Origin of the sequence: Limnohabitans sp. (genome assembly GCF_030158565.1) — a bacterium.
Lineage (GTDB): Bacteria > Pseudomonadota > Gammaproteobacteria > Burkholderiales > Burkholderiaceae_C > Limnohabitans_A.
The window spans coordinates 1,921-85,385 of record NZ_JAOASQ010000006.1 but is presented as its reverse complement, the minus strand read 5'-3'; the positions used below and the strand labels follow the sequence as shown (position 1 = coordinate 85,385).

Annotated in this window: 79 protein-coding genes and 1 tRNA gene; 49 read left to right on the top strand and 31 right to left on the bottom strand. The window is 62.4% G+C overall.

The genetic code is table 11. The features are described 5' to 3' along the window. The 12 genes from Q1W40_RS01540 to Q1W40_RS01485 all read right to left on the bottom strand — a co-directional run. Positions 1–283: NAD(P)/FAD-dependent oxidoreductase (locus Q1W40_RS01540; protein ID WP_300708162.1), on the bottom strand; the 283-nt coding region annotated here is incomplete at its 3' end. Between the two features lie 54 nt (positions 284–337). Continuing rightward, positions 338–763, bottom strand: a complete 426-nt coding sequence (locus Q1W40_RS01535; protein WP_108325379.1) for a YidB family protein — start codon at positions 761–763, stop codon at positions 338–340. A 123-nt stretch (positions 764–886) separates the two neighbouring features. After that, positions 887–1,675, bottom strand: a complete 789-nt coding sequence (gene cobA, locus Q1W40_RS01530; protein ID WP_300708158.1) for a uroporphyrinogen-III C-methyltransferase — start codon at positions 1,673–1,675, stop codon at positions 887–889. Continuing rightward, positions 1,672–2,571: a DNA-binding protein YbiB gene (ybiB, locus tag Q1W40_RS01525; protein ID WP_300708156.1), complete on the bottom strand. Its 900-nt coding sequence runs from the start codon at positions 2,569–2,571 to the stop codon at positions 1,672–1,674. The genes cobA and ybiB overlap by 4 nt, the downstream gene beginning before the upstream one ends. Before the next feature lie 59 nt (positions 2,572–2,630). Beyond that, entirely contained in the window at positions 2,631–5,477 is a 2,847-nt protein-coding gene (locus Q1W40_RS01520; protein WP_300708154.1) for a nitrate reductase, read from the bottom strand. A 243-nt stretch (positions 5,478–5,720) separates the two neighbouring features. After that, entirely contained in the window at positions 5,721–6,113 is a 393-nt protein-coding gene (gene nirD, locus Q1W40_RS01515) for a nitrite reductase small subunit NirD (protein WP_300708152.1), read from the bottom strand. 19 nt (positions 6,114–6,132) lie between these two features. Continuing rightward, positions 6,133–8,601 (bottom strand): nitrite reductase large subunit NirB, encoded by a 2,469-nt coding sequence (gene nirB / locus Q1W40_RS01510; RefSeq protein WP_300708150.1) that lies wholly within the window; start codon positions 8,599–8,601, stop codon positions 6,133–6,135. Positions 8,602–8,611: 10 nt separating this feature from the next. Further along, the gene (locus Q1W40_RS01505) at positions 8,612–9,418 is read right to left on the bottom strand and encodes an ABC transporter ATP-binding protein (protein WP_300708148.1); all 807 of its coding nucleotides are present in this window, start codon (positions 9,416–9,418) and stop codon (positions 8,612–8,614) included. Next, positions 9,415–10,323 (bottom strand): nitrate ABC transporter permease, encoded by a 909-nt coding sequence (gene ntrB, locus Q1W40_RS01500; protein ID WP_300708146.1) that lies wholly within the window; start codon positions 10,321–10,323, stop codon positions 9,415–9,417. The genes Q1W40_RS01505 and ntrB overlap by 4 nt, the downstream gene beginning before the upstream one ends. Before the next feature lie 11 nt (positions 10,324–10,334). Further along, the gene (locus tag Q1W40_RS01495) at positions 10,335–11,579 is read right to left on the bottom strand and encodes a CmpA/NrtA family ABC transporter substrate-binding protein (RefSeq protein WP_300708144.1); all 1,245 of its coding nucleotides are present in this window, start codon (positions 11,577–11,579) and stop codon (positions 10,335–10,337) included. A 342-nt stretch (positions 11,580–11,921) separates the two neighbouring features. Beyond that, positions 11,922–12,548 carry an ANTAR domain-containing protein gene (locus tag Q1W40_RS01490; RefSeq protein ID WP_300708142.1) on the bottom strand — a complete coding sequence of 209 codons (627 nt, stop codon included), beginning with the start codon at positions 12,546–12,548 and terminating at the stop codon, positions 11,922–11,924. Between the two features lie 75 nt (positions 12,549–12,623). Then, positions 12,624–13,319 carry a substrate-binding domain-containing protein gene (locus tag Q1W40_RS01485; RefSeq protein ID WP_300708140.1) on the bottom strand — a complete coding sequence of 232 codons (696 nt, stop codon included), beginning with the start codon at positions 13,317–13,319 and terminating at the stop codon, positions 12,624–12,626. An 81-nt stretch (positions 13,320–13,400) separates the two neighbouring features. On the opposite strand from Q1W40_RS01485, the gene tsaD reads away from it, so the two are divergent. From tsaD to Q1W40_RS01470, 3 genes are all read left to right on the top strand, one after another. Then, positions 13,401–14,444, top strand: a complete 1,044-nt coding sequence (gene tsaD / locus Q1W40_RS01480) for a tRNA (adenosine(37)-N6)-threonylcarbamoyltransferase complex transferase subunit TsaD (protein ID WP_300708138.1) — start codon at positions 13,401–13,403, stop codon at positions 14,442–14,444. 285 nt (positions 14,445–14,729) lie between these two features. After that, positions 14,730–16,004 carry a branched-chain amino acid ABC transporter substrate-binding protein gene (locus Q1W40_RS01475; RefSeq protein WP_300708136.1) on the top strand — a complete coding sequence of 425 codons (1,275 nt, stop codon included), beginning with the start codon at positions 14,730–14,732 and terminating at the stop codon, positions 16,002–16,004. A gap of 346 nt (positions 16,005–16,350) precedes the next feature. Next, the gene (locus Q1W40_RS01470) at positions 16,351–16,959 is read left to right on the top strand and encodes a hypothetical protein (protein ID WP_300708134.1); all 609 of its coding nucleotides are present in this window, start codon (positions 16,351–16,353) and stop codon (positions 16,957–16,959) included. 41 nt (positions 16,960–17,000) lie between these two features. On the opposite strand, the gene Q1W40_RS01465 is transcribed toward Q1W40_RS01470, so the two are convergent. Continuing rightward, a complete protein-coding gene (locus Q1W40_RS01465; RefSeq protein ID WP_300708132.1) occupies positions 17,001–17,675 on the bottom strand; it encodes a transglutaminase family protein in 675 nt (224 codons plus the stop codon). A 94-nt stretch (positions 17,676–17,769) separates the two neighbouring features. Between Q1W40_RS01465 and Q1W40_RS01460 the strand changes: the two genes are divergently transcribed. The 4 genes from Q1W40_RS01460 (at position 17,770) to Q1W40_RS01445 (ending at position 22,170) form a co-directional block, all read left to right on the top strand. Then, complete coding sequence (locus Q1W40_RS01460; protein ID WP_300708130.1) at positions 17,770–18,663, top strand: MBL fold metallo-hydrolase; 894 nt, start codon at positions 17,770–17,772, stop codon at positions 18,661–18,663. Positions 18,664–18,694: 31 nt separating this feature from the next. Beyond that, the gene (locus Q1W40_RS01455) at positions 18,695–19,510 is read left to right on the top strand and encodes a fumarylacetoacetate hydrolase family protein (protein ID WP_300708128.1); all 816 of its coding nucleotides are present in this window, start codon (positions 18,695–18,697) and stop codon (positions 19,508–19,510) included. 192 nt (positions 19,511–19,702) lie between these two features. Further along, positions 19,703–20,572, top strand: coding sequence for an excinuclease Cho (gene cho / locus Q1W40_RS01450; protein WP_300708126.1), 870 nt, complete (start codon positions 19,703–19,705; stop codon positions 20,570–20,572). 464 nt (positions 20,573–21,036) lie between these two features. Continuing rightward, a complete protein-coding gene (locus tag Q1W40_RS01445; protein WP_300708124.1) occupies positions 21,037–22,170 on the top strand; it encodes a Stealth CR1 domain-containing protein in 1,134 nt (377 codons plus the stop codon). Here Q1W40_RS01445 and Q1W40_RS01440 read toward each other — a convergent pair. Both Q1W40_RS01440 and Q1W40_RS01435 read right to left on the bottom strand, forming a co-directional pair. Next, positions 22,094–22,441, bottom strand: coding sequence for a TIGR03643 family protein (locus Q1W40_RS01440; RefSeq protein WP_300708122.1), 348 nt, complete (start codon positions 22,439–22,441; stop codon positions 22,094–22,096). The two genes, Q1W40_RS01445 and Q1W40_RS01440, sit on opposite strands and share 77 nt — an antisense overlap. A gap of 56 nt (positions 22,442–22,497) precedes the next feature. Then, the gene (locus Q1W40_RS01435) at positions 22,498–23,406 is read right to left on the bottom strand and encodes a LysR family transcriptional regulator (protein WP_300708120.1); all 909 of its coding nucleotides are present in this window, start codon (positions 23,404–23,406) and stop codon (positions 22,498–22,500) included. A gap of 88 nt (positions 23,407–23,494) precedes the next feature. On the opposite strand from Q1W40_RS01435, the gene Q1W40_RS01430 reads away from it, so the two are divergent. From Q1W40_RS01430 to Q1W40_RS01420, 3 genes are read left to right on the top strand one after another with little or no spacing between them, the layout of a single operon-like run. Beyond that, the gene (locus tag Q1W40_RS01430) at positions 23,495–24,448 is read left to right on the top strand and encodes a 3-hydroxyacyl-CoA dehydrogenase NAD-binding domain-containing protein (protein ID WP_300708118.1); all 954 of its coding nucleotides are present in this window, start codon (positions 23,495–23,497) and stop codon (positions 24,446–24,448) included. Between the two features lie 32 nt (positions 24,449–24,480). Beyond that, on the top strand, positions 24,481–25,308 hold the full coding sequence (locus Q1W40_RS01425) for a 3-keto-5-aminohexanoate cleavage protein (RefSeq protein ID WP_300708116.1): 828 nt from the start codon (positions 24,481–24,483) through the stop codon (positions 25,306–25,308). 29 nt (positions 25,309–25,337) lie between these two features. Further along, the gene (locus Q1W40_RS01420; protein ID WP_300708114.1) at positions 25,338–26,318 is read left to right on the top strand and encodes a tripartite tricarboxylate transporter substrate binding protein; all 981 of its coding nucleotides are present in this window, start codon (positions 25,338–25,340) and stop codon (positions 26,316–26,318) included. Positions 26,319–26,364: 46 nt separating this feature from the next. Here Q1W40_RS01420 and Q1W40_RS01415 read toward each other — a convergent pair whose 3' ends face one another. Further along, positions 26,365–26,868 (bottom strand): cupin domain-containing protein, encoded by a 504-nt coding sequence (locus tag Q1W40_RS01415; protein WP_300708112.1) that lies wholly within the window; start codon positions 26,866–26,868, stop codon positions 26,365–26,367. Positions 26,869–27,010: 142 nt separating this feature from the next. On the opposite strand from Q1W40_RS01415, the gene Q1W40_RS01410 reads away from it, so the two are divergent. Further along, positions 27,011–27,598, top strand: a complete 588-nt coding sequence (locus Q1W40_RS01410) for a restriction endonuclease (protein WP_300708110.1) — start codon at positions 27,011–27,013, stop codon at positions 27,596–27,598. 12 nt (positions 27,599–27,610) lie between these two features. Here Q1W40_RS01410 and Q1W40_RS01405 read toward each other — a convergent pair whose 3' ends face one another. After that, positions 27,611–28,249, bottom strand: a complete 639-nt coding sequence (locus Q1W40_RS01405; protein WP_300708108.1) for a flavin reductase family protein — start codon at positions 28,247–28,249, stop codon at positions 27,611–27,613. A gap of 455 nt (positions 28,250–28,704) precedes the next feature. On the opposite strand from Q1W40_RS01405, the gene recC reads away from it, so the two are divergent. The 3 genes from recC to recD are packed head-to-tail and all read left to right on the top strand — an operon-like array spanning position 28,705 to position 38,032. Then, the gene (recC, locus tag Q1W40_RS01400; RefSeq protein ID WP_300708106.1) at positions 28,705–32,292 is read left to right on the top strand and encodes an exodeoxyribonuclease V subunit gamma; all 3,588 of its coding nucleotides are present in this window, start codon (positions 28,705–28,707) and stop codon (positions 32,290–32,292) included. Further along, a complete protein-coding gene (gene recB, locus Q1W40_RS01395; RefSeq protein WP_300708104.1) occupies positions 32,289–35,969 on the top strand; it encodes an exodeoxyribonuclease V subunit beta in 3,681 nt (1,226 codons plus the stop codon). Before recC ends, recB begins: the two co-directional genes overlap by 4 nt. Further along, positions 35,966–38,032: an exodeoxyribonuclease V subunit alpha gene (recD, locus tag Q1W40_RS01390; RefSeq protein WP_300708102.1), complete on the top strand. Its 2,067-nt coding sequence runs from the start codon at positions 35,966–35,968 to the stop codon at positions 38,030–38,032. The genes recB and recD overlap by 4 nt, the downstream gene beginning before the upstream one ends. Positions 38,033–38,048: 16 nt before the next feature. Here recD and Q1W40_RS01385 read toward each other — a convergent pair whose 3' ends face one another. Next, positions 38,049–38,303, bottom strand: coding sequence for a hypothetical protein (locus Q1W40_RS01385; protein ID WP_300708100.1), 255 nt, complete (start codon positions 38,301–38,303; stop codon positions 38,049–38,051). Positions 38,304–38,423: 120 nt separating this feature from the next. On the opposite strand from Q1W40_RS01385, the gene Q1W40_RS01380 reads away from it, so the two are divergent. Next, entirely contained in the window at positions 38,424–39,584 is a 1,161-nt protein-coding gene (locus tag Q1W40_RS01380; RefSeq protein ID WP_300708168.1) for a pyridoxal phosphate-dependent aminotransferase, read from the top strand. A 15-nt stretch (positions 39,585–39,599) separates the two neighbouring features. Here Q1W40_RS01380 and Q1W40_RS01375 read toward each other — a convergent pair whose 3' ends face one another. Further along, positions 39,600–40,574, bottom strand: a complete 975-nt coding sequence (locus tag Q1W40_RS01375; protein WP_300708098.1) for a tripartite tricarboxylate transporter substrate binding protein — start codon at positions 40,572–40,574, stop codon at positions 39,600–39,602. Positions 40,575–41,046: 472 nt separating this feature from the next. Between Q1W40_RS01375 and rpsO the strand changes: the two genes are divergently transcribed. The 24 genes from rpsO to arfB all read left to right on the top strand — a co-directional run bounded on the left by rpsO (position 41,047) and on the right by arfB (position 62,414). Continuing rightward, positions 41,047–41,313: a 30S ribosomal protein S15 gene (gene rpsO, locus Q1W40_RS01370; RefSeq protein WP_019428565.1), complete on the top strand. Its 267-nt coding sequence runs from the start codon at positions 41,047–41,049 to the stop codon at positions 41,311–41,313. A gap of 210 nt (positions 41,314–41,523) precedes the next feature. Beyond that, complete coding sequence (pnp, locus tag Q1W40_RS01365) at positions 41,524–43,629, top strand: polyribonucleotide nucleotidyltransferase (protein WP_300708095.1); 2,106 nt, start codon at positions 41,524–41,526, stop codon at positions 43,627–43,629. Positions 43,630–43,688: 59 nt separating this feature from the next. Then, entirely contained in the window at positions 43,689–44,708 is a 1,020-nt protein-coding gene (locus tag Q1W40_RS01360) for an NAD(P)H-quinone oxidoreductase (RefSeq protein WP_300708093.1), read from the top strand. Further along, positions 44,705–45,451 carry a triose-phosphate isomerase gene (gene tpiA / locus Q1W40_RS01355; protein ID WP_300708091.1) on the top strand — a complete coding sequence of 249 codons (747 nt, stop codon included), beginning with the start codon at positions 44,705–44,707 and terminating at the stop codon, positions 45,449–45,451. Before Q1W40_RS01360 ends, tpiA begins: the two co-directional genes overlap by 4 nt. Positions 45,452–45,482: 31 nt before the next feature. After that, the gene (secG, locus tag Q1W40_RS01350; protein WP_108325631.1) at positions 45,483–45,845 is read left to right on the top strand and encodes a preprotein translocase subunit SecG; all 363 of its coding nucleotides are present in this window, start codon (positions 45,483–45,485) and stop codon (positions 45,843–45,845) included. Between the two features lie 144 nt (positions 45,846–45,989). After that, positions 45,990–46,074 (top strand) — tRNA-Leu (locus tag Q1W40_RS01345). Between the two features lie 64 nt (positions 46,075–46,138). Next, complete coding sequence (locus tag Q1W40_RS01340; protein ID WP_108325474.1) at positions 46,139–46,498, top strand: NADH-quinone oxidoreductase subunit A; 360 nt, start codon at positions 46,139–46,141, stop codon at positions 46,496–46,498. A gap of 44 nt (positions 46,499–46,542) precedes the next feature. Beyond that, positions 46,543–47,022 carry an NADH-quinone oxidoreductase subunit B gene (locus Q1W40_RS01335; protein WP_108325477.1) on the top strand — a complete coding sequence of 160 codons (480 nt, stop codon included), beginning with the start codon at positions 46,543–46,545 and terminating at the stop codon, positions 47,020–47,022. 13 nt (positions 47,023–47,035) lie between these two features. Continuing rightward, the gene (locus Q1W40_RS01330) at positions 47,036–47,644 is read left to right on the top strand and encodes an NADH-quinone oxidoreductase subunit C (RefSeq protein WP_108325479.1); all 609 of its coding nucleotides are present in this window, start codon (positions 47,036–47,038) and stop codon (positions 47,642–47,644) included. Between the two features lies 1 nt (position 47,645). Further along, a complete protein-coding gene (locus tag Q1W40_RS01325) occupies positions 47,646–48,899 on the top strand; it encodes an NADH-quinone oxidoreductase subunit D (RefSeq protein ID WP_300708082.1) in 1,254 nt (417 codons plus the stop codon). Next, entirely contained in the window at positions 48,896–49,384 is a 489-nt protein-coding gene (gene nuoE / locus Q1W40_RS01320) for an NADH-quinone oxidoreductase subunit NuoE (RefSeq protein ID WP_300708081.1), read from the top strand. The genes Q1W40_RS01325 and nuoE overlap by 4 nt, the downstream gene beginning before the upstream one ends. Then, the gene (gene nuoF / locus Q1W40_RS01315; protein WP_300708079.1) at positions 49,384–50,763 is read left to right on the top strand and encodes an NADH-quinone oxidoreductase subunit NuoF; all 1,380 of its coding nucleotides are present in this window, start codon (positions 49,384–49,386) and stop codon (positions 50,761–50,763) included. The genes nuoE and nuoF overlap by 1 nt, the downstream gene beginning before the upstream one ends. Positions 50,764–50,776: 13 nt before the next feature. After that, the gene (gene nuoG, locus Q1W40_RS01310; protein WP_300708077.1) at positions 50,777–52,885 is read left to right on the top strand and encodes an NADH-quinone oxidoreductase subunit NuoG; all 2,109 of its coding nucleotides are present in this window, start codon (positions 50,777–50,779) and stop codon (positions 52,883–52,885) included. Then, positions 52,882–53,964 carry an NADH-quinone oxidoreductase subunit NuoH gene (gene nuoH / locus Q1W40_RS01305; protein WP_300708075.1) on the top strand — a complete coding sequence of 361 codons (1,083 nt, stop codon included), beginning with the start codon at positions 52,882–52,884 and terminating at the stop codon, positions 53,962–53,964. The genes nuoG and nuoH overlap by 4 nt, the downstream gene beginning before the upstream one ends. Before the next feature lie 14 nt (positions 53,965–53,978). Next, positions 53,979–54,485, top strand: coding sequence for an NADH-quinone oxidoreductase subunit NuoI (gene nuoI / locus Q1W40_RS01300; protein ID WP_108325633.1), 507 nt, complete (start codon positions 53,979–53,981; stop codon positions 54,483–54,485). Positions 54,486–54,523: 38 nt separating this feature from the next. After that, a complete protein-coding gene (locus Q1W40_RS01295; RefSeq protein ID WP_300708073.1) occupies positions 54,524–55,174 on the top strand; it encodes an NADH-quinone oxidoreductase subunit J in 651 nt (216 codons plus the stop codon). Beyond that, entirely contained in the window at positions 55,174–55,482 is a 309-nt protein-coding gene (nuoK, locus tag Q1W40_RS01290; protein ID WP_108325636.1) for an NADH-quinone oxidoreductase subunit NuoK, read from the top strand. The genes Q1W40_RS01295 and nuoK overlap by 1 nt, the downstream gene beginning before the upstream one ends. A gap of 7 nt (positions 55,483–55,489) precedes the next feature. Then, positions 55,490–57,508: an NADH-quinone oxidoreductase subunit L gene (nuoL, locus tag Q1W40_RS01285; protein WP_300708069.1), complete on the top strand. Its 2,019-nt coding sequence runs from the start codon at positions 55,490–55,492 to the stop codon at positions 57,506–57,508. Positions 57,509–57,528: 20 nt separating this feature from the next. Next, on the top strand, positions 57,529–59,007 hold the full coding sequence (locus Q1W40_RS01280; RefSeq protein ID WP_300708067.1) for an NADH-quinone oxidoreductase subunit M: 1,479 nt from the start codon (positions 57,529–57,531) through the stop codon (positions 59,005–59,007). A gap of 34 nt (positions 59,008–59,041) precedes the next feature. Beyond that, entirely contained in the window at positions 59,042–60,529 is a 1,488-nt protein-coding gene (gene nuoN, locus Q1W40_RS01275; RefSeq protein WP_300708064.1) for an NADH-quinone oxidoreductase subunit NuoN, read from the top strand. A gap of 10 nt (positions 60,530–60,539) precedes the next feature. Beyond that, a complete protein-coding gene (locus Q1W40_RS01270) occupies positions 60,540–60,842 on the top strand; it encodes a DUF2818 family protein (protein ID WP_300708063.1) in 303 nt (100 codons plus the stop codon). Between the two features lie 28 nt (positions 60,843–60,870). Next, positions 60,871–61,458, top strand: a complete 588-nt coding sequence (locus tag Q1W40_RS01265; RefSeq protein WP_300708060.1) for an NUDIX hydrolase — start codon at positions 60,871–60,873, stop codon at positions 61,456–61,458. Between the two features lie 9 nt (positions 61,459–61,467). Then, a complete protein-coding gene (locus tag Q1W40_RS01260; protein WP_300708058.1) occupies positions 61,468–61,956 on the top strand; it encodes a DUF1178 family protein in 489 nt (162 codons plus the stop codon). A gap of 59 nt (positions 61,957–62,015) precedes the next feature. Then, positions 62,016–62,414 carry an alternative ribosome rescue aminoacyl-tRNA hydrolase ArfB gene (gene arfB / locus Q1W40_RS01255; RefSeq protein WP_300708056.1) on the top strand — a complete coding sequence of 133 codons (399 nt, stop codon included), beginning with the start codon at positions 62,016–62,018 and terminating at the stop codon, positions 62,412–62,414. Between the two features lie 93 nt (positions 62,415–62,507). Here arfB and miaA read toward each other — a convergent pair whose 3' ends face one another. From miaA to mutL, 3 genes are read right to left on the bottom strand one after another with little or no spacing between them, the layout of a single operon-like run. After that, positions 62,508–63,464, bottom strand: a complete 957-nt coding sequence (miaA, locus tag Q1W40_RS01250; protein ID WP_300708054.1) for a tRNA (adenosine(37)-N6)-dimethylallyltransferase MiaA — start codon at positions 63,462–63,464, stop codon at positions 62,508–62,510. Continuing rightward, a complete protein-coding gene (locus Q1W40_RS01245; protein ID WP_300708052.1) occupies positions 63,461–64,672 on the bottom strand; it encodes a multidrug effflux MFS transporter in 1,212 nt (403 codons plus the stop codon). The genes miaA and Q1W40_RS01245 overlap by 4 nt, the downstream gene beginning before the upstream one ends. Further along, positions 64,672–66,654, bottom strand: a complete 1,983-nt coding sequence (mutL, locus tag Q1W40_RS01240; RefSeq protein WP_300708050.1) for a DNA mismatch repair endonuclease MutL — start codon at positions 66,652–66,654, stop codon at positions 64,672–64,674. Before mutL ends, Q1W40_RS01245 begins: the two co-directional genes overlap by 1 nt. A 37-nt stretch (positions 66,655–66,691) precedes the next feature. Between mutL and Q1W40_RS01235 the strand changes: the two genes are divergently transcribed. Then, positions 66,692–67,330, top strand: a complete 639-nt coding sequence (locus Q1W40_RS01235) for a DedA family protein (protein ID WP_300708048.1) — start codon at positions 66,692–66,694, stop codon at positions 67,328–67,330. A gap of 118 nt (positions 67,331–67,448) precedes the next feature. Here Q1W40_RS01235 and Q1W40_RS01230 read toward each other — a convergent pair whose 3' ends face one another. The 3 genes from Q1W40_RS01230 to Q1W40_RS01220 form a co-directional block, all read right to left on the bottom strand. Next, positions 67,449–68,381 (bottom strand): PfkB family carbohydrate kinase, encoded by a 933-nt coding sequence (locus Q1W40_RS01230; RefSeq protein WP_300708046.1) that lies wholly within the window; start codon positions 68,379–68,381, stop codon positions 67,449–67,451. Positions 68,382–68,403: 22 nt separating this feature from the next. Then, positions 68,404–69,348, bottom strand: a complete 945-nt coding sequence (locus Q1W40_RS01225; RefSeq protein WP_300708044.1) for an ABC transporter permease — start codon at positions 69,346–69,348, stop codon at positions 68,404–68,406. Between the two features lie 241 nt (positions 69,349–69,589). Beyond that, on the bottom strand, positions 69,590–70,555 hold the full coding sequence (locus Q1W40_RS01220) for a sugar ABC transporter substrate-binding protein (protein WP_300708042.1): 966 nt from the start codon (positions 70,553–70,555) through the stop codon (positions 69,590–69,592). A 165-nt stretch (positions 70,556–70,720) separates the two neighbouring features. Here Q1W40_RS01220 and Q1W40_RS01215 point away from each other — a divergent pair, with 165 nt between their 5' ends. Genes Q1W40_RS01215 through Q1W40_RS01200 form a run of 4 tightly spaced genes read left to right on the top strand, consistent with a single transcriptional unit; the run spans position 70,721 to position 73,880 of the window. After that, positions 70,721–71,509, top strand: a complete 789-nt coding sequence (locus tag Q1W40_RS01215) for an ATP-binding cassette domain-containing protein (RefSeq protein WP_300708040.1) — start codon at positions 70,721–70,723, stop codon at positions 71,507–71,509. After that, positions 71,503–71,943, top strand: coding sequence for an RbsD/FucU domain-containing protein (locus Q1W40_RS01210; RefSeq protein ID WP_300708038.1), 441 nt, complete (start codon positions 71,503–71,505; stop codon positions 71,941–71,943). The genes Q1W40_RS01215 and Q1W40_RS01210 overlap by 7 nt, the downstream gene beginning before the upstream one ends. A gap of 45 nt (positions 71,944–71,988) precedes the next feature. Next, the gene (locus Q1W40_RS01205) at positions 71,989–73,212 is read left to right on the top strand and encodes an ROK family transcriptional regulator (protein ID WP_300708036.1); all 1,224 of its coding nucleotides are present in this window, start codon (positions 71,989–71,991) and stop codon (positions 73,210–73,212) included. Beyond that, positions 73,209–73,880, top strand: a complete 672-nt coding sequence (locus Q1W40_RS01200; protein WP_300708034.1) for a transaldolase family protein — start codon at positions 73,209–73,211, stop codon at positions 73,878–73,880. The genes Q1W40_RS01205 and Q1W40_RS01200 overlap by 4 nt, the downstream gene beginning before the upstream one ends. A gap of 32 nt (positions 73,881–73,912) precedes the next feature. On the opposite strand, the gene Q1W40_RS01195 is transcribed toward Q1W40_RS01200, so the two are convergent. Genes Q1W40_RS01195 through tsaE form a run of 4 tightly spaced genes read right to left on the bottom strand, consistent with a single transcriptional unit; the run spans position 73,913 to position 76,375 of the window. Next, positions 73,913–74,200, bottom strand: a complete 288-nt coding sequence (locus Q1W40_RS01195; RefSeq protein ID WP_300708032.1) for a type II toxin-antitoxin system RelE/ParE family toxin — start codon at positions 74,198–74,200, stop codon at positions 73,913–73,915. Next, on the bottom strand, positions 74,190–74,462 hold the full coding sequence (locus Q1W40_RS01190) for a type II toxin-antitoxin system prevent-host-death family antitoxin (protein ID WP_300708030.1): 273 nt from the start codon (positions 74,460–74,462) through the stop codon (positions 74,190–74,192). Before Q1W40_RS01190 ends, Q1W40_RS01195 begins: the two co-directional genes overlap by 11 nt. 43 nt (positions 74,463–74,505) lie before the next feature. Then, a complete protein-coding gene (locus tag Q1W40_RS01185; RefSeq protein WP_300708166.1) occupies positions 74,506–75,876 on the bottom strand; it encodes an N-acetylmuramoyl-L-alanine amidase in 1,371 nt (456 codons plus the stop codon). Next, positions 75,866–76,375, bottom strand: coding sequence for a tRNA (adenosine(37)-N6)-threonylcarbamoyltransferase complex ATPase subunit type 1 TsaE (tsaE, locus tag Q1W40_RS01180; protein ID WP_300708028.1), 510 nt, complete (start codon positions 76,373–76,375; stop codon positions 75,866–75,868). The genes Q1W40_RS01185 and tsaE overlap by 11 nt, the downstream gene beginning before the upstream one ends. Positions 76,376–76,459: 84 nt before the next feature. Here tsaE and queG point away from each other — a divergent pair, with 84 nt between their 5' ends. After that, positions 76,460–77,542 (top strand): tRNA epoxyqueuosine(34) reductase QueG, encoded by a 1,083-nt coding sequence (queG, locus tag Q1W40_RS01175; RefSeq protein ID WP_300708165.1) that lies wholly within the window; start codon positions 76,460–76,462, stop codon positions 77,540–77,542. Positions 77,543–77,860: 318 nt separating this feature from the next. Here the strand turns inward: queG and Q1W40_RS01170 are convergent, their stop codons facing one another. Then, positions 77,861–78,766, bottom strand: coding sequence for an AEC family transporter (locus Q1W40_RS01170; protein ID WP_300708025.1), 906 nt, complete (start codon positions 78,764–78,766; stop codon positions 77,861–77,863). Positions 78,767–78,907: 141 nt separating this feature from the next. On the opposite strand from Q1W40_RS01170, the gene Q1W40_RS01165 reads away from it, so the two are divergent. Together Q1W40_RS01165 and xerD are read left to right on the top strand one after the other, a co-directional pair. Continuing rightward, complete coding sequence (locus Q1W40_RS01165) at positions 78,908–79,873, top strand: tripartite tricarboxylate transporter substrate binding protein BugE (protein WP_108322420.1); 966 nt, start codon at positions 78,908–78,910, stop codon at positions 79,871–79,873. Then, positions 79,873–80,781 (top strand): site-specific tyrosine recombinase XerD, encoded by a 909-nt coding sequence (gene xerD, locus Q1W40_RS01160; RefSeq protein WP_300708022.1) that lies wholly within the window; start codon positions 79,873–79,875, stop codon positions 80,779–80,781. Before Q1W40_RS01165 ends, xerD begins: the two co-directional genes overlap by 1 nt. A gap of 21 nt (positions 80,782–80,802) precedes the next feature. Here xerD and Q1W40_RS01155 read toward each other — a convergent pair whose 3' ends face one another. Continuing rightward, entirely contained in the window at positions 80,803–81,579 is a 777-nt protein-coding gene (locus Q1W40_RS01155; protein ID WP_300708020.1) for a ferritin-like domain-containing protein, read from the bottom strand. A gap of 145 nt (positions 81,580–81,724) precedes the next feature. Between Q1W40_RS01155 and Q1W40_RS01150 the strand changes: the two genes are divergently transcribed. Then, on the top strand, positions 81,725–82,249 hold the full coding sequence (locus tag Q1W40_RS01150) for a gamma carbonic anhydrase family protein (protein ID WP_300708018.1): 525 nt from the start codon (positions 81,725–81,727) through the stop codon (positions 82,247–82,249). 51 nt (positions 82,250–82,300) lie between these two features. Continuing rightward, the gene (locus tag Q1W40_RS01145; protein WP_300708016.1) at positions 82,301–83,287 is read left to right on the top strand and encodes an Hsp33 family molecular chaperone HslO; all 987 of its coding nucleotides are present in this window, start codon (positions 82,301–82,303) and stop codon (positions 83,285–83,287) included. The last annotated feature ends 178 nt before the right edge of the window (positions 83,288–83,465 follow it).

The following is an 83,465-nucleotide window of genomic DNA, read 5'->3' as shown; positions in this document are numbered from 1 at the left end:
TGCTGTGCTTTTGCACCAGATCGATGAAATCCTGCGGCGTGTAGCGCGACAGGGCTGAGCGGCAAAAATGCGGGTTTTGGCTGATGAAGTGTTTTTGCGGCGCCGATGCGTCGAGCAGCTGGTTGGTGAAGTTGCAGCGCCCGCCGCCCGAGATGCGGATTTTTTCGGCCAGCTTGTCACTGTGGTCGATGACCAGCACTTTCAGCCCGCGCTGGCCCGCCACGCCGGCACAAAACAAACCGGCAGCCCCGGCACCCACGATCACCACGTCCCAAGTATTCATGGACAAGGAGTGTAGGGCCAAGGGCCTCACGCCGCATGGGCGTGCTGTGCTGATTTAGCCGTTCGACTTCATGAAGCCTTGCAGCATGCCCAGCCCCTGAGACATCAGATCACCTTCGGGCAGTTTGCCGTTGGGGGTGAACTGGTCCACCAGACCGGGCAGGTGCTCAGACAAAGTCGATGCCATTTGGTCGGAGGACAGACCGGCTTTTTCGGCCATGGCTTGCAAGGGGCCGTGGCCCAGGGCGGACTGGATTTGTTCCATGGAAATCGGCAGGTTGCTGCCCGTGCCGATCCAGGAGGCCACGATGTCACCGAGCCCTTTGCTTTGGAAGGCCCCCATCAGACCCGACAGGCCTCCGAGCTGAGGGTTGTTGAGCAACTGGCTCACCACACCCATCAAATTCACGCCCCCGGCGGATGGTTGTGTGTTGGACAAAGCCCCGGCCACCTGGCCTGCGATCGCATCAAAAATTCCCATGGTTCTCTCCCTGTTGAGCCAGCCCGGCGGGCCGTGCAGGCAGGAGTCTAGGGGCGAAGGCCCCAGTGCAGGTGCAAGGCCGTGAGCAATGTGTTTTGTTTTGTAAAGCCCCGGCCAGAGACCTCAGGCGGTGCGTTGGTCCAGATGCGCGGACTCTTGTGACCGATGCCGCGCCCGCGCTCCTTGCACCACATCGCCCACCACGATGATGCTGGGGCTTTGCAAGCCTTCGTGTTGAACGGTGGCCACCAGTTCGCCCAGGGTGGTCAGTGCCTGGCGCTGTGTGGGCAAGCTGGCGTGCTGCACCACAGCCACAGCGGTCTGTGCTGGCAGGCCTTGCAGCAAGCCACGGCTGATGTGGTCCAGGCTGCTCACGCCCATGTAGATCACGAGCGTCAGCTTGGCCTGGTGGGCCGTGGTGGCCAGTTGCGCCCAATCGGTGCCGCTGTCGCCGGGTTTGGCGTGGCCGGTCACAAACACCACGCCGTGTGCATGTTCGCGGTGGGTGAGCGGCGCGCCCAGGCTGCTCATGCCGGCCAGACCCGAGGTGATGCCGTTGACCACCTCGACCTCGATGCCCGCTGCGCGCAAGTGTTCGACTTCTTCGCCGCCCCGGCCAAAGATGAAGGGGTCGCCGCCTTTGAGGCGCACCACATGTTCGCCTTCTTGCACGGCGGTGATCATCAGCTTGTCGATGAAAGCCTGCGGCGTGCTCTTGCAGCCGCCGCGCTTGCCCACATGCACGATGCGGGCGCTGGGCGAGGCGTGTTCGAGCACGGCGTCGTTGACCAGATCGTCCACCAGCAGCACCGTGGCGCTGGCAATGGCTTTCACGGCTTTGAGGGTCAGCAGTTCGGGGTCGCCGGGGCCTGCGCCGACCAGGGTGCAACGGCCTTGGATGGGTGTGTTCATGGGCTCACCTCGCTCAGGATGTGTTGGACTTGCCGTGCAATCGCCTCGGGCACCGGCAGCAAGCCCTGCAGCACATGCTCGGTGTAAAGGGCGGTGGCGGCAGCGTCGGTCGTGGGCAGTTCGGGCACTTGCACGAGAGAGCCTTCCTTTTGGTCTTGCACGCGCACCGTCTGGCCATTTTTGAAAACGTCCATCGCCGGGGTGCGGCGGGCATCGGCCACGGGTTCGCCTTCGGTGCCGCGCAGCAGCAATGCGTGTTGGCCGGTCAGGGCAAAGGTGGCCGACATCGACAGCAAATATTCGGGATGGGTGTAACTGCTGACCACCAGCGCCGGTCCATCGCAGGGGTTCATCAGTTTCACCAGGCTGTGCCCGGGGTTGCGCAGACCGACCACGCGGCGCACGGCCAGCAGGCGGTCCAGCCCGGCGTTCAAAACGCCGGTGGGGATGAACTGCACTTGTCCGGCCTCAGCAGGACCCACACGATCGACAGGGTTCACACCCAAGTGTGCGAACACCGCCTGGCTGCTCACGCGTTTGTCTTCGGTGGCCGCGCCATGCACGACCACGGCCACGCCTTCGCGGGCCAGCAGCAGGGCCAAGAGAGGCGTGAGCACCGGCAGCTTGCGTGCCCCGTTGTAGCTGGGCAGCACCACGGTGGGCATGTGGCCGCTGTGGACCTTGTTCAGCCGGGCGTGGGTGGCGTCAAGAAAGCCCGCCATCTCTTCGGGCGTTTCGCCCTTGATGCGCATGGCGATGCAAAACGCGCCCAGTTCCAGGTCACTCACTTGTTGGTCGAGGATCTGGCCCATCAGGTCGGTGGCGCGTGCGCGGTCGAGCGCCCGCGCGCCGTCCTTGCCGCGTCCGATGTCCTTGATGTAGTGGCTGATTCCCATATGGATGATTGTGAAGTAATTCAGATAACTGTTCGTTATATGGGTATGCCTGCCAAGGCTCAGGCGGGCACCGCCACCCGCCGGATGATCTGGCGCAACTCGGGCACGCACGAGCCGCATTGGGTGCCGCAGCGCAGCTGGCTTTGCAGCCCGGCCAGGCGTTGGTCTTCGCTGCCGATTTGAGTTTGCAAGCAGGCAGCGATGGCGTCTTCGCGCACGTTCAGGCAACTGCACACCTGGCGGCTGACGGGTGCGGCCCCTTCGGGCGGTGCGTCGGATGCCATCAGCCACTGGCGAGCCGGCCAGTGGAGTGGCGTGGCCTCTTGCAACAATGTCTTGAGCCAGCGGGCCGAGCGGCTGTCACCGGCGGTCACAAAGCCTTGCAGGCTGCGCAGACCGTTGATGTCTGGCGAGGTCAGCCGCACCGAGCGGCGCTGCATTCGCACCGCATCCTGGTAGTGCAGGGTGTCTGCCTGATTCAAATCCAGGGCATCGGCCACGGCTTGCAGCAAGCGGGCATCGGCCGGTGCGCGGCAGGCGGAACGCAGCAGCAAACCGGTGCGCGGCGCCTGATCGGTCAGTGCAGCCGACGCGTCTGTGAACGGCACCAGGTGCGCAAAGTCAAATTGCGGCAGCAGCTTTTGCAAACGCTGGCGCACCGCCCACACTTGGTCGGCTGGCAGCCAGGCCATGCCTGTGAGCTGCCAGGCGGCCTCGGCCGACAGGTCGGCCCGGGTGATCTGCACCGCCGCGTGCTTGAGCTCGGGTTGTTTGGATGTGGGGCAGTAGCTGGAGGTGGTCAGCACATTGACGCCCAGCCCCGCCTCGCCTTGGGCATCGCGGCCGCTGAGCACTTCGGGGCCCCAGTGCATGGCGATGAAGGCCTGCATGGGCGCGACCTGTGTGCTGGCCTGCACCGGCAGCACCAGCGTGCCGCGCTTGCTGCGCACCTGGACCAGCTCGCCGTCTGACCAGCCCAGGCGCTTGGCGTCTTGCGGGTTCACCTGCACGCAGGGCTCTGGGCTGTGGGCATACAGTCGGCCTGCGGTGCCGGTGCGGGTCATGCCGTGCCACTGGTCGCGCAAGCGGCCGGTGGTGAGTGAAAACGGAAATTGCGACACGCGTTCTTCGGCCACCGGTTGCCAGGCCACGGCGGCAAAACGGGCGCGGCGATCGGGGGTGGGGAACTGGCCGTCGGCATACAGGCGCGCTTGCCCGGTGCTGGCCCCTTCGGGCAGGGGCCATTGGGCGGGGCCTGCGGTTTCCAGCCGGGCGTAGCTCAGACCGGTGATGTCCAGATCGCGGCCCCGGGTGCTTTCGCGGTGTTCGTTCCAGACCGACTCGGGGGTGATGAAGTCCAGCAGGCGGGCGTCTTGCGGGCGGTCCAGCGCCACGGCCAGGCGGCGGCCCAGATCGGCGGCGATGGCCCAGTCGGCGCAGGCCTCGCCCGGTGCCGCCACGGCGGCGCGCACCCGGCTGATGCGGCGTTCGCTGTTGGTCACGGTGCCTTCTTTTTCGCCCCAGGTGGTGGCGGGCAAAAGCAGGTCGGCCCAGTCGCAGGTGGCGGCGGTGGCAAAGGCCTCTTGCACCACCACGAACTCGGCGCGTTGCAGGGCGCGGCGCACGGTTTTCTGGTCGGGCATGGACTGCGCCGGGTTGGTGCAAGCGATCCACAAGGCCTTGATCTGGCCATCGGCAGCAGCTTGGAACATCTCGACGGCCGTCAGGCCCGGCTTGGCGGGCACATCGGCCACGCCCCACAGGGCGGCCACTTCGGCGCGGTGCTGCGGGTTGGCCAGATCGCGGTGGGCCGACATCAGGTTGGCCATGCCGCCGACTTCGCGCCCGCCCATGGCGTTGGGCTGCCCTGTCAGCGAGAGGGGGCCTGCCCCGGTGCGGCCAATTTGTTGGGTGGCCAGGTGCAGGTTGATGAGCGCGGCGTTTTTGGCCGTGCCGTTGCTCGACTGGTTCAGGCCCTGGCAATACAGGCTGAGGGTCGGGCTGCGCTCAGTGCCGTCTTCTTGCACGCCCGCAAACCAGCGGGCCGCTGTGAACAGGTCAGCTTCGGGCACGCCGCAAATCTGGGCCACATGGGCGGGCGTGTGGTCGGCCACCAGCGCTTGTAAAGCTTCAAAGCCCGAGGTGTGGGCGGCGATGTAGGCCGGTTGGGTCCAGCGCTCGGCCAGCATGATGTGCAGCAGGCCATGGAACAGCATGACGTCGGTGCCGGGCTGGATGGCCAGGTGCAGGTCAGCCATGTCGGCTGTGTCGGTGCGGCGCGGGTCGACCACGACCATCTTGAGCGCAGGGTTGGCGCGTTTGGCGTCTTCGATGCGGCGAAACAAAATCGGGTGTGCAAATGCCGCGTTGCTGCCCGCGATGAACAGGCACTGCGCATGCGCAATGTCGTCGTAACAGGCAGGCGGGGCGTCGGCGCCCAGCGTCATCTTGTAGCCCGCGACCGCGCTGCTCATGCACAGGCGCGAATTGCTGTCGATGTTGTTGGTGCCCAGCAGGCCCTTGGCCAGTTTGTTGAAAACGTAATAGTCCTCGGTGAGGAGCTGGCCCGAGATGTAAAAGCCCAGCGCGTCAGGTCCGTGGTTTTGCACGATGGCGGCCAGCCGCTGGCTGGCCAGGTCCATGGCACTGTCCCAGTCCAGCGCTTGCGGTGCCAGGCCCCGCTCGGAGCGCCACTGGGGTGTGAGCAACCGGGTTTGCGCGGTCACCTGCGGTGCCGCCGTCAGGTGCAACGACTGGCCCTTGGTGCACAAGCGCCCGAAGTTGGCCGGATGCTGAGGGTCGCCGCGCACGCCGGTGATCTGCGCGCCGCGTGACGCGATCACCACGCCGCAGCCCACGCCGCAATAGGGGCAGGTCGATTTGGTTTCTTGCAGGATGGGGGTCATGGGCAATGGGGAAATGGGTGAAGGTTGGCTATTCGTAGGTCGGCGGCTTCAGCCCCGACGTTGCCGTTTCTGCAAAGGTGAATGTCGGGGCGAATCTTTGATTTCAGTCATCCCGGACTTGATCCGGGATCCAGTGCACGCTGGTGTCGATGGCCAAGTGCAGCGGTGCTCACTGGATCCCGGGTCTTCGCCCGGGATGACAAAACAGGGGATGTGTTGTCATTTCAAAATCATCGGGCTGGATCAGCCGACTCTGGCTGTAGCCTTGCGTGAAACAGGCCCGGCGATGGGTCGAGTCAAGTCTGTGGCATGCCCGACCAGTTCATCGGCATTCAAAAAAACCACACCCGCCTCGACTTTGACTTCAAAGCGTGGCGTGCAGCCCTCGTCGGGCGCTTGCGCCTGGCCGTCGCACAGGCCAATCGTCCAGTTGTGGAGCGGGCAGGCTACGCTGGTGCCAAACACAATGCCTTGCGACAAGGGGCCGCCCTTGTGCGGGCAGCGGTCGAGCAGGGCGAACACTTCGTCGGCATCGTTGCGGAACACGGCCACGTCCAGGCCTTGGTCACGCGCCACGCGGCGCGAGCCCAGCACCGGAATGTCTTCCACCCGGCAGATTTTTGTCCATGCGGTCATGGGGATTCCTTGTCTTGATTCAGGCGGTGGTGAGGGGCTCGAACTGGCGGGTGTCCACCTTGGCTTCTTGCAGCTCAAACCACGGATCGGGCTCGCCTTCGAGCGCTGCTTGCAGCTTGGCCCACAAGGCCTGGCGCAGCGGGGCGTCGTCCAGGATCTTTTTCTTCACGTAGTCCAGACCTACCCGGTTGATGTAATGCACCGTGCGCTCCAGGTACCAGCCTTCTTCGCGGTACAACTGCATGAACGCGCCGGTGTACTCCAGCACTTCTTCGGCGGTTTTGAGCTTGGTGAAGAAGTGCGCCACTTCGGTCTTGATGCCGCCGTTGCCGCCCACATACATTTCCCAGCCGCTGTCCACGCCGATGATGCCCACGTCCTTGATGCCGGCTTCGGCGCAGTTGCGCGGGCAGCCCGACACGGCGAACTTGACCTTGTGCGGCGCGTACATGCGCCACATGGCTTTTTCCAGGTCCTTGCCCATTTGCGTGCTGTCTTGCGTGCCCATGCGGCACCACTCGCTGCCCACGCAGGTCTTCACCGTGCGCAGGGCCTTGGCGTAGGCGTGGCCGCAAGGCATGCCGATGTCTTTCCACACACCGACCAGGTCTTCTTTTTTGACGCCCAGCAAGTCGATGCGCTGGCCACCCGTGACCTTGACGGTGGGAATCTGGTACTTGTCGACCACATCGGCGATGCGGCGCAGTTCGGCTGCGGTGGTTTCGCCCGCCCACATGCGCGGGATCACGCTGTAGGTGCCGTCTTTCTGGATGTTGGCGTGGCTGCGTTCGTTGATGAAGCGGCTTTGCGGGTCGTCCTGCGCCTCTTTGGGCCAGGTGCTGATCAGGTAATAGTTGACGGCCGGGCGGCAGCTGGCGCAGCCGTTGGGCGTGCGCCAGTCCATGAACTTGAACACGCCGCCCACCGTGAGCAGTTTGTGCTGGCGAATGGCATCACGCACCGCCTGGTGGCCGTGCTCGGTGCAGCCGCACATGGGCTTGAGTTTGGGTGTGGCCGAATAGTCGCCACCGGCGGTGAACATGAGGATTTGTTCAACCAGCCCGGTGCAGGAGCCGCAGCTGGCGCTGGCCTTGGTCTGTTTGCGCACTTCGTCGAGCGTGAACAGGCCCTTGTCCTTGATGGCCTTGCAGATCGCGCCCTTGGTCACGCCGTTGCAGCCACACACTTCGTCGGTGTCGGCCATGGCGGCGGCTTTGCTCTGGCCCTGGTGGCCCACGTCGCCGATGTTGGATTCGCCAAACATCAGCTTGTCGCGGATGTCGGCCACGCTGCGGCCATCGCGCAGCAGCTTGAAGTACCAGCTGCCGTCCACCGTGTCGCCATACAGGCAGGCCCCCACCAGCTGATCGCCCTTGAGTACCAGCTTTTTGTAGACGCCACCTGCGGGGTCGCTCATCACGATTTCTTCGCACTCGGGGCTGCCCATGAAGTCGCCCGCGCTGAACAGGTCGATGCCGGTGACCTTGAGCTTGGTCGAGGTCTGTGAGCCCGGATAGCGGCCAATGCCGAACTCGGCCAGGTGGTTGGCCAGCACTTTGCCTTGTTCAAACAGCGGGGCCACCAGGCCGTAGGCAATGCCCCGGTGCGCCGCGCATTCGCCCACCGCCCAGATGCGCGGGTCGGTCACGGTTTGCAGGGTGTCGCTGACCACGATGCCGCGGTTCACATGCAGGCCCATGCTCTCGGCCAGCGCCGTGTTGGGGCGGATGCCCACGGCCATGACCACCAGGTCGGCGGGCACATGGGTGCCGTCCTTGAATTCGACCTTGTTCACCCGGCCTGTGTCGTCGCCCACCAGCGCGGCGGTTTGTGCGCTCATGCGGAATTGCATGCCGCGTGCTTCGAGTGAGGCTTGCAGCATCTGCGCCGCCACCTTGTCGAGCTGGCGCTCCATCAGCCAATCGCTCACATGCACCACCGTCACTTGCATGCCGCGCTTCATCAGGCCATTGGCCGCCTCCAGTCCCAGCAGGCCGCCACCGATGACGACCGCATGCTTGTACTGCGCAGCCGCGTCGATCATGGCCTGCGTGTCGGCAATGTCGCGGTAGGCCAGCACGCCTTGCAGGTCTTTGCCCGGCAGGGGCAGGATGAAGGGGTTGGAGCCGGTGGCGATCACCAGGCGGTCATAAGGCGTGGTCAGCGTCTCGCCAGCCGCGTTTTGCGCGGTGACCACGCGCTTGACGCGGTCCACCTGTGTGACCTTGAAGCCCGCGTGCAGCGTGATGCCGTTGTCGGTGTACCAGGCCCAGTCGTTGAGCACGATCTCTTCCAGTGTCTGCTCACCGGCCAGCACGGGCGACAGCAGGATGCGGTTGTAGTTGGGGTGCGGCTCTGCGCCGAACACGGTGATGTCGTACAGGTCCGGTGCGAGCTTGAGCAGCTCCTCGATGGCCCGGACCCCAGCCATGCCGTTGCCGACCATGACCAGTTTCATTTTCTCTTTGGTGTTGACGCGCATGTCCATGGTCTTCTCCTTAAGCGGTTTTTTCCACATGCGCCTGGCGTGTGTAGAGGAAGTCGATCACCGCTTTGCGGTAACGCTGGTAGTCGGCGCTTTCGGCCAGCGCCACGCGCTGGCGCGGGCGGGGCAGATCCACGCTCAGCACCTCGCCAATCGTGGCGGCGGGGCCATTGGTCATCATCACGATCTTGTCGGACAGCAGCACCGCCTCGTCCACGTCGTGCGTGACCATGACCACGGTGCTTTGGGTGCGGGCCACGATCTCCAGCAGTTCGTCTTGCAGCTTGGCGCGGGTCAGCGCGTCCAGCGCACCAAAGGGCTCGTCCATCAAAAGCACCTTGGGCTCCATGGCCAGGGCGCGGGCAATGCCCACGCGCTGCTTCATACCACCTGAGATTTCGCCGGGGCGCTTTTGCGCGGCGTGGCTCAGGCCCACCATGGCCAGCGCTGCGTCGGTGCGTGAACGCAATTGGGCTTTGGTTTCTGTCGCGCCAAACACGCGCTCGATGCCCAGGTGCACGTTGTCAAAGCAGGTGAGCCACGGCAGCAGCGAATGGTTCTGGAACACCACCGCACGCTCGGGGCCGGGGCCTGCGATCTCGCGGTTGGCGCACAGCAGCACGCCAGCCGTGGGTGTGGTCAGCCCGGCGATCAGGTTGAGCAAGGTGGACTTGCCGCAACCCGAGTGGCCGATCAAGGCCACGAACTCGCCCTTGGCGATGTCCAGGTGGATGTCTCGCAGCGCCGGGAACAAACCCTTGTTGGTTTTGAAGGTCTGCTCGACGCTTTGAATCTGGATGTACTTGTGGTCCTTGCTCATGATTTGACATCCTCAAAGGTGAAGGCGGTGGCGATGCGGATCAGGGCGTATTCGAGGATCAGGCCCACGCCGCCGATCACAAAAATCGCGATGATGATGTTCTTGACGTTGAGGTTGTTCCACTCGTCCCAGACCCAAAAACCAATGCCCACGCCGCCGGTCAGCATTTCGGCCGCCACGATCACCAGCCACGCTGTGCCCACGGCCAGGCGCACACCGGTCAGCATGTAAGGCAGCACTGCGGGGAAGAGGATGGTGGTGGCGATCTTCCACTCCGACAGGTTGAGCACGCGGGCCACGTTCAGGTAGTCCTGCGGCACGCGCTGCACACCCACAGCGGTGTTGATGACCATGGGCCAGATCGAGCAGATGAAAATCGTCCAGATGGCGGCCGGGTTGGCCCCTTTGAACACCAGCAAACCGATCGGCAACCACGCCAGTGGCGACACCGGGCGCAGCAAGCTGATGAGCGGGTTGAACATGCGCGAGAGGAAGGTGAAGCGCCCGATCACAAAGCCCGCCGGGATGCCCACCAGTGCCGCCAGGCCAAAGCCCACGGCCACGCGTTCGAGCGACATCAGCACGTTCCAGCCCACGCCCTGGTCATTGGGGCCTTTGCGGTAGAACGGGTCGCTGAAGATGTCGATGGCTTGCAAGCCGGTGTCGTAGGGGCTGGGGATGCTGCCCTTGGTGGTGATGGACACCAGCGCCCACAGACCGATCAAAAGGCCCAGACCCATGAGCGGCGGCAAGACCGCCATCCAGAAGTTGTGCCACTGGCGGGCGCGTTGCATTTGCGCAGCGGCTGCAGCTGTGGCGGTGGCTACCTCGGCAGGGGTCGGCGGCACCAGCTTCACAGGGGCCGTTTTGCCCCCGGTGGGTGAATGGAAAACAGCACTGACCATGGGGTTCTCCTTCACGCCTTGACTTTGAAGCCGTCGGCGTATTTCTGGGGATCTTTGCCGTCCCAGACCACGCCATCAATGCCTTTGTGGCTGCGCATGTCGCTCTTCGGCACTGGCGCCTTCACGGAGGTGGCCGCATCTTTGTAGAGCGCGATCTGGTTGATCTGCTTGGCCACGCCCAGGTAGTCGGGGTGGTCCTTGAGCAAGCCCCAGCGTTTGTGCTGGGTCATGAACCACATGCCGTCCGACAGGTAGGGGAAGTTCACCGCGCCGTCGTTGTAGAACTTCATGTGGTTGGGGTCGTCCCAGGTCTTGCCCATGCCGTTTTGGTAGCGACCCAGGATGCGCTGGTTGATCGCGTCCACGCTGGTGTTCACGTAGGAGCGTTGGGCGATCGTTTCGGCCATCTTGTTCTTGTTCTGCAGGCCGGCGTCGATCCACTTGCCGGCTTCCAGGATGGCGGCGGTCACGGCGCGCGCTGTGTTGGGGTTCTTCTGCACGAACTCGGCCGTGGTGCCCAGCACCTTCTCGGGATGGTCCTTCCAGATGTCCTGCGTGGTGTTGGCCGTGATGCCGATGCCGTCCATGATGGCGCGGTGGTTCCAGGGCTCGCCCACGCAGAAGCCGTCCATGTTGCCCACGCGCATGTTGGCCACCATCTGCGGCGGCGGCACCACGATGGCGCGTGCGTCCTTCATCGGATCGATGCCGGCGGCGGCCAGCCAGTAGTAGAGCCACATGGCGTGGGTGCCGGTGGGGAAGGTCTGCGCGAAGGTGTATTCGCGCTTGTCGCTGGACATGAGTTTGGCCAGGCCTGCCCCATCGATTGCACCTTTGTCGGCCAGCTTTTTGGACAGGGTGATCGCCTGACCGTTGTGGTTGAGCGTCATCAGCACGGCCATGTCTTTTTTGGGGCCTGACAGGCCCAGGTGCACGCCATAGACCAGGCCGTACAGCACATGGGCAAAGTCGAGTTCGCCGTTGACCAGCTTGTCGCGCACACCGGCCCAGCTCGCTTCTTTGCTCAGCACGAACTTCACGCCGTGCTTCACATCCAGGCCCAGCACCGAGGCCATGACGACGCTTGCGCAATCGGTCAGCGGGATGAAGCCGATCTTGACTTCCTTTTTCTCGGGGGCGTCAGAGCCTGCGGCATAGACCATGGAGCGCAGCGCGGGCGACACGCCTGCTGCGCCCACGGCGGCGGCCTGCAACACAGTGCGGCGGTTGAAGCTGGTTTTCAGAATGTCGGTCATGGCGAAACTCCTGGTGCGGTTTTGGAAAACAAAAAAGGCGTCCTCATGTCAACCGCGCCTGCAGTGCAGGGCGCGAACGCATGGGGACGCCTTTGTCCGGTGTGGGTTCACCCGCCATTGGGTGATCTCACGTTTGACCTTCGTTGGTCTTGGTTCATGTATTGCAAGCCGCGTGCCAGGGTTTTCCTGGGGTTTGGCTGCGGATGTGTGCACTGGATTTGTGCGGATGCACGGCTGTGGTGCGCTGATGCCTCTCTTTGTGGGAGCGACGCCCTCGTCGCGAATGGATCTGTGGAGGTAAGGTGCTTTCGCGGCGGGGGCGCCGCTCCTACAGGGCGCAGCTCAGCCCAACAACTCGGCCATGTCCAGCATCTGCTGCGCGATGTCGGCCAGCTTCACGCCCTTGTTCATGGCCGCCTTGCGCAAGCGGGCATAGGCCTCTGGCTCGCTCAGACCCTGGCGCTGCATCAGCAGGCCCTTGGCCCGGTCGATCAGCTTGCGGTCCTGCAACTCGCCCCGGGCGTTGTCCAGCTCGGCCAGCAAGGCCTGTTCGTGCTTGAAGCGGGCCATCGCCACCGTCAGGATCGGGTGGATGCGCTCAGGCGCCAGCCCGGCCACGATGTAGGCCGTCACGCCTGCGGCCACGGCCTCGTTCATGGGCCGGGTGTCGCTGTCGTTGGTGAACATCACGATGGGGCGGCGCTCATCGCGCGTGGCCATGACCACGTGTTCGAGCGCATCGCGGGCATCGCTCTCGGCATCCACGATCACCATGTCGGCCTGCAGCTGGGCCAGGCGCTCGGTCAAAAACACATCGGCGGGCAGGGTGGCCACCAGGTTGTAGCCCGCTTCGAGCAGGCCAATGCGCAAGAGGCGCGAGCGCTCTTCGATGGCTTGCGCTTGTTCATCCCCCTCGGCCACCAAGGCGGGGTCTGAAATGATGACGACGATTCTCAAAGCTTCTGGCATGGGGCACAACACGCAAGAAACGCGCCGACTTTCTGGAAAAGCAGCGTCCGGCTCTGCAGTGCCCGGGGCAAATGCTCAAGCCGCCTGCATGCCGTGCCGCACTTTGGTGTCGGCGCAAGCGGCCGATGCCCAGAACGCCAGCATGGTGCGCACAGCGTCTGCTTGGTCGCTTGTGGCGGCCACGCTGCCCGAGAAGGTGGTGTTGATCTGCACCGCTTCGGGCAGGGGGCCCAGTACGGTGATGCCCGGCACGCCCATCATCTCGCTCAGTTGCTGAAAGCCCAGTGCCACTTCGCCCTGGGCGATCAGGGCGGCCACTGGCACGCCGGGTTTGGCCTGCACCATGCGGTCCTTGATTTGCTCGGAAATGCCCCAGCGGTCGAATTGCGCCGCCAGCTGCACGCCGCTGGGCCCGGTAGAAATGCCCAGTGTGGGCGCATGCAAGACGGCTTGTTTGAGTGCTTCTTCTGTAGAAATGTCGACAAGCGCAGCCCCTTGGGGAATGGCCACCGCCACGCTGGAGTGCACCAAGTCTGTTCGGTTGCCTGGCAGCAGTTGGCCACCTTGCAGCAGTTTGTCGATGGCGTTGCTGGCCAGCACCACGCAGTCAAAGGCTTCACCGGCTTGCACGCGCTTGGCGGCATCGACACCGCCGACCGATTCCACCTGCACCTCGTATTGGGGTGCGTGGGTTTTGAACAGCGCAACGAGGTCGGTCAACAAAGCTTTGGTGGCCATGGAAGAGATGACGCGCAGGGTGGTGGTGGACATGGTGTGCTCGGGTCAAAGTGCAGATGAAGAATTAAACCAAATGCCAAGGCGGGGGGCGCATCCGCATCTAAACTACCTGTTATGCGAATTTTGGGTATCGAATCTTCTTGCGATGAAACCGGCGTGGCCTTGGTCGAGACCACCGGCGAGGCTTTGCCGCGTCTGTTGTCGCACGCGCTCTACAGCCAAATCGAGATGCACCAGGCCTATGGCGGCGTGGTGCCCGAGCTGGCCAGCCGCGACCACATCCGCCGCGTGCTGCCGCTCACGCGCCAGGTCATGGCGGAGGCGGGCGCGACTTTGGCCGATGTCGATGTGGTGGCCTACACCCGTGGGCCAGGGTTGGCGGGTGCTTTGCTGGTGGGCTCGGGCGTGGCCTGTGCGCTGGCCGCGGCCTTGGGCAAGCCGGTGCTGGGCGTGCACCACCTGGAAGGCCATTTGCTCTCGCCATTTTTGAGCGCCGACCCGCCCGAGTTTCCCTTCATTGCGCTGTTGGTGTCAGGCGGGCACACCCAGCTGATGCGGGTGGACGGCGTGGGCCGCTACGAATTGCTGGGCGAAACCATTGACGACGCCGCAGGCGAAGCCTTTGACAAATCGGCCAAGCTCATGGGCTTGCCTTACCCCGGTGGCCCGGGCCTGTCGCGCCTGGCCGAGCAGGGCAACCCTGCGGCTTACAAGTTGCCGCGCCCCTTGCTGCACAGCGGTGACTTTGATTTTTCTTTTGCGGGCCTCAAGACGGCCGTGCTGACCCAAAGCCAGAAGATTGGCCCTGCTGCCCACACCGAAGGCGCGCCCGAGCGGGCCGACTTGGCGGCCTCCACCCAGGCCGCGATTGTGGAAGTGCTGGTTAAAAAATCCATGAATGCACTCAAGGCCACCGGCATGAAGCGCCTGGTGGTGGCCGGTGGCGTGGGGGCCAACCGCGAGTTGCGTGCGCAGCTCAATGCCGCCTGCGCCAAAGCTGGGGTGCGCGTGCATTACCCCGAATTGCACCTGTGCACCGACAACGGCGCCATGATCGCCATGGCCGCCGCGATGCGCTTGCAGTCGGGCGCGCAGACAGCCGAGGCGCGTTACAGCTTCGATGTGAAACCGCGCTGGCCTTTGCACGAGCTGGTCTGATCTGGCGCGCATGGCCGTGAAGATGGATCCCGCATCGGGTGCGGGATGACAGATGGCGGCAAGTCCACCCCTTGTCGCCTGGGCGAAGATCCAAGGTCCATGAAAGTGCGCATGGCGGTGAAGATGGATCCTGCATCGGGTGCGGGATGACAGATGGCGGCAAGCCCATCCCTTGTCACCCCGGGCGAAGACCCGGGGTCCATGTCTCAGAGTCCTGGATCAAGACCCGTTACACTGCGCCCCTTTCTTGCTGCAAACCCCCCATGGGCGGGTTCTATTTTTCATATGCGTTTGTCTTTTGTTTCTTCCCGTCGTGCGCTGGTGTCTATGGCTGCAGCCGTTTGCATGGCCCCCGTTTTTGCGCAGTCACCAGCCCCCATCAAGCTGGCCCTGATCGAAGGTCTGAGCGGCCCCTTTGGCAACACCGGCGAGGCGGTGGTGCGCAACATTGCCTGGGCGGTTGAACGGGTCAACGCACGCGGCGGCGTCAAGACCGCGCAGGGCCTGCGCCCCATGGCGCTGGAGCGCTATGACAGCAAGGGCCAAAGCGAAGAGGCTTTGTCGGCGCTCAAATCGGCCATCGACGACGGCGCACAAGTGGTCTTGCAAGGCAACTCGTCGGCCAACGCGGCAGCCCTGATCGATGCCATCAACAAACACAACGAGCGCGAACCGGCCAAGCGTGTGTTGTTCTTGAACTATTCGGCGGTGGACCCGGCGCTGACCAACGAGAAGTGCAGTTTCTGGCATTTCCGTTTTGATGCGCACGCCGACATGCGCATGACGGCCTTGATGCAGGTTTTGCAGGAGGATAAAAAGATCAAATCGGCCTACCTGATCGGTCAGGACTACAGCTTTGGCCAGGCCGTGCTGCGCGAAGCCAAACGCCAGCTGGCCGACAAGCGCCCGGATGTGCAGATCGTGGGTGACGAGTTGCACCCTATGGGCCGGGTGAAAGACTTCTTGCCCTATGCCGCCAAGATCAAGGCCAGTGGCGCGCAAGCGGTCATCACCGGCAATTGGGGCAATGACCTGACGCTTTTGGTCAAAGCTGCACGCGAAGCCGGTTTCGAGGGCAAGTTCTACACCTTCTATGGCAACGCCCTGGGCGCGCCTGCGGCGCTGGGCGATGCCGGCGTGGGCCGCGTGATCGCAGTCGCCGACTGGCTGCCCAATGTGCCGGGCAAGGCCAGCGAAGCCTTTTACAGGTCTTTCCGCCAGCGCTTTCCCAAGCCCTCGGAAGACTATGTGCATGTGCGCATGCAGCTGATGGTCGAGGCCCTGGCGCAAGCGGTCGAAAAAGCGGGCAGCACCGATCCGGTGGCGGTGGCCCTGGCACTCGAAAAAGCTCGCGTCAGCATGGCCGGTCAGACCGGCACCATGCGCGCGCAAGACCACCAGTTCCAGCAGCCCTTGGTGGTGGGCGTCATGGAGCGCCAGGGTGCAGCGGGCGTACCCTTTGATGTGGAAGGTTCAGGCTACGGCTTCAAGGTGATCCGCCAGATCAAGCCTGAGCAAGCCAGCATGCCCAGCAGCTGCAGCATGGTGCGGCCCAGCTGATGCCCGGCCACGCAAGTGGCGGCGGATGCGGATTGAAAAGGCGGTGACACCGCCTTTTTTCGTCTGGCTTTGTCATCCGTTCAACTTGGGTGTGGGGCCGTGCCATTCCCCGCAAGGTCCTGCGCCATGTTTCGGGACATTGAAACAAGTTGTAAAACACCCCTAGGTTTTGTTTACTTGTTAAAAATGAATATTAAGATAAACAAAAATTAAAAAAACATCAATCTTGATGGGTCAGTGATCAAGATTGAGAAAGTTGGGTGCTGAAACTTGGTTTCGGTACCCGTCAGGGAGTTTGATAGATAGACCTCTTCCAAACGGATCTCGATCCTGAAAGGCAGCCCCGATGACATTCAAGCGTTACTTCAGCAAGGACTTTCCAAAAGACCTGGCCACATTGCAGCTTGGCCCTGTGCCACAGGTGTTGAGAGACATTTTTCACGACCCAGACCTGCTCTGTTTTGGCGGCAAGGACTGGAAACATGTGGCGCAGGACTTGGAGTCGATCGCCGTCCACCACCGCCCCCGCTTTGTGCTCAGCTTGCTGGCCATGGTGCTGACAGACCAGTGCATGCAGACTTATTTCAAGTCGTCTTATGCCACGTGGCGTGCCCAGACCAACTATCCCAAATTTGCGTGGATGCGTTTTGGGCTTTACAACGAAAACCCCCTGAAGTTATTGGCTGTGCCCGAGCGTGCGGGTCTGTTGCCGGTCGCTCAGACCTTGGCCTTGATGCCTGAATTTGTCAGTTTCTATTTGGAACTGGTCGCGGACTACCTGGAAAAGAACATGCCGCAGGTCACGCCAGAGGTTTTCTTCCAATCGGTGTTCAAGGACGGCATCATGCAGCTCGACGATGGCGTGGTGCTGGCGGCTTTCAAGCGTGCTTTAAAGCAAGCGCTGCACCCCGCAGCGGCAGAACGCCCGCACATGGCCGATTGGGCCATGGCCTGAGCGATTCGACCGCCAGTAAAAGCCACAAAGTAGTTGGAGCTTTATTTTTCTGCTTCCACGTCCTGCGCGAAATTGGCCTGACTCAGCGGTTTCTGGTCCGCCATCCAGCTGCCATACACCGTCTGAAAATCCGCCACGATCTGCGCCAGCGGCATGTCGTCAAAAGTGCCGCGCTGATTCACATACTCCATATGTCGGTTCCCCGATTTGTCGAGCGGGTGGTAGATCGAATCGTTTCGCCCGTCAAATTCCAGCGGCAACAGGCCGAACTTGTCGCACAGCTCGATGTTGAAGGCCGGTGTGGCCTTGACCCATTGGCCGTCCAGCCAGATGTCGGCATAGCCATGCCAGATGAACACATCGGTCTGCATGGTCTGGCGCAAACGCTCGGTGCTCAGGTGGTTGCGCACATCGGCGTAACCCAGTCGAGCATGCAGGCCTGCGGCCCGGCAAGCCGCCGCCATCAAGGCCGCTTTGGGCACACACCAGCCCGAGCCCTGTGCGATGACCGCGCTGGCCCGCATGCCCTGGGGCGACAAGTCGATGCGGTAAGGGTCGTAGCGGAACTGGTCGCGCACCGCCAGGTACAGCGACACCGCGCGTTCGCGGTCGGTGGCGCCTTGCGCGTGCTGGCGCGCCAGGGCGATCACGTCCGGGTGGTCGCTGTCGATCAAGGCCGTGGCGGCCAGCGTGGCGGGGGAGGGCAGGTCGGTCATGCGATTCACTGTAGCGCGTGTGCCAGTGCAAGGCTGTCACGCTGGCTATAGTCCTTGGATGGTGCTTTGCAGCGCAACACAAGGAGACACGGGCATGGCCTCGGTTTTGAATTTCGGTGCGGTCCGGGTGCACCTGGGTGATAAGTCTGGCAAATACCCCGACGGCAACCAGCTGATCGTGCAGGGCGCTGACATGCGCGTGGCCTTTGACACGCCCGAGGTGGCCAACCGCATCGGCCCCGAGCTGGACACGGTGGACCTGGTCATCCTGGGCCATGTGCACGAAGACCACATGGCGGGGCTGCACCGCCTGCCCCAAGCCCGTGTGCAGGTGCACGAGGCCGACTTGGCGGCTGCCCAATCGTGGGACGGCCTGTGCCAACACTACGGTTATCCCACCGAGGTGCTGGACGCCATGCACGCCATTGTGCAAAAGGACTTCCATTACCAACCCCGGCCCGACGCCACCGGCTACACCGACGGCGCGGTCTGGGACTTGGGCGGCGGCGTGCGCGTGCGGGCGCACCACCTGCCGGGCCACACCGCAGGCCACTGCGCCCTGGTGGTCGAAAGCGAAGGCCTGGCCTTCATTGGCGACATCGACCTGAGCGGCTTTGGCCCGTATTACGGCGACGCCACCTCCAGCCTGAGCGACTTTCGGCAGACCCTGAAAAAAGTCGCCGAGCTGGACGCCCGCATCTGGGCCACCTCGCACCACAAGGCGGTGATCACTGATCGCGCGCAATTTCTGGCCGACCTGGCCCGTTTTGCCAGCAAGATCGACGAGCGCAGCACGCAACTGCTGGGCTATTTGCAGGCCCCGCAAAGCCTGGATGAACTGGTCGATCGCCGCCTGCTCTACCCCGCAGGCTACGACGTGCCTTTTGTGCCGTGCGCCGAGCGCAACACCATCGCCATGCACTTGGATGAACTGCTGGCCATGGGGCAAATCCAGACCCTGGAAGACGGCCGTTTTGTCGCGGTTTGATGTCTTCACCCTTATCAACAGGAGCCTCCGCATGACCCCCGAACAACTTTTGCAGCACCACGACCAAGCCCGTTTGTGGGGCCAGCCGCCCGGCGTGGTGGGCGGCCCCGACACCGCAGCGGCCTATCAACAAGCCCTGGCCGTGCGCCGCTTGCGCCAGCAGCGCGGCGAAGTGCCCAAGGGCTACAAGATCGGCTTCACCAACCGCACGCTGTGGCAGCGCTACGAGGTGTTTGGCCCCATGTGGGGCACGGTCTGGGACACGGGCCTGAGCCTTGCCGAGCCCGCCGCATCAGGGTCTGCCGAAGGCAGCATCGACCTGACCGCGACTTGCCAACCCCGGCTGGAGCCCGAAATCGTCTTCGGCATGAAGGCCACGCCGCCAGCCAACGCCAGCCTGCAGCAACTGTTTGAAGCCATCGACTGGCTGGCCCCCGGTTTTGAAGTCGTGCAGTCGCACTGCCTGGACTGGAAGTTCACCGCCACCGACACCATGGCCGACAGCGGCTTGCACGCCCGCCTGCTGGTGGGGCAGCGCTTGCCTGTTCAGCAACTGGCCGCCGATGCGCAGACCCTGCACACCCTGCTGGCGCAGGCTCAGGTCACCTTGTTCAAAAACGGCCAGGCAGTGGAGCAGGGCACCGGCACCAACGTGCTCGACAGCCCGCTCAATGCCTTGCACCACTTTTTGAAAGAACTGCGCCAATGCCCCGGCGCGGTGGACCTGCAAGCGGGCGACGTGATCACCACCGGCACCTGGACCGACGCCTGGCCGCTGCAAGTGGGCGAAAACTGGCACGCCGAGTTTTCTGCGCCGCTGGGCAGCCTGAGCGCCCGCATGTGCTGAACCCTGGGCTCAACGCAAGGCATAAAAAAAGCGCCCCGAGCCGCAAGGCAGGGGGCGCAAATCAAGCATGTCAGGCAACTGCGCAAAGCATGACCTGTTCAGTATACTGTAAATATAACCAGTGTTTTGGGGCCAAGTTCTGACCCCCTCTGGGGCTCTTCGCATCCTGCCCTGTTTGGCCCATCCACCACCATGCCTTTGCCCCGCCGCCGCCGAGACGACTTTGAAGAAAGCCGGATCTACGAATACCCCCAGCACCTGCGCGAAGCGATCGAAGACGCGCCCACGGGTGCAGGCGTCTACACCTTCCACGGCCAAGAGGGCGACTTGCCGCTGTACATCGGCAAAAGCATCAACATCCGCGCCCGCCTGCTGTCGCACCTGCGCACGCCCGATGAGGCCCGCATGCTGCGCCAGACCCAGCGCATCAGCCACATCCGCACGGCGGGCGAGATCGGCGCGCTCTTGCTCGAAGCGCAAATGATCAAGGCCCAGCACCCGCTGTTCAACCAGAAGCTGCGCCGCAACAAACAACTGTGCAGCCTGCGCATGAGCGACGGGGTGCCCGAGGTGGTGTATTCCAAAGACATCGACTTTGCCGCGCAGCCCGATTTGTATGGCCTGTTTGCCAGCCGCCATGCCGCACTCGACGCGCTGCGCGCCATCGCTGACCAAAACAAGCTGTGCTACGGCCCGCTGGGCCTGGAAAAACTGCCCCCTGGCAAAGCCTGCTTCAGGGCCGCCATTCGCCAATGCGCCGGTGTGTGCCGAGGCGATGAAAGCCCACAGGCGCACCGCGAACGGCTGTTCACGAGCCTGCTGGCGCTGCGCGTGGAATGCTGGCCCTACCCGGGCGCGGTGGGCTTGGTCGAGCGCGATGAAGAACTCACGCAAATCCACGTCGTCAACCACTGGTGCTACCTGGGCAGCGCGCCCAACCCCGAAGCCGCCCGCCAGCTCAGCCAAGTGGCAAGTCAGGTGGCTGAAGGCTTTGACGCCGACGGCTACAAGATCCTGTGCCGACCGCTGCTCACGCAGAGTGTGGAGATTTTGGCGTTGTAGGGCGCACGCTTGCAGCGAGCCACGGCTTCTGACCCGTGATCCCGGACGTGATCAACACCTGCTGTTTCGTCATTCCTGACTCGAGCCACGACCTATTTATCGTCATCCCGGACTCGATCCGGGATCCATGACCGACTTGTGTTCATCGTGAAGACCCAGAAGATGGACCCCGGGTCAAGCCCGGGGTGACAAATGAACAGCGTGGTTCGCAGCCTCCACTTCGTTTCCCGGCTGTGATTCACGCCCTCTGCTTCGTCATCCCGAAAGCGACCCTCGACCTCTGTTTCGTCATCCCGGACTTGATCCGGGATCCATCTCCGCTTGTGTCCGACAACCATATCCACAGCCCAGGCCTTGGCGAGTGCCTGGCAGTGAGATGAGCCCAAATACCTTGCAGGGCGGACCAGCCCAGTCATGTGCAGGGTTATTGCCAACTGCCATGGCCCCGCTGATAGACTCTGCGCGTGCCGCAAAACCAAGACTACCAAGCCCCAGATTCGCCCATCGACATCGTTTATCTGTGGGTCGACGGCAACGATTCGAATTGGCGTGCCAAGCGTCAGGCGGCTTTGCAGCAGCTGGCCGATGACTCCAGTGCCGCCATGGCGCGCTACAGCAATGTGGAGGGCCGTTTTCGCGACAACCACGAGCTGCGTTACAGCCTGCGCGCACTGGAGAAGTTTTTCCCTGACCACGGCCATGTGTACATCGTCACCGATGCCCAGGCCCCCGATTGGCTGCGCCCCTCGGACCGGTTGACGCTGGTGGACCACCGTGACCTGATGCCCGAGGCGTCCTTGCCCACCTTTGATTCGGGGCACATCGAGTCCTGGATTCACCACATCCCCGGTTTGTCTGAGCGCTATTTCTATTTCAACGATGACGTGTTTTTTGGCGCGCCGGTGCACCTCGATGACTGGTTCCATCCCGGCGGCTTTCATGTCACGTGGTCGGACGACCCGGAAGTCACCGACGAAGCCATGCGCATGGACGCCACCTCGCTGGAAAACGCTTGCCGCCTGTCCATCCAGTGGCTGAGCGACGCCGCCCGATCGGGCCAAGCCGCCTGGCGCGAACAAGACCCGCTGTACCAAAACACCTTCCGCACCTTTGCGCATTCGCCCCGGCCCATGCTCAAGTCGCTGCTGCTGGAGTTGGAAGAAACAGCCCCCGAGTTGTTTGCCGCTGTGCGGTCGACGGTGTTTCGCAGCTGGGACAAGCCCACCATCGTGTCGGACTTTGTGTTGCGCTGGGCCTTGGCGCACGGCATGGCCAGCATCCGGCCCTATCGCCACCGGTATGTCTCGACGGGTGAGGGGGATCAAAGCACCCAGTTGCAGGCATTGGCCGCTGAGTTTGGTGCGCTTGAATTTTTCTGCATCAACGACACCACCGACGATGCGCAGGCCAACGACCCGCGTTTGCAGAACGTGCTGACGGTTTTGGAGTCGATCTTGCCCAGCCCTTCAGCGTTTGAACATCCTGCCGCCTTGCCGTCCAGTGTGCCGCGTTCAGAAGGCATCAGCGCAGAGATTCACGCGTCAGAGCCGATGGTGGCAAAGGAAACGCCTCCTGCGCTTCGCTCAAAGCTTGCTTGAGCAGGGCGCCTGAACCCGGCTTGTGCTGATCGCGCTGTGCGCTGATTTGCCGGGTTTGGTGTTTGGCCGTGCGGCCGCGAACCCGGATGCGCCAGACCCTGAAGGAGCGCGTTTTGAGGGCGCCGCGCATCAAGTCAATCACCGCGCGCTCGTCCAGACCAAACTGCGCGGCAATGGCCTCAAACGGCGTGTCGTCTTGCCAAGCCATCGCGATGATGGTGGACACGTCGGCTGGTGCCAAGCCGTCGGCTGGCGTTTGTTCTGGGGTCATAGGTGTGCGTGGCTGCAAAGCATGGGTTCTGCGCTCAAGGGATGGGCTGCACGACTTCAAGGCAACAAAGCCGTGGTCTCTTGCCGCAGCATGCGCACCATCTCTTGCGCGGCCGGTGACAAGCTGCGGTGGCGGCGGGTGACCACGCCCAGGGGGCGCTGGATGTCCGGGCCCGTCAGGCGGCGGCTCACCACGCCGTCTTGCTGCACAAAGGCGGCGGCCAGCTCGGGCAGGGCGGCCACACCCAGGCCGGCTTTGACCATGGCGTGGATGGTGGCGATGTGCTCGACCTCGTAGCGCGGTTGGAAGGCGATGCGGTGTTCAATGAAGGCCGCATTGGCGTATTGGCGCACGCTGGCGGGCAGCGGCATCGAGATGTGGGTCAGCTCGGCCACCTGCAGCCAGTTCAAAGGGGTCTTGCCTTTGGCCAGGCGGTGGTTCAGAGGGATCAGCAAGACAAAGCCATCGGCCGACAACGGTGTGTAGTCCAGGTCCGCGTAGTCGGGGTTGGCCGCGGTGAGCGCGAAGTCCACCGTGCCTGCGCGCACCAGGTCAAAGGCAGGGCCAGACAGGGTGTCGTGCAATTGCAGCGCAATGTCCGGGTGTTGCTCGGCATAGCGGGCCATCACGCGCGGCACCACCGTGGCCGCCAGCGAGGGCAGGGCCGCCAGGCTCACTTTGCCCGACTGGATCTGCGTGATGTGCAGCACGCGTTGCACGGCCTCGTGGGTTTGGGCGTTGAGCAGTTTGGCTTGTTCCACGAACACCTGGCCTGCGGCCGTCAGGTGCACGCTGCGCGTGGTGCGGTCAAACAGGCGGGTGCCCAAGGATTCTTCAAGCCGGGCGACCACGCCCGAGACCGCCGATTGCGACAAATGCACTTGCGCTGCCGTGCGCCTGAAACTGCCGGTTTCGGCCAGCACCAGAAAGATGTCCAGATCGCGGGGTGTCCAATTGATATGCATAACAGATCAGTTTATAGAAAAAAACGGCTGGACGAAGCAATCGCGCCTTCCTAGACTCGGCTCATTCTTTTGAATATCGGCTGGATTCATGATTTCTTCACACCCTTCTCAAGCGCGCAGCGTGGTCGTCGGCGGCGGCACCATGGGCATGGACGTGGCCATCGTGTTGGCCCGTGGCGGCAGCCAGGTCACCGTGGTCGAGCCCGATGTCGCCAAGCGCCAGGCGCTGGCCACCCATGTGCGCCACAACCTGGAGGCTTTGGGCATGGCCCACCGCAGCGAGCGCGTGCAGGCCGTGGCCGATTTGGCCGACGTGGCCTGGCCCGGCGTGAGCGTGCTGATCGAGTGCATCCCTGAAAAACTGCCCCTCAAGCAGGCCCTCTTTGCACGACTGGCGCAGATGGCCGCACCCGAAACGCTGCTGTGCAGCAACAGCTCCAGCTTCCCGATCAGCGCCATCGCCGAGGGCTTGCCCACGGCCGAGCGCATGCTGGGCCTGCACTTTTTTATGCCTGCGCATTTGGTGCCGCTGGTCGAGGTGGTGTTGGGGCCAGAGTCCAAGGTGCCAGAAGCCGAGCAGCTGTGCGACTTCATGCGCGGCTGTGGCAGCGTGCCGGTGCTGGTGCGCAAGGACAAGCCGGGCTTTTTGGCCAACCGCATGCAGCACGCCCTGGCGCGCGAGGCCTTTGCCCTGATCGATGAAGGCGTGGCCACGCCCGAAGACGTGGACGCGGCCGTGCGCTTTGGTTTTGGCTTTCGTTTCTTGGCCGCTGGCCCGGTCATGCAGCGCGACCATGCGGGCCTGGAGGTGCACACGGCTGCTGCTGCCAGCATGTACCCCAGCCTGGCCGTGAACGCCGAGCCCGCCCGCGTGCTGCAAGAGCGCGTGGCCCGGGGTGACCTGGGCATGAAGACCGGGCAGGGCTTTTTCAAATGGACACCCGAGACCCAAAAGGCCGAGCGCGAACGCTATGACCGCTTGCTGCGCCAAGGGCTGGATTTGCTGGCGTCTGAGTTGCCGCCCCTTAACCCTCTCGATTGATTCCCCCACGATTGATTTTTAAAAGGCACCCCATGGCTGTTTTTTCGCATCCCCTGTTGATCACCGTGGCGCCGAACGGCGCCTACAAGCAGCGGCCTGACCATCCGGCCTTGCCCATCACCACCGCAGAGCTGGGCCAAACCGCCAAGCTGTGCCTCGATGCGGGTGCGGCCATGATCCACATGCACATCCGCGATGCTGAGGGGCGTCATAGCCTGGACGTGCAGGGCTACCGTGATGCCCAGCAGGCGGTCAAGGCGGCGGTGGGCGATGAACTCATCATCCAGGTCACCAGCGAAGCCGCGCGCGTGTACAAAGCGCCCGAGCAAATCGCCATGGTCACGGCGCTCAAGCCCGAAGCCGTGTCGGTGGGCCTGCGCGAAGTGGACCAGCCCGAGATCGGCGAAGCCGGTCTGGCCCAGTTCTTTGGCTGGCTGGCCAAAGAGCGCGTCATGACCCAGGTCATCGTGTACGACGTGGCCGACCTGCAGCGCTGGCAAGCTCTGCGTGCGCAAGGCGTGATCCCCGATGCGCCTTGGTCGCTCTTGTTTGTGCTGGGCCGTTATTCGATAGGCCAGACCTCGGAGGCCAAAGACCTCTTGCCTTTTGTGATGGCCCACACCGGCTCCGAGCCCTGGTCCATGTGCGCCTTTGGCGCAGGCGAGCACGCTTGCGCCACCACCGCTGTGGCTTTGGGTGGCCATGCGCGGGTGGGTTTTGAAAACAACCTCTTGCTCAACAACGGGCAAGTGGCCCCCGACAACGCCGCCTTGGTGCGCCAGATCGCCGACTCGGCCCGTGTGCTGGGCCGCCCCCTCTACACCGCAGCCCAAGCGCGTGAAGCTTTTTTTGCCGCTTGAGCTTTCCCATTTCTACAGGAGACAACACCATGAAACGCAGCACTTTCGTCGCAGCACTCTCAGCGGCCCTTTTGGGTGCCACCGCATTGCCCGCGCTGGCCCAGGACAACTACCCCAGCAAAACGATCCGCTTTGTGGTGCCTTACCCACCGGGTGGCCCGACCGACCTGATGGCGCGCATGCTGCAAAGTGAATTGAGCACGCGCCTGGGCGTCACCGTGATCGTGGACAACAAAGGCGGTGCAGGCGGTAACCTAGGCAGCGCCGAAGTGGCCAAGCAAGCGCCAGCGGATGGCTACACCATGCTGCTGGCCGCCAGCGGCCCCATGGCCGTGAACCCCACGCTGTACCGCAGCATGCCCTTTGTGCCCATGACCGACCTGGCCCCGGTGATCCAGATTTCCTCATTCCCCTTGGTGCTCGAGGTGCACCCGAGCGTGCCGGTCAACAACGTCAAGGAGCTGGTGGCCTTGGCGCAAAAGCCTGACAGCAAATTGGCCTTTGCATCGGCAGGCAACGGTACGCCTCAGCATTTGGCGGGTGAGATTTTCAACACCCAGGTCAACACCAACATCTCGCACATCCCCTACCGTGGTGCGGGCCCTGCGCTCAACGATTTGATCGGTGGTCAGGTGCAGGTGATGTTCGACATCCTGGGCAGCTCTTTGCCGCACATCCAGGGTGGCAAATTGAAAGCCCTGGCCGTGACGTCGGCCAAGCGCCACCCCTCATTGCCCAATGTGCCGACCATGATGGAAGCGGGCATTGCCGGTTATGAAATCACCGGCTGGCACGGCATCGCGGTGCGTGCGGGAACGCCTGCGCCCATCATCAACAAGCTCAACACCACCTTGAACGCCATCTTCAGCGAGCCGGAGTTCAAGAAAAAATGGGAAGCCATCGGCACGCCGGTGGTGGGCGGCACGGCCGCTCAGTTTGGCGAGTTGATCCGCAAAGAGTCCATCCGTCTGGGCCAGGTCGTCAAGAAAGCGGGCGTGACGCTGGATTGACCCTCGGCTGAGAAGCACACCCGGTCGCCCTGGCCGGGTGTTGGGGTCAAACGCCGCCTTGCGGGTGCGTGGGGTCAATCCAGAGCACCGTCTCGGGTTTTTCCGCGGGCTCGATGTCCATGTTGACCGCCACCGCCTGGCCGTCGCTGCGGCACAGCACGCATTCGAGCGTTTCGTCTGCGCTGGCATTGATTTCCTGGTGCGGCACATAGGGCGGCACGTAAATGAAATCACCTGGCCCGGCCTCGGCGGTGAACTCCAGTGCATTGCCCCAGCGCATGTGGGCCCGGCCCTTGACCACATAGATCACGCTCTCCAAAGGCCCATGGTGGTGTGCACCTGTTTTGGCATTGGGGTGGATGTGCACCGTGCCGGCCCAGAGTTTTTGCGCCCCCACACGGGCAAAGTTGATGGCCGCTTTGCGGTCCATGCCGGGGGTGGAGGGCACGTTGCCGTCCAACTGATCGCCTGGCACCACGCGCACGCCATCGTGCTTCCAGTCGGTTTCGGTGTGCTCGTGTGTGGGGCTGGGGTCGTGAGAGTGGGTCATGGTTGAAACCTGCGCAAGTGACGTTGAATTCACTTTAGCACGCAGGGGCAATGGGGCCTGTCGCGTGGCCTACTACACTGGCGTGCCGTGGCCAAGCTGCAGTTGCAGTGGGGTGTTGCGGTGAACCTCATTTGAGCTGACCATGAAATTGAAAATGTCTGAAAAGTCGCTGTTCGCGACCTTGTTGCGCGCCCCTTGGTGGGTGAGCTTTGTGGTGATGCTGGCGGTGGCCTTGGCGGCCGGTGCCTTGTTGCCCGATGCCTACAAAACAGCGGGCATGCTGGGCGGCTTTCCGTTTTTGGTCATCGGCGTCATGGCTGCCTGGCGGCAAAGAAACGCATTGTCAAACGATCGCATCGAAGCGCTCACAGGGCAGGCCCGTGCCATGGCCTGGCGCGAGTTTGCGGCCGTGGTCGAAACCGCTTTGCGCAAGCAAGGTTTTGAGGTTCGCCCTCTGAGCAACGGCCCCGCCGACTTTGAGATTGAGAAAAATGGCCGCATCACCTTGGTCAGCGCCAAACGCTGGAAAGCCGCCAGCGTGGGGGCCGAGCCCTTGCGTGAACTGTTGGCCGCTGTTGAGAGCCAAGAGGCCTTCTCGTGCAGCTGTATGAGCTTGGGGGTCTTTAGCCCAGCCGCTGTGGCCTTGGCCCGACAGCATCCCATTCAGTTGCTCGGTTCGGTCGAGATCGCGCAACTGGTGCACGACGCTGGCCAAGCCAACAAGGCCTGAGCAGCGGGTGTTTTACTTTTTGGGCAGCGTGCCCTGCCAGCTTTCGGGCCGGTAGAGCTTGAACAACTGCTCAGGCCCGATGGTGAAATAGTCCGCCGGCCCACCAGCGCGCAAAACGTGCTGGGCGTTGGCGGTGTCGTAAATGCCGTCTTTGAGCAATCGCTCATCGATGTGCACGCCCACCACTTGGCCAAAGATCATCCAGGTGTTGACCTTTTGGCCATCGATGCCTTCCATCTGCAGGATCTGGGTGCATTTGCACTCGAAGCTGACCGGGCTTTCGGCCACGCGGGGCACGCTGACGATGCGTGACGCTTGTGGGGTGAGGCCAGCCACATCGAACTCGCTGACCTCGGGCGGCACCGCATCGCAGGTCTTGTTCATCGCCTCGGTCAAGGGCCGCGTGACCAGGTTCCAGACAAACTCGCCGGTGGCCTCGATGTTGTTCAGCGTGTCCTTGCGACCAATGCTGGAAAAGCCAATCAGCGGCGGCACGTAGTTGAAAGCGCTGAAAAAACTGTAGGGCGCCAGATTGAGCCCCCCGCTGGCATTGCGGCTTGACACCCAGCCAATCGGGCGCGGCCCGACGATCGAGTTGAAAGGGTCGTGCTTCAGGCCGTGGCCCAGGTGGGGTTCGTAAAAATGCGTCATGCCTGCACTGTAGTGCGGGTTTCGGGCATGACCAGTCATGACGATGACAGCTGTTTCAGACCAAAGCCATCTAAGCCCGTGTCAGGCGATGCATTGGGGATTTGTCATCCCACACTGGATGCGTGATGCATTTGGTGTTTGTCATCCCGCACTGGATGCGGGATCCATTCTTCAGCCTCTATGGACCCCGGATCGCGTCCCGGGTGACCGTGGTGCAGGCGGCGCAGGCTTGGGCTGTTGCGTGGATGTGGTCCAACTTTCCCCACAGACCGTGCCCAAAGCTGTGGATAAGTCCATGAACAACTGCGCCAAGCCGCATCCTGCCTGGTGTGGCGCGTTGTGCTTAAAATATGGGCAAAAAACGGGGCGCCCGTGGCTCATGTCTTGAGCCCGGCGCGGGGCAAGATTGCGGCTATTCTTGTCGTATTCCCAGCCTGATCGCCTGACCCCGCCGCATGTCCGTTTCTGCCATTCCTTCGGGCTTCATTGCCCTGCACAGCCACCGCTCCGAGGTGTTGGCCGAAACCCTGTCGGGCTGGCTGTCGCGTCAGCCTTTGGGGCCGCTGGAGCCCGAGGTGGTGCTGGTGCAAAGCAACGGCATGGCCGAGTGGATCAAGATGGCGTTGGCCCAGCAGGGCGGCGTGTGCGCGGCCACGCGGGTTGAGCTGCCTTCGCGCTTTTTGTGGCGCACCTACCGGCAGGTGCTGGGCGCGCAGAATGTGCCGCCCGACTCGCCGCTCGACAAACTGCCCATGACCTGGCGCTTGATCGCTTTGCTGCCCGAATGCGTGGGCGATGCGGTGTTCCAGCCGGTGGCGGGGTTTTTGCGGGGCGATGAGCCCGACCGCTTACTGCAACTGGCCAGCCGCCTGGCCGACCTGTTTGACCAGTACCAAATTTACCGGCCTGACTGGCTTGACGACTGGGCCGCTGGCCGCGATGTGTTGCGCCAGGCCGCAGGGCAGGCGGACTTGCCCGCCGACCAGCTGTGGCAAGCCGCGCTGTGGCGCCGCGTGCTGGCCACCCTGAACGAGGCCGAACGCCAGGCCACGCGCCCGGCCTTGCATGTGCGGGCGCTGGCCCGCTTGCGCTCGGGCGAGGCGCTGGCCAGCCCGGTGGCGCGGCGCGTATCGGTGTTTGGCATGAGCCACATGCCTGGCCAGCTGCTGGACATGTTGGCGGCGCTGGCCGCGCACAGCCAGGTGCTGCTGGCCGTGCCCAACCCCTGCCAGTACCACTGGGGCGACATCATGGACGGGCGCGAATGGCTGCGGGCTGAGCGCAAGCGTCATGGCTACAAAAAAGAATCGCTGTCCGAGACGCCCTTGGCGCAAATGCATTGGCATGCGCCCGCCTTGCTGGCCGCCTGGGGCCGGCAGGGGCGCGACTTCATCCGCCAGCTCGATGCGTTCGACGATGTGCAGGCCGCGCAAGAAGCCGTGCCCGGCGTCAAGCTCGATCTGTTCGACGATGTGCCAGGGGCCGATGCCACGCGCTTGCTCACGCAGTTGCAACACCGCATCCGCGACCTGAAGTCGTCACAAGACGCGGTGGATGCCCCGCTGCAAGCCGATGACCGCTCGGTGGTGTTTCAAGTGGCGCACAGCCCGGTGCGCGAGCTGGAAGTGCTGCACGACCAGTTGCTGCAATGGTTCCACCAGATGCCTGAGGCCTCGCCGCGCGACGTGGTGGTCATGGTGCCCGACATCGAGGTGATGGCCCCGGCGATCCGCGCCGTGTTTGGCCAATACAAGCGGGGCGACGCCCGTTTCATTCCTTTTGACATCGCTGACCTGGGGGCGCAAGCCAACAGTCCCTTGATCCACGCGGTGGAGTGGCTGCTGGCCTTGCCGCAGCAGCGTGGCCGCATGAGCGAGTTGGTGGAGCTGCTCGAAGTGCCCGCGTTGGCGGCCCGTTTTGGCGTCAAGCCCGAACAATTGCCCACTCTCACCCGCTGGATGGCGGGCTCGGGCATCCGCTGGGGCTTGTCCGCCCAGCACCGCCAAGGCCTGGGCCTGGCCGCTTGCGGCGAAGACAACTCGGCCCTGTTTGGCGTGCAACGCATGCTGATGGGTTATGCCTGCGGTGCGGACCCGATGCCGCCAGCTGCTTCGGGCCCTGACCCGTACCCGGAAGTCGGCGGGCTCGACGCCGAGCTGGCCGGTGCGCTGGCGCATTTGCTGCAGGCCCTGATGGACTGGTGGGAAACCTGCGCCACGGCGGCCAGCCCCGCGCAGTGGGCCGAGCGGTGCCGGGCTTTGCTGGCGGCGCTGTTCAAGCCGCAAGACGACACCGACCGCAATGCCTTGTCGGCGCTGGACCAGGCCCTGAACGATTGGGGCAAGGCGGCTGACCAAGCCGATTTTGCAGAGGCTGTGCCGCTGGCCGTGGCCCGCTCGGCCTGGCTGGAAGCGCTCAAGGTGCCCAAGCTGGAGCAACGCTTTCGCGCCGGTGGCGTGACCTTTTGCACGCTCATGCCGATGCGGGCGATCCCTTTCCAGATGGTGTGCCTGCTGGGCATGAATGACGGGGACTATCCGCGCCGCAGCCCGCGTGCCGACTTCGATTTGCTGGGCCTGCCCGGCATGGCCCGGCCGGGTGACCGCTCGCGCCGCGACGACGATCGCCAGCTCATGCTCGAAGCCCTGCTGTCGGCGCGGCGCGTGCTGTACGTCAGCTGGAGCGGCCGCAGCGTGCGCGACAACAGTGAACAACCGCCCTCGGTGCTGGTGTCGCAATTGCGCGACGAGATCGATGCGCTCTGGGGCACTGGCAGCGCCAAGCGCCTGACCACGGTGCACCCGCTGCAGCCGTTCAGCCGCACGTATTTTGAAGAGGGCAGTGCGCTGCACACCTATGCCAGGGAATGGCGGGCAGCGCAGACTGGATCGCCACGCTTCGCTCGCGATGACGAGAAAAAAGGCGCCCGCGACGACGAAGCCTCCAGGCCGTCATCGCCAGGAGCAGCCGTCAGCCGCGAGGAGCGAAGCGACGTGGCGGGACCCGGCGATCCAGTCTTGTTGCCACCGCTGCAGTCCGCCACCGGCACCCCGGTCATCACGCTGACCCAGCTGGCGCACTTTCTGCGCAAGCCGGTGGGCGCGTTTTTCCGCGAGCGTTTGCAAGTCCATCTGGACGACGAGCGCAGCGCGCTGTACGACGAAGAACTGTTTGGTCTGGGCGGGCTGGACCTGTACCAGCTGCTGGACCACGAGCTGGCGCATGTGCCCACCGATCTGAGCTTGGATGCGTTGCCCGCGCACGCACAGCGCGTGGTGCAGCGCTTGCGCCAGGCCGGTGCCTTGCCGCTGGCCGGTGTGGGCGTGCTCGAAGCCCAGAAGCTCAGCCATCAGCTGCAAACCCTGCTGGGTGCGGCCCTGCAAGAGCGCCAGGCCTACCCCGAAGTGGCCGAGCGCTTGTTGGTCGATCTGCCGCAAGCGCAGGCCACACCGAACGATCCACTGAACGTGCATTTGCAAGACGCACTCAGCGGCCTCTTGTGGGGCGAGAGCGGGGCGCTGTCGCTCACCTTGCGCGCCAGCAAGCTGGCCAACCTGGTGCCCAAAACACCGCAGGCCTACTCCGACAAACTGATCGACATCTGGCTGCTCTCTTTGGCGGCTGCCGCCATGCACCAGCCCTTGCCTTGTGTGGTGGTGGGGCGCAACGCCGTGCTGCGCGTGCCCCCGCAAGACCCCGAGCAGGCCCGTGCCCAGCTGCAGGTTTTGCTGGACACCTGGGTCGAGGGCATGCGCTGGCCCTTGCCTTTGCCGCCCGGCTTGGCGCTGCAATGGCTCAAAGACAAGGACAACCGCAACGCGCTGGCCGATGCCTACGAGGGCAGCGACTTCAAACGCGGTGCGCTGGGCGAAGACCCGGCGCTGGCGCGCACCTACCCCACGCTGCAGTCCTTGCTGGACACGGGCGCGTTCGAGCGCCTGGCCGACGCGGTTTATGCGCCCTTGCAAGCATGGGCTGCAGACATCGCGATCGAGCCCTTGCCCGATGCCGACAGTGGCGATGACTCCGAGGAGCAGGCATGAGCACCGCACACGCCCTGAATGCCAGCACCTTTCCGCTGCGCGGCAGCCACCTGATCGAGGCGAGTGCTGGTACCGGCAAGACCTGGACGATTGCCGCGCTGTATGTGCGCTTGGTGCTGGGCCACGGCACACAGGACACAGAAGGTGGCACCGCGCCCATGCGCCCTATGCTGCCGCAAGACGTGCTGGTGATGACCTTCACCCGCGCCGCCACGCGTGAGCTGTCGGACCGCATCCGTGCCCGCCTGACTGAGGCGGCGCAGGTGTTCCGGGGCCTGTTGACCGTCGAAGATGATTTCTTGAACAGGCTGATGGCCGAATACCCCGAAGGCCCGCAGCGCGAACAAGCGGCTTACCGCCTGGCGCTGGCCGCGCAGGCCATGGACGATGCGGCCGTGTACACCATCGACGCCTGGTGCCAGCGCATGCTGCGCGAGCACGCTTTTGACAGCGGCAACCTGTTCGAAGAAAACCTGGTCGGCGACGAAGCCGCGCTGCGCCTGGAAGCCGTGCAGGACTACTGGCGTCAACAGCTTTATCCCATGTCCACCACCGGGGTGGCACAGGTGCAAGGCATCTGGCGCGATGTGGCCGCCCTCGACAAGGACATGCGCGCCCTGATGGCCGTGCCCTTGGCCGATGCCGAAGCCGGCACGCTGGCGCAGGTGTTCGGCGCGGCACAGGCCGAACGCGCTGCGCAACTGCAGGCGCTCAAGCCGGGCTGGGATGTCAAGGCCGACAACTTGCTGGGTTGGATCGAGGCGCAGCTGGCGCAACACAAGTCCAGCTGGGATGGCCGCAAGCTGAGCACCAAGAACTGCGCCGCCTGGCTGGGCGTGCTCAAGGCCTGGGCACAAAGCCCGGCCGATGCCCAAACCCTGCAAGCCGACATGAAAACCGGCTGGGAGCGCTTCACGCCCGATGGCTTGCTCGCTTGCCGCAAACCCGGTGAAGACACGGTGCAGCTGCCGCCCGAAAGCCAGGCCTATGCCGATTTGCAGGCCGCTTTGCTGGCCTTGCCAGACCCGACGCAGATCGCCCGTTTGCACGCCCGCCAGCATGTGCAGCAACGCATGGCCGAGCTCAAACGCCGCAGCGGCCTGTTTGGCTTTGCCGACATGCTGCAGCGCCTGGATGTGGCGCTGGCCGACCCTGAGGCCGGTGAGCGCCTGGCCCAGCGCCTGCGCGAGCAGTTCCCGGTGGCGATGATCGACGAGTTCCAGGACACCTCGCCCTTGCAGTTCCGTTTGTTTGACCGCATCTACCGCACGGCCGAGAACCGGCCAGACACGGCGCTGCTGCTGATCGGTGACCCCAAGCAATCGATTTATGGTTTCCGAGGCGCAGACATCCAGAGCTACCTGGCTGCGCGCCGCGCCACGCAAGGCCGCCACCACGTGCTGGGCACCAACTTCCGGTCCACCCAAGCGGTGGTCGATGTGGTCAACCGCTGGTTCGAGATCCCGACCGATGCCTTTGGTTACCGCCATGGCGATGAGGACCCCTTGCCTTTCCAGAGCGTGGGCGCCAAGGGCCGCGCCGAAGTACTGACCAGCAGCACCGGCGCCATCCCGGCCATGACGGTGGTGCACGACGACACGCTGCGCAGCCAGCGCGATGCGCGCGCGCATTTGTCGGCCTTGTGCGCTGAGCAGATCGTGGCCTGGCTGAGCGACCCGCAGGCGCGCTTTGTCGATGCACAAAAAGGCGACACCCCGCTCAAGCCCAAAGACATCGCGGTGCTGGTGCGCACCGGTGTGGAGGCCGCTGCTGTGCGCGACGCGCTGCGTGTGCGCGGCGTGGCCTCGGTGTACCTGTCGGACCGAGACTCGGTCTTTGCCAGCGACGAAGCGCAAGACCTGTGCCTGTGGCTGCGTGGCGTGGCCGAGCCGCAAGACATGCGCCGCGTCCGTGCCGCCTTGGGCACGCGCACCGTGGGCCTGAGCCTGGACGAGTTGCACGACTTGGCCACGCAAGACGAATTGCTGGACACCCGCGCCGAGCAGATGCGCGAGCTGCACCAGACCTGGCAAAGCCAGGGCGTTTTGGCCATGCTGCGCCAGTCGCTGCATGTGCTGCAGCTGGCCGGGCGTTGGCGTGGCCAGCCCGATGGCGAGCGCCGCCTGACCAATGTGCTGCACCTGGCCGAGTTGCTGCAAGCGGCCAGCCAGCAGCTGGACGGTGAACAGGCTTTGATCCGCTGGTTGGCCCAGCAGATCGACGAGGCGCTGGACGGCAGCGCCAGCGAGAACGAAGAACAGACCGTGCGGCTGGAGAGCGATGAAGACCTGGTCAAGGTCATCACCATCCACAAGAGCAAGGGTCTGGAGTACCCGGTGGTCTGCTTGCCTTTTGCGCACAGCCACCGCGTGGTGACGGCCGACAAGGCCGCTGTGCTGCAAGTGAGCGATGCCCAAGGCGATCGCCGCTGGACGCTGGCTTTTGACAAGCAGGATGCCAAAGGCGCCGATTTGGACCGCCTGCGCGAAGACCTTCGCCTGTGGTACGTGGCCCTGACCCGTGCGCGGCACGCCTTGTGGCTGGGTTGGAGCGCGGTCAAACGCGGCAATGGCAAAACCTGTGTGAACCACGACAGCGCAGCGGGCCATTTGCTCAGCGGCGGCCAAGCGCTGGAGGCTATCGACTGGGCCCCCCGTTGGCAGGCGCTGCAAACCGATGCGCAAGGGCAGCCCCTGTCGGTGCAGTTCACGCGGGCCCCGCAAGAGTTGCCCTTGAGCTGCTGGCAACGCACCGAACAAGAGGCCGCGCTGCGCGATGCGCTGCACAGCACCGCCATCATCGACAAGCGCTGGACCATTGCCAGCTTTTCGCGCTTGACGCGGGACTTGTCTTCGCAGCCACTGGCCCACACGGGATTGGACATGGCCACGCCGCGCCCAGCCGACGACGAGCCTGTCGTGGACGAAGTGCCGTGGCCCACCACCGCTGTTGCGCAGGCCTGGCATGGTTTTGCACGGGGCCCCGGCGCGGGCAACTTCTTGCACGACCAGCTCGAATGGCTGGCCGCTGAAAACTTTGCCTTGCAGCCCGGCACACCCTTGGCCGATCGCTTGCTCAAACGCTGCGAACGCGCAGGCTATGCATCGCAGGCCCCCGAGGTGCTGCACTGGCTCAGCCGCGTGGTGGCCCAGCCGCTGCGCGGGCCCGAGGCTGCATTGAATGCGCTGGGCACCTTGTTGCCCGAGATGGAATTTTGGTTGCCTGCCGAGCGCTTGCACGCGCAGGAAATCGACGCGCTGTGCCAGCAGCATTTGCTGCCCGGTGTGAGCCGTCCGCAGCTGCCCGATGCGCAATTGCACGGCATGTTGATGGGCTTTGCCGATCTGGTGTTCGAGCACGAGGGGCGCTACTGGGTGCTGGACTACAAATCCAACCACCTGGGCACTCATGATGCGGCCTACAGCGCGCAAGCGCTGGACGAGGCCATGGCGCAGCACCGCTACGAGGTGCAGGCGGCGCTTTACATGTTGGCGCTGCACCGCTTGCTGCGTGCACGCTTGGGCGAGGCCTACGACCCGGCCCAGCAACTGGGCGGCGCGGTGTACTTGTTTTTGCGTGGCATCGACGGGCCGGCTGGGGGCTGTTGCACCTTGCCCGCGCCGGTGGCTTTGCTCGATGCGCTGGACGCCATGTTGACCCCCAAGGAGGCCGCATGAACGTGCGCAAAAACCCCCGCGCCTTGGTGGTGCCTGCGGCCCAGATGGATTGGCTGCAGGACCTGCCCGCACAAACCCTGAGTGCTGCGCAGGCTTTGCAGTGGCTGCACCACTGGGCTGACCAAGGCCTGCTGCGCAGCCTGGACAGTGCCTTGGCCGAGCAATTGCACCGGCTCGACCCGCAAGCTCCGGCGACTGTGCTGGTGGCTGCTGCCGTGCTGGCGCAGATGGAAGGGCGAGGCCACACCTGTTTGTCGGTCGCCGCCTTGAGCGATGCGCCGCTGGACCTGTTGGGTTGGCCTGCGCTGTGGGCCGATGGCTCCATAGGGCTCAAGGCCTTGTGGGCGCAATTGCCCGCCGATGTGAGCGCCTGGCGTGCGCAGTTGCAGGCCGCTTGCCTGCGCGCACCCGGTGCCCCCGATGAAGGTCAGCCCCTGGTGTTGGGTGGCACGGCCGATGCACCGCTTTTGTACCTGCGCCGCTATGCCGCTTACGAGCAGCGGGTGGGGCAGGGCCTGCTGCACCGCGCCTGCGAACCCCTGCCGGTGGCCGAGGCCCCTGCGCGGGCCTGGCTGGACCGCTTTTTTGCACCACGCGATGTTGCACCGGGCGATGCGGCAGCGGTCGAGATCGATTGGCAAAAAATGGCCTGCGCCGTGGCCTTGCGTGCCCGCTTGTCGGTGATTACTGGCGGGCCGGGCACGGGCAAGACCTACACCGCGGCCCGTTTGCTGGCCTTGTTGCTGGCGCTGCACGACACGGGCAGCCCCTTGCGCGTGGCGCTGGCCGCACCCACCGGCAAAGCCGCCGCGCGTTTGAAACAATCCATCGACAAAGCGTTGCAGGACATGACGGTGCCCGCAGATGCGGGGCTGGACCTCAAAGCGCTGGTCGAGCGCATGGGGCCTGCGCGTACCTTGCATTCGCTGTTGGGCGCGCGGCCCGATTCGCGCCAGTTCCGCCACCATGCGGCCCAACCGCTCGATGTGGATGTGCTCATCGTGGACGAAGCCTCGATGGTGCACCTGGAAATGATGGACGCTTTGCTGCAAGCCTTGCCGCCGCATGCGCGGCTGGTGCTGCTGGGCGACAAGGACCAGCTGGCCTCGGTCGAGGCCGGTGCGGTGCTGGGCGATTTGTGCCGTGACGCGGCGCAAGGCCACTACAGCGCCGACACGGCCCAGTTTGTGCAGGCCGTGGCCGGGCAGGCGCTGGGTACGGCGTATCTTGCCGCTGACGCGTCAGCGCCGCCTTTGGCCCAGCAAACCGTGATGCTGCGCGAAAGCCGCCGCTTTGGTGGCCCGATTGGCCAGCTCGCTTTGGCCGTCAACCGGGGTGATGCGGCCGCTGCAAGCCAGGTCTTGCAAGGCGCTGATGCTGGCGCAGGCACGCAGCCTTTGTGTGCGCAGCAGGCGTTGAGTCCTTTGGCCGTGAGCGATCTGGCGCGGGGCTTGAGCGGCAAGCCCTCTTATGCCGATTACCTGGCCTGCATGGCCCGTGGCCCTGGCGAGGGCGCGCACGAAGTCTGGGTGCAAGCGGTCTTGCAGGCCTTTGACCGCTTTCGCCTGCTGTGCGCCGTGCGTCAAGGCGAGTGGGGCACCGAGGGCTTGAACGCATCGGTGCAAAAAGCGCTGGCCGATCAAGGATGGCTCAAGCCCCAAGGCGAATGGTTTGCCGGTCGCCCGGTCATGGTCACGCGCAACGACACGCAGCTGGGTGTGTTCAACGGCGATGTGGGCGTGGTCCTGCCCAACCCCCAAGGACAGCTCAAGGCCTGGTTCCTCGATGGCGATCAGCTGCGCTCGGTCAGCGTGACGCGGCTGGCGCATGTGGAAACCGCGTTTGCCATGACGGTGCACAAAAGCCAGGGCTCGGAGTTTTTGCACACCGCACTGGTCTTGCCACCGGGCGGCGCAGAAGTGCTCTCGCGCGAGCTGGTCTACACCGGCATCACCCGCGCCCGTGAACAGTTCACCTTGATCGAAGCCCAGGCCAGCCTGCTCGAAGCGGCCATTGCACGGCCCAGCGTGCGGGTCAGCGGCTTGCGGCAGTGGTGGACCTGATCACCCGCAGGCCAGCTCAGTTGGCGTAGCCTTCGCAGGCACCCGCATTGGGCCGCCCCCGACATTCGCGCAACAAGCGTTTATCGCGTTGGGCGCTGTTCTCTGAACCGCTTCTGTCGTGGGGCATTTTGGGTGCTTTGACTTTTTTGGGCTTGGTGATTTTTTTCGTCCCACTGGTGGCTGTGAAGTCCTTGGCGGCCAGTGGCATCACACTCAGGCACAGGCTCAATCCGAGGCTGCCCACACATGCCGATACCCAACGTTTGCGCATGTTTTTCTCCCTGTTTTATTGTGCTGTCCATGATAGTCAAGCGGTTCAATTTCGCAAGCGCTTGGTGATGCACAGGGCGCAAGACGTTAGGATCACTGCATGAGTCATTCAACATCTTTCATGCGCCAGACCGTGCTCGATCTGGAAGAGTCTCGCATCCGCGAAGTGGCCAACGCGGGCATGGGCCGCCCCGATGTGCTGGCCTTCTGGTTTGGCGAGTCCGACGAAGTCACGCCCGATGTGGTGCGCCAAGCCGCCATCGATTCCATGCAAAAGGGCGAGACGTTTTATTCGCACAACCTGGGCCTGCCCGAGCTGCGCCAGGCCGTGTCGGATTACATGTCGGCCTTGCATGGCCCCATAAGCACCGACCGCATCGCCATCACTTCAGGCGGGGTGAATGCATTGATGCTGGCCGCGCAAGCCCTGATCGACGCAGGTGACGAGGTGGTTGCTGTCACCCCCGTGTGGCCCAATCTGACCGCCCAGGCGCTGGTGATGGGCGCCAATTTGAAATGCGTGGCCCTGCGCCCGGTGAATGGCCAATGGCAGCTCGACATGGCCGCGCTCAAAGCCGCCATCACGTCCGCCACCCGCATGCTCATCGTCAACTCGCCCAACAACCCCACGGGCTGGACGCTCAGCCGCGCCGAACAAGCCGAGATCCTGGCGCACTGCCGCGCCACCGGCACCTGGGTGCTGGCCGATGAGGTGTACGAGCGCCTGTATCACGAAGCCGACACCGCCAACGGCTGCGCGCCTTCATTTTTGGATGTGGCCGAGCCCGACGAACGCTTGGTCGTGGTGCACAGCTTTTCCAAGAGCTTCTTGATGACCGGCTGGCGCCTGGGCTGGCTGGTCATGCCCGAGGCCATGACGCCGCACATGGGCAAGCTGATCGAGTTCAACACCTCGTGTGCCTCGGTCTTCACCCAGCGCGCCGGCGTGGTGGCCTTGCAAAACACCGCAAACATCACGCCCCGTGTGGTGGCGCATCTCAAAGCCTGCCGCGACACCCTGGTGCCCCTGCTGCAAGCCGTGCCAGGCGTGCAAGTGGCGCCTGCCCAAGGCGGCATGTACGCATTTTTCAGGCTCGAAGGTCACCCCGATGCGGTGCTGACGGCCAAACGACTGGTGGCTGAAGCTGGCTTGGGCCTGGCCCCGGGCGAAGCTTTTGCGCCCGAGGCCGCAGGCTGGCTGCGTTGGTGCTTTGCGTCCAAAGACCTGAGCCGCTTGGCCCAGGGGGGGGAGCGGCTCAAGGGCTGGCTGGCTGCCGCTTGAGCCTCAGAGCCAGGGTCACTCCGCCTTGGCCCCGGACTCCTTGACCACCTTGGCCCATTTGGCGATTTCAACCGCTTGGTATTTGGCCAATTCTTCGGGCGTGGACAGAACCGGGTCCAGGCCCAGGGTTTTCAGGCGGTCCTGAACCTCGGGCAGGCGGAAGACGCGCACGACTTCGGCGTTGAGTTTGTCGATGACCGGCTTGGGCACGTTGGCCGGTGCAAACAGGGCAAACCAGGTGGTGGCCTCGAAGCCGGGCACAAATTCGGCCATGGTGGGCACATCGGGCGCGGCGGGGGAGCGTTTGGCGGTGGTTTGGGCCAGTGCGCGGATCTTGCCTTCGCGGGCCATGGGCAGGGCCGAGGGCATGTTGTCGAACATGAGCTGGATGCTGCCGCCCACCAGGTCAGGGATGGCAAACTGGCGGCCTTTGTAGGGCACGTGCGTCATGCTGGTGCCGGTCATGGACTTGAATAACTCACCCGAGACGTGCACCGAGGTGCCGGTGCCCGGCGAGCCAAACGACAGTTTGTTGGGGTTGGCCTTCATGTAGGCGATCAGCTCGGGCACGCTTTTGACGGGCAGGTCGTTGTTGACCACCAGCAGGTTGGGCGCCGAGGCGACCAGCGAGATGGGGGAGAAGTTCTTCACCATGTCGTAGGGCATCTTGTCGTAGAGCGCCCCGTTGATGGAGTGGGTGCCGACCGTGCCCATGACCATGGTGTAGCCGTCGCCTGGGGACTTGGCCACGATGTCGGCTCCGATGTTGCCGCCCGCGCCGGGTTTGTTGTCGATGATGACGGGTTGGCCCAGTTGGGCTTTTTCGCTGAAGAGCCGGGCCAAAATGTCGGGCGCGCCGCCTGCAGGGAAGGTGACCACCAGCCGAATGGGTTTGGCGGGGTAGGTCTGGGCCATGGCGCTGGGGCCGTGCAAGACTGATAAACCAATCAGCAGGGCGCTGGACAAAGTTTGAGTGAAAGACAGTTTCATGCAAATGGCTCCTTTGCCTTCACTTTAGGGATTTGTCTTGTGAACTTGCAGGGTGAAAACCCTTTGAATGCCATTTTCGGGTGCAGCTTGTCATGCCGGGCTTGACCCGGCATCCAGTGCAGCTGCATGGACCCCGGATCAAGTCCGGGGTGACAAGGGGAGGTGGTCGGATGTGACAAGGGGAGGTGGTCGGGTGTGACAAGGGGGCGGGCGTGATAAGGGGGCGGGCGTGATAAGGGGGCGGTGACAAGGGGGCGGTGACAAGGGGTGACAAATGGCTGTGGTTGGGGGTGGCAAGGGGGGGCGGTCCGGGGAGACTGGGGGAGGATCAAGTCCAGGGTGAGCGATTACGGGCTATAATTCTCCTGTTTTGCGATTTGCAAAGCGCACGCCAATAGCTTTTCCGGCCGTTGGCGCAAGTCATTAACCCGCTGAAATTCCTCAAGAATCCGGCGAAAAACAAGGAAATACCATGATTGCATCTTCAATCAAGGCCGAGGTCGTCAAGGCCAACGCACGTGCTGCCAACGACACTGGCTCCCCAGAAGTCCAAGTGGCTTTGCTGACAGCCCGCATCAACGAGCTGACACCTCACTTCAAAACACACGCCAAAGACCATCACGGTCGCCGCGGTCTGCTGCGCATGGTGAGCCGTCGCCGCAAACTGCTGGACTACCTCAAGTCCCGTGATGCTGACCGTTACGTTGCGCTGATCGCCAAGCTTGGCCTGCGTAAGTAATCGTCTCTCCAGATGAAAAGCGCCTGAGTTAGTTCACTAGCTCAGGCGCTTTATTCTTTTTTTCAGTCGGAATTTGTCACAAAGAACCCGCGCTGTGTCATTCCACAAGGCTTTTGAGTCAAGGTTTTGTGGAATGGCATCGAGTTCAGAGCGTCAACTTCCGGGCTCACAGTGCAGCCTCATGCGCTTTTGTTTTCAGGAGTTCTGAACATGTCCATTTTCAATAAAGTCACCAAAACCTTCCAGTGGGGCCAGCACACGGTCAAGATGGAAACCGGCGAAGTCGCTCGCCAAGCCGGCGGCGCCGTGCTGCTCGACATGGAAGGCACCGTGGTGCTGGCCACCGTCGTGGGTTCCAAGATCGCCAAAGCCGGTCAAGACTTTTTCCCGCTGACTGTCGATTACATCGAGAAGACCTACGCTGCAGGCAAGATACCCGGCAGCTTCTTCAAGCGTGAAGCCAAGCCCAGCGAGCACGAGACCCTGACCAGCCGTCTGATCGACCGCCCGATCCGTCCTCTGTTCCCCGAAGGTTTCTACAACGACGTGCACGTGGTCATCCACACCGTGTCCTTGAACCCTGAAGTTGACGCCGACATCGCTGCGATGATCGCTGTGTCTGCCGCTTTGTCCATCTCGGGCATCCCGTTCAACGGCCCCATCGGCGCCGCGCGCGTGGGCTACATCAATGGCGAATACGTCCTGAACCCCGGCCAGACCCAGCGCAAAGACAGCGTGATGGATTTGGTGGTGGCCGGTACCGAAGCCGCTGTGCTGATGGTCGAATCCGAAGCCCTGCAACTGTCCGAAGAAATCATGTTGGGCGCCGTGGTCTATGGTCACGAGCAAAGCCAGACCGCCATCAACGCCATCCACGAGCTGGTGCGCGAAGCTGGCAAGCCTGTGTGGGACTGGCAAGCGCCTGCCCGCGACACCGCTTTTGAAGCCAAGCTGGCAACACTCGCCGAAGAAAAACTGCGTGCTGCCTACCAGATCCGCAACAAGCAAGCCCGCACACACGCTTGCCGCGAAGCCTACGCTTCGGTCAAAGTCGCTTTGGCCGAAGAGGGCGTCGCCTTCGACAGCGTCAAGCTCGACGGCCTGATGTTCGAAATCGAAGCACGCATCGTGCGCAGCCAGATTTTGGCGGGTGAGCCCCGCATCGACGGCCGCGACACACGCACTGTGCGCCCCATCGAAATCCGCAACAGCGTGCTGCCTCGCACACACGGCTCGGCCTTGTTCACACGTGGTGAAACCCAGGCTTTGGTGATCACCACCCTGGGCACCGAGCGCGACGCACAGCGCATCGACGCGTTGGCTGGCGAGTTCGAAGACCGCTTCATGTTCCACTACAACATGCCTCCCTTTGCCACCGGCGAAGTGGGCCGCATGGGCTCGACCAAGCGCCGCGAAATCGGCCACGGCCGTCTGGCCAAGCGTGCTTTGGCCGCTGTGCTGCCGAGCAAAGAAGAGTTCCCCTACACCGTGCGGGTGGTGTCCGAGATCACCGAATCGAACGGCTCGTCGTCCATGGCTTCGGTCTGCGGCGGCTGCCTGTCGATGATGGACGCGGGTGTGCCGATGAAAGCCCACGTGGCCGGTATCGCCATGGGCCTGATCAAGGAAGACAACCGCTTTGCGGTGTTGACCGACATCTTGGGTGACGAAGACCACCTGGGTGACATGGACTTCAAGGTGGCTGGTACCACCAACGGCATCACTGCTTTGCAGATGGACATCAAGATCCAGGGCATCACCAAGGAAATCATGCAAGTCGCTTTGGCCCAAGCCAAAGAAGCCCGCATGCACATTCTGGGCAAGATGCAAGAAGCGATGAGCGAAGCCAACACCGAAGTGTCTGATTTCGCACCCAAGCTCTTCACCATGAAGATCAACCCCGAGAAAATCCGTGACGTGATCGGCAAGGGCGGCGCCACCATCCGCGCCCTGACCGAAGAGACCGGTTGCCAGATCAACATCGCTGAAGACGGCACGATCACCATCGCTGCCACCGACGGCGAGAAGGCTGATATCGCCAAGAAGCGCATCGAGCAGATCACCGCCGAAGTCGAAATCGGCAAGGTCTACGAAGGCCCAGTGACCAAGATCCTGGACTTCGGTGCCCTGATCAACCTGTTGCCCGGCAAAGACGGTCTGCTGCACATCAGCCAGATCGCTCACGAGCGCGTTGAGAAGGTCACCGACTACCTGAGCGAAGGCCAGATCGTCAAGGTCAAGGTCATGGAAACCGACGAAAAAGGCCGCATCAAGTTGTCGATGAAGGCTTTGTTGGACCGTCCTGCTCAGGGCTGATCAAGGGCTGCGGGTGGCCCGGAGGTCACCCGTTCTGGATTCCAACCGAGCATTGCTTCATGAACGTCATTGAAATTCAAAGTCCTGGCGCCCCCGAGGTGCTGGTGCCTGCACAACGCCCTGACCCGGTTGCCGGGGCAGGGGAGTTGCTCATCCGCGTGTCAGCCAGCGGGGTCAATCGTCCCGATGTCTTGCAACGCAAAGGCCTGTACCCTGTGCCGCCCGGTGCTTCGGACATTCCGGGCCTGGAAGTGGCTGGTGTGGTGGTGGCGGGCGATGCCCTGGCCATGGCCGCATCCGGTTTTTCTGTGGGCGATCGGGTGTGTGCTTTGGTGGCTGGTGGCGGTTACGCCGAGCTTTGTGTGGCACCGGTGGCCCAGTGCCTGCCTGTGCCCAAGGGCTTGACCGACATCGAAGCCGCTTCGCTGCCCGAGACTTTCTTCACCGTCTGGAGCAATGTGTTTGACCGCGGGCATCTGCAAGCGGGCGAGACCTTGCTCATTCAGGGCGGCTCCAGCGGTATTGGCGTCACGGCCATCCAGATGGCCAAGGCCGCAGGGGCCACCGTGATCGTGACGGCGGGATCGGACGACAAATGCCAAGCCTGCTTGGCTTTGGGTGCGGACCACGCCATCAATTACAAAACCACCGACTTCGTCGCCGAGGCCAAGCGCCTGACCGACGGGGCAGGCGTGGATGTGATTTTGGACATGGTCGCTGGCGACTATGTGGCGCGTGAGGTTGAGGCTTTGGCCGAAGACGGTCGCTTGGTCATCATCGCGGTACAAGGCGGTCTGGACAGTGGCTTCAACGCGGGCCTGGTGTTGCGTCGTCGCTTGACCATCACAGGCTCCACCTTGCGTCCACGTCCGATCGAGTTCAAGGGGGCCATCGCTCGCGCTTTGCGCGAAAACGTGTGGCCTGCTCTGGCATCGGGACGCATCAAACCGGTGATTCACAGCGTGTTCGCTGCGACACAAGCCGGTGGTGGTTTGTCCTCTGGTGCAGCCCAGGCGCACGCCCTGATGGAATCCAACCAACACGTGGGCAAGATTGTTCTGACTTGGATGCCGGCATGAAAAGCAAACTGATTGTTGGCAACTGGAAGATGAATGGTGGCCTGCGCACCAATTCAGCCTTGCTGGAAGCCATTCAATCGGGGTTGTCCGGTGTGACATGCCGTGCTGCGGTGTGTGTGCCTGCGCCTTATTTGGCGCAGATGCAAACGCTTTTGGCCGACTCGCCTGTGGCCTGGGGTGCGCAAGATGTGTCGGCCCATGAAGCAGGGGCCTACACCGGCGAAGTGTCAGCCACCATGTTGCAGGACTTTGGGGTGCGTTACTGCATCGTTGGTCATTCAGAACGTCGCCAATACCATTCGGAAACCGATGCGTTGGTGGCCGTCAAGGCGCAGCGTGCCCTGTCAGCTGGGATCACTCCCATTGTGTGTGTGGGTGAAACGCAGGCCGAGCGCGAAGCAGGCCAAACTGAAGCCGTGGTCAAGCGCCAATTGGCTGCTGTGATCCACGCCAATGGGCATTGCATCAGTGAGATCGTGGTGGCTTATGAGCCTGTCTGGGCGATTGGTACGGGCTTGACCGCTGCGCCCGAGCAGGCACAGGCTGTTCACGCCTTGCTGCGCAAGCAGCTGCAGGCGGCCAGTTCGCAAGCTGATCGGATTGCCATCCTGTATGGCGGCAGCATGAATGCGGTGAATGCGGCGACCTTGCTGGCTCAGCCTGATATTGATGGTGGCTTGGTGGGGGGCGCGGCCTTGCAGGCGGATGATTTTTTGACTATTTTGAATTCAGCGTCCCGCTGAGATTTTGAAGATTGATTTTGGAGAGAAAAAGATGAGCTTTTTGATGACCGTGATTTTGGTGGTGCAAATGATGTCTGCTTTGGCCATGATCGGCTTGATCCTGGTGCAGCACGGCAAAGGCGCAGACATGGGTGCGGCTTTCGGCAGCGGTGGTTCGGGCAGCTTGTTTGGCGCTACCGGTGGCGCCAACTTCCTGTCGCGCACAACGGCTGTGCTGGCTGGTGTTTTCTTTGTTTGCACATTGCTCCTGGCATATCTGGGCAACAACCGTCCGGCAGCTGCATCCGGCAGTGTGCTCGAAGGCGCGGCTGTGAGTGCGCCTGCAGCGCCCGCGGCGGACAACAGCACCGCCTCGCAGATTCCTGGCAACGCACCGGCAGCACCTGCCAAGTAAGCTTCAGCTCAGCTTTGTTGCTGTGCACAAATTTCCGAGATTTGACAGGGAAATGACCCTGTTTTCAGAGTAGAATTCGGGATTGTCCGGAGAGCAAAAAGTGTGGTGACATGCTTTCCTCAAGCCATCTGGACAATGCATCCCGCCGTCGTGGTGAAATTGGTAGACACGCTATCTTGAGGGGGTAGTGGCGAAAGCTGTGCGAGTTCGAGTCTCGCCGACGGCACCAGACAATCAGAAAAGCCCGGGCTCAAGGCCCGGGCTGTTCATTCGGTAATACCGGCAGTCTCAAGATGAACCTCGACCAATACCTCCCCATTCTCTTGTTCATTTTGGTCGGCATCGCTGTCGGCATCATTCCCCAGGTTTTGGGTTACATCCTCGGCCCCAACCGACCTGATGCGGAAAAAAACTCCCCTTATGAATGCGGCTTCGAGGCCTTCGAAGACGCCCGCATGAAGTTCGATGTGCGCTACTACCTGGTGGCCATTTTGTTCATCTTGTTCGATCTGGAAATCGCCTTCCTGTTTCCCTGGGCGGTGGCGCTCAAGGAAGTCGGTGTCGCTGGCTTTGTGGCCGTCGTAATTTTCTTGGCCATTCTGGTCGTGGGCTTTGTCTACGAATGGAAAAAAGGCGCCCTGGACTGGGAATGATGGTCCGCATTGACAACAGCATTCAGCCTGCTTGAGGATAAAAAATGATTGAAGGCGTGATGAAAGAAGGCTTCATCACCACGAGTTACGACTCGGTGGTGAATTGGGCCAAGACCGGCTCGCTCTGGCCCATGACGTTTGGTCTGGCCTGCTGCGCGGTCGAAATGATGCATGCGGCGGCAGCCCGTTATGACCTCGGTCGCTTTGGCGCCGAGGTTTTTCGCGCCAGTCCCCGCCAGTCCGATCTGATGATCGTGGCCGGCACGCTGTGCAACAAGATGGCGCCTGCCCTGCGCAAGGTCTACGACCAGATGTCCGAGCCGCGCTGGGTCATCTCGATGGGTTCGTGCGCCAACGGCGGTGGTTACTACCACTACAGCTATTCGGTGGTGCGGGGTTGCGACCGGGTGGTGCCGGTGGACGTGTATGTGCCAGGTTGCCCGCCCACGGCCGAAGCCTTGATCTACGGCATCATCCAATTGCAGCAGAAGATCCGCCGCACACACACCATTGCGCGTGTTTGAGGGGAAGACGACGATGACCGATTTCGCCATTCGCCCCGAAGACCTGCAAGACACCCTGGCCGCTGCGCTGGGTGAGCGCGTTGCGCGCATCACCATCGCTCTGGGCGAAGTGACGGTGCATGTCAACGCAGCCCATTACCTGAGCGTCATGCAAACCCTGCGCGATGCAGCAGGGTGCAAATTTGAACAACTCATCGACTTGGCGGGTGTGGACTATTCCGCTTACCGCGAAGTCGGCACCGACGGCCCGCGTTTCGGCGTGACCGTGCACTTGCTGTCGGTCAGCCTGAACCAGCGCGTGCGCGTCAAGGTGCTGTGCCCTGATGACGATCTGCCTTTGGTAGCTTCGGTCAACGATTTGTGGAACTCTGCCAACTGGTACGAGCGCGAAGCCTTTGACTTGTTTGGCATCGTGTTCGAAGGTCACAACGACCTGCGCCGCATCCTGACCGACTATGGCTTCATCGGTCACCCGTTCCGCAAAGACTTCCCGCTGTCGGGTCACGTCGAAATGCGTTACGACGCCGAACGCAAGCGTGTGGTGTACGAGCCCGTGAGCATCGAGCCCCGTGAAATCACACCCCGCATCATCCGTGAAGAGAACTACGGAGGCCTGAACTGATATGGCCGAAATCAAAAATTACACCCTGAACTTCGGTCCCCAGCACCCTGCAGCACACGGCGTGCTGCGCTTGGTGCTGGAGCTCGATGGCGAGGTCGTGCAACGCGCTGACCCCCACATCGGCTTGTTGCACCGCGCCACCGAAAAGCTGGCCGAGCACAAGACCTACATCCAGTCGCTGCCCTATATGGACCGCCTGGACTACGTGTCGATGATGTGCAACGAGCACGCCTACTGCCTGGCCATCGAGAAGATGTTGGGTCTGGAAGTGCCCATGCGCGCCCAGTACATCCGCGTGATGTTCTCCGAGATCACCCGTGTTCTGAACCACCTCATGTGGCTCGGCTCCCATGGCAACGACTGCGGCAGCTCCACCATCCTGATTTACACCTTCCGCGAACGCGAAGATCTGTTTGACATGTACGAGGCCGTGTCCGGCGCGCGCATGCACGCAGCCTATTTCCGTCCCGGTGGCGTGTACCGCGATCTGCCTGACAGCATGCCGCAGTACCAGGTCAGCAAGATCAAGAACGCCAAGGCCATCGAGCAGCTCAACAAGAACCGCAGCGGTTCCTTGCTGGACTTCATCGACGACTTCACGCAGCGTTTCCCCAAGTGCGTGGACGAATACGAAACCCTGCTGACCGATAACCGCATCTGGAAGCAGCGCACGGTCGGTATCGGCGTGGTGCCGCCCGAGCGCGCCCTGAACCTGGGCATGACCGGCCCCATGTTGCGCGGCTCCGGCTTTGCCTGGGACTTGCGCAAGACCCAGCCATACGATGCCTACGACCAAGTCGAGTTCGACGTGCCTGTGGGCAAGACCGGCGACAGCTACGACCGCTATCTGGTGCGTGTGCAGGAGATGCGCGAATCGAACCGCATCATCCAGCAGTGCGTCAAGTGGCTGCGTGCCAACCCCGGCCCGGTCATCACCGACAACCACAAGATTGCACCGCCTTCACGTGAAGGCATGAAATCCAACATGGAAGACTTGATCCACCATTTCAAGCTCTTCACCGAAGGTTTCCATGTGCCCGAAGGCGAGGCCTATGCCGCCGTCGAACACCCCAAGGGTGAGTTCGGTATTTACATGGTGAGCGATGGGGCCAACAAGCCTTACCGCCTCAAAATTCGTGCCCCGGGCTTTGCCCATTTGGCCACTCTCGATGAAATGGCCCGTGGCCACATGCTGGCCGATGCGGTCGCGATCATCGGGACCATGGACATCGTTTTTGGAGAGATTGACCGATGATCTCTGAGTCAACCAAAGCACGCTTTGCGCGTGAAGTTGCCAAGTTCCCTGCGGATCAAAAGCAGTCGGCCGTCATGGCCTGCCTGTCGATCGTTCAGCAGGAACTCGGCTGGGTCAGCCCCGACAGCGAACAAGTCGTGGCCGAGGTGTTGGGCATGCCCGTGATGGCGGTGCACGAAGTGACCACCTTCTACAACATGTACAACCAAAAGCCGGTGGGCAAGTTCAAGCTGAACGTCTGCACCAACCTGCCTTGCCAGTTGCGCGGCGGTGCCCAGGCACTGGCCCATCTGGAACACAAATTGGGCGTGCACGCTGGTGAAACCACGGCCGATGGCCTGTTCACCTTGCAACCCAGCGAGTGCCAAGGCGCTTGCGCTGACGCGCCGGTGCTGCTGGTCAATGACCGCCACATGTGCAGCTTCATGAGCCACGACAAACTGGATCAGTTGGTCGACAGCCTCAAGAAAGCGGAGGCCGTCTGATGAACGTCCAACAAGTTCTGAACCAATTCCAGGCCACGGGCGTGGAAACCTGTTTCCACGATCGCCACATCAACCCGCAAATTTATGCGGGCTTGAATGGCAGCAATTGGCGCATCCAAGATTACGAAGCACGTGGTGGCTATGCCGCATTGCGCAAGATCCTGGGCAAAGACGGGGCGGAGCCGCAAGGCGACACGGGTGTCGCGGGCCTCACGCAAGACCAGGTGATCGCCACCGTCAAGGAATCCGGTCTGCGCGGCCGTGGCGGCGCGGGTTTCCCAACGGGCCTGAAGTGGAGCTTCATGCCCCGCCAGTTCCCCGGCCAAAAGTATTTGGTCTGCAACTCCGACGAAGGCGAGCCGGGCACGTGCAAAGACCGCGACATCATGGAGTACAACCCTCATACGGTGATCGAAGGCATGATCATCGCCGCTTATGCCATGGGCATCAGCGTGGGTTACAACTACATCCACGGCGAAATTTTCCACACCTACGAGCGCTTTGAAGCGGCCCTGGAAGAAGCCCGCGCTGCAGGCTATCTGGGTGACAACATCCTGGGCTCTGCGTTCAGCTTCCAGCTGCACGCTTCGCACGGTTTTGGCGCTTACATCTGCGGCGAAGAAACCGCTTTGCTCGAATCGCTGGAAGGCAAAAAAGGCCAGCCACGTTTCAAGCCACCGTTCCCGGCCAGCTTTGGCTTGTACGGCAAGCCCACCACCATCAACAACACCGAAACTTTCGCGGCGGTGCCCTGGATCATCCGCAACGGTGGTCAGGCTTACCTCGAATGCGGCAAGCCCAACAACGGCGGCACCAAAATCTTCTCGGTCAGCGGTGATGTGGAGCGTCCCGGTAACTACGAAGTGCCCATGGGCACGCCGTTCGCCAAGCTGCTCGAATTGGCAGGTGGTGTGCGCGGTGGTCGCCAACTCAAGGCCGTGATCCCTGGCGGTTCGTCGTCGCCCGTGATCCCCGGCGACCTGATGATGACGCTCACCATGGACTACGACAGCATCGCCAAAGAGGGCGGTTCGATGTTGGGTTCGGGCGCGGTGATCGTCATGGACGACACGCGTTGCATGGTCAAGGCCTTGGCCCGACTGTCTTACTTCTACTCGCACGAATCATGCGGCCAGTGCACCCCTTGCCGTGAAGGCACAGGCTGGCTGTGGCGCATGGTCGACCGCATTGAAAACGGCCAGGGCCGTGCCAGCGACATCGACATGCTCGACAGCGTGGCCGGCAACATCATGGGCCGCACGATTTGCGCCTTGGGCGACGCAGCGGCCATGCCGGTGCGCGGCATGCTCAAGCATTTCCGTCACGAATTTGTACACCACATCGAGCACAAGACCTGCATGGTCGGTGCCCCTGTGTAAACGGTGAAGACCCATGGTTGAAATAGAACTCGACGGTCAGAAGGTGGAAGTTGCCGAAGGCAGCATGGTGATGCATGCCGCTGAAAAAGCCGGCACCTACATCCCGCACTTCTGCTACCACAAGAAGCTTTCCATCGCCGCCAGCTGCCGCATGTGCCTGGTCGATGTGGAAAAAGCCCCCAAGCCCATGCCGGCCTGCGCCACGCCCGTGACGCAAGGCATGATCGTGCGCACCCGCAGCGACAAAGCCGTGACCGCCCAGAAGTCGGTCATGGAGTTTTTGTTGATCAACCACCCGCTGGATTGCCCCATCTGCGACCAGGGCGGTGAGTGCCAGTTGCAAGATCTGGCCGTGGGTTACGGCGGTTCCACATCGCGCTACGAAGAAGAAAAGCGTGTGGTCTTCCACAAGGAAGTCGGTCCGCTGATCTCGATGGAAGAGATGAGCCGCTGCATCCACTGCACACGTTGCGTGCGCTTTGGTCAGGAAGTGGCCGGTCAAATGGAATTGGGCATGTCCAACCGCGGCGAACACGCCGAGATTGAGACCTTCCTGGGCAAGACCATCGACTCCGAACTCTCGGGCAACATGATCGACATCTGCCCAGTGGGGGCCTTGACCAGTAAGCCTTTCCGTTACAGCGCCCGCACTTGGGAACTGTCGCGCCGCAAGTCGGTGGCCGCACACGATTCGTCGGGTGCCAACCTGATCGTGCAGGTCAAGAACAACCAGGTCATGCGCGTCGTGCCCCTGGAAAACGAAGACGTCAACGAGTGCTGGATCGCCGACCGCGACCGTTTCTCGTACGAAGCCTTGAACGGTGCTGAGCGCCTGACCCAGCCCATGCTCAAGCAAGGTGGCGTCTGGAAAGAAGTCGACTGGCAGACCGCCCTGGAATACGTGGCCAATGGCCTGAAAAACATCCAGCGCGACCACGGTGCCAACAGCATCGGCGCACTGGTGAGCCCTCAGAGCACCGTTGAAGAGTTGTACCTGGCCGGCGCTTTGGTGCGTGGCTTGGGTTCGGACAACATCGACTACCGCCTGCGCAACGCCGAGTTTGGCGCTGCCGAAGGCGTGCGCACATTGGGCACATCGATTGCGTCGCTGTCCACATTGCAGCGCGTGCTGGTCGTGGGTTCTAACCTGCGCAAGGACCACCCCCTGTTTGCTTTGCGCGTGCGCCACGCCGTGCGCCATGGCGCGCAGCTGAACGTGATCACCTCGCCTGCAGCTTTCAGCCACGCCGACGCCTGGGCCATGCCCGTGGCGCAAGCGGTGCTGGCAGACGCTTCGGGCTGGGCTCAGGCCCTGGCCGATGTGGCAGCAGCGATTGCAGCAGAGAAGGGCGTTGCAGCGCCTGTGGCGGGCAACGCCACAGCGCAGGCCCAAGCCATCGCCAAGTCTTTGCTGGGCGGCGAGCGCAAGGCCGTGTTGCTGGGCAATGCCGCAGCGCACCATGCCAACTCATCGAGCCTGCTGGCCCTGGCCAACTGGATCGCCGAGCAAACCGGCGCGACCGTCGGCTACTTGACCGAATCTGCCAACACCGTGGGTGCGCAGTGGGTCGGTGCTCAGCCGCAAACCGGTGGCAAGAACGCTGGCCAAATGTTGGCTGGTGGTTTGAAAGCAGCGATCTTGCTCAACACCGAACCTGAGTTCGACAGCGCTGCAGGCAGTGCCGCTGCACAGGCTCTGGGTCAGGCCGAGATGGTCGTCACACTCAGCCCATTCAAGGCCAACATGGCTTTCAGCGACGTGCTGCTGCCGATCGCACCGTTCACCGAGACTTCTGGCTCCTTCGTCAACGCCGAAGGTCGCCTGCAAAGCTTCCATGCCGTGGTCAAGCCTTTGGCTGAAACGCGTCCTGCCTGGAAAGTGCTGCGCGTGCTGGCCAACTTGCTGGACGTGCCCGGCGTGTCCTTCGAGACATCGCAAGATGTGCTGGCCCGTGCCACCGCCAAGCCGCTGGCTGCATCCAACGCCACACGCGCTGTGATCAACTTGGCAGCTGCAGCGGGTACGCCTGCGGTGGCCGCCATTTACCAACTGGATGGCATTGTGCGCCGCGCACCGTCGCTGCAGTTGACTGCCGACGCTCGCCAGGAGGTGACAGCATGATTGACGCTTTGTACAACGGCGGCCTGAACCTGGTCGCTGCCACTTGGTGGGCCACCATGGTCTGGCCAGTGCTCTGGATCCTGCTCAAGATCGTGGCCATCCTGGCCCCGCTGATGGGTGCTGTGGCTTACCTGACGCTGTGGGAGCGCAAGCTGCTGGGCTTCATGCAAGTGCGTCATGGTCCCAACCGCGTGGGCCCCATGGGCTTGCTGCAGCCGATCGCCGATGCGCTCAAGCTGCTGACCAAGGAATTGATCAACCCCACCGCGGCCAGCCAAGGCTTGTTCCGCTTGGGCCCGATCATGGCCATCATGCCCGCGCTGGCTGCCTGGGTGGCGATCCCCTTTGGCCCTGAAGTGGCGCTGACCAACATCAACACCGGTTTGATGCTGGTGATGGCCATCACTTCGATCGAGGTGTACGGCGTGATCATTGCCGGTTGGGCATCGAACTCCAAGTACGCCTTCCTGGGCGCTTTGCGTGCCTCGGCCCAGATGGTGAGCTACGAAATCGCGATGGGTTTCTGTTTCCTGGTCGTCCTGATGGTCTCGGGCAGCATGAACCTGACCGACATCGTGCTGGCACAAGACAAAGGCAGCATGGCCCGCATGGGTCTGAACTTCCTGTCCTGGAACTGGCTGCCCCTGTTGCCGATTTTCTTGGTGTACCTGATCTCTGGCGTGGCCGAAACCAACCGTCACCCCTTTGACGTGGTCGAAGGCGAAGCCGAAATCGTGGCCGGTCACATGGTCGAGTACTCGGGCATGGGCTTTGCGATCTTCTTCCTGGCCGAATACGCCAGCATGTGGCTCGTGTCCATCCTGGCCGTGATCATGTTCCTGGGCGGCTGGTTGTCGCCCATCGACAGCGCCTTGTTCAACTGGATCCCCGGTTGGATCTGGCTGGGCCTGAAAACTTTCCTGGTCGTGTCCATGTTCATCTGGATCCGCGCCACCTTCCCGCGCTTCCGTTACGACCAGATCATGCGTCTGGGCTGGAAGATTTTCATTCCGGTCACCTTGGTGTGGCTGCTGGTGGTGGGCGCTTGGCTGTTCTCACCCTGGAACATCTGGAAATGAGCGGTGTACAGAACATGACCACCATGACATCTTCTTTCTCCATCAAGGACTTCCTCAAGAGCTTCATGCTCGTGGAGTTGTTCAAGGGCATGGCCCTGACCGGACGCTACGCTTTCGCCCGCAAGGTGACGGTGCAGTTCCCGGAAGAAAAAACACCGCTGTCGCCCCGTTTCCGTGGCCTGCATGCGCTGCGCCGTTATGACAACGGTGAAGAGCGCTGCATCGCCTGCAAACTTTGCGAAGCCGTTTGCCCCGCGATGGCCATCACCATCGAGGCGGGTCAGCGCGAAGACGGTTCACGCCGTACCACGCGCTACGACATCGACCTGACCAAGTGCATCTTCTGTGGCTTCTGTGAAGAAAGCTGCCCGGTGGACTCCATCGTCGAGACGCAAATCTTCGAATACCACGGCGAAAAACGTGGCGACCTGTACTTCACCAAGGACATGTTGCTGGCCGTGGGCGACCGTTACGAAAAAGAGATCGCAGCAGCCAAAGCGGCCGATGCGCCTTACCGTTGAACGTGGCCCAGTCCTGAACATTTAAAAAAGACAGACCTATGGACGTCAAGACCGGTTTCTTCTACCTCTTCTCGGTGGTGCTGATGTTTTCAGCCTTCCGGGTGGTGACGGCGCGCAACCCTGTGCACGCTGTGCTGTACCTCATGTTGGCCTTTTCCCAGGCCTCAGCCATCTGGCTGCTGCTCAACGCCGAATTCCTGGCCATCACTTTGGTGCTGGTTTACCTGGGGGCGGTGATGGTGCTTTTCCTGTTCGTGGTGATGATGCTGGACATCAACATCGACACGCTGCGTCAGGGCTTTTGGAAAAACTTTCCTTTGGCTGCAACTTTGGGGGCCATCGTGGCCCTTGAAATGGGCGCAGTCCTGATGAGCGGTTTCCGTTTGTCCGAAGTACCCAAGGCGGTGGCGTTGGTTGCCGGTGCAGCACCGGTGTCCAACAGCAAAGCCCTGGGCATCTTGCTGTACACCGAATACCTGATGCCCATCCAGATCGCTGCGTCGATCTTGCTGGTGGCCATGGTGGCGGCGATTGCCCTGACTTTGCGTGAGCGCAAGGACAGCAAGGCGATCAACCCCTCGATTCAGGTCCGAGTGCGCGCGGCTGACCGCATGAAGGTCGTCAAAGTGGCGGCCACCCAGGCAGCCCCAGCCCCCGTGGCACCCGAAGCTGCACAGGAGAACAAATGATGGCCTTGACCCTCGGACATTTCTTGTCGCTCGGCGCCATGCTGTTTGCATTGGCCGTGATCGGCATTTTCTTGAACCGCAAGAACCTGATCGTCTTGCTCATGGCCATTGAATTGATGTTGCTGGCCGTGAACATGAACTTTGTGGCCTTCTCGCACTACCTGGGTGACATGCACGGCCAAGTGTTCGTGTTCTTCATCCTCACGGTGGCGGCTGCTGAATCGGCCATCGGCTTGGCCATCCTCGTGCTGTTGTTCCGCAACAAGAACAGCATCAACGTGGACGAACTCAATTCGCTCAAGGGTTAATAAGAATATGAGTCAAACCCTCAACGCAAGCACGCTGCTGGCTGTGCCGCTCGCGCCCCTGGTGGGCTCGGCACTGGCCGGTATTTTTGGTACGCAATTCGGTGGCAACTGGATTGGCCGTCGCCTGTCGCACACCCTGACCATTCTGGGCGTGTTGGTGGCTTTCATCCTGTCGGCCATGACGCTCAAGAGCGTGATCGACGGTGCCCGATTCAACGAGACCCTCTACACCTGGATGGTGGTCGGTGGCCTCAAGATGGAAGTGGGCTTCCTGATCGACAGCCTCACGGCCATGATGATGTGCGTGGTGACCTTCGTGTCGCTGATGGTGCACATCTACACCATCGGCTACATGGCCGAGGAAGACGGCTACCAGCGCTTCTTCAGCTACATCTCGCTGTTCACCTTCTCGATGTTGATGCTCGTGATGAGCAACAACATGCTGCAGCTGTTCTTCGGCTGGGAGGCGGTGGGCCTGGTGTCGTACCTGCTGATCGGTTTCTATTACAAGAAGCCGACAGCGATCGCCGCCAACATGAAGGCCTTCCTGGTCAACCGCGTCGGCGACTTCGGCTTCATCCTCGGCATCGGCCTGATCGTCGCCTACGCCGGCACGCTGAACTACACCGAGGCCTTCGCCAAGGCCGACGAACTCGCCAAGCTGAACCTGCCGGGCACCGACTGGATGCTGATCACCGTGATCTGCATCTGCCTGTTCATCGGCGCGATGGGCAAGAGCGCGCAGTTCCCGCTGCATGTGTGGCTGCCCGACTCGATGGAAGGCCCGACGCCGATCTCGGCGCTGATCCACGCGGCGACGATGGTGACCGCCGGCATCTTCATGGTCGCGCGCATGTCGCCGCTGTTCGAGCTGTCCGACACGGCGCTGTCCTTCATGATGGTGATCGGCGCGATCACCGCGCTGTTCATGGGTTTCCTGGGCATCATCCAGAACGACATCAAGCGCGTGGTGGCTTACTCCACCTTGTCGCAGCTCGGTTACATGACCGTGGCCCTGGGCGCATCGGCTTACTCGGTCGCCGTGTTCCACCTGATGACGCACGCTTTCTTCAAGGCCTTGCTGTTCTTGGGTGCCGGCTCCGTCATCATGGGCATGCACCACAACCAGGACATCCGCTGGATGGGCGGCGTGCGCAAGTACATGCCCATCACCTGGATCACTTCCTTGCTCGGTTCGCTGGCATTGATCGGCACGCCGTTCTTCTCGGGTTTTTACTCGAAGGACAGCATCATCGAAGCGGTGCATGAAAGCCATCTGGCTGCCGCTGGCTTTGCCAACTTCGCCGTGCTGGCCGGTGTCTTTGTGACCGCTTTCTATTCGTTCCGCATGTACTTCCTGGTCTTCCACGGCAAGGAACGCTACGACCAGAACCCGGACGCCCACCATGGTCACGACGACCACGGTCATGGCCACGACGATCACCACGAACCCCACGAGTCCCCATGGGTCGTGACCGTGCCCTTGGTCTTGTTGGCGATTCCTTCGGTGGTGATCGGCTTCATGGCGATCGAGCCCATGCTCTACGGCGAGTTCTTCAAAGACGTGATCTTCGTGAACGCCGAGAAGCACCCCGTGATGGAAGAAATGGCCGAGATGTTCCACGGCCCCGTGGCCATGGCAGTGCACGCCCTGAGCACGGCACCTTTCTGGCTGGCTTTGGCAGGTGTGGTGGTGTCCTGGTACATGTACCTCGTCAACCCCAAAGTGCCTGCATTCTTCGCACGTGTTTTGCGTCCCGTGATCGTCATCCTCGAGAACAAGTATTTCCTGGACTGGATCAACGAAAACATCCTGGCCCGCGGTGCGCGTTTGCTCGGCTCCGGTTTGTGGAAAGTGGGCGACCGCGCCTTGATCGATGGCCTGGTGGTCAACGGTTCCTGGAAAGTGGTGGGTCTGATCTCTGGAGCCGTGCGCCGCTTCCAGTCGGGCTACCTGTACCACTATGCCCTGGTCATGATCCTGGGTGTGTTCGCGCTGATGACGTATTTCGTCTGGCTCGCTTAACGGTTTAGAGGACAATAAAAATGGGATTGTTAAGCCTTGCCATCTGGACACCGATTGTTTTCGGCGTCATCTTGCTGGCCATCGGTCGTGACAGCCAAGCCCGCGCCGTGCGCTGGGTGGCGTTGATCGGCTCTGTGCTCAGTTTCCTGATCACCTTGCCGTTGTACAAGGGCTTTGAGCTCGGTACTTCGGCCATGCAGTTTGTCGAAAAGTACACCTGGATCGAGCGCTTCAACGTGCACTACCACCTGGGTGTGGACGGCATCTCGCTGTGGTTCGTGTTGCTGACCGCTTTCATCAATGTGATCGTGGTCATTGCGGGCTGGGAAGTCATCACCCGCAAAGTCAACCAGTACATGGCCGCCTTCCTGATCCTCTCGGGTCTGATGATCGGTGTGTTCAGTGCCCTCGACGGCATGTTGTTCTACGTCTTCTTTGAAGCCACGCTGATCCCGATGTACCTGATCATCGGGATCTGGGGTGGCCCGAACAAGATCTACGCTGCATTCAAGTTCTTCTTGTACACCCTGATGGGTTCGCTGCTGACGCTGATTGCGCTCATCTACCTGTACACCGCATCGAACGGCAGTTTTGACATCCTGGCCTGGCACAAGCTGCCTTTGGCCGGTCACGTGCAGACCTTGTTGTTCTTTGCCTTCTTTGCCGCTTTTGCCGTGAAAGTCCCCATGTGGCCTTTCCACACCTGGTTGCCAGACGTTCACGTCGAAGCTCCCACCGGCGGCTCGGCTGTGCTGGCCGCCATCATGCTCAAGCTCGGTGCTTATGGCTTCCTGCGTTTCTCGATGCCCATCGCACCGGACGCTGCGCACGAGTGGGGCACTTTCATGATCGTGCTGTCCCTGGTGGCCGTGGTCTATGTGGGCTTGGTTGCGATGGTGCAACAAGACATGAAAAAGCTGGTGGCTTATTCATCGGTCGCACACATGGGCTTTGTGACCTTGGGCTTTTTCATCTTCAACCCGCTGGGCGTGTCGGGTGGCATCGTTCAGATGATCGCTCACGGTTTCGTGTCGGCGGCCATGTTCCTGTCGATCGGTGTTTTGTATGACCGCGTTCACTCGCGTGAGATCGCCAGCTACGGCGGTGTGGTCAACACCATGCCCAAGTTCGCCGCTTTTGCCTTGCTGTTCTCGATGGCCAACTGCGGCCTGCCAGGCACAGCCGGTTTCGTGGGCGAGTGGATGGTGATCCTGGGTGCCGTGAAGTTCAACTTCTGGATCGGCGCACTGGCGGCTTCGGCACTGATCTTTGGCGCCGCCTACACCCTGTGGATGTTCAAGCGCGTGTACCTTGGTCCTGTGGTCAACGACGACGTCAAGGAACTGACAGACATCAACAGCCGTGAATTCCTGGTCATGGCTTTGCTGGCCATTGCCGTGCTCTACATGGGCCTGTACCCCAAGCCATTCACCGACGTGATGGATACCTCGGTGGCCGACTTGCTCAAGCACGTGGCCCTGTCCAAATTGCCCCAATGACCATTCAGTACTGAACTGAAGAAAAGAAAGAATGATGATGGACACCACCAGCTGGATGACGATCTATCCTGAAATCGTGTTGCTGGTCATGGCTTGCGTGATCGCGCTGGCCGACCTGTTCGTGAAGAGCCCCAAGCGCACCGCCACCTATGCCTTGACATTGTTGTCTTTGGGTGGCGTGGCCTGGCTCAACGCCATGTACGCCGACGCCGGTCAGACCCTGTATGGCTTTGGCCACCTGGTGGTCAGCGACCCGATGGGCCATTGGCTCAAGTGCTTTGCCTCGATCGCCGTGATGGTGACCTTGGTGTACTCGCGTCCCTACGCGGCTGATCGCGACATGCTGCGCGGCGGTGAGTTGTTCAGCCTGAGCATGTTTGCCTTGCTGGGCATGAGCGTGATGATTTCTGGTCAAAACTTCCTGGTCATCTACTTGGGCCTTGAATTGCTGACCTTGTCGAGCTACGCGCTGGTGGCCTTGCGTCGTGACAATGCTCAAGCCACTGAAGCGGCCATGAAGTACTTCGTGCTCGGCGCGATGGCTTCGGGCTTCCTGCTGTACGGCATGTCCATGATGTACGGCGCGACCGGCAGCCTGGAGCTGGCCGCTGTGCTCAAAGCCATCGCTTCGGGTCAAGTCAACCACCAAGTGCTGGTGTTCGGTCTGGTCTTCATCGTGGCTGGTTTGGCATTCAAGATCGGTGCCGTGCCTTTCCACATGTGGATCCCTGACGTTTACCAAGGTGCCCCCACAGCCGCCACGCTGCTGATCGGTGGCGCGCCCAAGCTCGCGGCATTCGGCATCATGATCCGCTTGCTGGTCGAAGGCCTGCTGCCTTTGGCCATCGACTGGCAACAGATGTTGTCCTTCCTGGCGATTGGCTCCTTGCTGATCGGTAACCTGGCTGCGATCGCTCAGACCAACCTCAAGCGCATGCTGGCTTTCTCGACCATCGCGCAAATGGGCTTTGTTTTGCTGGGCTTCGTGGCAGGGGTCATCAACGGCCAGACCACTCTGGCGGCCAACGCCTACAGCTCGGCCATGTTCTACATCGTCGGTTATGTGCTGACCACTTTGGCCAGCTTCGGCATCATCATGCTGCTGGCCCGTCAAGGGTTCGAGAGCGAAGAGATTTCTGACTTGGCTGGCCTGAACCAGCGCAGCCCGCTGTACGCAGGTGTGATGGCCGTTTGTCTGTTTTCTCTGGCCGGTATCCCGCCCATGGTCGGCTTCTACGCCAAGCTGGCCGTGTTGCAATCCCTGGTGGCTTCGGGTCAAGGTTTCTACATCGGCCTGGCGATCTTTGCCGTGATCATGTCCTTGATTGGCGCCTTCTACTACCTGCGCGTTGTCAAGGTCATGTACTTTGATGAGCCTGTGACGGCCACCACCGTCTCGGCCGATGCCGATGTGCGTGTGGTGCTGTCCATGAACGGTTTGCTGGTCCTGGTGCTGGGCATGGCGCCTGGTGCGCTGATGGCTTTGTGCGCCGACGCTGTCGCCCGCATGCTGGCGGTCTGATCTTTCAAGCATGTCCACGTCCTGGCAAATCGGCATCTTGATCGCGCTGGCATTGCTGGCCGCCAACCTGCCGTTTGCCAACCAGAGCATCCTGCTGGTCGGTCCCTCTCGCAGCACCAAATCACTGGCCATCCGGCTGGCTGAGTTGGTGCTGCTGTACTTTGTGGTCGGCGCTGTGGGCTTGGCGCTGGAAAACCACGGTGGCCAAATCGCTCCCCAAGGCTGGGAGTTTTATGCCATCACCGGCACCATGTTTGTGACCTTGGCCTTTCCAGGTTTCGTCTACCGTTACCTGATGCACCGCCAGCATTGAGCGCTGTCGGTTTGCACTGAGTTCCCTCATGTCTGACGATCATCTGATCGAGCACCGCGTCTCGCAAGAGGAGTTGCTGCGCGGTCATTTCTTGCACGCTTTCCGGGACACGGTCCGTCTGCCCAACCAAGGCTTGGCCACCCGTGAATACGTGATTCACCCCGGTGCAGTGATGGTGATCCCCATGCTGCAAATGCCCGATGGCAGCCTGCGCTTGGTGCTGGAGCGTCAGTTCCGCTACCCGGTGGGGCAGGTCATGATCGAGTTCCCGGCAGGCAAGCTGGACGCGGGCGAAGACCCTTGGCTCTGCGCGCAGCGCGAGCTGATGGAAGAGACCGGTTACCGTGCCCGCGAATGGGCCAAAGCGGGTGTGCTTCACCCGGTGATCGCTTATTCAACCGAAGTGATCGAGATCTGGTTTGCGCGAGACCTCAGATTGGGCGAGCGCCAGCTGGACGCAGAGGAGTTTCTGGACGTGTTCACCGCCAGCCCCGACGAACTGATGGCCTGGTGCCAGCAAGGTCTGGTGACCGACGCCAAAACCCTCACGGGAGCGCTTTGGTTGCAAAATGTCTTGTCAGGCGCATGGCCGCTGACTTGGCAAAGCGCCACCTGAACATTCCGCATGAAAGTCCTTGACCTCCAGTGCCGTCAGGGCCACAGCTTTGAAGGCTGGTTCGGCTCGCAGGACGATTACGACGCGCAACGTGCGCGGGGACTGGTCACGTGCCCCATGTGCAACGACAGCGAGATCACCAAAATGCTGTCGGCACCGCGCCTGAACCTGGGGCACGGCACAGAGCCTGTCCAAACGCCTGCAGCGCCAGAGGCCGCTGCCCCAAGCGCCGCGCCCGCCATGCCTGCCGCAACGGACGCCCATCCCCTGGCGCAAATGCAAGCGGCCTTGCTGCACATGGTGCGCCACGTCATGGCCAACACCGAAGATGTGGGCACCCAATTTGCCGAAGAAGCCCGCAAGATCCACTATGGTGAACGCGAAGAGTGCAACATCCGTGGCCAGGCCACGCGCGAAGAAACCGAAGCCTTGCTGGACGAAGGCATCGACGTCTTGCCGCTGCCTGTACCCGATGCCTTGAAAGAGCCGCTCCAATAAAGCTGTGTGGTCTTCATGACCACCCAGTCGCAGCCTCTGCGGCATACTCGCTGCAGTCCATGAACACCCTGCACATTCCCGAGGCCGAAGTTGAATTGACCGCCATCCGCGCCCAAGGCCCGGGCGGGCAAAACGTCAACAAAGTTTCCACCGCCATCCAGCTGCGTTTCGATGTGGCAAGCTCATCCTTGCCCGAAGCCGTCAAGGCGCGCTGGCTGCAGTCGGGCGACAGCCGCCTGTCGCTAGAAGGCGTGCTCATCATCAAGGCCCAGCGTTACCGCACGCAAGAAGCCAACCGCCAGGATGCTTGGACTCGGCTGTACGAACTGCTCGACCAATTTGCCAAAGCGCCCAAAGCCCGCAAGGCCACCAAACCCAGCTATGGCGCGGTGCAGCGGCGTTTGCAGGGCAAGGCCATCCAGTCCAAGTTGAAAGCCTCACGCCGTGCGTCAGATTAACGTGAACCCCGTAGGTCGGAGCTTCAGCTCCGACAGTGGTGGCGTGGGCACAGGCCCATGTCGGGGCTGAAGCCGCCGACCTACAAAATGTGGTTATCGGGTGTGCGAGAGGGCGTTCAGTGCGGTTTGCAGCACTTGCGCCAAAGCATCGGGTGCGTCGGCGGTGATCACATGGCGGCTGTCCATGCTGCGCAGCCAGGTGATCTGGCGTTTGGCCAGTTGGCGTGTGGCAAAGATGCCGCGATCCGCGATTTCTTTTTCGCTCCAGCCTTCGTCCAGCCCTTGCCAGGCCTGGCGGTAGCCCACACAGCGCATCGAGGGCAGGTCGGGGGTCAAGTCACCCCGGGCGCGCAGCTGGCGCACCTCATGAATGAAGCCTTGCGCCATCATCAGCTCAAAACGCTGGGCAATGCGCTGGTGCAGCCAAGTCCGGTCCATCGGCTCCAGGCTCAACACCGGGATGTGCCAATCGGGCGCTGTGGCTTTGGCGCTTTGGTGAAAGGAAGACAAGGTCCGGCCAGTCGCAGTCCATACTTCCAGAGCGCGGCCCACACGCTGGCTGTCGCCGGGGGCCAGGCGGGCGGCGGTCACCGGGTCCACCTGCTGCAGCTCGGCGTGCAGGGCGGGCCAGCCCACTTGTTCGGCGCGGGCCTGAATGGCTTCGCGCACCTGCGGGTCGGCGGCGGGGATGTCGTTCAGGCCTTCGAGCAGGGCTTTGAGGTAGAGCATGGTGCCGCCCACCAGCAGCGGCATGCGGCCCCGGGCGTGGATCTCACCGATGAGCCGAGTCGCATCGCGCGCAAATTCAGCGGCGCTGTAGCTTTGCAAGGGGTCGATCGTGTCGATCAGGTGGTGCGGCACGGCAGCCAGCTCTTCTCGGCTGGGTTTGGCTGTGCCAATGTCCATGCCCCGGTACACCAGGGCCGAGTCCACGCTGATGATCTCGGCGCCGCCTTGCGCCTGCAGGACTTGCGCCAGGGTCAGGGCCGCAGCGGTTTTGCCGCTGGCCGTGGGCCCGACGATGGCGATGGCGTCCAGCGACGGGTTCATGCGGCTTTCAATTCCACAGGTCGGCCATGGCGTTGCACCGCAGTCCAGGCCACGGCAGCGATCACCGCACTCCACAACAACAGGCCGTGGGCCAGGGCCAACAGCGGCACATCCATGTTGCGCCCCAGCCAGCCGCCCATGAAGAAGGCGCCGAGCATCATCAAGAATCCGTTGAGCGCCGAAGCCGTGCCTGCCTTGAGCGGGAAGGGCGCCACGGCAGCGCTCTGGCCGCAGGGCTGATGCACGCCGTGACCGAACATGAACAGGTACACCGGCAGCATCACGGCCCAGGCACCGTACCAGGCTTGTCCAGCGCCGGCATGCGCCAGCACGGTGAGCAACACACCGCCACTGATCGACAAGAAACCGGCCACGCCTACGGTGCGGTGGATGCTGGTGCGGCGCAGCATCCAGCGGCCCCAGAAAGTGCCCACGATGTAGGCCAAGGACATGGTGAACATCAGCAAGCCGTAGATGGTCTTGCTGTAGCCCAGCTGTTGTGTGAAGACGAAGGACGATGTGGCCAGGAAAGTGAACAGACCCAGGTAGGACGCCGAGGACAAGGCGCACCAGGTGAGGAAGACCGGGTGGCGGATGATGTCCAGATTGGAGCGCCACAGTGAATCCCAGCGCAGCGCATCCATGCGGCGCTCGGGTAGTGTTTCGCGGTAGCCCCACAGCAGCAAGCCCAGTGTGAGCACGCCAAACAGGGTGACCGACAAGAGCGCATAGCGCCAGCCAATCCAGTCGCTGAGCAAGCCACCCACTGGGGCGCAGGTGCAGGCGATCAGGCCCAGGCCCGACAGGGCTTGCGACATGACCTGTGCGCCTTCGTGGGGCTGGTACAGGTCGCGCACGATGGCGCGTGCGGCCATGACCGCCGCGCCCATGGCGATGCCCTGCACGGCACGGGCGGCGATCAACCAACCGATGCCCGGTGCCGCCACGCAGGCCACCGAGGCGATCACATAAGCGCCCATGCCCCAGAGCAAGATGGGCCGACGGCCAAAGCGGTCCGACAGCGGCCCCCAGACCAGTTGAGAAATGCCAAAGGCCAGCAAAAGCGCGGTCAAGGTCAGCTGGATTTCGCCCATGCTCGCGTTCAGGCTGGCGCGGATGGCGGGCAGGGCAGGCAAGTACAGGTCGGTGGTGACGGCCTGCAGTCCAAGCAGCAAGGCCAGCAGCACAACCACAAGGTGCTTGGGCATCAACGGCCCCGCAAGAACAAGGCGTCCAGATCGCGCATGCTCATTTGCCGCCAGGTGGGGCGGCCGTGGTTGCATTGGTCGGAGCGTTCGGTCTCTTCCATCTGGCGCAAAAGAGCGTTCATCTCGTCGAGCGTGAGGCGGCGGTTGGCGCGCACCGCACCATGGCAGGCCATGGTGGCCAGGATCTCGTTTTGGGCGCGCTGGACCACGGTGCTCGCGTCGTGTTGCGCCAGCTCGGCCAGCACGCTGCGGGCCAGCTCGACCGCATCGCCTTGCGCCAAGCTGGTGGGCACGGCGCGCACGGCCAGGGTCTTGGCCGACAGGGGCGAGATTTCCAGGCCAAGTTGTTCAAGGGCTTCCGCGCACGCTTCGGCGGTGGCCACCTCGGTCGGGTTGGCGGCAAAGGTGGCCGGAATCAGCAGCGGCTGGCTGGCGATGCGCGGGCCGTCTTCGCCTTGGGTATTGAGTTGGTTTTTCAGGCACTCGTACACGATGCGCTCGTGCGCGGCGTGCATGTCCACGACCACCAGGCCTTGCTTGTTTTCAGCCAGGATGTAGACGCCGTGCAACTGCGCCACGGCGCGGCCCAGGGGCCAATCGCCCTCAGGCAGGGCTTGCGCCGCCTCGGTGTTCGGTGCGGGCAGGGCAGATGCTGCGGTGTTGGGGTTCAACGATGGCGCAGGTGCGGACCAGCGCGGTGCGTCCGTGTCGTGTGCTTCTTGTCGGGGCTCGGGCGGGTTCCACAGTGCTTTGAGGTCGGCCATGGCCTGCTCGCCGTCCACGCGGGGCCGCACAAAGTCTGCGGGCTTGTAGCTGGGCGCAGAAAAGGTCGATGGGCCAGGGCGCTCGAAAGCCATGCCGCCTTGCTGCCAGCTGGCCGACTCGGGCAGGGCTTTGGGGGCAGGGGCTTGCAGGTCGAAATCGCCCTTGGCCTCTGTGGCTGAATCGCCCAGGTTTTGCGAACGCGGCGCGGCCAGGGCGTTTTCGATGGCATGACGCACCGCCTGATGCACGGCGCGGCTGTCCCTGAATCGCACCTCGATCTTGGTGGGGTGCACGTTCACATCGACCAGCGTGGGGTCGATCTGCATGAACAGGGCATAGGCCGGTTGTTTCTGGCCGTGCAGCACATCTTCGTAGGCGCTGCGCGCACCGTGCATGACCACCTTGTCGCGCACAAAACGGCCATTCACATAGGCAAACTGGTGGTCGGGGCGCGAGCGGGCCGCATCGGGCAGACCGGCGCGGCCGATCACCTTGAGCGGCCCGGCGTGGTATTCCACGGCGATGGACTGCGCCACGAACTCTTCGCCCAGCACATCGGCCAGGCGCTGTTCCAGGCCCGCAGTACCGGGGTGCACGCGCCACTGCTCAACCAGCTTGCCCTCGTGCCAGATGGCAAAGCCCACATCGGGGCGGGCCAGGGCGTGGCGGCGCACGGCCTCGATGCAATGCGCCAGCTCGGTGCTGTCGCTTTTCAAAAACTTGCGGCGGGCGGGGGTCGAGAAAAACAGCTCCTTGACTTCGACCGTGGTGCCCACGGCGCGGGCGGCGGGGCGGATCTCGCCGGTGCGACCGTCCAGCGCAAAGGCCGTGGGCTGGCCGTCCATGCGCGAGAGCAGGGTGAGTTCGGACACCGAGTTGATGGCCGCCAGCGCCTCGCCCCGAAAGCCCATGGTCATCACCGATTCGAGTTCGTCGAGGTTGCCGATCTTGCTGGTGGCGTGGCGCTTCAAGGCCGTGGCCAGCTCGTCCGGGGCAATGCCGCCACCGTCGTCTTCGACCGAGATCAGCCGGGTGCCGCCGCCCATCAGGCGCAGCGTGATGCTTTGTGCACCTGCGTCCATGGCGTTGTCCACCAGCTCGCGCACGACCGAGGCAGGGCGCTCGACCACCTCGCCTGCGGCGATCTGGCTGATCAGTTCATCGGGGAGTTCGCGGATGGGGCGGCGCGCGGTCGCCGGGCTTTGTTGGGAGGTCACCGCCTGATTTTAGGGCTTGGGCAGGGATAATCGCGGCATGGACATCCTTTTGCAACTCCTCGATTTCATCCTCCACGTTGACCGCTACCTGGAGGCCTTTGTGGGCCAACATGGCGCCTGGGTTTACGCGCTCTTGTTCGTGATCATTTTTGTGGAGACCGGCCTGGTGATCATGCCGTTCTTGCCGGGCGATTCGTTGCTGTTCATTGTCGGCGCGCTGTGCGGTGCCGACTTGCTGAACCTGCCCTTGACCATGGCGCTGTTGTTGGCCGCAGCCATTTTGGGCGACCAGACGAACTACAGCATTGGCCGCTACTTTGGCCCCAAAGTTTTCAAATGGGAGAATTCCCGCTTTTTCAACCGCCAGGCCTTCATGCAGGCCAACGCTTTTTACGAAAAGTACGGTGGCATCACCATCATCCTGGCGCGCTTCATGCCTTTCATCCGCACCTTTGTGCCTTTTGTGGCGGGCGTGGCCGAGATGACCCGCCACAAGTTCACGATGTTCAATGTGGTGGGCGGTGCCATCTGGGTGGTGGGTCTGACCCTGGCCGGTTATCTGTTCGGCAATTTGCCCTTTGTGCAAACGCACCTGAGCAAGATCATCTGGGCTTTGATTTTGGTGCCGGGTTTGATCGCGGTCATTGGCGCGTGGCGGGCTCGCAAAGCGGGTTGATCAAAACGCCAGCAATCCCCTCTGCTTTCGCTTTGTCACCCCGCACTGGATGCGGGATCCAGCTGTTCTTAAAACCTGGACCCCGGGTCTTCGCCCGGGGTGACATGAAGGGGCGGATTTAAAAAGCCAGCACCTGAGCCAGCGTAGGCGGCTGGCACCCCTGTCGGGTGCAATTGATGGCCGCAGCTTTCATGGACAAGGCCAACGTGTCACCCACTCGAGCTGCGGCATCGGCAGGCTGCAAGGCCCAATCGGCCAGGGTGTTGCCCCAGAAGGTGTCGCCTGCGCCCACGGTGTCGGCCACGGTGATGCGGGGCACGGGCAGGCTGTGGGTCTGGCCTTCGATGTCAAGGTAAGCGCCATCGCCGCCAAAAGTCAGGGCCACGCGGCTCAGCGCACCCGGGGCCACGCCCGCACGCAGTTCACTCACCAGACGCGCAGATTTACCGATGGCCACATCCGCAAAGCCCATCGTTTCCAGGTCTTCGTCGCTGGCCTTGAGCCAGTCGGTCAGGGCGATCACTTCGCGCAGCGCTTGCACGTATTGCGCCAGGTCATGGGCCACTTTGGGCCGCAGGTTGATGTCCACACTGATGGTCCAGCCCATTTCGCGTGCCGCCTTCAGAATGGACAGCACTTTGTGGTGTTCCGGCGGGATCAGCAGCAGCGAACCGGTGTGCAAAATGCCTGGCGTTTTTTGCTGTTGCAGCACAGCCGTGATGCCTTCCACCGTGTAGTCCCGGTCGGCAATGCCTTCGCGGTAAAAACCGTAGCTCGGCTGGCCATCCGTCACTTGCACCACGGCCAGCGAGGTGGGCAGGCGGCTCTGGCCACCTCGCAGTGCCACACCGTCACGCAGCAACAGTTGCGCCATGCCTTGGCCGAACAGGTCGTTGGACAAGGGGTTGAGATAAGCCACTGATGCCCCGCGCAGCGCGGCGGCGCGGGCCATGTTGAAGGGGCTGCCGCCCATGAGGGGCAAGAGCCGCCCATCGGCTTGGGCAATGCAGTCCATCAGGGCTTCGCCCAACACAAAAATCGGAGTCGTCATATCAAATCACAGGGCAGGGGATTCACTTCTTGAGCAGGTGCTTGCGGCGCACCACGTCGATCCAGACGGCGACGATCACGACCGCGCCAATGGCCATCATCTGCTTGAATTGCGAGACTTCCATCAGGTTCATGCCGTTGCGGATCATGGTGATCAGCACCGCGCCCAGCAAGCTGCCCCAGATGCTGCCGCGCCCGCCAAAGAGCGATGTGCCGCCCAAGATCACGGCCGCGATCGCGTCCAGCTCAAACATTTGCGCCATCTTGCCGCTCGACGAGTCCATGCGGGCCATCAGCACGATGGCACCCAAAGCGCAGCTCAGGCCAGACACCACATACACGCCCAGCTTGTACCAGCGGATGTTGATGCCCACTTGGCGGGCACCCATTTCGTTGGAGCCCATGGCGTACACATAGCGGCCGATCTTGGTGCTCGACAGAATGAAAGCCATCACCACAAAAAAGATACCGGTGATCAGCGTGGGCATGGGGATGCCGAACACATCGCCATAGCCCAGGAAGGGGAAGGGATCGGGCAAGCCCGCGTTGTCAAAACCGCCGGTCAAATCAAAGGCCAGACCGCGCCAAAGCGTCAAGCCGCCAAGCGTGACGATGAAAGCCGGAATGCCGACAAAGGCCACCAAATAGCCATTGAACAGGCCGACCGCTGCGCCAATCGCCAGCGCCACCACCATGGCTGCATAAGGGTCGATGCCGACCTTGATCATCAGGTGACCGGCCACAGCCCCTGCCAGCGCGGTGAGGGCACCCACGGCCAGATCGACACCGCCGGTCAGGATCACAAAAGTTTGTCCACCCGCCAGCAAGGCGATCACCGAGGCCTGCACCAGGATGTTGGACAGGTTGCCGGTGGTCAGGAAGTAGGGCGAGGCGAAGGTGAGCAAAACGCCCAGCACGATGACCGCCACAAAGGCGCCGTACCACTCTTGTCGGGTGATGGATTTCATATGTTTCTCGATTCATCAAATGACCACCCCGTGGTGGTCAGTCGCCTGCAGGGCAGGTTTTTTTTGTGCGATGGGGCATCGCGAATATCAACAGCCGTCATCGCAAGCGTCAACAGCCGTCATTGCGAGCGCAGCGTGGCAATCCAGTGTCTGGATCGCCACGTCGCTTCGCTCCTCGCGATGACGGTCATGTTGTGGCGCTTTGAACAGGGCCGGCCAAGTTGCCTCGGCCGTCAGGCCATCACTTGGCCTTGACCTTCATGAACTGGCCCACGCCGGAGTCGGCGGCGAACTTGTCCACGTTGGAAGGCAGCACCAGGAAGGAGCCGGTGTCGATGCGGGCATCGACCTTCTTGCCTTGGGCTGCGGCCACAGCGGTTTCCACGCCAACCTGGCCGATCTTGGCCAGCATCTGTGCGGCGTTGGCTTGCTGCCAGCCTTGCTTCATCATGTCCAGGCCGCCGGGGGAGCCGTCAAAGCCAGCGATTTTCACGTCGCCGGGCTTCTTGCCAGCGGCCATCAGCGCGGCCTTGGCACCCAAGGCACCGCCGTCCCAGGCGCAGGCGATCACCTTGGCATTGGGGTTGGCGCGCAGTGCGGCTTCCACACCGTTTTGGGCCATGGTCTGGTCCCAAGTGGTGGCCACTTCGACGATCTTCACATTCTTGCGGCCCGCGTTCAGGGCATCCACGAAGCCCTTCTTGCGCTCTTGACCGGTGGACTGGCCTTGGTCGCCGGTCACATAAATCACGGTGTCGCCGTCCTTGATCTCGCCTGCGGCCCACTTGCCCTGCACATTGGCGGCTTTGATGTTGTCGGTGGCCACATAAGAGGTGATGGCGGCACCGGTGATGCCGGTGTCCACAGCCACCACGGCGATACCGGCCTTCAGCGCCTTGTTGATGGCGGGGGCGATGCCAGCCGAGTCCACAGGTGCGATGGCGATCGCGTTGACCTTGCGGGTGATCATGTCTTCGACGATGGCCAATTGCTTGGACAGCTCGCCTTTTTCGGCGGCCAGTTCGATGAACTTCACACCTTTGGCCTGACCGGCTTTCTTGGCGCCGCCGTTGATCAGCGTCCAGCCTTCGTTGGTGTTGCCGTTGGTGATGTAGGCCACGGTCACGTCAGCCGCCATGGCCGAGGTGAACAGGGTGGCCGCTGCTGCAGCGATGGCCAGGCGGCCGAATGTGCGTTTGGTGATCATGGGTCTTATCTCCGTTGTGGGGGTTCGATTCGTTCAGAAAACCGTTTTTCTGACCGCGGACGGATTAGAAACTGAAAATCTGACTAAGTAAACCTAGTAGTTTTACTAATGCAAAGATCGGATAAATGCGCGATGCTTGCGGTCATTCCCTGTGAAAGAGTTGCCATGTCGTCACCCACACCCGTTCTCGAAATCCAGAAACTCACCAAGCATTACGGCGGCGTCAAAGCCTTGACCGACGCGCAATTTCGCCTGTTGCCCGGCGAGCACGCCGCCATCGTGGGTGACAACGGCGCAGGCAAAAGCACCTTTGTGCGCCTGATCACCGGGGCCGAGCAGCCCAACTCGGGCGACATCCTGCTGGACGGGGGCAAGGTCAACTTCGAGTCGCCGCTGGACGCCCGCGAACAGGGCATTGAGACCGTGTACCAGACGCTGGCGCTGGCCGAAGACCTGGATGTGCCGGCCAACATCTTTCTGGGCCGCGAGATCACGCGCCTGAATCTGGGCCCGCTGTCCATCTTGAACCACAAGGCCATGCGCGAGCAATCGGCCAGCATGCTGGCCACCACCGGCGTGAAGATTCAGGACATGTCCGAGAGCCTGCGCGGCATGTCGGGCGGCCAGCGCCAATGTGTGGCGATTGCCCGCGCCGCCGGTTTTGCCAAAAAACTCATCATCCTGGACGAACCCACAGCCGCCTTGGGCGTACAGGAAACCGCCCGGGTCGAAGAGATCATCAAGGGCCTCAAGAAGCAGGGCATTCCTTTGATCATCATCAGCCACAACCTGCGCCAGGTGTTCGATCTGGTAGACCGCATCTGGGTGTTCCGCCAGGGCCGCATCATTTGCAGCCGCCTGACCCGCGAAACCAACCCCGAGGAAATTGTGGGCCTGATCACAGGGGCCATCGACCCGACCAGCCTGCGTTCCGAAGAGGCCGTCACATGCTGAAAGGGATCGACCCGCTGCTCACCCCCGAGCTGCTGATGCACCTGTGCGCCATGGGCCATGGGGAATGGGTGGCCGTGGTGGACGCCAATTTCACCGCCGACTTTTTGAGCCATGGCAAGCCGGTCGTGCGCCTTCCTGGCAACAGTCTGGAAAGGGTGAGCCAAGCCGTGCTGTCGGTGTTTCCGCTGGCAGTCGATGTGGCGCAACCGGCCGCTTTCATGCGCGTGTGCCACAGCGCAGAAGGCCACCGCACGGCCGCCCAGCAAGCGGTGGTTGATCTGGTGGTGGCCGAAGGCTTCAAGGCCGAACAGGTCGAGCCGGTCGAGCGCTACGCCTTTTACGAGAAAATCAAGGGGGCCAGCCTGATCGTTCAAACCGGCGAGGGCACAGCCTACGGCAACGCCTTGTTCTGCAAGGGCGTGATTCTTGTCTGATTTTTAACGCCTGACCCCCGTTGGCATTTAACGCCCGCATTCGCCATGAACTCTGCGCCCACATCGCCCGCCATGCGTGGTTCCAACCACGTGGGCATGCGCCAGTTCAATGAGCGCATCGTGCTCCAGGCCATCCGCCACCACGGGGCCATCCCCAAGGCCGACCTGGCGCGACTGACCCAGCTGTCCACCCAGACGGTGGCCATCATCGTGGGGCGTTTGCTTGACGATGGGCTGCTGGTCAAACAGGACCGGGTGCGCGGCAAGATCGGCCAGCCCTCGGTGCCGCTGTCGCTCAACCCGCAAGGTGCGTTCAGCGTGGGCATTCAGGTGGGGCGGCGCAATCTGGAGCTGCTGGTGGCCGATTTCACAGGCCAGCCGGTCGAGCGTGTCGAAGTTCATTACGACTACCCCGATCCGGACCAATTGTTCGCCTCCATGGCCAAGGGCCTGCAAACCCTGCAAAGCCGCATGGGCGATCTGTGGGCACGCACCGTGGGCGTGGGTCTGACGGCCCCCCTGTCCCTGCACAAATGGGCCGACCTCATGGGCGGGCAAGCCGCTCAAGCGCTGGCCCGCTGGGAACACATCGACTTGCCCGCCGAAGTGCAGCGCCTGACCGATTTGCCGGTGGTGTTTGCCAAAGACACCACCGCCGCCTGCGTGGCCGAGTTGCTGCAAGGCCATGGCCGCAGCGTGCGCAGCTTTTTGTACGTGTTTGTGGGCACCTTCATTGGGGGCGGTCTGGTGCTGTCGGGCCACATCATGAATGGCGAGCGCGGCAATGCCGGGGCGATTGGCTCGCTGCCGGTGGGTCTGGCGTCCAGCGTGCAAAAAGAAGTCGGCATGCCGCCGCAGTTGCTGCAAAAAGCTTCGGGCTGGCAGCTCGAACAAGCCTTGCTGGCCGCAGGGCACAACCCCTTGTTGATCCACCAGGGCGGCATCATGGATGCGGCTTATGCCGAATTCACCGCCCCGTGGATCGCCCAGGCCAGCCAGGCGCTGGCCATGACGGTGGCCAGCTCGGCCGCTTTGCTCGATCTGGACGCGGTGGTGATGGACGGCTCGCTGGGCGCGCCGCTCATGACCGCTTTGATGTCGGCCACCCAAGATGCGCTGGCGGGCTACCGTTTTGACGGCATGCACCAGCCGCAACTGCTGGCGGGCCAGGTGGGCGCGCATGCCCGCGCTTTGGGCGGGGCCTTGCTGCCGCTGCACAGCCAGTTCTTCCCCGACAAAGACATCTTCCTGAAACAGGACAACCCATGAAGTTTTACCTCGACTCCGCCGACGCCCGCCAATGGGTACTGCCCGCCGGTTGCCCGCCCGTGCAGGGCGTGACCACCAACCCCACACTGGTCATGCAGGCCGGTTTGCCGGTCAGCCTGGCCGGGTATGTGAAGTTGGTGGCGCAAGCCGGTGAAGCCCGCATCCCCGAGCTGATGCTGCAACTGCCCCGCGCCGATGTGGGCGAAGCCGCGCAATGGCTCGAAGTGCTGTTGCCCGCCGCCGTGCAGGCGCGTGTGCGCCTGACCATCAAGCTGCCTTGCCACCCCGACTGGCAGCCGGTGCTGCGCGAGGTACAGGCCTGGGGCGTGCCCACGCTGCTGACCGGCTTGTCCAATCCGGTGCAACTGCTGTGGGCCAGAGCGCAAGGGGCCAACTTTGTCGCGCCCTATGTGGGCCGCCTGCAAGCCGATGGCCGTGATGTCTGGTCACTGATCGAGGCCTGCGTGGCCGTGCAATCTGATGGCCTGCAACTGCTGGCCGCCAGCATCAAGTCGGCCGATGTGCTCTCGCGCCTGATCGCCTGCGGTGCCCACGCCGTGACCGTGCGCCCCGAGTTCGCGGCCGGTCTGGCCACCGACCCTTTGACCCTCACGGCCATGGATCAGTTTGATCGGGACGTGCAGGCGAGCCAGCAGGCTGCTTTGTAAAAGCTTACCCCGGTGTGAGATGGCCACCTGTCTCAGGGCAGGCGTGTGATGGCGGTGGCGTAGACCGCGCTTTTGTCGCGTTTGCCAATGGCGATGACGGTCACGTACACCACGCCGTCATCGACCCGGTACACCAATCGGTAGCCTGCCTGGCGCAATTTGATCTTGTAGCAGTCGGGCATTTGCGACAAAGCGGCTGATGGAACCCGGGGTTCTTGCAGCCTTTCCAGCAGTTTTTTCTTGAGCGGGCTTTTGATGCTGCCGTCGAGCTTTTGCCATTCGGCCCATGCCAGTTCGTGAAAACGCAGCTTATAAGGCATCTGGGCTGATGTCGATGAAGGGGCCGTTGGCGCGTTCTTGCACGAGTTTGGCGTCTTCCAAGTCTTCCAGCTGGTTGAGCAGGCGCTCGAAATAGGCCGCCGGCACCAAGTAGGCTTCGGGGCGGTTGTGGTTGAGCACAGCCACGGGTTCGTCGTCGGCTTGCGCCAGGATGCTGGCGTAGTTGCGCTTGAGCTCTGTGACGCTGATGCTGTTTTTGCTGAGGATGGTGTCCATGACGCGGCCTTGGAGTGGATCAGTCATTCTATTTGATATCTTTTAAAGCATCAATTTGAATGTTTTTTCCTCAAGTGGACCTGTTTCTCGCCAGCGGCGGGTTGCGCGAGAAGTATTGAAAGATGCCGCGCATCAAGGCGTCGGTGAGTTTTTGCTGGTAGCTCTCGCTGCGCAGCTTTTCTTCTTCCTCAGGGTTGCTGATGAAGGCGGTCTCGACCAGCACGCTGGGGATGTCGGGGGCTTTGAGCACGGCAAAACCGGCTTGCTCGACCCGGGGTTTGTGCAGTCTTCCCACACCGCCAATGTGGCGCAGCAAATGGCCGCCCAGTTGCAGGCTGTCCTTGATCTGGGCGGTGGTGCTCATGTCCAGCAGGGCATGCTGGACTTGGGCATCCTGCGCCCCCAGGTTGAGGCCACCGATCAGGTCGGCTTTATTTTCCTTTTGTGCCATCCATCGTGCTGCACTGCTGGAAGCAGCGCCCTGGCTCAATGCAAACACGCTGGCACCGCTGGCCTGGGGTGTGAAAAACGCGTCGGCGTGGATGCTGAGAAACAGGTCAGCCTGCACGCGCCGGGCTTTTTGTACCCGCACCTGCAGCGGCACAAAGAAGTCGGCATCGCGCGTGAGGTAAGCCCGCATGGGGCTACCCGCCACGCTGGCCGCATTGATGCGGTCGCGCAGCATTTTGGCGATCTTGAGCACCACGTCTTTTTCTTGCGTGCCGCCCGGGCCGATGGCGCCGGGGTCTTCACCGCCATGACCAGGGTCGATCGCGATCACGATCAGCCGGTCGGTTGGGGCGGTGGGGCGTGGCGGGTGGTCGGGGCGGTCCATCGAGGCGGTGGGCGCCGGCTCGAAATCCTGCCGTCGTGTAGATGGCGTCGGCAAGGCAGGCTTTTGCCCTTGTTTGGCGATCAACTCACCCAAGGGGTCCGTGCTGGGCATGGCCGGCGTTGGCAATGGGGCTGTTGTGGGGGCTGTGGCGGTGCGCTCCTGAATCAATTGCTCCAGCGGGTCCACGGCTTGCGTCGGGTAGAGGTCCAGCACCAAGCGGTTGGCATAAGACGCCACCGGTGGCAGGGTGAACACTTGCGGCGCGATGGGGCGCTTGAGATCGATCACCAACCGCACCACGTTCGGGCTGAACTGGCCGACCCGGATGCCCGCGATGTTGGGGTCGGACGCCTGCACTTTGCCCACCAGCTCGCGCAAGGCGGGGTTGAGTTCCATGCCTTCGATGTCCACCGCCAGTCGGGGCGGCGACGCGATGAAGGTCTGCCGGGTCTGCAAGGGTTTGTCCGATTCGAGCGTGACCCGGGTGTAATCGGCTGCAGGCCAGATGCGCACGGCCATCATGGTGGCGCCGCGCACCATGTGCGAGGCGCCCAGGCTGAGCGCCAGGAAACCGGCCTTGATCAGGCGTCGTCGGTCAGCGCGCATGCTCACGGGCCATCCAATCGTTCAACCATTGTTGGCCCGCAGCGGTCTGCGCGCCCATGCTGACTTGGCGCTGGTTTTCATCCAGCGCGTGCAGCGCAATCACCAGATCGGCAGGTGGCAGCTGCCCCGCCACTTTGTCAGGCCACTCCATGAGCTTGAGGCCGGGCCCGGCAAAGATGTCGCGAAAGCCTGCGTCTTCCCATTCTTGCGGGTCGCTGAAGCGGTAAAAGTCAAAGTGCCAGATCGGCCAAGTGGTCTCTCCCGAGCCCGCCTGGTGCGGCTCGACCACGGCATAGGTCGGGCTTTTGATGCGGCCTTGCACACCTGCTGCACGCAAGAGGTGACGCACCAGTGTGGTTTTGCCCGCGCCCAGATTGCCGCGCAGCTCGATGCGCGCATCGCGCCCGCCGGGCCAGGTTTGCAGGGCCTGGGCCAGATGGGTGGCAAAGCTTTGGGTGGCCGATTCATTGGCCCACAAACCTGTCCAGACCGGGGGCAAGGACGGGGTGGGGGCGGGGCTTTCTACAATCGGCGTGTGACTGCTCAAAGTACTCAGATCGAACCTCGTGAATGGCTGTCCCAGATCCAAATCTGGGCGCGTGAATTGGGATTGTCCCAAATTGGCGTGACCGGTGTCGATTTGGCCACAGCCGAGCCCGGATTAAAGGCCTGGCTCGATGCCGGATTTCACGGCAGCATGGCCTACATGGCCGGACACGGCATGAAGCGCGCACGGCCTGCCGAGCTGGTGCCGGGCACCGTGAGCGTGATCACCGCACGCATGGATTATCTGCCGCAAGAAACGCCCACTGACTGGGTGGCCCGCGAAACCGCCCGCAGCTTGCAGCCGGGCGAAGCGGTGGTGTCGGTCTACGCCCGAGGGCGCGATTACCACAAGGTCTTGCGCAGCCGCTTGCAAAAGCTGCAAGAGCGGATCGCCCAGGCCATTGGCCCGTTTGGCCACCGCGTGTTCACCGACTCGGCCCCGGTGCTGGAAGCCGAGCTGGCCACGCGCAGTGGCCTTGGCTGGCGTGGCAAGCACACCTTGGTGCTGAACCGGGAAGCGGGCTCGATGTTTTTCCTGGGTGAGCTGTTCGTGGACTTCGCTTTGCCCGAGACTGCAGCCGTGAGCGGCCATTGTGGCCAATGCACCGCCTGCATGGACCTGTGCCCGACCCAGGCCATCGTGGGGCCCTACAAGCTGGATGCCCGGCGCTGCATTTCGTATTTGACGATCGAGCATGCGGGGCCGATCGATGAAGCGCTGCGCCCCTTGATCGGCAACCGCATCTACGGTTGTGACGATTGCCAGTTGGCTTGCCCGTGGAACAAGTTCGCGCAGGTCAGCCCCTTGCCCGACTGGCAGCCGCGTGAAGGCCTGGGCGCTGGGCGCATCGCTCAGCTCATGGCTTGGAGTGAGGCCGAGTTCTTGCGCCGCACCGAAGGCAGCGCGATCCGCCGCATCGGGCATGCCAGATGGCTGCGCAACCTGGCGCTGGCGGCGGGCAATGCATTGGCGTCTGATGCGCTGACGGCCCCAGAGCGAGAAAGCCTGCAACAGGCCTTGCAAGCCCTCACGGCGCATGCTGACCCGGTGGTGCAAGAGCAGGTGGCCTGGTCCCTGCGATCAGCCACTCGGGCTCAGCTCATGTCACCCGGGACCTGATGCACGTCACCTCGGACTTTAAGAATGACACCCCGGACTTGAGGCACGCCACCCGGACTAAAGGCGTGTCACCCCGGACTTGATCCTGGGTCCACGTGGAATCACCACGAAAGTGGATACCGGATCAAGTCCGGTATGACATGGAAAGTGGATACCGGATCAAGTCCGGTATGACATGGAAAGTGGATACCGGATCAAGTCCGGTATGACATGAAAAGCGGGTGCCGGATCAAGTCCTGCATGATATGGATGGTGGATGCCGGATCTCCTCCGGTATGACGTGGTTTGGAATGAGTGTGGGCCCAAGATGCTTGTGGGTCAGCGCAGCACGCCCAGTGCAAAGGGCAAGCTCCACATGCCCGACAAGGTGGACAGTGTGACCAGGCCCGCCACATAGGGCCCGTTGTAGCCCATGCGGGCAGCCAGCACATAGCAAGTCGATGCGGTGGGCAAGGCCGAAAACGCCAGCAAGACGGTGGTCTGGGTCGGGTTCAGTTCAAACAGCCGCGACATGCCCAACGCGATCAGGGGCAAAAAGAAATGCTTGATCGACAGCACGCTCAGGCCCAGCAGTTTGCCCCGCGTCAGGGTGCCCAGTTGCATGCCAGCGCCTGCGGCCATCAAGCCCAGCGCCAAAGACGAGGCGCCGATGCGGCCGATGCTCGGGTCCAGCCATTGGGGCATCAGAAAACCCATCAGGTTGGCGATCAAGCCCGCACCTGTGGCCACGATCAGGGGGTTGCGGACGAGTTCACCCATGAAGCCCTTGTTCGCATGCCGGGCCATGGGCCAGACGGCGCCGATGTTGAACAGGGGCACGCACACGCCTATCAGCATCGAGATCATCAGCAAGCCTTCGGGGCCCGCCAGGCGGTCGGCCAATGCCAGGGCAATGAAGGAGTTGAAGCGAAACCCCACCTGCGCGCTGGCGGCGTGGTCGCGTTTGTCGAGCCGTTTGCCCAGCACGGGCCAATGCGGCAGGCTGTAGGACAAGGCGATCGCGCACAGGCCCAAGCTCAGGCCCGCGCCGATCAGGCTGGAGGCGGTGTTCAGGTCGATCGGGCTTTTGACGATCGAGTGGAACAGCAAGACCGGAAACAGGAAAAAATACACCAGCGTTTCGACCGATTGCCACACGGATCGGTTCAAGGCCGTGTATCGGCAAATCAGGTAGCCGCACAGGATGAGCGAGAAGTCGGGAAAGAGCAGTTGGGCGAAATTCACTGCATGAGCATAACCGTGCTTTGGGCGTGATCGGTTCAGGCCTGTCGCCTCGGTGAAGGCGCTGTGCTGTCATGGGTTTCCCCTTGCCGTCAGGGGCATTGTTTGTGCTTATGATCAAGGCTCATTTGAGGAGTTTTTTGTATGAAGCGTCGCAATTGGATTTCAGTGGCCACCTTGGCTGTCGTGAGTGGTTCGGTTTGGGCCCAGGCTTATCCCAATCGGCCTGTGAAACTGCAAGTGCCTTTTGCCCCCGGGGGCACCACGGACATCGTGGCCCGCGTGATTTCTGAGCCTTTGGGTAAGGCCTTGGGGCAAAGCGTGATCGTTGAAAACAAAGCCGGTGGCGGCGGTGTGGTGGGTGCCAATGAAACCGCCAAAGCCAGTCCAGATGGGTATTCCCTGGGCATGGCGACGGTGTCGACCACCGCAGCCAATCCAGCGATCAATGCCAAGATCCCATACAACCCGCTCACGGATTTCACCCCCATCATCAACATTGCGGCCACGCCCAATGTGATAGCGGTCCATCCAAGTTTTCCGGCCAAGGACTACAAGGGCTTTCTGGCTGAGTTGAAGAAGAATCCTGGCAAATACTCCTACTCCTCTTCGGGCACGGGCGGCATTGGCCACTTGCAAACTGAATTGTGGAAGAGTCTGACGGGTGTGTTCATCACCCACATCCCTTACCGTGGCGCAGGCCCGGCCCTGAACGACACGGTGGCAGGCCAGGTGCCGATCATTTTTGACAACTTGCCTTCTGCATTGCCATTCATTTTGTCAGGCAAATTGGTGCCGATTGTGCTGGCCGCGCCTCAGCGCTTGACTCAGCTGCCCAACGTGCCCACCTTCAAGGAAGTGGGGCTTGAGCCCGTCAACCGCATGGCTTATTACGGCATCCTGGGCCCCAAGGGCTTGCCCAAGGACGTGGTCGACAAAGTCAGCGCTGGCGTGAAGAAAGCCCTGCAAGACCCGGCCGTGGTCAAACGCATCCAGGACACAGGCTCTTTGGTGGTGGCCAACACGCCTGAAGAATTCACGGTCCAGATCAAGGCCGAATTCGAGGTTTACAAAAAGGTTGTGGACCAGCAAAAGCTCAAGCTGGACTGATGCACCCAGACAGCCAGTCGGCCATCGACCGCTTTGCCGATGCCCTCTGGCTGGAGGATGGCCTCGCTGCCAACACCTTGGCGGCCTACCGACGTGATCTGGAGCTTTTTGCGACCTGGTTGTTCCTGAATCAGCGGCTGGCGCTGGATGCCGCGCTGGAACACCACCTTCAGGCCTACTTTGCCGAGCGCCACGCTCAAAGCAAGGCCACCTCGGCCAACCGCAGGCTGACGGTCTTCAAACGCTATTTTCGCTGGGCCCTGCGCGAGCGTTTCATCACCCAAGACCCCACGCTGCGCATGCTGGCGGCCAAGCAGGCTGTGCGCGTGCCCAAGACCTTGGGCGAGGCTCAGGTCGACGCTTTGCTCAGTGCCCCCGATGTGGCCACCGATTTGGGCCTGCGTGATCGGGCCATGCTGGAGCTGATGTACGCCAGCGGTCTGCGCGTGAGCGAGCTGGTGGAGCTCAAGACCCTGCATGTGTCCTTGAACGAAGGCGTGCTGCGCATCATGGGCAAGGGCAGCAAAGAGCGCTTGGTGCCTTTTGGTCAAGAAGCGCAGCAATGGCTGCAGCGCTACATGGGGCAAGCCCGTCCGGTATTGCTCGGGCAGCGGCAGACCGAAGATCTGTTCATCACCTCCAGCGGCCCCAAGCCGGGCACGGCCATGTCGCGCATCATGTTCTGGAACCTGGTCAAGCGCTACGCCATCCAGGCGGGCATCACCTCGCCCTTGTCGCCACACACCTTGCGCCACGCCTTTGCTACGCACTTGCTCAACCACGGGGCCGATTTGCGTGCCGTGCAGATGCTGCTGGGCCATGCCGACATTTCAACCACCACGATCTACACCCATGTGGCTCGGGAGCGGCTCAAAAGCTTGCACGCGCAGCACCATCCGCGCGGCTGAGATGTTGTGCAGGTCGCAACTTCAGCTCAAAGCCGCCAATTCTGCTTCTTCAAACCCCGCCAAACGCCGTGCTGCCATGTTGAAGGGTGGGCGCAGTTTGGGGGCGTCGTATTGCGCGATCAGCTCGGCATAGGTGCGCACCGGGTCCAAGCCCCGTTGCGCGCACAGGTGGCGGTACCAGCGGTTGCCAGCGGCCACATGGCCGATTTCCTCTTCCAGGATGATGTCCAGGATTTTGCCTGCGGCATGGTCGCCTGCGCTGACCAGCTTGTTTTTCACGCCTGGCGATGCGTCCAAGCCGCGTGCTTCCATGGTGCGCGGCACGATGCCGATGCGGGCCAGCAAGTCACCTTGGGTGCGCTCGGCCATGTCCCACAGGGAGTTGTGCGCAGGGAAGTCACCGTAGTCGTAGCCCATGTCCACCAGGTGGTTGCGAAGCAGCATGAAGTGCTTGGCTTCTTCTTGGGCAATACGGACCCAGTCGGTGTAAAAAGCTTCGGGCATGCCTGCAAAGCGCCACACCACGTCCAGCGCCAGATCGATGGCGTTGAGCTCGATGTGGGTGATCGAATGCAGCAAGATCGCCCGACCTTCAGGCGTGGTGAGCGACTTGGCCTTGATGTGCGTGTGCGGCAGCAGCGCGGGTTTGACGGGGCGGCCAGGCAGGGGGCTGGGCGCTTGCAGGTGCTCTTGCGCCCGCACGGGGGCGTGCAAGTCCAGCGCCAAGGTGGCTTGGGCTTTCAAAACGGGGTCGGCTTCAGCCCAAGGCCCCAGGGCGGCGGTACGCAAAGAAGACATGCTTGGCAAAATGAGATCGGCAAAATGGTTCGCCCTTCAGAAAACCCCGCACAGACGGGAAATGAGGGCGCCGTGCTCAAGTGTTCCTTTGAGCCTCCCTACAATTGTAGGTTTCGCCGATCCGATAACCCCTCAGGAGACAGACATGGCCATTTACCAACTCGACGCGCACACCCCCGAAGTGGCCGACTCCGCCTGGGTTGCCGACTCGGCGCAGGTCATGGGCGCGGTCAAGATCGCCAAAGACGCCAGCGTCTGGTTTGGGGTCACTGTGCGAGGTGACACCGAAACCATCGACATCGGCGAGGGCAGCAACATCCAGGATGGCAGCGTGATGCACGCCGACCACGGCAAGCCGATCAAGGTCGGCAAGCACGTCACGGTGGGCCACATGGTCATGCTGCACGGCTGCACGATTGGTGATGAATCGCTGATCGGCATTGGCGCGGTGGTGCTCAACGGTGCCAAGATCGGCAAGAACTGTCTGGTGGGCGCGGGCTCTTTGGTGACCGAGGGCAAAGAGTTTCCAGATGGCTCCATGATCATGGGCACCCCCGCCAAGGTGGTGCGTGAATTGAGTGCAGAACAGATCGAAGGCCTGCGCCAAAGCGCTCGTCACTACGTTCAAAATGCGCAGCGCTTCAAAGCCGGTCTGAAGAAAATCGGCTGATTTTTATATTGTTAACTTTTGAGGATTGGCCAACTGGCCGGTGAATTGACTTTGTCTGAACTCCATAAATTCATTTTTGAAGGCCTGCCGGTGCGTGGCATGCTCGTGCGCTTGACCGATGCTTGGCAAGACATCCTGGCGCGTCGCGCGGCCAATTCCGAGACGGGTGCTTACCCCGCACCTGTGCGCCAATTGCTGGGCGAGATGGCCGCAGCCGGTGTGCTGATGCAGGGCAACATCAAGTTCAATGGCGCTTTGGTTTTGCAGATTTTTGGAGACGGTCCGGTCAAGCTGGGCGTGGTCGAAGTGCAGCCCGATTTCAGTTTGCGTGCCACCTGCACCCAGGTGGGGGATGTGGACGATGACGCGACACTGAGCCAGATGGTCAACGTGAACAACCAGGGGCGCTGCGCCATCACGCTGGACCCGCAAGACCGCTTGCCGGGCCAGCAGCCTTACCAGGGCGTGGTCCCCTTGTTTGGTGACCAAGGTGAAAAGCTGGAGAACATCAGTGAAGTGCTGGAGCATTACATGCTGCAGTCCGAGCAACTGGACACCGTGCTGGTGCTGGCGGCCGATGACAAGGTGGCGGCCGGTTTGCTGATCCAGCGCCTGCCGATCGAAGGCGAAGGCAATCTGGGCGGCAAGGCCGACTCGGTGGAGCGTGAAGCGGCGCTGGGCCAAAGCGAAGATTTCAGCCGCATCGCGATTTTGACCAAGAGCCTCAAGCGCGAAGAGTTGCTCACACTGGATGCCGAAACCATCTTGCACCGCTTGTACTGGGAAGAGCCGTTGGCCCGTTTTGAGCCGCTCATCGGTGAGACAGGTCCCCGTTTTGCTTGCCGTTGCAGCCGTGAGCGCGTGGGCAACATGATCCGCAGCTTGGGCACCGAAGAGGTGGAGAGCATCATCGCCGAGCGTGGACAGGTGGATGTGGGTTGCGATTTTTGCGGGGCCGAATACCGCTTTGATCCCGTGGACGCGGCAGGGCTGTTTACAGGTTTGAGCGCGGACTTGTCAGGCGGTTCGGTCCACTGATGTGTTGGCAGGTCGGAGCTTTAGCTCCGACAATGTTCGCTTCGGCTCAGGTTTCATGTCGGGGCTGAAGCCGTCGACCTGCAGCGTTCAGCTTGACCGCTGCGCCAGCAGGCCCGTGAACAGCTTGTGTTCGCAATCGGGGTCGCTGCACTCGTTGCATTGCCAGACGGTGCGGCCC

Coding starts and splice junctions, on each gene's coding strand:
- Q1W40_RS01435 (WP_300708120.1), bottom strand. CDS start 23,406: ATGCATATCAATTGGACACCCCGCGATCTGGACATCTTTCTGGTGCTG.
- Q1W40_RS01150 (WP_300708018.1), top strand. CDS start 81,725: ATGGCCATTTACCAACTCGACGCGCACACCCCCGAAGTGGCCGACTCC.
- Q1W40_RS01475 (WP_300708136.1), top strand. CDS start 14,730: ATGCGTTTGTCTTTTGTTTCTTCCCGTCGTGCGCTGGTGTCTATGGCT.
- Q1W40_RS01325 (WP_300708082.1), top strand. CDS start 47,646: ATGGCCGAAATCAAAAATTACACCCTGAACTTCGGTCCCCAGCACCCT.
- Q1W40_RS01380 (WP_300708168.1), top strand. CDS start 38,424: ATGCGCCAGACCGTGCTCGATCTGGAAGAGTCTCGCATCCGCGAAGTG.
- Q1W40_RS01360 (WP_300708093.1), top strand. CDS start 43,689: ATGAACGTCATTGAAATTCAAAGTCCTGGCGCCCCCGAGGTGCTGGTG.
- miaA (WP_300708054.1), bottom strand. CDS start 63,464: ATGAACCCGTCGCTGGACGCCATCGCCATCGTCGGGCCCACGGCCAGC.
- Q1W40_RS01520 (WP_300708154.1), bottom strand. CDS start 5,477: ATGACCCCCATCCTGCAAGAAACCAAATCGACCTGCCCCTATTGCGGC.
- Q1W40_RS01405 (WP_300708108.1), bottom strand. CDS start 28,249: ATGACGCATTTTTACGAACCCCACCTGGGCCACGGCCTGAAGCACGAC.
- Q1W40_RS01155 (WP_300708020.1), bottom strand. CDS start 81,579: ATGTCTTCTTTGCGTACCGCCGCCCTGGGGCCTTGGGCTGAAGCCGAC.
- Q1W40_RS01415 (WP_300708112.1), bottom strand. CDS start 26,868: ATGACCCACTCTCACGACCCCAGCCCCACACACGAGCACACCGAAACC.
- Q1W40_RS01455 (WP_300708128.1), top strand. CDS start 18,695: ATGACCCCCGAACAACTTTTGCAGCACCACGACCAAGCCCGTTTGTGG.
- nuoK (WP_108325636.1), top strand. CDS start 55,174: ATGGCCTTGACCCTCGGACATTTCTTGTCGCTCGGCGCCATGCTGTTT.
- arfB (WP_300708056.1), top strand. CDS start 62,016: ATGAACACCCTGCACATTCCCGAGGCCGAAGTTGAATTGACCGCCATC.
- recC (WP_300708106.1), top strand. CDS start 28,705: ATGTCCGTTTCTGCCATTCCTTCGGGCTTCATTGCCCTGCACAGCCAC.
- Q1W40_RS01230 (WP_300708046.1), bottom strand. CDS start 68,381: ATGACGACTCCGATTTTTGTGTTGGGCGAAGCCCTGATGGACTGCATT.
- nuoG (WP_300708077.1), top strand. CDS start 50,777: ATGGTTGAAATAGAACTCGACGGTCAGAAGGTGGAAGTTGCCGAAGGC.
- ybiB (WP_300708156.1), bottom strand. CDS start 2,571: ATGGGAATCAGCCACTACATCAAGGACATCGGACGCGGCAAGGACGGC.
- Q1W40_RS01210 (WP_300708038.1), top strand. CDS start 71,503: ATGCTGAAAGGGATCGACCCGCTGCTCACCCCCGAGCTGCTGATGCAC.
- Q1W40_RS01215 (WP_300708040.1), top strand. CDS start 70,721: ATGTCGTCACCCACACCCGTTCTCGAAATCCAGAAACTCACCAAGCAT.
- Q1W40_RS01260 (WP_300708058.1), top strand. CDS start 61,468: ATGAAAGTCCTTGACCTCCAGTGCCGTCAGGGCCACAGCTTTGAAGGC.
- cobA (WP_300708158.1), bottom strand. CDS start 1,675: ATGAACACACCCATCCAAGGCCGTTGCACCCTGGTCGGCGCAGGCCCC.
- Q1W40_RS01420 (WP_300708114.1), top strand. CDS start 25,338: ATGAAACGCAGCACTTTCGTCGCAGCACTCTCAGCGGCCCTTTTGGGT.
- Q1W40_RS01225 (WP_300708044.1), bottom strand. CDS start 69,348: ATGAAATCCATCACCCGACAAGAGTGGTACGGCGCCTTTGTGGCGGTC.
- nuoH (WP_300708075.1), top strand. CDS start 52,882: ATGATTGACGCTTTGTACAACGGCGGCCTGAACCTGGTCGCTGCCACT.
- Q1W40_RS01265 (WP_300708060.1), top strand. CDS start 60,871: ATGTCTGACGATCATCTGATCGAGCACCGCGTCTCGCAAGAGGAGTTG.
- nuoI (WP_108325633.1), top strand. CDS start 53,979: ATGACCACCATGACATCTTCTTTCTCCATCAAGGACTTCCTCAAGAGC.
- Q1W40_RS01205 (WP_300708036.1), top strand. CDS start 71,989: ATGAACTCTGCGCCCACATCGCCCGCCATGCGTGGTTCCAACCACGTG.
- recD (WP_300708102.1), top strand. CDS start 35,966: ATGAACGTGCGCAAAAACCCCCGCGCCTTGGTGGTGCCTGCGGCCCAG.
- Q1W40_RS01375 (WP_300708098.1), bottom strand. CDS start 40,574: ATGAAACTGTCTTTCACTCAAACTTTGTCCAGCGCCCTGCTGATTGGT.
- nirB (WP_300708150.1), bottom strand. CDS start 8,601: ATGGACATGCGCGTCAACACCAAAGAGAAAATGAAACTGGTCATGGTC.
- Q1W40_RS01340 (WP_108325474.1), top strand. CDS start 46,139: ATGAACCTCGACCAATACCTCCCCATTCTCTTGTTCATTTTGGTCGGC.
- Q1W40_RS01165 (WP_108322420.1), top strand. CDS start 78,908: ATGAAGCGTCGCAATTGGATTTCAGTGGCCACCTTGGCTGTCGTGAGT.
- Q1W40_RS01470 (WP_300708134.1), top strand. CDS start 16,351: ATGACATTCAAGCGTTACTTCAGCAAGGACTTTCCAAAAGACCTGGCC.
- Q1W40_RS01410 (WP_300708110.1), top strand. CDS start 27,011: ATGAAATTGAAAATGTCTGAAAAGTCGCTGTTCGCGACCTTGTTGCGC.
- Q1W40_RS01430 (WP_300708118.1), top strand. CDS start 23,495: ATGATTTCTTCACACCCTTCTCAAGCGCGCAGCGTGGTCGTCGGCGGC.
- Q1W40_RS01200 (WP_300708034.1), top strand. CDS start 73,209: ATGAAGTTTTACCTCGACTCCGCCGACGCCCGCCAATGGGTACTGCCC.
- Q1W40_RS01235 (WP_300708048.1), top strand. CDS start 66,692: ATGGACATCCTTTTGCAACTCCTCGATTTCATCCTCCACGTTGACCGC.
- Q1W40_RS01220 (WP_300708042.1), bottom strand. CDS start 70,555: ATGATCACCAAACGCACATTCGGCCGCCTGGCCATCGCTGCAGCAGCG.
- Q1W40_RS01535 (WP_108325379.1), bottom strand. CDS start 763: ATGGGAATTTTTGATGCGATCGCAGGCCAGGTGGCCGGGGCTTTGTCC.
- tsaD (WP_300708138.1), top strand. CDS start 13,401: ATGCGAATTTTGGGTATCGAATCTTCTTGCGATGAAACCGGCGTGGCC.
- rpsO (WP_019428565.1), top strand. CDS start 41,047: ATGATTGCATCTTCAATCAAGGCCGAGGTCGTCAAGGCCAACGCACGT.
- secG (WP_108325631.1), top strand. CDS start 45,483: ATGAGCTTTTTGATGACCGTGATTTTGGTGGTGCAAATGATGTCTGCT.
- nuoF (WP_300708079.1), top strand. CDS start 49,384: ATGAACGTCCAACAAGTTCTGAACCAATTCCAGGCCACGGGCGTGGAA.
- Q1W40_RS01425 (WP_300708116.1), top strand. CDS start 24,481: ATGGCTGTTTTTTCGCATCCCCTGTTGATCACCGTGGCGCCGAACGGC.
- xerD (WP_300708022.1), top strand. CDS start 79,873: ATGCACCCAGACAGCCAGTCGGCCATCGACCGCTTTGCCGATGCCCTC.
- Q1W40_RS01485 (WP_300708140.1), bottom strand. CDS start 13,319: ATGTCCACCACCACCCTGCGCGTCATCTCTTCCATGGCCACCAAAGCT.
- Q1W40_RS01195 (WP_300708032.1), bottom strand. CDS start 74,200: ATGCCTTATAAGCTGCGTTTTCACGAACTGGCATGGGCCGAATGGCAA.
- nuoE (WP_300708081.1), top strand. CDS start 48,896: ATGATCTCTGAGTCAACCAAAGCACGCTTTGCGCGTGAAGTTGCCAAG.
- nuoN (WP_300708064.1), top strand. CDS start 59,042: ATGATGGACACCACCAGCTGGATGACGATCTATCCTGAAATCGTGTTG.
- Q1W40_RS01385 (WP_300708100.1), bottom strand. CDS start 38,303: ATGCGCAAACGTTGGGTATCGGCATGTGTGGGCAGCCTCGGATTGAGC.
- Q1W40_RS01270 (WP_300708063.1), top strand. CDS start 60,540: ATGTCCACGTCCTGGCAAATCGGCATCTTGATCGCGCTGGCATTGCTG.
- recB (WP_300708104.1), top strand. CDS start 32,289: ATGAGCACCGCACACGCCCTGAATGCCAGCACCTTTCCGCTGCGCGGC.
- ntrB (WP_300708146.1), bottom strand. CDS start 10,323: ATGGTCAGTGCTGTTTTCCATTCACCCACCGGGGGCAAAACGGCCCCT.
- Q1W40_RS01295 (WP_300708073.1), top strand. CDS start 54,524: ATGGACGTCAAGACCGGTTTCTTCTACCTCTTCTCGGTGGTGCTGATG.
- Q1W40_RS01245 (WP_300708052.1), bottom strand. CDS start 64,672: ATGCCCAAGCACCTTGTGGTTGTGCTGCTGGCCTTGCTGCTTGGACTG.
- Q1W40_RS01185 (WP_300708166.1), bottom strand. CDS start 75,876: ATGCGCGCTGACCGACGACGCCTGATCAAGGCCGGTTTCCTGGCGCTC.
- nuoL (WP_300708069.1), top strand. CDS start 55,490: ATGAGTCAAACCCTCAACGCAAGCACGCTGCTGGCTGTGCCGCTCGCG.
- Q1W40_RS01465 (WP_300708132.1), bottom strand. CDS start 17,675: ATGACCGACCTGCCCTCCCCCGCCACGCTGGCCGCCACGGCCTTGATC.
- Q1W40_RS01330 (WP_108325479.1), top strand. CDS start 47,036: ATGACCGATTTCGCCATTCGCCCCGAAGACCTGCAAGACACCCTGGCC.
- Q1W40_RS01505 (WP_300708148.1), bottom strand. CDS start 9,418: ATGAGCAAGGACCACAAGTACATCCAGATTCAAAGCGTCGAGCAGACC.
- cho (WP_300708126.1), top strand. CDS start 19,703: ATGCCTTTGCCCCGCCGCCGCCGAGACGACTTTGAAGAAAGCCGGATC.
- Q1W40_RS01190 (WP_300708030.1), bottom strand. CDS start 74,462: ATGACTGATCCACTCCAAGGCCGCGTCATGGACACCATCCTCAGCAAA.
- Q1W40_RS01335 (WP_108325477.1), top strand. CDS start 46,543: ATGATTGAAGGCGTGATGAAAGAAGGCTTCATCACCACGAGTTACGAC.
- Q1W40_RS01280 (WP_300708067.1), top strand. CDS start 57,529: ATGGGATTGTTAAGCCTTGCCATCTGGACACCGATTGTTTTCGGCGTC.
- pnp (WP_300708095.1), top strand. CDS start 41,524: ATGTCCATTTTCAATAAAGTCACCAAAACCTTCCAGTGGGGCCAGCAC.
- Q1W40_RS01460 (WP_300708130.1), top strand. CDS start 17,770: ATGGCCTCGGTTTTGAATTTCGGTGCGGTCCGGGTGCACCTGGGTGAT.
- Q1W40_RS01490 (WP_300708142.1), bottom strand. CDS start 12,548: ATGCCAGAAGCTTTGAGAATCGTCGTCATCATTTCAGACCCCGCCTTG.
- nirD (WP_300708152.1), bottom strand. CDS start 6,113: ATGACCGCATGGACAAAAATCTGCCGGGTGGAAGACATTCCGGTGCTG.
- tpiA (WP_300708091.1), top strand. CDS start 44,705: ATGAAAAGCAAACTGATTGTTGGCAACTGGAAGATGAATGGTGGCCTG.
- Q1W40_RS01440 (WP_300708122.1), bottom strand. CDS start 22,441: ATGACCCCAGAACAAACGCCAGCCGACGGCTTGGCACCAGCCGACGTG.
- Q1W40_RS01495 (WP_300708144.1), bottom strand. CDS start 11,579: ATGACCGACATTCTGAAAACCAGCTTCAACCGCCGCACTGTGTTGCAG.